Here is a 111,719-nt window from a genome sequence, read left to right as displayed (position 1 = left end):
CCGCCGCGTTCCCCCGCGAAGAGTCGTGGGGCTCGAGACAGACACCCGATTGGGACTACGAAAGCGTCAAGCCCGGCTGCCGGGTCGAAGGCGAGGGCGCGATCCTGGCGCTGGAGCGCGGCGACTACCTGCAGGCCTTCGACCTGCTCTACCGCAGCCAGGACATCTACTGGCAGGATACGGCCAACGTGGCCGACCGCGTGCTGACCCTGGACGAGCTCAAGGGCTATGTCGATGCCCATGTGCCGGCGCCACCGGCCCCCAAGGTGGAAGAGGGCGGCTATGTGCCGCGACCGGTGGCGACGCAGCTGCGCGAGTTGCTGGGCCGACGTCTGCTGCGTGAGGGCCGTTATGACGAGGCGCCCGGCTACTTCGCCACGGCGCAGTTGCAGGCCGATGCCAAAGCCTACGGCCAGCATCGCCAGGAGGCCGCCTCGCGCTGGACGGCCACGGGCCGCGCCGAGGCGCTGTTCGCCGCGGCCACCTTGGCACGCGGTGCCGGCATGGAAATCCTCGGCTACGAAATGGCACCGGACTATGCCTGGCTGGGTGGCAGCTTCAGCCTGGGCAGCGCCACCCTGCAGCCCGGGCCGTTCATCGGTGCCGGCGAAGTGCAGCGCCAGTTGGCGACCGAGGCCAAGCCCGACCAGCGTTACCACTATCGTTATGTCGCCGCCGACCTGGCCAACCAGGCCGCGGACCAGTTGCCGCGCAGCAGCCAAGCCTTCGCCGCGGTGCTGTGCACGGCGGCGGGCTGGGTGCCGGGCACCGAGCAGGAAAGCGCGCTGTACAAGCGCTACGTCCAGCAGGGGCCGTTCGTGCAGTGGGCAGAGGATTTCGGCAACCAGTGCGAAGCGCCCCGGTTCGACCAGGCCAACAAACGCTATGTGACAGAGAAGCTGGATGCCGCGCGGGCGGCGTTGCGGCCGTACAAGGCGCAGGCGCTACCGGTGGGGTTGGTGGTATTGGCGGGGGTTGCCTGGATGTGGTTGCGACGGCGCAAGGCCAAGGTGTGAAACGAAAAGGGGCGGCCATCAGCCGCCCCCTGACCTTCACTTCTGTGCAGTCGTCACCCCTGCATCCAGCTTCACCGTTTCCTCGAGCGTGAAACGGCCCAACGGGTTCTGCAGGAAGTTCTGGATATTGCTACGCGAGATGTTGATGTACGGGCTGTAGTACAGGTCGATCCAGTGCACGTCCTGCTTGGCCAGCTTCTGCAGGTCCTGGTACATCTGCCCGCGCTTGACCGGGTCGGTCTCCACCCGGGCCGCGGCCACCAGGTCCTTGACCTTGTCGTTGTGGTAGCGGGTCATGTAGTTCTGGTTGGTGTCGTGGCCGAGCACGAAGGTGGTCTTCTGGTCCGGGTCGAGCACGTCGTTGGTCCAGTACATCACCGACAGGTCGTAGTCGCCATCGACCAGCATCTGCCAGCTCTGGGTCGGGTCGACCTTCTGCAGGTTGGCGGTGATGCCGACATCGGCCAGCTGCTTCTGTACCAGCACGGCGATCTGCTCGTCGGCCTCGTTGCCGGCGTTGACCACGTAGTTGACCTTGAGCCCCTCGGCACCGGCCTTCTTCAGCAGTTCACGGGCCTTGGCCGGGTCGAACGGGCGTTGCGGGTTGTTGGCATTGTGGTACAGCGCGCCTTTTGGAATGTACGAGTAGGCCGCTTCGCCATGGCCGAAGGTCACGGTTTCCACCAGCGCCTTCTTGTCGATCGCCAGGTCGATGGCCTCGCGCACCTCGACCTTGCCCAGCAGGCCTTTCTCATGGTTGATGAGCAGGTGGTCCTCGCGGGTCGACGGGTCGATGTGGATGGTCAGGCTCTTGTCTTTCTGCAGCGCGTCAACGCGGGAGAACGGCACGAAGATCGCCGAGTCCAGTTCGCCGGCCTGGACCTTGAGCATGCGCGTGTTGTCGTCGGGGATCGAGATCCACTCCACGCCGTCCAGGCTGACCTTGTCGGCTTCCCAGAAGTAGGGGTTTTTCTCCAGGATCACGCGGTCGCCGCGCAGCCACTCCTTGACCTTGAACGCGCCGGAGGTCACCGGTTCCTGGGCGTAGGCCTCTTCGCCGATGGCGTCCATGGCCTTTTTCGACAGGATCGACACGTTGGCGGTGGCCAGCTGCGCGAGGAACGGCACCGACTTGTTCTTCAGGGTCACCACCAGGGTGCGGTCATCCGGTGCTTCGGCCTTGTCGATGATCTTGTAGGAGTCGGACCACAGCGAGCCGGGGTTGTCGCGGATGCGCAGCAGGGAGAACGCCGCATCGCTGGCCGTCAGCGGCGAGCCATCGGAGAACTTGGCTTCGCGAACCTTGAAGGTGTAGGTCAGGCCGTCGTCGGAGACTTTCCAGCTTTCGGCCAGGCCCGGCAGCAGCTTGGTGCCGCTGTTGTCGACGCGTACCAGCACGTCGTAGACGTTGGCGAAGACCCAGCTGTCGCGGTTCTGCGCGCTCTTGATCGGGTCGAAGGTGGTGCTCTCCTCGCGGCAGCCGATGGTCAGCACGCCGGCGGCCTGGGCCATGCCACCGGCCAGGGTGCTGGCGGCCAGCACGGCGGCGGTGAGTAACTTCAATGCGGTGGGTTTCATGCTCAAGCTCCGTTTGATGGTCATGTGGGGTGGGTCAGCACGGCAGTCGCGGGTGGACGCAGGCATGGTAGCGGCCACCTTCTGCGTGGCTGGGGGGAATATCTGCGCCGCACTCGGGCAACGCGTGGCGACAACGTGGGTGAAAGGCGCAGCCGGACGGTGGCTGCAGCGGGCTCGGCGGCTCGCCGGCCAGCGGGTGCTGCGGCAGGCGCCGGGCCGGGTCGATGTCGGCGATGGACTGCACCAGCGCGGCGGTGTAGGGATGGCGCGGGTCGTCGAAGACCTCGGCCACCGGGCCTTCCTCGACGATCCGGCCCAGGTACATCACCGCCACCCGGTCGCACAGGTGGCGTACCACGCCCAGGTCGTGGGTGATGAACAGCAGGGCCAGGCCCATGCGCTGGCGCAGTTCCAGCAGCAGGTTGATGATCTGCCCCTGGATCGACACGTCGAGGGCGGCGACGCACTCGTCGGCGACGATCAGCCGGGGCTCGACGGCCAGCGCCCGGGCGATGCCGACCCGCTGGCACTGGCCGCCACTGAGCGAGCCGGGCTTGCGTTCGGCGAGTTCCGCGCGCAGGCCGACCAGGCCGAGCAGTTCGGCGACCCGGGCGGGGATCTGCGCGGCGGGCACCTTGCGCTGCACCTGCAGCACCTCGGCGAGGATCTGGCCGATGCGCTGGCGTGGATTGAGCGCGCTGTACGGGTCCTGGAAGATCATCGCGGTCTCGCGGCGCAGGCGCTCGATATCCAGGCGGTTGCCCTGGCGCATGTCGCTGCCGTCGAACAGCACCTGGCCGCTGCTGGCCGGGGTCAGTTGCAGGATGGCCCGGGCCAGGGTGCTCTTGCCGCAACCCGACTCGCCCACCAGGCCCAGGGCCTGGCCGGCGGCGAGGCTCAGCGACGCGCCGTTGACGGCGTTGACCTTGCGTGGGCGCAGGTTTAACAGGCCGCCGCCCGGGGCGGGGAACTGCACATGCAGGTCGTTGACCTGCAACAGCGTGGTCATGACAGGCCTCCGGCCAGCAGCGGGGTATGGCAGGCCAGGCGATGGCCGGGGCCGATCACCCGCAGTTCCGGCAATTGTGCCCGGCAGTCAGGCGTGGCCTGCGGGCAGCGCGGTTCGAAGCGGCACCCTGCGGGCAGGGCGTCGAGCAGCGGCGGTTGCCCGGCAATGGTGTTCATCAGTCCCGCGTGCCGCCGCGTCGCGGGATGGCAGGCCAGCAGTCCGGCGCTGTAGGGGTGGCGCGGCTGGCTCAGCAGGGCCTGCTTGGCGCCGTGTTCACACAGGCGCCCGGCGTACATCACGGCGATGCTGTCGCAGGTCTGCGCGACCACGCCGAGGTCGTGGCTGATCAGGATCATCGACAGGCCGCGGCGGTCGCGCAGCTCCAGCAGCAGGCGCAGGATCTGCGCCTGCACGGTGACGTCCAGCGCCGTGGTCGGCTCGTCGGCGATCAGCACCTTGGGGTTGCAGCCCAGGGCCACGGCGATCATCGCCCGTTGCCGCATGCCGCCGGAGAACTCGTGGGGATAGCTGTCGACGCGGGTTTTCGGGTCGGGGATGCCGACTTGGCGCAGCACCTCGATGGCCTCGGCCCGCGCTTCGCGCCGCGAGGCGCCCTGGTGCAGGCGGATGCCCTCGGCGATCTGCGCGCCGATACGCATCAGCGGGTCGAGGTGGCTACTGGGGTTCTGGAAGATCATGCCCAGCTCGCGACCGCGCATACGGCGCATGCCGGCCTCGTCCAGGCGCAGCAGGTCGTTGCCGGCCAGGCGCACGGCCTGGCCTTCGAGGCGCAGGTTCGGCGACGGCAGCAGGCGCATCAGGCCGCGACAGGCCAGGGTCTTGCCCGAGCCGCTTTCGCCCACCAGGCCGAGGATCTCGCCCTGGCCGAGGTCGAACGACAGGCGATCGACCAGGGGGATATCGCGTTGGCCAGCGCGGGCGATGACGCTCAGTTCGCGGACCTGGAGCAGGGCAGGGCTCATGTGCGGTCTCCCAGCAGCTCGGCGACGCCGTCGGCCAGCAAGCTGAAGCCCATGGCCAGGGTCACCACGGCCAGGCCCGGGAAGGTGCAGATCCACCAGGCGCTGGTGATGAAACTCTGCCCCTCGGCCACCATGGTGCCCCACTCCGGGGTGGGCGGTTGCACGCCAAGGCCCAGGTAGCTGACGGCCGCGCCATTGAGCAGCACCAGCACGGCATCCGACATGCAGAACACCACCGAGCCGAACAGGGCGTTGGGCAGCAGGTGGCCGAACAGCACGCGCCGGTGGCTGAACCCCAGGCTCCTGGCGGCCAGGGCGAAATCGCCTTGCTTGAGCACCAGGATCTGCGAGCGGATCAGCCGCGCATAGGACACCCAGCCGACCAGGGCCATGGCGATGTAGAAGCTGCCCAGGCCCGGGCCGAGGATGGCCATGATCGCCAGCATCAGCACCAGGAACGGGAAGGCCAGGACGATATCGACCAGGCGCATGCAGATGTTGTCCAGCAACCCGCCGACATAGCCGGAAACCGCGCCGATGCAGGTGCCGAGCAGGAACGGAAAGATCACCCCGATCAGCGCCATCTGCAGGTCGATGCGCGCGCCCCAGATCACCCGTGAGAGGATGTCGCGGCCAAAGTTGTCGGTGCCGAACGGGTGACCAAGGCTGGGCGCGGCCAGGCGCAGGTCGGCGTTCTGCGCCAGCGGGTCGAACGGCGCTATCCATGGCGCGCAAAGCGCCAGCAGGCACCAGCCGAGGACGATCGCCAGGCCGCAGTACAGCGCCAGGCGGCCATTGCCCAGGTGCCAGGCCAGGCGCCAGCGTAGCGCCAGTGCGGGGCTCTGGCTCATTGGATGGTCACCCGCGGGTCGAGGGCGGTAGTCACCACGTCGGCGATGAAGTTCACTGCCACCGTGGCGCAGGCCAGCACCATGGCCACGCCCTGGACCACCATGTAGTCGCGGGTGAAGATGCCGCGCACGAGCAACTGGCCGACACCGGGCAGCGAGAACAGGCTTTCGATCACCACGGTGCCGCTGATCAGCCAGCCGATGTTGACCGCCAGCAGGTTGATGGTCGGCAGCATGGCGTTGGGCAGGACGTGCCGGCGCAGGATCGCCCCTTCGCCCAGGCCGCGTGCGCGGGCGGCGGTGATGTGGTCGGCCTGTAGCTCCAGGAGGATGCTCGCGCGCAGGTTGCGCACCAGCACCGCCGAGAGCGCCAGGGCGATGGTCAGGCACGGCAATACCAGGTGGTGCAGTTTGTCTGCCCAGGTGCGGCCATAGCCGGACACCGGGAACAGCCCCCAGTGCACGCTGAACAGCAGGATCAGCATGAGCCCCAGCCAGAAGGCCGGCAGGCCGAGCCCGGCGGTGGTGAACAGGCGGATCAGGTTGTCGGCCCAGCCGCCCTTGTGCCGGGCGGCGAGGGTGGCCAGCGGCACGGCGATCAGCAACGCCAGCAGCACGCTGCCCAGCACCAGCAACACAGTCGGCTCGATGCGCCCGGCAATCAGCGGCAGGGCGTCGACCTTGTACAGCAATGACTTGCCCAGGTCGCCGTTGAGCAGGTTCTTCAGGAAGTACAGGTACTGCACCCAGATCGGCTCGTCGAGGCCGAACTGGGCGCGAATCTTCGCGATCGCGTCCGGCGTGCTGCGCGCGCCCAGCAGCACCCGCGCCGGGTCGCCGGGGATCGAGCGCACCAGCACGAAGGTGATGATGCTGATGCCCAGCAGCACCGGCAGCAGTTGCAACGGGCGAATCAGGACGAACCGGTAACGTGCCAGGCTCATCGGTCAGCCCCGGTTGCGTTGCAGGAAGTCCAGCAACACCGGGAAATAGGCCTGGGGTTCTTCGTAGAACGGCATGTGGCTGCTGTTGGGGAACACGTGCAGCTCGGCGCGGCCGTGCAGGGCCAGGTTCATGCGCATGGCGCAGGCGGGGGTCAGCTCGTCGTGCTGGCCGGTGGTGATCAGCACCGGCATGCGGAACTCGCCCATCTGCTCGAGGCGGTTCCAGTCCTTGAGGTTGCCGATATAAAGGAACTCGTTGGGGCCCTGCATGGTGCTGTACGGGCCCATGTTCCAGTCGCCCAGCGAGCGCTGGATCGGCGCCGGCCACTGCTCGAGGCGGCAGACGTGGCGGTAGTTGAGCAGGGTGATGGCCGCCTGGTACTGGGGATGATCGAGGGTGCCCAGGGCCTCGTGGCGCTGCATCATCGCCACGGTCTCGCTGCCCAGCGCGCCGCGCAGGCGCTCAAGCTCGGTGATCAGGTGCGGAATGTCGCCGACAGTGTTCTCGAGAATCAGACTTTTCAGCGACTGCGGGTGATGAATGGCGTACTCGATCGCCAGCCAGCCGCCCCAGGAATGCCCCATCATGTGCACGCGCCCCAGGTCCAGGGCCTGGCGCACGCGTTCGACCTCGGCCACGTAGCGGGTGATGTTCCACAGGCTGTCGTCATCCGGGCGGTCGGAGGCGCCGGTGCCCAGCTGGTCGAAGGCGACCACGCGGATACCCTTGTCCTTGAGCCAGGCATGGGCGTCGCGCAGGTAGTCGCAGGGCAGCCCCGGCCCGCCATTGAGGCACAACAGCACCTCGTCACCTTCGCCAAAGCTGTACACCACGACGTTATGGCCATCGACCTCTACGTCGAACCGCTGGTCAGGTTGCATCTCACGCCACATCGCTACTCTCCTGTTGGCCATGGCTTGGGGCTATAACTAGCGCAGGAGATTTCGTCGCCTACAAGCTAGTGTTTCCTATAGGTTTTGTATGGCAGTCCCGCGCCAAGCCGTGGCATTCTACGTGCCGGACTTCGGGATGGAAATCCAAAAGGAATCACAGGGAGTGTCAGGTATGCAGGCCAAGGTGGCTGAACTCAATGCCCGTCTGGCGTCGGACAAGAGCCTGGACGAACAGATGGACAGCGTCGCCGAACTGGCGGCAGAACTGGGCTTTGATGCCCTCGTGTACGACTACAGCCCGGTGCCGCTGGATCATGTCGGCGAGCTGATCACCCCGAGCGTGGTCCGACTGCGCCAGACCCCGAAGGACTGGCAGGACCTGTGGTGTTCCGAGGGTTTCTACCAGATCGACCCGGTACAGCAGGTTGCCGTGTCCTCCATCGCGCCCTTCGTCTGGTCGTACCTGCCCAAGGGCGAGACCATCCTGCAGCGCCACATCGACCGTCGCCACGCCCCGGTGGTCGGCTACCTGCACGATGCGCAGCTGACCTGCGGCGTGACCGTGCCGATCCACCTGCCACGGGGCGGGCTGGCGACCCTGACCGGCCTGCGCCCCCAGGCCAGCCAGCGCGACCTGGACGACGCCCGGGAGCACCTGGGCGATTTCAGTCAGATTGCCCACGCTCTGCAGGAGGCGGCCTATCCCTTGCTGGCCAAGGAGTCCTCTACCCGCGCCATCCGTCTGACCCGCCGCGAAGTCGAGTGCCTGCGCTGGGCCGCCGAAGGCCTGACGGCAGGGGAGATCGCCGACAAGCTCAACCGCTCGCTGGCGACGATTTCCCTGCACCTGACCTCGGCGATGCACAAGCTCGGGGCCAAGAACCGCGTCCAGGCGGTCGCCCGGGCGGTGCATTACCGCCTGCTCGACCCGTGAAAAGGGCAAAAAAAACCGAAAACCTAGCAAATTCTCTAGTTATGCCGCGTTGCGCATAGGGATATCGTGTGTTCCATGATTCACATGGAGCCGGATGAAATGGAACTCACCCAATCGCGTGAAGGTTTTGCCCCCTTTGGCGAATACCAGACCTGGTACCGCGTCACCGGCGACCTGGCCTGTGGCCGCACCCCGCTCGTCATCCTGCACGGCGGCCCGGGCTGCACCTACGACTATGTCGATGCCTATAAAGATGTCGCCGCCGGTGGCTACCCGGTCATCCACTACGACCAGCTGGGCAACGGCCGTTCCACCCACCTGCCGCAGATGCCGCCGTCGTTTTGGACGGTGAAGCTGTTCCTGGATGAGCTCGACAACCTGCTTGAGCACCTGGGCATCAGCGAGCGCTACGCACTGCTGGGCCAGTCCTGGGGCGGCATGCTCGCCAGCGAACACGCGGTGCGCCAGCCCAGGGGCCTGCGCTGCCTGGTGATCGCCAACTCGCCGGCCGACATGCGCACCTGGGTGCGCGAGGCCAACCGCCTGCGCGAAGAGCTGCCCAAGGACGTCCAGGAAACCCTGCTGCGCCACGAAGCCGTGGGCGACTACACCGCGGCCGACTACATCGCCGCCACCCAGGTGTTCTACGACCGCCACGTGTGCCGGCTCAAGCCCTGGCCGGAAGAGGTGGCACGCACCTTCGCCCAGGTGGAGGCCGACCCGACCGTGTACCACGCGATGACCGGGCCCAACGAATTTCACATCATCGGCAGCACCAAGGACTGGACCATCGTTGACCGCTTGCCGCGGATCAACGTGCCGAGCCTGTTGATCTCCGGGCGCTATGACGAGGCCACGCCGCTGGTAGTCAAGCCGTACCTGGACCTGATCCCCGGGATCCGCTGGGCGTTGTTCGAGAACTCCAGCCACATGCCGCATGTGGAGGAGCGGGTGGCGTGCATGGGCACCGTGGTCAAGTTCCTCGACGAGAGTCTGTAGCTTCAAGGGCCGCCAGCCGGCCGACAGTTTCCCTTCCTCAGGCCTGTCCGGGTTCAACCCGGCGGGCCTGAGTTTTATCTCCTCCCAGGTGACGAGCACCAGCACGTTCCCACGCGGTGATTAACAACCCGACGCCCCAGCGCTATCCTTAATCCAGTTCCCCAAGGAACCTCACCATGCGCCGGCTGCTACTGCTGTTACTGATCACCGTCATCCCAGGCTGCCAAACCCCATTGCCCGCCGCCAACCCGCAGATGGCCTGGGTCGACCTGTCGCTGCCATTCCCCAATGACCGCGTCCTGCTGGCCGAACGCCTGGACAAGCAACGCCTGGACGAAGGCCGTTTCTTCCAGGTCAGCCCTGGCAGCCACGAACTGGTGGTGCGCTTTGACTATGAAACGAACGGCGGAGGAGGCATGAGCATGCTCGGCGGCACCACCGTCCGCCAATGCTACCTCACCCTCGATTACGCCCATTTCCAGGCCGGCCAGCGCTATGTGCTGGAAGCCCGCTCCATGGCCCTGACACCCGAGGCGAGGCTGTACAATGCCGCCCGGGAGATCGTCGCAGAGGTCAGCGAGTTCTACTGCCTGATGTGACCGAGCCCGGTTCATTGACTGTTCGTGAAGGAATTCAACCGTTGTGTGAAGCATGAGTCGTTCGCTGTTCATTTCCCTCGATGGCCCCAAGGGCACCGGCAAGACCACGCTGCTGGAAGCCGTCACCAAAGCGCTGAGGGCGGACAACAGGAAAGTGATCCGCATCTGCGAGAAGAAAAGCGATCCCTACCGGGGCGAAACCATGGTCCTGGTCAACCAGTTCGCCAGGAAACCCTGCCGGGACCTGGAAATGAAGGTTTGTGAGCGCCTGGCGGACAGCCGTGCCTGGATTTCCCGGCATGTGCTGGCCAAGCAACCGGCGGACAGCATCATCCTGATCGATCGCTGGTACCCGTCCGATGCGGCGTTTCGCCGACTGGTGCCGTTTGTCGAGATCCTTCGCTTGAACCTCGAACGCAACGTGCGGGTGCCGGACCTGCATGTGGGCGTTGTCACCGACCCTGAACTCTCGTGGAAGAGGGCAGCGGCGCGGTCGCGCGGATTGAGCAGTACCGTGATGCACGCGCTGGAGGAGCATGTCGCTTGCACCGAAGCGTTCGAGCGAGTGGTTGCCGATCAAGGGTGGGTTTTATGTCGCAACGAAGGAACGCTTGAAGAGGCGACAAGCGCGTTGGTATCTGAGATCCGTCGCCTGCTTTGATGGTCCTGATTTTCACTCCATCGGTGAAAGTGTTCACGCGCACGGCCGGTTTTTCCCAGGTGCCGGGCACGCCAGACTGGCTGGCAATCAACTGACCAGGAGCGTGACGTGAACACACAAGACCTTCCCCTCGTTTCCCTTGCCATCCTCAAGGCCAAGCCAGGCCAGGCAGCAGCGCTGAAAGAGGCCTTGCTGGCCCTGATCGAGCCGACCCGGGCCGAGCCCGGCAATCGTGACTACATGTTGTTCGAGCGCAGCGACGAGCCCGGGACGTTTTACATGCGCGAAGCGTTCGACCATCAACAGGCCCTGGACACCCACCTGGCCACCGAACACTTTCAGTATTTTGCCGAGCAGGCTGACCAGCTGCTGGCAGAGCCATTGCAACTGATCTTCCTTGACCCAGTATCCAGTGTCGTTGCGCCCTATCCCTGACACCCCTGCAAGTCACCAGGGAATTTGCCTTCCGTCCCAAGCCCAGAAGGTACCGGTCTGTGATGGTCCATGCCGGCCGATGAGTTCGAGGATGCAACCGGCGGCAAAAGCAGGCGAGAACAGTTTGTCGATTGGCACATTGCCCTGGAAGGGGCGCGAGAGCTGGGTGTCGGTGGTCCCAGGGTGCAGGGCAAGGACCGTCGAAGCGGGGTTGAGCCGCTTGAGTTCGATGCTGGCCGTGCGCAACAGCTGGTTGAGCGCGGCCTTGCTGGCGCGATAGCTGTACCAGCCGCCAAGGTGGTTGTCGCCGATCGAGCCGACCCGGGCCGACAAGGCGGCGTAGGTGACCGGTTGCTGGCGCAGCAAAGGCAGCAGGTGCCTGAGCAGCAGGATAGGGGCGAAGCAATTGGTCACGAAGCTGGCCTGCAACCCCGCGATGTCCAGTTGCGCCAGGGACTTCTCGGGGCGAGCCGGGGGTTCGTGGAGTACGCCAAGGGTACTGATGACCAGATTCAACTGCGCACAGCTGGCCTGGACCTGCGCCGTCAGTGCTTGCAACGCCTGTTCATCCCGAGCATCGCAATCGATGCGCATCAACCTGCGGCCATGCGTCAGGGCCAGCGCATCGAGCGACGTGCTGCGGGTTGCCTGGCGCGACACGGCGATCAGCAGGCCCACGTCTTCGCGTGCCAGCAGTTGTTCGCACAGGGCAAGCCCGATGCCTTGGCTGGCGCCGCAGACCAACACGTTTGCGGGGCTGTGGAGGTTGGTGATGACACTCATCCGAAGTGCTCCCTGGTATGAATCGAGCTGCCCTTAATTTCTATACAACATTGAAAATTATCTGTACAAAGCCATAATCTTGTACAGGATTTGTCTTCTGTACAGGTTTTTCATGGTTTGCTCCGGACGATTAGCCTGCCTCTGTCTGCTGCTGATTTCGCTCACTTCGGTCGGCGCGGATTGGCGAGCCACGCTTGTGACGGCTCAACGGCTGGGTGAAGGGGAATTCACCTGGTTCGGCCTGCGTCTGTACAGCGCCCGTTTGTGGGCCGAGGGACCGGTGCTGGACTGGAGCCGGCCATTCGCCCTGGAGCTGAGCTACCACCGGTCGTTGTCCCGGGAAACGCTGGTCAAGGCAAGCTTGGAGGAGATGCGCCGTCTTGGCGCCGGCACCGTCACCACGCAACAGTTCGACGCATGGGCCCGTGAAATGCAGGCGGCATTCGTGGATGTGCGCCCCGGTATGCGCATCACCGGGGTGTTCCTTCCGCAAACAGGTTGCCGCTTCTACGTCGATGGCCGACTGCGCCATGAAGTGGCCGATGTGGCTTTCGCCCGGGCCTTCTTTGCCATCTGGCTTGACCCGCGCACCCGGGATCCACAATTGCGCCAGCGCCTGCTCGGCCTGGCCGGTAACGATCGAGGACACTGAATATGTACAAAGCTTTGTTGTTGACCATGTGCCTGTTGCTCGGCAGCTGTGGCAACGTCGGCGTCGAGCACTACGCCGGCGAGCAACCCAAGCTGGACCTGGCGGCCTTCTTCGCGCGTCCGGTGCAGGCCTGGGGCATGTTCCAGAAGCGCTCAGGCGAGGTCGTGAAGCGTTTCCATGTGCGTATCGATAGTCACCGCGAGGGCGAGCGGCTGATCCTTGACGAGCGGTTTCTCTACAGCGACGGTACTCGACAGCGGCGCACCTGGACGCTGGTGCCCGATGGCCCCGGTCGCTGGCGTGGCACCGCTGGCGACGTGATCGGCGAGGCCCGCGGCGAGGTGGCTGGCAATGCGCTGCGCTGGCGTTACCAACTGGACCTGCCGGTTGACGGGCGGCACTGGCAGGTGGACCTGGACGACTGGATGTACCTGATGGACGACGACACCCTGATCAACCGCTCGCGCATGAGCAAGCTGGGCGTGGAGATCGGCCAGATCACCCTGTTCTTTCGCCGCCTGCCGGAGGGCACGCCATGAATCTCAATACACTCTTCGAGCAGGTCGCTGCCGGCCAGGTGCAGGCGTTGGAACTGCTGTCGCTGGAGGGCGGTTTCTACCTGCTGCGGGCGATGGCCAATGCGGGGCCGGTCACACTGAGCGACGATCAGGGGCAGGCCGTTCGTTTTCACTCCATCACTCAATTGCGCCAGACGCTGGCCGGTTTGCAGCCGGTGCCGTGCATGCTGGTCCAGCAAGTGGTGCACGATGAAATGTGTGGGCAGCGTGACGGCCCTGTTGCGCCGCTGCGGGTGCCGGTGACGTTGGACGAGCAGTGGTAGCTTCGGCGATGCGTCTGGGCCTGGTGCTGGGCGACCAGCTGTCGTTCGACCTGGCCAGTCTCGCCGCGCTTGACCCGGCCCGCGATGCGATTCTGATGGCCGAAGTGGAAGGTGAGGCGCGCTATGTGCCGCATCATCCGCAAAAAATCGTGCTTGTCTTCAGCGCCATGCGTCATTTCGCCCAGGCGCTCAGGGCACGTGGCTGGCAGGTGCACTACGTCGAATTGGACGCCGACGGCAACAGTGCCAGCATTGCCGGCGAACTGCGGCGCTGGCAGCAGGCTCTGGGCGCCAGCGAGGTTCACTTGACCGAGTGCGGTGAGTGGCGCCTGGAACAGACGCTCCGCGAGGCGGGGCTACCGTTGGTGTGGCACCGCGACACCCGTTTCCTGTGCTCGCGAGAGGCGTTCGCGCGCTGGGCCCAGGACCGTACCCAACTGCGCATGGAGCATTTCTACCGCGGCATGCGCAAGCGCTGCGGCCTGCTCCTGGAGCCCGACGGCAGCCCGGCGGGGGGCGCATGGAATTTCGATAACGACAATCGCAAGCCGTTGGCGCGCGGCCTGCGCGGTCCGTTCCCGGCGCATTTCGCACAGGATGACATAACCCGTGGCGTGGTGGCCCTGGTACGCCAGCGTTTCAGCGACCACTACGGCGAACTCGACGGTTTCGACTATCCCGTGACCCATACCGAAGCCCAACAGCTCTGGCAGCATTTTCTCGACTTCGGCCTGGCGGCGTTCGGCGACTACCAGGACGCAATGGCTGAAGGCGAGCCTTACCTGTTCCATGCGCGCATCAGCGCGGCGCTGAACATAGGGCTACTGGATGTGCGCTGCCTTTGTGAAGACGTGGAAAGCGCCTGGCGCCAGGGCCGGGTACCGCTCAATGCCGCAGAGGGCTTCATCCGCCAGTTGATCGGCTGGCGCGAGTATGTGCGTGGCATTTACTGGCTGCGTATGCCCGAGTACGCCAGGCTCAACCACCTGGGCAACACCCGCGGCCTGCCGGGCTTCTACTGGAGTGGGCAGACGCGCATGCGCTGCATGGCGCAGGCGATCGGACAGACCTTGCGCCTCGGTTACGCACATCACATCCAGCGGCTGATGGTCACCGGCAACTTTGCCCTGCTAGCCGGCATCGCGCCGCCCGCGATCTGCCACTGGTACCTGGCCGTGTACATCGATGCGTTCGATTGGGTAGAACTGCCCAATACCCTGGGCATGGTGATGCACGCCGATGGTGGCTACCTGGGTTCCAAACCCTACTGCGCCAGTGGTCGTTACATCCAGCGCATGTCCGATCACTGCAAGGCCTGCAGCTTCAGGGTGGATCAGGCGGTTGGTGAAGACGCGTGCCCGTTCAATGCGTTGTACTGGCATTTTCTCATTCGCCACCGCGCCCAGCTTTCAGGCAACCCCCGCCTGGCCTTGGTGTATCGCAGCCTGGACGGCATGGCGCCTGCCCGTCGCGAGGGTGTGTGGCAACGCGGTGAAACGCTGCTGGCGCGGCTCGATGCCGGCCAGGACCTATGAAGAAGCGGCATCTCCCGAGCAAAATATGCGCGGTGTGCGGCCAGCCTTTCGCCTGGCGCAAGCGCTGGGCGCGGTGCTGGGCGCAGGTGCGCTATTGTTCTGAACGCTGCCGCCGCTCAGCGCCGCGCGGCGAGACGCACCAGCAAGGGGAGGGCCAGGGCCCAGATCGGCACCAGCAGCAAACTTGTCACCACCGCCCCCAGGGGCAAGGTGACATCAGCTAGCCTGGCGCCGCCCAGGTACGCCAGCGGGCCTCCCAGCGCGCCCACTGACGCGCCGCGCCAGAACGGCCAGCCCGCCCACGCCAGGCTGTGGCGAAGGCCGCTGGCCAGTACCAGCCACAGCAATACCAGCCACAATGGCAGTGGCCATGCTTCAAAACGAAACAAGCCGATCGCCCCCAGCAGGCTATCAAGCACGCAACCGGCCAAGGTCACGCGCAACAGTGCGCGAACTTCGCTGCCGCGAGCCGCGCACAGTGTCAGGTGCACCGCCATCCCCAGCGGCACCAACAACAGTAGCCAGGGAACCTTGGCGCCCAGCACGCAGGCCCACCAGCCAACCTGCAGCCATAGCGCATTGGCGATCAGCCAGGCGCGGGGCATCGTCATTGCCCGGGCAACGGCGCCCGCCGCGCCTGGGGCGCCGCCCACAGTAACTGGGCCACGCCGATGGCACGTTCCTCGAAGCCGCCCTGGCAGTAGCACAGGTAGAATTCCCACAAACGCTGAAAGGTCTCGTCGTAGCCCAGGTCCGCCAGCGTGCCACGTGCCTGGCGCAGATTGTCGCGCCAATGCCCCAGGGTGATGGCGTAATCGACGCCAAAATCCTCCAGGTGCACGAGGTTGAGCGCGGTGCGCCGGCTGGCGGTGTCCAGCAACACACTCAGCGAGGGCAGGGCGCCGCCGGGGAAGATGTAGCGCTGGATGAAATCCACCGAGCGGCGCGCCCGGGCGTAGCGTTGGTCACGAATGGTGATGGCCTGCAGCAACATCAGCCCGTCAGGCTTGAGCAGTGACGCGCACTGGCGGAAGTACACGGGCAAGTAGCGGTGCCCCACCGCTTCTATCATCTCGATGGAGACCAGTTTGTCGAAAGTCCCCGTCAGGTCGCGGTAATCGTCACACAGCACGGTCACCCGTTGCTCCAGCCCGAGGTCCTTCACCCGTTGCAGGGTGTAGGTGTACTGCGCGTGCGACAGTGTCGTGGTGGTCACCCGGCAACCGTGGCGGGTGGCGGCATGAATTGCCAGGCTGCCCCAGCCACAGCCGATTTCCAGCAGGTGATCCTGCGCGCTGAGCTCAAGCCTTTGGCAGATGCGCTCCAGCTTATGCTGCTGCGCCTGCTCCAGCGATTGCCCGGGGTATTCGAACTGCGCGGCCGAATACATCATGGTCGGGTCAAGCAGTTGCTCGAACAGGGTATTGCCCAGGTCGTAATGGGCCAGGATGTTGCGTCGAGCGCCGCTGCGGTTGTTGCGGTTTAGCCGGTGCAGCAGCCGCAGGGCAGGGCGTCCCAGGCGCGCCAGGCCGCCCTCGAGGGCGTCGAGCACATCGAGGTTGGCCACGAACAGACGGGTGACCAACGCCAGGTCCGGGCTGCGCCAGTAACCATGGATATAGGCTTCGCCCGCGCCAATCGAGCCATTGCCGGCGATCAGGCTCCAGGCGGCATCCTCGAGTATCTCTATCTCGGCCTGCAGGGCGCTGCCAGGGTCGCCGAAGGTCCACTGGCGACCGTGGCAGAGCAGGCGCAGATGGCCGTGACGCAGTTTGCCCAGCTGGGCGAGCACGGCGTTGCGCGCCAGGCTGCCAAGCAGCGGCGCCAAGCCCGCAGACTTGCTAACACTCAGGGTCGGATTGGACATGATCGGGGTCCTCGCAGGGGTGGCCGAGTGCCAGGTCGCCCCGGCTGGCGCTGTGGTCGTGTATGGGGGTGCGTTTGATGAACAGGCGCAGGGCTTGCCAGTAGATGGCCCAGACGGTGCGCAGGCTCATCCAGGGGAAGGTCAGGACGTAGGCGCGTATGTCCTTGCCATCCAGGGGGCGGCGTTTCAGGGCCAGGTCGGCTTCGAAGACCTTCTGCTCGCCTTGCCAGTTCTCCATGTGAATGCGTACCTGCGCCTGGTCCAGGTGAAAACGCAGCCGATAGTCCATGTCCAGGGGCAGGAACGGCGATACATGAAAGGCCTTGGCCATGGCGAATGGCCTGGTCAGATCACCTTGTACCGGTAGCACATAGTGGAAACGCTCACGCCACGGGGTGTTGCGCACTTCCAGCAGAATTGCCGCCAGGTGTCCGTCCCGGTCATGGCAGAAATAGAAGCTCACCGGATTGAACGACAGCCCCCAGCAACGCAGTTGGGTCAGCAGGTACACGCGCCCGTCAGGCACTTGCCCGGTGGCCTGGCTCACCAGCAGTCGCGCGGCTTGGGCCAGCGGCAGACCTTGGCGGGTGAGGCTCGGCAGGTAGTCGGCTTCGCGCCAGCACAGCGGGGCCAGGCGCCAACGCCCCAGCCAACGAGACAGCCCCAGCCAGCCAGCCTGTTCATCCAGATCCAGGTAGAACATGCCGATCCTGTAACGAAAGGCATGGGCCCGTGGGCTCAGGCGCCGGTGGCTGATCCAACCCTGGCATAGGCCACTGTTCACAGTTGCTCTCCGAAATGCCTGGCGACCTGCAACGCACTGACCACCCCGTCCTCGTGGAAGCCATTGCCCCAGTAGGCGCCGCAGAAGTAGCTGTGTTGCTGGCCTTGCAATTGCATTTGCCGAGCCTGCGCGGCGGACGCCGCCAGGCTGTACTGCGGGTGGGCGTAGCTGAACCGCGCGAGGATCTGCGCGGGGTCGATCAGCGCGGTCTGATTCAGGCTGACGCAAAAGGTCGTCGGCGCTTCAATGCCCTGCAGGATGTTCATGTTGTAGGTCACCGCAGCTGGCGCCTGTTCGGGGCCGCCGAGGCGGTAATTCCAGCTGGCCCAGGCGTTGCGACGGCGTGGCAGCAGGCGGCTGTCGGTGTGCAGCACCACGTCGTTCTCGGCATAGCCGATGGCGCCCAGCACTGAACGTTCGTGCACGCTCGGCGCTTCCAGCAGCGCCAGGGCCTGGTCGCTGTGGCAGGCGAACACCACATTGTCGAAGCGCTCGGTACCGGCGTCGCTGACCAGGGTAACCCCGCCTTCGTCGCGACCGACCCGGTGCACCCGGCAGCCCAAGCGGATGCGCTCGGCGAAGGGGCGGCACAGCGGGGCGACATAACTGCGCGAGCCGCCCGCCACGACACGCCACTGCGGGCGCTGGTTCACTGACAGCAAGCCGTGGTTGCGACAGAAACGCACGAAGAATGCCAGCGGGAAACCGAGCATGTCGGCTCGCGACATCGACCAGATCGCAGAGCCCATGGGCACGATGTAATGCTCGATGAAACGCTGGCCGTAACCTCCTTCATCAAGGTACGCGCCCAATGTGGTGGTGGGCTCGATCCGCTGCTGTTCCAGGTCGGCGAGAGACTGCCGGTTGAAACGCAGGATATCGCGCAGCATGCCCCAGAACCCTGGTGACAGCAGGTTGCGGCGCTGGGCAAACAACGTGTTCAGATCGTGCCCGTTATACTCCAGGCCGCTGAGCGGATCATGCACGGAAAAACTCATCTGCGTCGGCTGCGAAGCGACCCCGAGTTGTTCGAGCAAACGAATGAAATGGGGATAGGTCCAGTCGTTGAACACGATGAACCCCGTGTCGATGGCATGGCGCTCACCGCGCCACACCACGTCGACGGTGTGGGTGTGGCCACCGACCCAGCCGGCGGCCTCGAAAACCGTTACTTCGTGCTTGCGCGACAACAGGTAGGCGCAGGTCAGGCCGGCGATGCCGCTGCCGATGATGGCTATACGCATGATTGATCAGTCCGTTTCTTGACGAGCCAGGCGCCGGCCCAATGCCAGGCGCGCTTGCGCCGGCAGCGCTCCGAGCAGGCGCAACCCCCAGGTGAACAGGCGCGGGAAGTTTATTTCCAGCGGCCGACGCGGCAGCCGTCTGACGATGTGCCGGGCGGCGCGCTGGGCTGACCACAGCTGAGGCATCGGGAAGTCGTTGCGACGCGTCAGCGGTGTGTCGACGAAGCCTGGATTGATCAGCGTGACGTCGATGCCGGCTTGCGCCAGATCGATGCGCTGCGACTCCACCAGGTAGCGCACAGCGGCCTTGGATGCGCCATAAGCGCCGGCGCGGGGCAAGGCCAGCCAGGTTACCGAGCTGCCCATGACCACCAGGTGCGGGCCGATACCGGCACGCAGCAGGGGCAGGGCGACCGCCAGGCAGTGGCTGAGGCTCAGCACATTGGTGCGGATAACGCGCTCGACCAGCGCCGGGTCGAACCGGCCCGGTTCCAGGTACTCGCAGGTACCGGCGTTGAAAATCGCCATGTCCAGGGCGCCCCAGGCCTGGCGAATGCGGTCTGCTATCTGCGCGACCTGCTCGGGATCGTCCAGATCGCCGTTGGCCAGCAGCACCTGCCCGGGAAAGCGCTCGGCAAAGGGCACCAGTTGCTCGACCCGGCGACCGCCAAGGGCAACCTGATGGCCTTGTTCCAGCAGGCACTGCGCGAGCGCCGCACCGATGCCGCTGCTGGCACCGGTCAACCAGCAGCGGCTCATGCCAACCGCCCCTTGAGCCAGCGAATCGCCCCCCCCATCAGCGGAATGTGCTCGTAGAGCAGCGCGCCGGCGTCGAAGAAATCCTGGTGGTAATGCACCCGGTCATGCCATTGCAGGTAACTGCAGCCTTGCAGGGAAACCGGGCGACCGCCTGCAAGCCGCGGATGACGAAATTGCAGGGTCCAACGCAGGTACCCTTGCCCGGTCCTCACCTCGTCGGCACCGGAGAATACGTAGCGGATGTCATGGGCGTTGGCGTACAGATGGGCGAAATACGCCCGCAGCTCGCTCAGCCCGTCAATCCGATGCAGCGGGTCGCGGAAGGTGACGTTCTCGCTGTACAGGTTCTCTAGCGCTTCGAGGTGCTGCCCATCGAGCTGGGCGAAGCGCTCGGCGAAATTCTGCAGGTACGTTGACATGCTCGGCTCCGACAAATCCTGTACAAACAAATTTTTTGTACAGGTATAGAAGAAGCCTACGTTTAAATCTGTACAAGTCAACGTTCTTGTACAGATATTTTGCTCAGTGTCCGACCGCTGCCAGCTGGCGGCGCAGGTCGGCGACCTCGACCTCCAGCTCGCGCACCCTTTCTTCGGCAGCGATCTGCGCCGAGACATCGTGTTGAATGCCGATGTAATAGGTCAGCTGGTCTGCCTCGTTATGTACCGGGGTGATGGACAATTCGTTCCAGAACGGGCTGCCGTCCTTGCGATAATTGCGCAGCACCTGACGGCAGGGCTTGCCCGCGTGGATCGCCTCGCGGATCACGGCGATACCCGGCTGCTGCTGATCCTGGCCCTGGAGGAAGCGGCAGTCCTGGTAGAGGATATCGTCCCCGCAGTAGCCGGTGAGGCGTTCAAAGGCGGGGTTGACGTAGATCAGGATGCTGTCGCGGCCTTCCTGCTCGGCAACGACAATGCCATCGTTGGAGTGCTCGACCATCAGTTGCAGGAGTTTTGCGTTGATCATTGGGGACACCCATGAAAAGCTGAGCTGTATGGCGGGCGCAACAATACGAAGCGCCGGCGCGATTCTGTACATAATGGCCTATCTGAGCTCGCCGCAGAAAGAGCGTATGGGTTTAGAATGGGCCATCTTTCTGATGATTCCTCCTGATGACCGAAGTCACCTCACCCGATTTACTGCCCATGCGCGATGTGGTCAGCCTGACTGGCATCAATCCGGTGACCTTGCGCGCCTGGGAGCGACGTCACGGCCTGATCAGCCCGCAACGTACCGACGGTGGTCATCGCCTGTACACGCCCAGCGACGTGCAGCGCATTCGCGACATCCTGCACTGGACAGCCAACGGCCTGCCGATCAGCAAGGTCGGCGAAATGCTCGCCGCTCAGCGTCACACGCCGGTGCAGCAGGATTCGGCCTTCCAAGACTGGCGCGCGGCCCTGAAACGCGCGGCAATGGCGTTCGATACGCGCGGGTTGGAGGGTGTCCATGGCCAGTTGTTCACGCTCCTGCCCAAGGCCACCGTGCTGCGCGAAGTGCTGCTGCCGGTCTGGCAGGCGATGGGCGCGGGCAGGGCCTTCGGTGAGCGCAGTCAGTGGCTGTTCCTTGACACCTTCCTGCGCGCACGCCTGTTGCTGCGCCTGCAGATGAACCAGGCCGATGCGCCAAGGGTGCTGCTGGCCGGTACCGAAGGGGCTGCCGAACTGCCGTTGCTGTGTACCGGCCTGTTGCTCAGCAGCGAGCAACAGCGCGTCGACGTGCTCGGCTGCTGGCAGCCGCTGGAGGAACTCGCCCTGGTGTGCGCGGCGACTCAGCCAGCGGCGTTGGTGATTGCCGTGCAAGGCCCGGTGAACGCCGGGCTGGCCAAGCGGCTGCGGGCCTTGCAGCTGGAGATTGCCTGCCCGCTGGCCCTCACCGGGGTAGCTGGACCGCAAGCCGCGTTGCAAGGCATCCCGCTGCGTGTGCTGGACGAGCAGGGGGATGATGTGGCGGGGATGCTCAACGCGTTGCTCAGGGGAGCCCTGGATCTCTGAGAGCAGGGCCGCTGCGCCGATTAGGTCAACGCCAAAATGGATTGAATTTTGCCCTGCATTGCCGGTTCTACCGCATCAAGCTCCTCGATTTCTTACTTGCCCGGAGCTTGATTGCAGGAGAGCCGTGTGCCTCGAATCATCACCCCATCGACCCCCGAACACGAAATCACCGAGCACAACGCCAGGATGTTCGGTTCGCCCAAGGAGCGTCTGGACTTCTATCGGCGCGAGATCCAGTACGAAACCAGCATCCTGGCCAATCGTACCGACGCCTATCTGGCCGCCCAGTCGTTTCTGGTTATCGCTTTCGTCTCGTCCATGGGCAACCTCAATCAAGGGTGGGGGGAGATGTTCACCCTGATCGTGCCCGCGTTCCTTGCTTTGCTTGGCGTGCTGAGTTCGCTCAATGCCTGGCCAGGTATTCGCGCGGCGTACAACATCATCGATCACTGGCAACTCAAGCAGAGCCACTTGCTGCGCAGCGAGCCCTTGATGGGGCTGGCCTATGACGAATCGCCCCTGTTCTGCGAGGCCGAAACATCACGTGCGGGGCATCGCAAGTCATTGCTCTTTTCCCTGCGTACTCCGTGGATCTTTCTGGTGTTCTGGGTGCTGCTGGGGAGTTACTCGGTGTATATCCAATTGGCCTGATTAGGTTGTCATGCGGGGAAGCATGGCCCCCGACCGCTGGCGCGGGGCAGGGGCCGTGCGGCAATGTCAGCGCCCCAGCGCAGCGATCAACTGTTCGTTGAACGCCGGGATATCGTCCGGCGTACGGCTGCTGATCAGGTTACCATCCACCACCACCGCTTCATCGATCCAGCTGCCGCCGGCGTTGCGGATGTCGTCCTGCAACGTCTTGTAGCTGGTCATTCGCTTGCCCTTGACCAGGCCGGTCGAGACCAGCAGCCATCCACCGTGGCAGATCACCGCCAACGGTTTGCCTGCAGAGTCATGGCTTTTGACCAATTCCTGGGCGCCGGGTATCAGACGAATGGTGTCGGAGTTCTGCACGCCGCCGGGCAGCACGAGGGCATCGTACAGATCGAGCCGGGCACTTTCGAACGTGGCATCCACCGGGAATTCGTCGGCGGGCTGGTCGTGATTCCAGCCGCGTACAGTCCCATCTTTTTCGCTCAGGATATCGACCACCGCGCCCAGCTTTTGCAGGGCTTCACGAGGGCCGGTCAACTCCACCTGTTCAAACCCGTCGGTGACCAGAAAGGCCACGCGCTTGCCATTCAATTGTGCACTCATCGTCGTGTTTCCTTTATTGATAGGCTTGATAGGGCAGGCCCCGGGCGTGCGGCGAAGTTCCAACGGATTGCCGGAAGGCCTCGCCGCGCACCGGACATCAGTGCTTGCCAGGTAACAGCGTCCCCAGTACCTGCTTGGCCGTCTGCACGATTACCCCTGCCTCGTCAGGGTCGCCTTTGAGCAGGGTGCTGGCGAACTGCTTCGCTTGTTCCAGCTTGATGTGCGGGGGGAGCGGCGGCACGTTGGGGTCGGTCTTGAATTCGATCAGCACCGGGCGGTCGGCGGCCAGGGCCCGTTCCCAGGCGCTGGCGACCTCGTCTTCGCGCTCGACGAAGATGCCCTGCAGGCCGATGGAAATGGCAAACAGGTGGTAGGGCACATCGGGTATGGACTGGGACGCCTCGAATTTCGGGTCGCCTTCCATGACCCGCTGCTCCCAGGTGACCTGGTTGAGGTCCTCGTTGTTGAACACGGCGCAGATCCATTTGGGGTTTTCCCATTGCTGCCAGTACTTGGCCACGGTGATCAGCTCGGCCAGGTTGTTCATCTGCATCGCACCGTCGCCCACCAGGGCAATCACCGGGCGCTGCGGGTGCGCAAACTTGGCGGCGATCGCATAGGGCACGGCGGCGCCCATGCACGCCAGGCCGCCGGACAACGAACACTGCATGCCCTGGCGGATCATCAGGTCACGCGCGAACCAGTTGGCGCAGGAGCCGGAGTCACTGGTGACGATGGCCGCATCCGGCAGGCGCGGGGAGAGCTCGTGCACCACCCGCTGCGGGTTGATCGGGTCGGCCTTGGCCAGGGCGCGTTTTTCCAGGGTCTTGTCCCAGCGCGCGCGCCAGCCTTCGATCTTCTTGCGCCAGCGCCGGTCGGGCTTGTGCTCGAGCAATGGCAAGAGCGCCTGCAGGGTTTCGCCGGCGTCGCCGACCAGGTTGACCTCCATCGGATAACGCAGGCTGAGCATGTCAGGTTGCAGGTCGATCTGCACGCCGCGAGCCTGGCCTTCCTTGGGCAGGAATTCGGAATAGGGAAAACCCGAACCGATCATCAGCAAGGTGTCGCACTCAGTCATCAGCTTGTAGCTGGGCTCGGTGCCGAGCAGGCCGATGGACCCTGTGACCCAGGGCAGGGTATCCGGCAGCACGGCTTTGCCCAGCAGCGCCTTGGCAACGCCCGCCCCGAGCTTTTCGGCCACCGCCTCCACCTGTTCGCTCGCCTGCAGAGCGCCAGCACCGACCAGGATGGCCACCTTGCGACCGGCATTGAGCACATCGGCGGCCTGCTGAAGGTCAGACGTGTAGGGCAGCACCTTCGGCTTGCTGTAGCCGACGCCGGAGTGCACGGTGCCGTGGGCCCTGGCGGGCGCTTCATAGGGCAGGTCCTGCAGGTCATTGGGCAGGATGATGGCGGTTACCCGGCGCTCGCCCACGGCCGTGCGCACGGCGCGGTCGAGCAGGTGGCGTACCTGGGCAGGGGTGGACGCCTGCTGCACGAACGCCCCGGCCACATCCTTGAACATCGACAGCAAGTCCAGCTCCTGCTGATAGTGCCCGCCCAGCGCTGCTCGTGCCTGCTGGCCAACGATGGCCAGCACCGGCTGGTGATCCATGCGCGCATCGTACAGGCCGGTAAGCAGGTGCGAGGCACCTGGGCCCGAGGTGGCGATGCATACGCCCAGCTCACCGGTGAACTTGGCGTGGGCGCTGGCCATGAACGCGGCCATTTCCTCATGGCGGGCCTGAATGAATTCGATCTTGCCGTTGGCCCGGTTCAACGCGCCGAACACACCGTTGATGCCGTCGCCCGGGTAACCATAGATACGCCGCACGCCCCACTGGTACAAACGCTCGACCAGGAAGTCACCTACCGTCGTTGTCATCGTCGTGTCCCTGTCAGTGATGGATAGGGTCTGGACTGGATCGCGCAGGCGAAAGTTTCACTGGGTGTAGCTGGTCGCCCGGCATGAACCTCGAAGCTGGCTCGTATTCTCAAGGGTATTGCCCAACTTCATCGCGAGGCCCTCATGTTTACCCTCGACAGCACCACCCAGCCGCAGAGGACGCTGCATTTCGCCGATGACGGCGCGACGCCGAACAGCCGCTTCGCCGTATTGCTCTACCGCCTGCGCCTTGCACCGGCCGATGACAACGCCAGCGCGTTCGAGGCATTGTTCGCCGCCCACCATTGGACGCCGTTGTGGCGCGACGGCATTTTTGAGTACCAGCATTTCCACCCCAATGCCCATGAGGTGCTGGGTGTCGCCAGCGGGCAGGCGCGGGTGACACTGGGCGGCGCGGGCGGCCAGACGTTGACCGTGAAAGCGGGCAATGTCCTGGTCCTGCCGGCTGGCACTGGCCATTGCTGTGTCGAGCACAGCGATGACTTCCTGGTGGTGGGGGCTTACCCGCTGGGGCAGGAGCAGTACGTCATCCAACGACCCGAGGATGGCGCGCACGACCAGGCGCTGGCGCGCATCGCCGCCGTGCCCAGGCCAGCGCAAGATCCGGTGACCGGCGCACGAGGCGCCCTGATGACGCTATGGCGCTGATCACCAGCCAAAGGCTTTCAGGCCTGTTTGAAGCGCAGCATGTCTTCTTGGGGTAGCGCGGTGACCTTGATCGCCCGCACCGGCACGGCAAACTTGGCGCCGATCCTGGAGAAACGCTCCAGCAGGTGGAAATTGATCGCCTGCTGGATATCCATGTACAGGTTGTAGCCGGGGTCCTTGACGATATACACGCACTCGAACTCCAGCGCCTCCTTGCCGAAGCCACGCAGGTGGGCGCGGTCGAAGCGTGCCTGGCCCTGTGCCTTGATCGCCTCCTCGATGATGCCGGGTGCCTTCTTCACGGCATCGGTGGGGGTGTCGTAGGACAAGCCGAACTCGAACACGATGCGTCGCTCCTGCAGGCGCTTGTAGTTCTGGATGGTGCTGCTGATCATGCTGGCATTGGCCATGACGATCTGCTCGCCGCCCAGGCTGCGGATGCGCGTGGTCTTCAGCCCGACATGCTCCACGGTGCCGGCCAGGGGGCCGACGACGATGAAGTCGCCCACCTCGAAGGGCTTGTCCACGGCGATCGACAGCGAGGCGAACAGGTCGCCGAGGATGTTCTGCACCGCCAGCGCCACGGCGATGCCACCCACCCCGAGGCTGGCGACGAAGGCGGTGATGTTCACCCCCAGGTTGGACAGCATGGCCAGCACCACCACCGACCACAGCAGCACCCGCGCGCCCCAGGCGGACAGGGTGGCCAGCGCGCTGCCCTGGTTCAGCCCGTCGCCGCCGTGCCGAGCGAAATAGCGGCGCAGGCCCAGGGCGATGGCGCGGTTGGCCCACAGGCCGATCTGCAGCGCCGCCACCACGAACCACAGGCTGCCCACCCGGGCCAGCCAACGCTCGGGCAAATCGAGCATGCCCAGGCCCACCAGCAGCGAGGCGAGCAGCAGCAAGGCATTGCTGGTGCCGTCGAGCACCTTGGCCAGCACTTGGCTGAACGCGCCGTCGTGTTCCGACCAGCGCCGTACCCGCCGCTGCACGAAGCTGATCGCCGCCCGCGCCGCGACAAAGGTCAGGGTGGCGACGCCCAACGCCAGCAGCAGGTTGAGGATTGAGATACCGAATAGTGTGGTATCGGTGAACAGTTCAATGATGCGGTCATTCATGAGTGGCTCGCCTCCTGGTTGCCCTCGGGGGATGTGCAGCGTCCTTTCATGGGACGTCGAGGTGCGGCCAGAGGTCGATCGGATTTTCACCGCCGGGTTTTCGGAACGTCTTGACCCCGCCGCCACTCCACCGCTTCACAGCGCCTGACAGGAGCAAGCGGATGATTTATCTAGGCTGTGCCGGCTGGAGCATTTCGCGGCCTTATGTCGACGCGTTTCCCGCGCAAGGCAGCCATCTGCAGCGCTATGCGCGGCGGCTGAACGCGGTCGAGATCAACAGCGCGTTCTACCGCCCGCACCGCCCTGAAACCTATGCGCGATGGGCCGCCTCGGTGCCGACGACCTTTCGCTTTTCCGTCAAGCTGCCCAGGACCATCACCCATGAACAGTGCCTGCACGCCTGCGGGCCGCTGCTCGATGGGTTTCTCGCCCAGTGCGGCCAGCTGGGGGAGCGCCTCGGTTGCCTGCTGGTCCAGTTGCCACCTTCGTTGGCCTACGACGCGCAATCGGCGCGGCGCTTCTTCGAAGCGTTGCGCGAACGCCATGCCGGACCAGTGGCGGTCGAGCCGCGCCACGCTTCGTGGCATGCGGCGCAGTCAATGCTCGTCGCGCTGCGCATCGCCCAGGTGGCCGCCAGCCCGCCGCGCCTGGTCAGCGATGCCGAGCCCGGCGGGTGGCCCGGGCTGGAGTATTGGCGCCTGCATGGCGAGCCGCGTGTCTACTACAGCGCTTATTCCGACCATTACCTGCAGGCTTTGGCGGCGCGGCTGCGGGCGAGTGCTGCCAGCCAGACAGATATCTGGTGCATATTCGACAATACCGCCGCCGGCGCCGCCTTGGGCAATGCCCTGGCAACCTGGGATCAGTTGTGCTGATGCAGTCGGATCAAACTTTCCCAGGCGGCCGGTACTCTTCTGAAAGACAGTCATCCGCCACGGGACCCTTTCATGAAACAGCCTGAATCCAAACCCGCTGACAAGACCCCACGCCCCATTTCCTCTGAAGAGGCCCAAAAAGGGCAGCCTGCGCCGGATCCGGTGCTCGAGCGCCCGGATCCGGATACAGAGGCGGTCGACAAGGTGATAACGCCGACTTCAATCAAAGAGCAGGAAGAGCAGACCCGTGCGATCGAGAAGCGCCTGCGCGACGTTGACGACAAAGCCTGATATAGACGTGCCAGCGAGGGATGAGCTTGATTGAGCACGCCGATGCGGCTGCGGCGCTGCTGGCCGCGCGGGCTCAATTCGCCATCACCATTGGTTTTCATATTGTCCTTGCCGCCTTCAGCATTGGCCTGGCGCAGTGGTTGATGGCCTTGGAAGCCTGGTGGCTGTGGCGCCGACAGCCAGCCGTGTTGGCGCTGTACCGCTACTGGCTGAAAGTGTTTGCCTTGACCGTGGCCGCCGGGACCGCGTCCGGCCTGGTCATGGAGTATCAGTTCGGTCTGAATTGGGCACGGCTGTCGCTGGCAGTCGGCGAGATCATCGGTCCATTGATGCTCTATGAGGTACTGGTGGCATTCTTTCTGAAAGCGGGTTTTCTCGGGGTGATGTTGTTCGGCCAGAACAAGGTCGGGCCGAAGCTGCATTTTTTCGCGACCTGCGCGGTGGCCTGTGCACTGGCGCTGGTGCTGGTGCTGGGTTACTCATGGCTGGGTGCCTGCTGGCTGTACTGGCGATGCGAAGGCCCGCTGCAACGTCGGGCAGCCAGCCAGGCCAAGGTGCTCTGCGGCCTTGCCCTGGCGGCGCTGGCTGGTGTGCTGGCGTTGACGTTGCAACTCGATACGCAGTATTGGCATCGCCTCGGCCAGCCCTCGCTGCTCGTAGGCACCGGGGTAGCGAGCATTGGATTGCTGGTGGGGTTCGCTCGCGCCTGGCGCTGTGCACACCACTGGCTGCCGCTGTCTTGTGCCCTGGGCATGATCGTCGTGGCATTCACCCTCATGCTGGTAGCGCTCTTTCCCAATGCCATCCCGCCGGCACTGACTCTTGAACAGGCGGCGGCAAGCGCTGCCACTCAAGTGTTTGTACTGGTTGGCTTTGCCCTGGTTGTGCCTGTCACGCTGGGCTACAACACCTGGGGCTTCAGGGTGTTTTCGGGGAAGGTCAGGGCCTCGGACAGGCAGGGGACGACGCCTGGCCAATGAATGCGCCACGCCATTCGTCCGACATTCAGGAAATGTGCTGAACGCCTGGCAGGGTAAATGCCCTTATGCAAGTCAAACAGGCGCTATTCAACTCCCAATAAAAATACGGCCAGAGGCCTCTGCATAATGACGACTCCCCCGACCGACCTGGATGTGGCAATGGAAATTGGCATCAGCGAAACCGAGGTCAAGCGCTATCGGGGCGATACCTTTCTGCTGGGTGACGGCGCATGGCTTGTCCACTTCGGATACACCATGCCCAAGGAGCTGCGTTCGCGCCTGACCGGCAGCTTTACGCTTATCTTCAAGCCGCACATGTCACTAGGTGACAGACGAAGACCAGGGTAGGGCGCACGCGCTCCTGGTACGCCTAATGGCGCCTGCGCTCAAGTGCCGCCAGCACCCAGCCCGCCACGAATCCCAGGGCCAAGGCGGTTGCCAGGATGGCTGCGGGGTGGCGTTGCAGGCGCTCGACACCCGCCACCAGACGCCGTCCCTGCGTCGCTGTGAAGGCTGGAACTTCAGGTACTGATGGCCGCTGTCCAGGCTGTTCGACTTCACTGCCCCCCTCGTCGGGAGGCCAGTGTTCAAGGCGCGACACTGCCAGGGAAGTGCCATCCGCCAAGGTCAGCACCAGGTCCTTGATCTCGCCGGCGAAGCGGTTGGCGAACACCGGCTCGCCCGTGGCATCGAGGTTGTCATAGATGAATCGCCGCCCCTCCAGCCACCCCACGGCGGTCAGCAGCTCCGGCCCCAGATAGTACTTGCCGTCGAGGAAGAAGCCGGTGAACGGATGCACTCGCTCGAGGTTTTCCACGGTATAGCGTTCTCCCGGCTTCATACCGGTGGCGGGATCAATCATGGCTGCACGCTCCGTGTGGCGATAGTGCGAAACACACAGCCGTGCCTGCTCAGGACGAGCGGATCCGCAAGCATTTCGATACGGACATCGCCGGTACCGTGACAGATCAAAGGCCTCATGGGTTGGTTCTCCTGTACGCTGTGGGGATGGTCTATTCAGGGGAAGCCAGGAAGCGCGTTAAAGTTCAAGCGCAGATCACCAGTGGCATTTGCGTCGCGCCGACCGTCCAGGCGGCTGGAGGGAACCTCGTGCGACGCACAGGCATCTTCCGTCAAAGAAAGCAGGGCGGTCCGAGATGAATGCCTTCAGCGACCCGATGACCCCGGCGCAATGCCGGCTGGCAGAGATCAACCACTGGTTCGACACCTACGACAACCAGGCCCTGCGCCGGCACTGTCCAAGCACCTATCACGATGAACTCCTGCGCCAGGCCGACGAGATGGACCGGCTGCGGTTGATCGACTGGACTGAGTGGCGCGACCTGCGCCGGCTTGCTGATCGAGCTTTCGTGAAGGCGGTGGCCGGCGCGGACTACCACCTTGTGTAGCTGCTTGGGCACTGCCGACCATTCGTCCAGCCGATCGCACTTCGTCAGCGGCAATGGCTTCAACCGTTCAGCCGAACCCACTCAGGAGTGAGCGACATGCCCCGTGGAGACAAAGACAAGTACACCGAGAAACAGAAGCGCAAGGCCGAACACATCGAGCAAAGCTACGAGCACAAGGGCCTGTCCAAGGACGAGGCCGAGTCCCGTGCCTGGGCTACCGTCAACAAGCAGTCCGGCGGCGGCGACAAGTCCGGCGGATCGGGCAGCAAGACGTCGTCGAGCGAAAAGAAGACCGCACGTTCAGATTCGGCCAAGCGGGCCGCGAAAACCCGTCAGGGCCATGGACGTCAATCTGGCACCTCACTGGAGACGCAGACCAAGGAAAGCCTGATGAAAGAGGCGCGCAGCAAGGATATCAAGGGGCGTTCGCGCATGACCAAGGCGCAACTGGTCGAGGCGTTGCGCAGGAAAGGCTGATGCGGCGCTGACCGGCCAGTGACGGTTCTAGGCTTGGAGAAGGGCAGCCATGCCTGATCCACCGGCGTTACTCAACGCGCCTCCGTTATGGTCGCTGCGGCCACTTCGGCCAGCCAGGCCAACAGTGCCTTCATGTGTGGCTGCCGTTCCCGGCCCGGTACGCAGACCGCCATGTAGCGCGGCCCCGGCAGGCTGACGTCGGGCCGGAAGGCCGCCAGTTCGCCACGTTGCACGCTATCGGCCACCAGTACGTTGCTTGCGAGCACCAGGCCGTGGCCTGCAACGGCGGCGCTCAAGGCAAAATGCTCGTCATCGAATTCGCGCATGCGTGCACGCTCAAGCCAGTCTTGGCAGCCCGCCGCCTCACACCAAAGCTGCCAGCTGATCGAACAGCCTTGCGGGACCTGCCAGCGCAGGTCGATCAACTGGAGCTGTTCAACCGTCATGGCGGCGAGCACCGCAGGCGCGGCATAGACCGCGAAACGCTCCTCCATCAACGGCAGGTTGAACAGCTTCGGGTCGGTGTGGCTGACGGCTCGAATTGCCAGGTCGATGCTGGAATCGCGCAGCAGGTCGACCAGTTCGTTGCCGGTGTCGATGCGCAGGTTGAACGCCTCGAAAGCACGGTAGAAATCGCCCAACCTCGGAATCAGCCAGGCGGCGGCCAGCCCGGGCGTAGTGGACAGGGTCAGGGACTGTGATGCGGTGCCGGGCAGGAAGTGCTCCAGGCTACGACTGATATCCAGGAGTGCGCCATGGGTCTGCCGATAGAGCCGCTCGCCTTGCTCGGTGAGCCTCACACCCTGCGCGCTGCGCTCGAACAGCAAAGTGCCAAGCCGGGTCTCCAGCACCTTCACCTGGTGGGAAATGGCCCCGGGCGTGACCGAGAGCTCCTCGGCCGCGGCCTTGAAGCTGGTGAGGCGCGCCGCGGCCTCGAAGCTGCGCAACGCGTTGAGCGGAAGCGAAGAGAACACCGACCACCTCGAGGGATGAATTGGATTGATGCCCGCTCAATTTATCTCATTTTTCGTGGCGGTCACCGAGCGCTAACGTGGCGGCATCCGCTTTCACCGCCCACAGGTGCACCGCCATGCAAGGTCCCGCCCGCAAGATCGTCCAGGCCGTTCTTTACGAGGCGATCGCCGTCGCCGTGCTGTCACCGGCCATCGCCATGGTCTACGACAACGGTTTGGCGCATGCCGGTGCCCTGTCGTTGATGCTGTCCGCCAGCGCGCTGGCCTGGAACGTGGTGTACAACTACCTGTTCGAGTTTTGGGAGCGCCGTCAGCCGAACCGTGCCCGCACCCTCGGCAGGCGCTTGCTGCACTCGGCGGGGTTCGAAGGTGGGTTGGTACTGCTGCTGGTGCCACTGGTGGCCTGGTGGCTGCAGATTTCCTGGTGGGCGGCGCTGGTGACCGACCTGGGGTTGTTCGTGTTCTTCTTCTTTTATGCGCTGGTGTTTCAGTGGGCGTTCGACCGCGTGTTCGATGTGCCTGTCTCGGCGCAGGGCGAGGTATCGGCCGAGGCTTGTGCGGGGCGAGGGTAGGGCGGCTGCGAGGCGAGGTGCCGAGCCGCCCGGATGCGTCAGTCCTTGCTGGCGTTGAGCTTGCGCAGCTCTTCGTAGGTGGCCGACTGGACGAACCAGAAGCCGGAGACGATGCACCAGCCGAGGCTGCCGACCACGAACACACCCAGGGCTGGCAGGAATCCGCCGGTGAACAGGGTGATGAGGGCGAACAGCCAGATAACGGCCAGGGAGACGTAGAGGACGATGTTGTTGACGCTGATGACGAAGTCTTTCACGAAGCGTATTCCTTGCGGGATATCAAAAGATTGCCCCTCCAGGGGCGCGCAGATGCTATCACATTGCTGCTACCGAGGGCTTGACCCGCGACCGATACCTGCTGTTGAATACGCGCCCTCGAATCCCCGCAACCTTTTGCCAAAGTGGTGAAGCCAGTGCCCTGCGCCATCAAACACGCCTGATACCGACGACGGTCCATCGTGCCTGATGGCTGCCCGTGCTTGCGCGCGGCGGCGCTTCATCCTCGTACCTGCCTGATCCTGTCGTCGGTTTTTCCCTATTCACAAGGAGAAACCCATGAACATGGATTTTCGTGCCGACGCACATTCCCTCGAACTGCTCAAATACCCCCGCACAGCGCATCTGCAAGGCTCGCGCCTGCAGGACGGCGACAGCGATGCCGGCCAGGTGGCCTATGGCTCGCTGGTTGGCCAATGGCTGGTGGTAGAAGAGAAACTCGACGGCGCCAACGCCGGCATCAGCTTCACCAACGGTGGCGAGCTACGCCTGCAATCGCGTGGCCATTACCTTAGCGGTGGCGGCCGCGAGCGCCAGTTCAACCTGTTCAAGCAATGGGCCGTGGCCCACGAGCACTGGTTGCTCGAACGTCTTGAAGACCGCTTCGTGCTGTATGGCGAGTGGCTGCACAAGAAGCACTCGGTGTTCTACGACCACCTGCCGCATTTCTTCTGCGAGTTCGACGTGTGGGACCGCGCCACAGGCCAGTTCCTGTCCACTGCGGCGCGCCGACGCCTGCTCGCGGACGGCCCGGTGCTGTCGGTGCCGGTGCTGTACGAAGGCCCGGCACCGCGCCGCTACGCCGACTTGATGGCGTTGCTCGGCGACTCGCTGGCCAAGACCGCGCGCTGGCGCGAAGTGTTCGAGCAGGTGGTACGCCGCGAAGGCCTCGACCTGGCCCGCGCCTGGCGCCAATGCGACCGCTCGAGCCGCATGGAGGGGCTTTACCTGAAGCTCGAAGACGAGCGCCAGACCCTGGGCCGGCTCAAGTGGGTGCGCCAGGACTTCGTCCAGGCCATCCTCGACGCCGACCAGCACCATGCCAACCAACCGTTCATACCCAATCAACTGGCCGCAGGCGTCGATCTCTATGCACCGCGCCTGTCCCTGGACTGGCACGGCGAACGCCGCGGCTACTGAAGGAGCTTCCCGAAATGGATATTCGCCAACTGCAACAACTGGTGCCCGACCCCGGGCACGACATGGACAGCGCCGCTTGCCTCGCGGCCATCCCGGCCCTGGCACGCCTGGCCGACACCCCGCAGGATCCGACCTATCACGCCGAGGGCGATGTGTGGGTCCATACCCGCCTGGTGGTCGAAGCGTTGCTGGCGCAGAGCGCCTACCGCGACGCCAGCGCCGAGCAGCGCTTCGTGCTGTTCTTTGCAGCCCTGCTGCATGACATCGCCAAGCCCGACACCACGGTGATCGACCCGCAGACCGGGCGCATCGGCCAACCCGGCCACTCGCGCCGGGGCGCGGTGGATGCGCGCCTGCTGCTGTGGCGCGCCGGCGTGCCGTTCGCGCTGCGTGAACAGATCTGCCGGATCATCACGGTGCATCAATTGCCGTTCTTCGCCTTGCAGGGCGACCGCAGCGGACGCAGCGCGGAGTTTCTGCTGCACAAGCTGTCCTGGGAACTGCCGGTGTGGATGCTCTGCGCGGTGGCTGAGGCCGACATGCAGGGCCGCCACTATGCCGGCAAGGCCGATGTGCTGACCGCCATCGAGCTGTGGCGCGAACTGGCCGCAGAGGAGGGGTGTTTGTACGGCCCAAGGCCGTTTGCCGACGACTACACGCGCATTCAGTACCTGCGTGGCGCCCGCGTGCACCCGGGCTACGCGCTGCACGAACCCCAGGGCTCCCAGGTGGTGATGCTCTCCGGCCTGCCGGCCAGCGGCAAGGACACCTGGACCGCCCGACACCACCCGGACCTGCCGGTGGTGTCGTTCGACGACGCGCGCCAGGCCCTGGGCCTGCGCCACGGCCAGAACGAAGGCGCGGCCGCGCACTACGCCATCGACCGGGCCAAGGCGCTGTTGCGCAAGCGCAGGCCCTTCGTGTGGAACTCGACGCACCTGTCGGCGCAGATGCGCAGCCGTACGCTGGACTTGCTGTACGGCTACGGGGCGCAGGTGGAGATCGTCTACCTGGAGCGGCCGGAGGACGAGATCATGCGGCGTAACCAGCGACGCGATACGTCGCTGCGCAATGACGATATACGGCGGATGATGTTCAAGTGGGAGGTGCCGTTGCCGACCGAGGCGCATCGGGTGAGGTATGAGGTGGTGACGGGCTGAGCATCGATCAGAAGAATATTGACAAGTTTCGGACTCTTCTGACTTTAGTGCGCCTTTTCGATCTGACGGGCTTGTTCGGAGTTGCCTTAACGGCGAAAGCGATCAGTTGGCAATTTGTCCGCTCTAGTGGGAAAACCGCCACAGGCGGGATATATCGGTCAGGTATTATTTAACACGGGCGTAGCGCTGACTAAGTGCCCTCGCGGTAGCTGCTAAACAAAGGAATGTGAATATGCGGCACTGGTTTGACTCAGGAGTGGCGAAAAGAATCTTCACTGTCTCGTTTCCGTTGATGGGAACGATGGTCGGCAATTTACTGATGATGCTGGTCGACAGACTATGCCTGGCGCACTACTCACAAGATACGCTGGCCGCGTCTGGCCCTGCGGTATTCACAAGCATGGCGATCATCGCGTTTTTCTGTAGCACGGTGGGGGTGGCACGTTCCTTTATTGCGCAGGCGCATGGTCGATCAGGGCCCAGTGCAGCTTCGCGTGAAGCTGCACTGGGGCTGCTCCTCGGTATGGCCTGTGGGGCCCTGCTGTTCATCGCAGCCCCGCTGATCGCGATGATCCCACAGCTCAGCTTTCGACCAGCGCAGATTGTCAACCTGGAGTCGCGGTATATGCTCTGGGCGGCGCTCTTCGGTGGCGTAATGACGATCGACACGGCGCTGTCCTCGTTTTTCAACGGTGTTGGTCGCACCCGCGAAACACTTATAGTGGGAATCATCGGTCAAGTAATCGACTCGATCTTCACTGTCGGCCTGGTCTTCGGCAAGTTCGGGCTGCCCGAAATGGGCATGACTGGGGCCGCTGTCGGTACATTGATCGGCACGCTGTCCATGCTGGCATGCTATGCCGTAATGCTGCCTCGAGAAGTCTGGCTTGAGGTGATGAACATCTTCATTGCCCGCAGCGAGCACCTAGTGCCGCAGCTGTTTTTCCGGTTGCGTAGAGGTGTTCCCGGTGGCCTATCCGCCGGAGTGGATCAGCTAGGAAACACTGCGTTCATCTGGATTGTGGCGGTACTGGGCGCCAGTGCACTAGCGGCAAACAACGTCAACCTAACCGTGAATTACCTAGGCATCATCCCAATCATTGGTTTAGGCATTGGTTGCAGCATTCTGTGTGCCACTGCAGTGGGCAAGGGGCGCTACACCGAGTTGGCAATGATCCTGCGGGTCACGGTGATCATTGAACTGCTCTACGTCCTGCTGGTTTCCACCGTTCAAATCACAGTGCCGCAAGTCTTGCTCAGGGCGTTTGGTGACCTGGGACAAAACGCGCAGACGATGGCCCTGGCCATCGATACACAACGCGTGCTGTGGACATTCTCCACTGCCTTTGTCTTCTCGATGACCGGGGCCGCCGTCCTGGAGAGTATTGGCATGGCCCGATTTTCACTGGTCGTGCGCCTGACGCTGATGTGGTGCATGAGCATTCCGTTGATCTATTGCGTCGCCATGAGCAATCGTGACGCCCCGTCGTCGCTAATAACTTGCTGGATTGTTGGTTCGGTGTTTGAACTTTTGATTGGCTTAATTTACTTCTGGCGAATCGCCAAAGCCATTCGGGGGGCCGAAAACCGTCTTCACCTGGAGTCTCATTCAGCTAGCGAGAACGCTTTGTGAACCTGAATGCGAGCATCGAAGACACTCCTCAGCTGAGTATCAGCCGTCCTCCTGTGACATGCGCCCTACCTGTCGTTCACTCGGATGCAAACGACGGTCGCTCGGCGAACCATGCCACCGCCAGCTCCTTGAACGCCTCGGCCGAAGGCGTCAGCGGGTAGCGCTGGTCATGCGCCAGTACGATGCTATGGGTTGGCAGTTTCTCCTGTGTCGGCCGACACACCAGCGCTTGACCATCGTAACTATGGTCACCAAATGGCCGGGTATAAATCAGCGCCACGCCAAAACCATTGGCGACGAGGCTGCGCTGCAACTCAAAGGTACGCACACGGTGCACAACAGCGGGTGAAATGTCGTAAAAGCTGAACAGATCCAGCACATGCTGCCAACTGTGGACCTGATCGGTGACGACCAGGGTGTATTCGGCCAGCGCCTTGAGGCTGACGCGCGGCGCCTTGGCCAACGGGTGATCGGCCGACAGCAGCACCTGGGCAGTCAGCTGACACAGCTGGGTGCATTGAGTGTTTGGCGGTAAACCCAGGTCATAGGTGATGGCCAGCTCTATCGCGCCCTCACTGAGTCGCTTGCCCACATAATCGAAGCTGCCATCGCGCATATCGACCGTGACCCGTGGGCAGGACTGCTGCATCCGTCGCACGATCTGCGGCAGGCAATAGGGCGCCAGATCTTCAAAACAGCCCACCACCAGTTCCCCGACACACTCGCCTGCATCGGCATTGATCTCGGCAAAGGTCTGGGCCTCTGCCAGCACGCGACGCGCTTGCACCATGACGGTACGACCGAAGGGGGTCAGCGATATGCCAAGACCACGCTGGCGTATGAAGATTGCCTGGCCCAGCACTTCCTCCAGTTCGGTGATGGCCGCCGAGATGGAAGGCTGTGAAACATGAAGCTCCATGGCGGCAGTGGTCAGGTTTCCGTGCTTGGCCGCTGCGAGCGCGTAGCGAAGCTGCCTGAGCGTGAACTTCATAGGTTTTTCCGTGGTGATGCATCAGGACTTATTATTTTATCCTTTTTTATCGTTGTGAAATATTTCTCCTGCGCAGTGATCATCTTGTTTGGGAGCGTCACAATGACAATTACAAAAGCTCTGCTGTCCACGACACTTTCCTTAGGGCTCTTGGCGTGCGCTGGCGCCAGCCAGGCCGCCGGTTGGTGCGAGTCTGGCAAGCCGGTGAAGTTCGCCGGTCTGAACTGGGAAAGCGGGATGCTGCTCACTGAGGTGATGCAGTTCGTCCTGAAAAATGGCTATGGCTGTGACACCGACAGCCTGCCGGGTAACTCCATCTCCATGGAGAACGCCCTGAGCAGCAACGATATCCAGGTGTTCGCCGAGGAGTGGGTAGGGCGCAGCGAGGTCTGGAACAAGGCACAGGCCGCCGGCAAGGTCGTCGGTGTCGGCTCGCCGGTGGTTGGCGCGGTCGAAGGCTGGTATGTGCCGCGTTATGTGATCGAAGGCGATGCCAAGCGCAAACTCGAAGCCAAGGCACCGAACCTCAAGAGCATTGCCGACCTGGGGCAATACGCCCAGGTATTCAAGGACCCGGAAGAACCGGACAAGGGGCGCTTCTACAACTGCCCGGCCGGCTGGACCTGCGAGCTGGACAACAGCCAGATGCTCAAGAGCTATGGCCTGGAAAACACCTACACCAACTTCCGCCCGGGCACCGGCCCGGCACTGGATGCCGCCGTGCTCTCGAGCTACAAGCGTGGCGAGCCGATCCTCTTCTACTACTGGTCGCCGACCCCGCTGATGGGCCAGGCCGACCTGGTCAAGCTGGACGAGAAGCCAGGCGTGGACAAATCCGTGACCATCAAGGTGGGCGTGTCGAAGACCTTCCACGAGCAGGCGCCGGAACTGGTGGCCGTGCTGGAAAAGGTCAACCTGCCGATCGACCTGCTGAACCAGAACCTGGCGCGCATGACCAGGGACCGCATCGAGTCGGCGGAACTGGCGAAGGCGTTCCTCAAGGAGCACCCCGAAGTCTGGCACAGCTGGGTCAGCGAAGACGCAGCCAAAAAGGTAGACGCGGCACTCTGAAGGGTGTGGGCCGGTCCGGCGCCTGCCGAGCATGCCACACAGCAGTCCGCTTCACGCACTTGCTCGAGAGAACTCCATGTTTCCCAAAGACTTCACGTTTTCCATTGCCGACTGGGTCAATGGTTGGGTCGACGCGCTGGTCACCAACTACGGTGACGTGTTCCGGCACATTTCCGAGACCCTGCTGTGGGCCATCGTCAATCTTGAAGGTTTACTGCGCGCAACACCCTGGTGGCTGATGCTGGCCGTCGTCGGCGGTATTGCCTGGCACGCCACCCGCAGAATCGTACCCACCGCGGTGATCGTCGGCTTGCTGTTCCTGGTCGGTGCGGTAGGGCTCTGGGACAAGCTGATGCAGACCCTGGCGCTGATGCTGGTGGCCACGCTGATCTCAGTCCTGGTCGGCATCCCGCTGGGTATCCTGTCGGCGCGCAACGATCGCCTGCGGGCAGTGTTGATGCCGCTGCTCGACATCATGCAGACCATGCCCAGCTTCGTGTACCTGATCCCGGTACTGATGCTGTTCGGCCTGGGCAAGGTGCCGGCGATCTTTGCCACCGTCATCTATGCCGCGCCGCCGCTGATTCGCCTGACCGACCTGGGCATTCGCCAGGTGGATGGCGAGGTCATGGAGGCGATCAACGCGTTCGGTGCCAATCGCCTGCAACAACTGTTCGGCGTGCAGTTGCCACTGGCGTTGCCGAGCATCATGGCCGGTATCAACCAGACCACCATGATGGCCCTGTCGATGGTGGTCATCGCCTCGATGATCGGTGCCCGTGGCCTGGGTGAAGACGTCCTGGTCGGCATCCAGACCCTGAACGTGGGCCGCGGCCTCGAAGCGGGCCTGGCCATTGTGATTCTGGCGGTTGTGATCGACCGCATTACCCAGGCCTATGGCCGGCCACGGCATGGGGTGGGCAAATGAGCGCCAAGCAGACGATGAACAAGATCGAAGTCAAAAACGTCTTCAAGATCTTCGGTGCGCGTGCCGAAGATGCCCTGAAATTGATCCGCCAGAGCAAAAGCAAAGAGCAGGTCCTGGCCGAAACCGGTTGTGTGGTGGGGGTAAACGATCTGTCGTTGTCCATCGGCAGCGGCGAGATCTTCGTGATCATGGGGTTGTCGGGCTCGGGCAAGTCGACCCTGGTGCGTCACTTCAACCGCCTGATCGACCCCATCAGCGGCCAGATCCTGGTCGATGGCGAGGACATTCTGCAGTACGACATGCAGGCCCTGCGTGAATTCCGCCGGCGCAAGATCAGCATGGTGTTCCAGAGCTTCGGCCTGTTGCCGCACCGCACCGTGCTGGACAACGTCGCCTACGGCCTGAAAGTACGTGGCGAGAGCAAGGCCCTGTGCACGGAGCGAGCCCTGCACTGGATCAATACCGTGGGCCTGAAGGGTTACGAAAAATCGTACCCGCACCAGTTGTCGGGCGGCATGCGCCAACGTGTGGGCCTGGCGCGTGCGTTGGCTGCCGACACCGACATCATCCTAATGGACGAAGCCTTCAGTGCGCTCGACCCGCTGATCCGCGCCGAAATGCAGGACCAGTTGCTGGAACTGCAAAAGACCCTGCACAAGACCATCGTCTTCATCACCCACGACCTGGACGAAGCGGTGCGCATCGGCAATCGCATTGCCATTCTCAAGGACGGCCGCCTGATCCAGGTTGGCACGCCGAAAGAAATCCTCTACCAGCCTGCAGACGAATACGTCGATCGTTTCGTGCAGCGTCGCGTAGCTTCGCTATAAGGAACCGCGTGTATGTCGTTTGCCGAAAAGATCATCATCGCCGACACGCCCGTTCGCTGGCAGGACGTGGTGGCTGTGGCCCGGCATGGCGCGAAGCTTGAGCTGGCCCCATCGGCCTGGGCGCGGATCGAGAACGCCCAGGCGATTGTCCAGCGCATCGTTTCCAGCGGTGACCGCGCCTATGGCGTCAACACCGGGCTTGGCGCCTTGTGCAATGTCTCGTTGCAGGACGAACAGCTCAGCCAGCTGTCGCACAACACCTTGCTCAGCCATGCCTGCGGCGTGGGTACCGCGTTGTCGGACGAGCAGACCCGGGCGATCATGTGCGCGGCGATCATCAACTTCTGCCAGGGCCGTTCCGGCCTTCAGCGCAAGGTGGTCGAGGCGCTGCTGACCTTGCTCAACCAGCACATCACCCCGCAGGTGCCGAAACAGGGGTCGGTGGGGTACCTGACCCACATGGCCCATATCAGCATCAGCTTGCTGGGTGTCGGCCAGGTCAGCTATCGCGGCCAGATCGTGCCGGCGCAGCAAGCCTTGGCCGAGGTCGGCCTGGTGCCGATCAAGCTGGGTGCCAAGGATGGCCTGTGCCTGGTCAACGGTACCCCTTGCATGACCGGCCTTAGCTGCCTGTCCTTGGACGATGCCACTCGGCTGAGCCAATGGGCGGATGTGATCGGCGCCATGAGCTTCGAGGCCCTGCGCGGCCAGCTCGATGCCTTCGACCCTGAAATCATCGCGCTGAAACCGCACCCAGGCATGCAGCGCGTGGGCAGGAACTTGCGGCGCCTGCTCGAGGGCAGCGAAATCATTGCCAGCAGCCATGGCATTCGCACCCAGGACGCCTTGAGCATTCGCTCGATCCCGCAGGTGCATGGCGCCGCGCGCGATCAGCTGGAACACGCGGCGCGGCAGATCGAGACCGAACTCAACTCCACCACCGACAACCCGATGTTGCTGGGTACACCCGAGTCATATCGGGTGGTTTCCCAGGCCAATCCCCACGGCCAGTCCGTGGCCATGGCGGCCGACCTGCTGGCGATTGCGGTAGCCGAGATCGGGGCGATTGCCGAGCGTCGCCTCGATCGCCTGATCAACCCGTTGGTCAGCGGTTTGCCGGCCTTCCTGGTCAGTCAGCCGGGGGTGAACTCGGGCATGATGATCGTCCAGTACGTGGCCGCTTCCCTGTGTGCCGAAAACCGTCAGCTGGCTCAACCGGCCGTCATCGACAACTACGTCACCTCCGGCCTGCAGGAGGATCACCTGAGCATGGGCACCAATGCCGGGCTGAAGCTGCACCGTGCCCTGGAGAACTGCACGCAGATCCTCGCCATCGAGTACCTGTTGGCGGCCCAGGCCTTCGAGTTTCTCAAGGAGCAGCGCTTTGGCGCCGGTACCAGCATTGCCTGGCGGTTGTTGCGCGAGCGGGTTCCGGCCTATGCCCAGGACCGTTGGCTGGCACCGGATATCGCCAGCAGTGCATCGATCCTGAAAGATCCCGACCTGCTTGGCGTTGCCTTCCCCGAGTTGCTATGAGCGATGCAGGCAGCAGGAGCGGCGGCAGGCCACGGTCATAAGGCTGGTGTGTAACTGAGGGCCTTATCGCCGGGTTCTCTATGCATCTTGTCATTTGCAATGGCTTAGGGCAGGGTCGATGCCAAGGACAACTCTGCCGAAGGAGCCACACCATGTCGAAGATATATCCGAGTATCGATCCCGAGGGGCTGGTCGAGTATTCGGTGGTCTACACGGACCGCTCGCTCAACCACATGTCCCAGTCGTTTCAGGGGGTGATGAAGAACATTTCAACCACCCTGAAACAGGTCTACAACGCCCAGGCGGTTGCGGTGGTCCCGGGCAGTGGCACGTTCGGCATGGAAGCGGTAGCCCGGCAGTTTGCCACCGGCCAGCAATGCCTGGTGCTACGCAACGGCTGGTTCAGTTATCGCTGGAGCCAGATCCTTGAGATGGGCAATATCCCGGCGGCCACAACGGTGCTCAAAGCCCGCCCGGTTGAAGCGGGGCGCCAGGCTGCCTACGCCCCGGCCCCTCTGGAGGAAGTGTTGGCGGCCATCGAGTCGCAGAAACCGCAGATTGTCTTCGCCCCCCACGTTGAAACCTCATCAGGGATCATCCTGCCCGATGAATACCTGCGGGCCGTGGGCGACGCCGTGCATGCGGTGGGTGGCCTGTTCGTGCTGGACTGCATCGCCTCAGGCGCGATTTGGGTCGATATGGACAAATGCGCTGTCGACCTGCTGATCAGCGCACCACAGAAAGGCTGGAGCGCCTCACCTTGCTGCGCCCTGGTGATGTTCAGCGCGTTGGCCCTCGAGCGCATCGAGTCGACGCAAAGCACCAGCTTCGCCTGCGACTTGAAGAAGTGGCTGCAGATCATGCAGGCCTATGAGCAGGGCGGCCACGCCTACCATGCGACCATGCCCAGCGATGCCCTGGCGCGATTCAACGAAGTGATGAAAGAGACGCAGGCCTACGGTTTCGACAAGGTTTGCGACGAACAACAGGCCCTGGGTGATCGGGTGCGCGCAATGATGACCCGCAAAGGCATCAAGAGCGTGGCCGCAGCAGGCTTCCAGGCCCCTGGCGTGGTGGTGAGCTATACCGATGATGCCGATATCAAGAGCGGCAAGAAGTTTGCCAGCCAAGGCCTGCAGATTGCCGCCGGCGTACCGTTGCAATGCGACGAGCCGGCCGACTTCCAGACCTTCCGCATCGGGCTGTTCGGGCTCGACAAGCTGCACAATCTCGAGCGCACGGTCAGCACCCTTGAGCAGGCGCTGGACGAGGTGATGGTTAAGTAAGCGCACGGTTGGAGAGCCTGCCATGACAGCTGAGGATGCGAGGTCGCGATTCGAAGCCAAGCTTCTTCGTCCGGCAAAGCCCGGTGATGGCAGGTCGTGGGCGTTCGTGGTGCTTCCGAGGGACGCGAGTGAACGGCTTCCTAGGCGGGGAAGGGCGACTGTTGACGGCACGATCAATGGGCATCCTTTTCGGGCAACCCTTAAGCCAGATGGTCAGTTGAGCCATTGGTTGAAGGTCGGTAGCGAGTTGCTCGATGCGGCGGGGGTGGCTGTTGGAGATATCGTTACCCTCGAAATGATCCCGGTGAAGAAGGAGCCCGAGCCTGATATTCCAGCGGATCTCGAGAAAGCCCTGGCAGCCACACCTGAGGCTCAAAAGGTTTGGAACGCTACGACGACCCTCGCTCGGGTTGACTGGATCCACTGGATTACTTCAGCGAAGCAACTTAAGACGCGTGAAAAGCGAATTGGGGATGCCTGCGAGATGCTTGCGACCGGTAAGAAGGCGGTTTGCTGTTTCGACTCGTCTGGTTACTACAGCAAAGCATTTCGGGCGCCTGAGGCGGAAAATTGACCTGTGGTGCAGCTCGGGAACATCCAGGGGCGCAACCAGCCCTTTGATGCCTTATATGTGCTGTGAATCGGACTTTCCCTCTTCTCTGTAGTCCATTTCCGAAACATACTCCCACCGCCTTACAGCCATTGCAGCAGCCCCATCAGCCATCTAGTCTCACCAAGTCGCCGCAAATTCGACGACACGGTTTTGACAGACCGTCCTCTGATATACGGATCATGCGCAACGCTCTATGGCGGCTGTGCGTGGGGCACTTCGGTGCGCCGAGTTCCGATATCCTCGGTCTGTCAACCCACGTACCGCTGCCACCCATTTGTTTGACAGCAGAGATGTGGTAGCTCCAGTCAGATATCGGAGCTTTATCATGTTAAAGATCGTCCCCGATCCACCGCTACACGACAAATACACCACCCACACTCTCGAAGACCTTCTGGTCCAGATCTCTGAATATCTTGTCTGCGCCCTGACCGTCAGCCAGCAGACCGTCTTGCTGCACGCCAAGCCGCCAGGCCAGGTCCTAACTCTCGCCGCCATGCATGAAATCGACAGCGCCCGCACCCTGGTGGAAGTGGCGTTGAGCCGCGTGCAATCCCGGCACTGACTTGGCGAGCCTGGGATCGAACTTGACACCGATCAGGCCCCGTGCCGTTCGCGGGGCCGCAGGAGGAATGGTATGGATAGCGAATTGCACCCGCCAGCGGAATCAAGAAGACCGCGACCACACCGACGACCATCGTTGCGCCTAGTATGCTAGCCTCGGGATACCGTGCTGACTGCCATAGTTCAGGGCGAAGACTGTCATGATCCGATGATTTTCCGGAATGCGCTAGGGTGTTTTTTGGGGCCTGCGCCAGCGGTATGGAATGCCTGGTTTTGGTCGGAGCCTCTTTCACACGTTTACGGAATTCTGGCGTATCAGAAACGCCTTTGCGGCCTACCAAGATACGTCGGCGCTACACTGGTCGTGAGTGACATAGTGCAAGCGTGCGCCATTATTGGCATGGTGCACGCCATGCGATGTCTAGAGTATCGGTCTAGAGCTTAAGGGTATTCAGAAAGCTCTCCGTTTTGAAGGAAATCTATCACGGCGAGATCCGCCAGCAAAGAGCGGTACACGACTGCGTCCCAGCTGTTAATTCCTTTCCCGGCCTCTAATAAATAACAACTTTCGATGGCTGTAGCGACCGTGACTTTGCCACCAGCTCGGGTTTCGCTCGCCATCCGAATAATGTTCAGATAGCTGCTTTCAAAGTATTCCTTGAAGCGCTCCCAAAAACCGATTCCATCCAAATGCGATGCCACTAGCTGTTGCAGATCTAAGGGCAGGTTGTTCGATATTTCGAAAGAAATCACAGGGGTCAGGTAGGGCGCTTGCAATTTTATAGAATATAGCGGCTGGTTGACGTCATCATAGTATGGATGCAAGAAACTCCTAGTGCCAGCGGCGTTTTGGTAGTCTACCAGCTTCTCTCCCTGGCACCAGTCACAGGCAGGTACGAGGTTAAACAGGTTTGCTGCAAATTCTGGGTAGATTGTTTTAGGTAGACAATGGTCTAGTGTCCTTGGTCTTCCAAGCTCACCACATACTGGACATGCCAAAAGCTTATTCTTCTTCCTGAGCTTCTCCAGTTCATTATAAGGATGTTTGTCTTTGTCAGGATTGTATAGCCCTAGTAATGATGCTTTGCGCTTGACCGCCTCTCCGTCCGTATCGACATAGTCCCTCAATACCAACGGCGGCATGCCGGATGGACATCCCATTTGGTCGTCGTACTGCTGATATCGAGCAGTAAGGTCTGGCGTTATCCGGCCGTAAAATCTCTTGTGCTTGACTCTTTCGCCTAGCACTAAATTTAACACAGCAATACTGTCTTCGTCTGGTTTGGAGATCTTAGCGACCATCTGACACGCTCGCATTGAGAATTTTAATGGTCATTTCTTCATTAAGTTCATCTTTGAGCTTGTCCAACAAATCCTTAGGGCTGCCGGCTTGTTGAATAGCACCCTCAATCCACTGTGCGAACGGTTTAGTCACTTTACTGTCCCCGAACACGTAGGACGAAATCCTTTGCATGTTCCCGCCGAAAGTTTCGAATGGTGGATGATCGACTTCAAGCCCATGCTGCCCTTGGCGATAAACGTGCATACAATTTGCCGGAACCTCACGCGCGATGGCGAGTGAGTGGGTCGCTAGGATAGCTTTCGAACTAAATGCAGCAAGCACCTTCTTGAGCAAAGCGATGAACTCCACCTCAAATGTCGGATGCAAGAAGAGTTCCGGTTCGTCTACGATGATCAAACTCTCCGCCTTGATTTGCCCAACAATATTTATGACCATGTATACGAAGAGTCGCTGACCGGAACTTAGGTCTAACTTGTCTGTGTCATTAAGGAATACAACACCCGCTTTGCTATTGACGATAGAAAAAAGATCATCTTTAAGTTTGAGAAGTTTCAGGTGTGTAACCGGCGTCAGCTGAATATACTGATTGCCATCGTTATCTTCGATCACATAAGACTTGAGGGAAAGAGGTAGCTCTGCCTTAGAATTGAGCTCTACTGCTAGCTTCTCGAAGCCAAGCGCTGGTTGCAGTACATCTATAATGGTTGAGAATTTAGACGTCCAAGTGCTAAGGAAACCAAAGGCGTCGTCATCCGCCAGAGCCTTGAACATTGACTCGACCGAGTCGCTGGCGGGCTGGTTACGGCTGATGGAACTCTGACGCTTTCCCTGAGCAGAAAGCCTGCCTCTCCTGAAGCCAAAATACCTATACGCAGTTTTATCTTTGAGTTTGGAATCGGATAGATCTAAAACAAAGTCCTCGAAAGGACTATAAGACATCAAGATCAGTCGCGAGATGTTCGGGTGGGTGTCAAACGGCTGGTGTTTGGATTTGTGAAGCTGCGTTTGAGAGCCGGCATCCATTCCCAACCAGTACGCAACGAGGTTTTTTAGCGTATGAGATTTTCCGACGCCATTTGGTCCGATCAGGACATTAATGTCGTAGGGAAGGGTGTCTGAATTAAATCTGAATCTGACTGAGGTGACGGAATCAACGCCGCGGCTTGGGAGGTTCAACGTAAAATCTTTAATTGATTGAGAATTTCCAGAAAATGCCTTCCACCCATCCTGGAAAGATTTGCGCGCACCGGCTTCGCGCAGCGGCGAAGTAGTAAAGTTTTCCTGTTCGGTCAGTTTTTTTGCAGCTTCGTCATGAGTGACGTTCACGAGATAACCGGCATCACGAATAAGAATCAGAACATTCTGAGCATCTTGAACGCCCAGTTTTGTGATGAGCGCGTCATAGAACTCAATGTCACTTGGCACAGAAACGTAATTTGCATCTGGAATGGGGAAATAGCCATCCCAGCCGGCCTTACGCAGCGCGTTGAGCTTTACTGGCGAATCGGTGTCGCTCTCGATTAGTAGCTTGAGGTTGAATTCGAAAATTCGTTCGCCATCGTAATAGAAGACAGCATTCAACGTTGTACGTACAGAATAGTCATCCCAGTTGTTGTAGCTGAGTGATAACACTGTTTTTTCGGTTTTTGTTAAGGGCGGAGTTCTACTCCAATTATCACCTGCATGGAAAAATACTTTCAAAAAACACCTTCCTTGTAAAGTCAATGAGGCGGCATTAAATTCCTTCCGCCCAGAGGTTCCATTCTAATCCAAACCGCGAGGTATAGAAGATGGTTTTTTTGATGCAGCACTAAATTCTGTTGTAAGGATACTCTAACGGCGGGGCCCATAGCGCGGGAAACAGTTTAGAAAACGCTTTGATCAAGCCCTGCGCCGTTCGCGGGGCCGCAGGAGGAATGATATGGATAAGGAATTGCAAATCTCGCGCATCCGGAAGCTCGCCACCACGGGCTGGCGAGGCTGGGGAGGAGGGCGGTCAAGACCCGCTTCAGCGATCTGCCGACGTTGCTGACGGCGGTGCATTACCTCATTGGCCCAGGATGCGAATCATGGGTTGATGGTGGGTCGGAGAGCGGAGTAGGAATGCGGTGGCGGCTCTGGCTGGCGTCAGCCTGTTAGACTCCGGGGCCGCTTTGCGGCCCATCGCCGGCTCCCACACCGACCGCGCCGCACTCAGAGTGCGTTATGATCGCGTTCAAGAAGCAGCTCCTGCCTGTCACCATTCTGTGCAATGTCCTCGCTGCCCAGGCTAGCGATGTACAGATGGGTGACTTTTGGGTAGTCCATTACCAAGGTGGCTTGGGCAAGAACCAGGTGTTTGTCGCGGACGGCGACCCCAATAATATCTTTAATCGCCCAGATGGCGCGAAATCATTGGGCGTCTATCAGTTCTACGAAGAGCCCGGCAAACCCACATTGACTGCGTACGATGTCGAAATCGACTGCGCCAAGAACCGCGGGCGCATCACGGGCGCGCAGGATTTCCGCAGCGTTTTCAATGAATTGCGCAACGCGAAGTATTCCAGCCAATGGCAGAGCAAACCTGACGCTTGGTTGGCGCAAAGCCGCGACTTCCTGTGCAAACCGGCTGACCGCCAAGCCCGGAAAATGGAGCGCCTGGGTGTGATGCCTGCATCGCAAATAGCCAAGGCAGGGCCGCAGCTGTTCCAGATATTGAACCGCGAGGCCGCCAAGGCAGCCATCATGCAGAAGATCGACGAAGGGTTCGCACAGATGTCTGCCAAGTAAAGCGGCCTTCAGGGAGAAGACCTTATGAACCGATTGTTAGCATTCGGCTTGTTGGCCGCATGGCTCAGTGGCTGTGCATCGCTGGAAGCCAGCAGCGCCTGGAAAGATCGCCCGGTGGGCGAGCTGATCGATTTCTTCGGCGTGCCACGGCAGGTCATGGTGGTGCCGGAAGAGGATCTGGTCGTGCTCAGGTATGTGCGCGACAGCAGTTATGTCACGCGTGAAGCCGCGGGGACTTACACAGGGCCGCAGAACGGGCAGATTGTGCATACGGAATACTGGGAAGACGTGCAGCACTCAGGCAGCTGTCAGATCGATGTGTTCATCAACAGGGCGCGGCTGGTGCAGAAGGTACGCACGAAAGGACGCTGTGCAGTTGTCGAGATGGCGCCGGCAGCTCGAGCGTGATGGCAGACAAAACCACAGGTGATCGACTCAGAAGGTCACCTCCCATAATACGTAATTTAACATAATATACATTATGCGTAGGTTCGTATTGAGCAGTACGCCCAGAGGGAGGCCAGATTCCAGCCTCCACCAAGCCCATTTCCAATCCACTCACTCGAATCTCAATCCTTTCGGCACTTCATACCGGCCGCCGTCATAATTCAGGCTGAACCTTTTCGTCTGCGTGGCACGCTCGATTTCCTGACAGTCATCAGCGCCCTTGGGAACACTTTGGCTCCCGGTCGATATCTCGGTAACCCGCAATTTGCTGAAACCGTCCTTGCCGGGTTTTCCCATTGCCAGCGTCCGTTTGATCTCACCGAATTCTCCAGCGCAGACACCGTCCCATTCGCCGTGACTTTCGCTCACAACCAAGTGCCCCATGATCTGCCGCAGTTGCGAACCGTCGTTCACGTACAGGCTCAGGGTTTCACTGCTGAACGGATTGACCCGTGACGAGCCTGTGTGACGAATGCGCACGCCAAATGCTCGTAAGCCTGGTGCTAGCTGATAGCGCGCAGTGTCCAGCGTCAGGCCTGAAAACTGCACCGCATCGGAGACGATCGCCGCCTCCTGGTAATGATGGGCAATGATCTTGCCGCTGCTGGCATCGGCCACCAGTACATCCAGGCTGTAATCGCCTTGCCCGTATTCATCAACGTTCACCTTCAACGGCAAGGCTGCCAAGACCTGGCTGGTATCTGCCGGATTGACCTTGCAGACTGCAAAGTCGCTGGCTAGCGACAGTGTCGGGTGCAAGGCCTGGGCCCAGGTTTGCAGGTTCTTCGTGCAGTCGCCCCAGGCGATCATGGGGGCAAACAACAGCGGTAAAGCGGTGAATCTACGCATGGTCGATGTCTCATTCCTTTGAGGATAAGTGAGCTGGATGCACACTACACAGGGTCTCTGGCGTCAGCAAACGTCCGTACGCCCTGCCCGACTTTTTTATGGCATAAACATATAACTCAACTAAATATTCATTTAGTTGAGTTATATGAGGCATCTCCTCACCGCACCTCAGCGCCGTTCTTTTCCCCCTGCGAAATACCTCCAACCATCTATGCTCAGCAAACCCACCCCACGGAGCCTGTTCGAAAATGGACATTCGTCAGAAAACCATCGGGTTCGGTCTTGTCAGCATCCTCGCCGCCCTGTTGCTTGGCGGCAGCGGCCTGCTCGCCGAGCATGACCAGAACCAGGCGTTGCAGCGCAGCGAGGCCAGCATGGCCGCCCTGCGCAACCACATGGAAGGCGACATGATGCATGATGCGCTGCGCGCCGATGTGCTGGCCGCCCTGCTGGTCAAGCCGGGCGATACTGACAACGCCAACCAGGTGCTGGCCGACCTCGACGAACACGCAAAGTGGTTCCGCAGTGTCGTGCAAAGCAACCTGGAACTGCCCCTGGACGCCGACCTGCACCAGGCCATCAATGACCTCGGGCCCCTCCTCGACCACTACATCGCCAGCGCCACGTCGATCATCCAGCTGGCATTGCAGTCGCCTGAACAGGCCCAGGCGCAGCTGCCGGCCTTCGTCGCCGCCTTCAAGGAACTGGAGCAACGCAACAGCACCCTGAGCGACCTGATCGCCGGCAATGCCGACAAAAGCCGCGAACAGAGCACCGCCACCCTGCACCGGGGCATCAGCGTGCTGGTGGGCGGGATGATTTTGGCCACGCTGGCGTTGGCGCTGTGCACCTTCCTGCTGCTGCGCTCCATCCTGCGGCCGTTGAGCCAGACCATGGCGGTTGCCGAGCGTATCGCCCAGGGCGACCTCACCACCGCGATCGAGGTCCACGACCGTGACGAAACCGGGCATCTGTTGCGTTCGCTGGCGGACATGCGTGACAGCCTGGGCAACATGATCAAGGCCATCCATGAAGAGAACCTGCTGCTGCGCGAAGTGGCCGATGAACTGGGCCAGGCTTCCAGCAGCCTGGTGCAGCGCACCAGCCAGCAGTCCGACAGCGCCGTGAGCATGGCCTCGGCCACCGAGCAGATGATTGCCAACCTGGCGCGGATCGCCGACCACGCCCGCGATGCGCAGGCCATCTCCGGGCAGTCCGAGCGCCTGGCCAGCGACGGCGGCGAGGTCATCCTCAACGTGGTCGGCGGCATGCAGGGGATCGACGAAGCGGTCAACCGTTCCTCTGAAACCATCACCGTGCTGGGGCAAAGCTCGGAAGAAATTCATTCGATCATCCAGGTGATCAACACCATCGCCGAGCAGACCAACCTGCTGGCCTTGAACGCGGCCATCGAAGCCGCCCGTGCCGGCGAGGCCGGGCGCGGCTTTGCCGTGGTCGCCGATGAAGTACGCGGCCTGGCCGGGCGCACGGCGCAGTCGACCCGGGAGATCACCGGCATGATCGAACGCATCCGGCAAAGCACGGGCAACGCCGTCGACAGCATGCAGACCGGCGTCACCCGGGTCCGCGCCGGTGTGGAGCTGGCCACCCAGGCCGGCGCGTCGATCCAGCAGATTCGTGAAGGCGCGCGCCGCGCCGCGTCGGTGGTCGAAGAAATCTCGCAGACCATCGGCGAGCAGACCCGGGCCAGCCAGGATGTCGCCCATCAGGTAGAACTGATCGCCCGCATGTCGCGGGACAGCACCGACACCACGCGGCAGCTAGCCTCGGCGGCGCAGCGCCTGGGCGAGATTGCCCAGGGCATGCAGGCGAGCGTGTCGCGGTTTCGCGTGTGACTGGGCAGGCGCTTGCCGGCGCCCTGCCCTCGCCCGGCGTTACTGGCTCAGCGCCTTGGCCACCGCGTTGACGAACACCGCCTGCTCGTCATACAGCGAGCCGGGGCTTTCGGCGTTCTTCCAGGTCGACCACTGCACCACCACCAGGCGCTCCGCCGGATTGATGGCGATGCTCTGGCCGAAGATGCCCAGGGCCCAGAACGTCTGGTCGCTGGTGTCGGTGCGTTTGGGTTCGGCATCGCTGTCCGGGGCCGGGGCGTTGTACCACCACTGGTAGCCGTATTGACCTTTGGGCGCGGCGGCTGTCACTGAGCCCTTGGCTTGGGTCCAGTGGGTGGAGCGCGCGATCCAGTCGTCCGGGAGCAGCTTTTCACCCTGCGGCAATTGTCCGCCACTCAGCACGAACTGGCCGAACCGCCCCCAGTCACGCAACGTGGCATTGAAACCGTGGCCGCCCATGTCCACCTTGCCGGGCACCAGCGCATGCCAGACCCCGGCCTGCTGCATGCCGTAGCGGCTCCACACGCGGCTCTGCAGGTACTCGGCGATGGTCATGCCGGTGGCGTTTTCCAGCACCCGGCCCACCAGCCAGGCACCGCCGGTGTTGTACGACCAGACCTCGCCCGGCTTGACCCCGGGCTTGCGCTTGACCGAACGCACCAGGTCGAGCACGCAGTGATAGGGATCGGCGGTGGCCTCGCACTGGGTCATGTGCGAGAAGTCCGAATCCTTCGAGGCGTAGTTCTCGTCCCAGACGACGCCCGAGGTGTGCTGCAACAGCTGCTGCAGGGTTACGTGCTGCCACTCGGAACCTTCCAGCTCCGGGACATAGCGGCTGATCCTGTCATCCAGCGAGTGGATCTTGCCTTCCTTGACGGCGATGCCCACCAGCACGCTGACCACCGACTTGGCCACCGAGCGCGATGTCCACAAGGTCTGCGGGGTGTTGCCCTTGCCGTAGTGTTCATAAGCGATCTTGCCATCCTTGAGCACCAGCAGGCCGGTCACGCTCTGGTTGGCCAGGTAGTCCGCCAGGTTATGGGGCTTGCCGGCCAACTGGTACTGCACGTCGCTCAGTTTGTGACTGGCCTGCGGCAATGGGTATGGCATGGCGCCGCGCGGGGCGAAGACATCGCCGCCGTACAGGCGATAAGTGTTGCGAAAGCCCACGACCCGGGTGTCCTGGTCCCAGGTGAGCATGTCCTTGGCCGCCGGCAGCACCTTGTCGAAAGGCTGCGGGCAAGGCTCAAGCCCCGGCACGCCGCAGGCCCCCTGGCTGTCGGCCGCCTGGGCCGCGCCGGCCAGTGCGGCGAGTGCCAGTGCCAGGATGGAAAGACCGTTGAACGACTTCTTTATTGTTATTGGCCGCATCGGAGGGCTCCTCGAAAAGCGCGGAAATACGCTGCCCCGAGTGTCTGCAACTTGAGCCAGCGGGAAAAGCACAATAAATTTGCCTTCACTATTAAAAAAACTAACAACCAAGGAATGCCCATGGCCGAAGATCGCCTGCCCCCGCTCAACGCCGTGCGCGCGTTCGAGGCCGCTGCCCGCCTGGGCAGCTATGTCGCGGCTTCCCAGGCGCTGCACGTGACCCAGCCGGCGATCGGCCGGCATGTGAAAAACCTCGAGGACTGGCTGGGTGTACGCTTGCTCGAGCGCTCCCCGCGCGGGGTGACCCTTACCCTGCCCGGCGCCCATTACTACAAGGCCGCAGCGCAGGCGCTGCAGATCCTCGCCGACGCCGGTGCGCGCCTGGGGCAACGTGGTGAAGAGCGCTGGCTGCGCATCCTCTGTGTGCCAGCGTTCGCCTCACGCTGGCTGACACCGCGCATCGACACCTTGCGCAGCCTGCGCCCGGACCTGAGGATCGCCATCGAGCCCAATGCCACGTTCACCAGCGTGGATGCCCGCCAGGCGGACCTGGGCATCGCCTTCGGCCTGCCGGGTGAGCTGAGTGGTGTACGCGAGGTGTTGATCCGCCCGAAGGTGTTCGCGGTCTGCGCGCCGAGCTACCTGGCGCAGTTGCCCGCAGGGTTGAGCGCTGCCGACCTGCCCGCCTTGCGGCTGATCCATGTCGATGACGGCACCTGGTGGAACAGCTGGTTCGCCGCCAATGGCCTGAGGGTGCGGGTCAAGGCCGATACTTCGCATATCAGCAACGATATCGTCCTGAACCTGGCCCAGCGCGGCCACGGCATCGCCTTGGCCACCGAGGTGCTGGTCGGACGTGAACTGCGCGAAGGCAGCCTGGTGCGTTGCGTGGAGCAGGCCGTGGCGCTGGAGAGCTATCAGTTGCTGACGCCACCCCAGCCGCCGAGTGCCGATGCGTTGTGGTTCATGGATTGGCTGGGGAGCAGCCTGCGCGAAGAGTTTCCGGACGCACTGTGAGCGTGGCACCGGCCGCGCCGGTGGTCGCGGGGCAAGTCGCATCAGCTCACCGCTGCTCCCACGCAGCCAGTGTGGAGTTGGCTAGAAATCCACCGAGGTGGAGAACAACAACGACCGCGGCGTGCCCAGCCCACCAGACAGGCCGCTGCCGTCGCCGCCGTTCCACGAGCCGATCCAGTAGGCCTTGTTGGTCACGTTCTGCACGGTGGCACGCAAGGTTACCGGTTTGTCCGAGAGCTTCAGGGTATACCGGGCCCCGAGATCGAAAATCGTGTAGGACGGCAGCGACAGGTTATTGGCATCGGTGGCATAGCGTCGGCCGGCATAGTTGGCGTTGCCGGTCAGGGTCAGCCCGGGCATCTCGCGCAGGTCGTACTCGACGCCGAGCTTGGCCAGCACCTTGGGCACGCCGGTGGCCTGGTTGCCTTCATTTTCCTTGCGTATCGATTTGCTCAGCTCGGCCTTGGTGTAGGACGCACCGCCCAGCAGGCGCAGGCCCGGCTCGAGCTCGCCGAAGAACGACCATTCCAGGCCACGGTTGCGCTGTTCGCCGTACACGCCGTAGATCTGCGTCAGCGGATCGGTATAGGCGCTGGGCTTTTTCACCTGGTAGACACTTACCGTGTGCGCGAAGGTGCCCAGGTCGAGCTTGGCGCCCAGTTCGTACTGCTTGGTCTGGTACGGCGCCATGATCGCGCCGGCGTTGCGCGCGTTGTCCGGGGCGATGCCGCCCTGGCTCAGGCCTTCGATGTAGTTGCCGTACAGCGACAGTTCGTCGGTGACCTTGACCAGCAAGGCCGTGGCCGGCGAAACCCGGCTTTCATCGTAGGCCTTGGAAGTACGCTGGTGGTTGCCGTCGTAGTTCGACGCGCGCACGTTCTGGTGGCGAGCGCCGACGGTCCACTGCACCTTGTCATCGAGGAACGACATCGTGTCGAGCAAGGCTTCGCTGCTCAGTCGGGCGCGCATGCGCGACGTGACGTTGCCGTACTCGCCGATCTCCGGGCGCGGGCCATAGTCCAGGTTGTAGTAGTTGGTGAGGATGCGTGTCGGCAGGCGCTTGTCCTTGAAGCTGTTCTCGGAGTCGTAGCGGGTTGCCGCCAGCGACCAGGCGTGGTCGACCGGGCCAGTGGCGAAGCGCCCGCGCAGGCCGACTTCGCCGGACTTCTGCTCGCCATCTCGAGCCGAGCGGATCGGTGTGGCGGAGATGTCGCCGGCATCATTGAGCAGCATACCGCTGGTCATCAGCGCGTTGTAGCCCCCTTCCCTATGGCCCCAGCCGGCGAATGCGGTGAGCGAGTCGTTGAGGTCGTACTCACCGCGCAGCACCACGGTATCGGTGTCGTTGACGGTGTAGCCCCACTCCGGGGCCAGCGAGTGATCGCCCTTCTTGGCCTTGGGCAGGTGGGTCACGCCGGGGCTGATCGAGGCAATGCCGAAATAGTTGACCCCGTCCATGCGTTCGCGCTGGTGGTAGTAGTCCAGCGACGCCCTCGCCCGCTCGCCGCGCCAGTCCAGGGCCAGGGACGACAGCTGCATGCGGTGCTGCTGGTCGTCCACCGGGGTGTCGCCGTCGCGGTAGACGCCATTGAAGCGCACGCCGAACTGCTTCTGGTCGCCGAAGCGGCGGCCGATATCGGCATGCATACCCGCCAGGCCATCGGACTCGTAGGAGGCGGTCAGCCGGGCCAGGGGCTCGTCGCCGGCACGCTTGGGCACGATATTGATGCTGCCGCCGACGCTGCCGTCGGGGGGCATGCCGTTGAGCAGCGCCGACGGGCCCTTGAGTACTTCGATACGCTCGGCAAGCTCGGTGGAACCGCGCATGTTCGGCGCCATGCTCGGCAGGCCGTTGAAGGTGATGTCGTTGCCGGTGCTGTACAGACCGCGGATAAAGAAGGTCTCGAAGATGCCGCGCTTGCTCGGCACGTAGACCGACGGATCGGTGGCACCGATCACCGAGCCGATATCCTGGGCCTGGCGGTTCTCGATGTATTCCTTGGTGTAGCTGATGGCGTTGAACGGGGTTTCGCTGAAGTCCTTGTTGCCCATCAGCCCTACCCGGCTGCCCGAGCCAACCTGGCCCCCGGCATATTCCGGTGGCGGGGCACCGAGGGCGTCACGGGTTTCCTGCACCAGGGTTTCCGGCAGGGTCAGGCCCTCTTCCTTCACATCGGGGGTTTGCTGCTGTGCCGAGGAGGTGCTGCGTGGCGGTTGCGCGAAGGCGTTGCCGGCGATGGCGGCCATGCCCAGCAGCACGGCCATGCGCAAGGCCCTGCGGGGCAGTTTCGGTGCCTGGGGATGTTGCAGTGGAGGCATGAGGGATTCCTTTCTGGACGCAATGGTAATGTTTCTCATTAGTCATTCCGTACGAGTCGGCGAATCCCTCAACAGAAATTACAGTCACTTGGCCACTATCGGCTTAACCACCACAGGGACCAAAGCGGGGGCTCAGCGCTGGTATCCCTTCACCACCTCGTCCGCTACCCGCTCCAGGCAGGTCACGCTGGCGGTGCACAGGTACCAGGTCTGTGGATCGACGAATACCACATGGCCGTTCTTCCACGCCTTGGTCTGGCGCAGCAGCGGGTTGTCCAGGGTCTCGCGGTCCAGCGCGGCGCGGCGCTCCATCACCGCGGTGCGGTCGATCACGTAGAGGATGTCTGGGTCGGCCTGGTGGATGAACTCGTTGGAGATCGGCTGGCCATGCAGGCCAGCCTGCATGTCGTCGCTGGCCGGCTTGACCCCGAGGGTGTCGAAGATGAAGCCGTAGCGCGAACGCACACCGTAGGCGGTGAACGCGCCGTTGTTGTGCAGCACCACCAGCGCCTTTTCCGGGCGCCCGTCGGTCACCTTGCGCACCTGGGCCACCTTGGCATCGATGCGCGCGGCGGTTTCCCGGGCCAAGTCTTGCTTGCCGAGAATTTGCCCGACGGTCAGCAGGTGCTGCTTGGCGGTGTCGATGACATTGCCCTGGCGGTTGTCCATGTCGATGTCGTAGTGCACCGTCGGCGCGATCTGGCTCAGTTCCTGGTAGCTCTGCGCCTGCAGCGGCGAGATCAGGATCAGGTCGGGCTTGAGCGCATGCAGGCGTTCGAGGTTGGGCTGGATGGTGGTGCCAACGTCCGCCACCTTGGGGTCATCGCGGTATTTGGCCAGGAAGCCCGCCACATAGTCCTTGGCGATGCCGACCACCGGCGCGCCGAGCTGGTCAAGGGTGTCCAGCTCGCTCATGTCGAAGGCCACCACGCGTTGCGGCTGGTGCTCGACCAGCGTGGTGCCCAGGGCGTGCTCGACCTTCACCGGGGCGTAGTCGGCGCTGGCGGCGCGCGCCTGCTCCTGCGGGGCCTGGTCGCAGCCCGGCAACGCGGCCGCCACGGCGGCGGCCAGGAGTATCTTGCAGATTCCGTTCATACCAGCTCTCTCGATAGTGATGGGTTGAAGTAGTTGCAGACGAAACCCTGCGCGCTCGGCAGGATCTCGAACGCCAGGCCGAACAACGCGCGCAGGTTGGCCTCGTTGACCACCTCGGCGACCGGCCCGTGGCTGTGCACCGCGCCCTGCTTCATGGCGACGATGTGGTCGGAGTAATTAGCGGCGAAGTTGATGTCATGCACCACCAGGATCACCGTACGGCCCTGCTCGTCGCAGAGCCTGCGGATCGCCTGCATGATCTGCACCGCGTGTTTCATGTCGAGGTTGTTCAGCGGCTCGTCGAGCAGCAACAGGTCGGTACGCTGGGCGATGGTCATGGCCAGGAAGGCCATCTGCCGCTGGCCGCCGCTGAGTTCGTCGAGGTAGGCGCGGCGCAGCGGCTGCAGCCCCAGGAAATCCAGGGATTCGTCGATTACCAGGTGGTCGTCGGCGGTCAGCAGCCCGCGGCTGTAGGGGAAGCGGCCGAAGGCGACCAGTTCCTCGACGGTCAGGCGCAGGTTGAAGTCCAGTACCTGGCGCAGGGTGGCCACGCGGCGGGCGTAGTCGGCAATGGCGATGCGGCCGATGTCCTGGCCGTCGAGCAGGATGCGCCCGCGGCTTGCCGGCAGCAGTCGGGCCATGCACATCAGCAAGGTGCTCTTGCCGGCGCCGTTGGGGCCGATCAGCGAGGTAACCTGGCCAGCCGGGAAAGCCAGGCTCACGTCTTCGAGCACGGTCTTGTCGCCATAGGCCTTGTGCAGGTGTTCGAGGGTGATCATGGGGTGCCTCGGGTACGGACCATCAGCGCGAGGAAGTACGCGCCGCACACCAGGTTGACGAGGATGCTCACGCTGGTCCGGTAGTTGAACAGATGCTCGACCAGCAGTTGGGCGAGCAGGAACATGCCGATGGCCACGGCGCAGGCCAGTGGCAGGATCACCTGGTGCCGGGCGCTACGTGCCAGGGCGTAGGCGATGTTGGCGACGAACACCCCCATGAACGCGGTCGGCCCCACCAGGCTGGTGGACACCGCCACCAGCACGGCGATCAGCGCCATCTGCAGACGCAGGCAGCGGCCATGGTCCAGGCCCAGGGCAATGGCTTGGTCGCGGCCCAGCGCCAGCACGTCGAGCACCCGCGTGCCGCGCGCCACCAGCACTGCCACTGCCGCCACCAGCAGGCCCGAGTACAGCACTTGGGCCGGCTGGGCGCGGTTGAACGAGGTATAACCCAGGCTTTGCAGGATGGAGAATTCCCCCGGGCTGGTCTTGAGCTGGATGAACTGGGTGAAGGTGCCCAGCACCATGGTCAGCACCAGCCCCAGCAGCAACAGGCGGTAGACATCCCCGCGCCCCTCGCGCAGCAGCCAGCGCTGCAGCAGCCACGAGTAGCCGAGCATCAACGCCATCGACAGCAGCGCGTTGCCCTGCGCGCCGAGCAGCGCCACGCTGCCGGTGCCCAGCCACAGCACCAGCACGGCCTGGAACAGCAGGTAGATGCCTTCGTAGCCCATGATCGCCGGGGTCAGCACACGGTTGCCGGCCAGGGTCTGGAAGATCACCGAGGACAAGGCGATGCACACCCCGGCCACCACGATCGCGCCCAGGCGCACCAGGCGCTTGGGGATCACGTAGCTGAAGTCCAGGCCAGAGCCCAGCAACAGGAACGCCAGCACCAGGGCCGGCAGCAACAACCAGGCGGCGCGGCGCATCATTTGCACTTCCACAGGATCAGCACCAGGAACAGCACACCGCCGACACTGCCGGCGGTCAGGCCAATGGGCACTTCGTAGGGGTGGATCAACAACCGGCCGAGGATGTCGCAGGCCAGCAGCAACGCCGCGCCGCACATGGCGACGATGGGTAAGGTGCGCTTGAGGTTCTCGCCGTAGCGCAACGCCACCAGGTTCGGCACCACCAGGCCGACGAAGGGGATCGCGCCCACGGTGATCACCGTGGCCGACACCGTTACCGCCACCAGCACCAGGCCGAGGATCGCGGTGGCCGCGTAGTTCAGGCCGAGGCTGGTAGCCATGCCCTCGCCCATGCCCAGCACGGTGAAGCGCTGGGCATATAGATAGGTGAGCACGACGATCGGCAGGATCAGGTAGATGATCTCGTAGTTGCCCTCGATCACCCGCGAGAAGTCGCCCAGCAGCCAGCCCTGCATGCTCTGCAGGATGTTGTGGCGATAGGCATGGAACTCGGCGATGGCGCTGAGCACGCTGCCGTACATCAGGCCGATCACTGGCACCAGCACCAGGTTGGTGAAGCGTATGCGGCGAATGATCGCCACATACGCCAGGCTCGCCAGCAGGCAGAACACCAGGGCAAACAGCATGCGCCCGGTGGCCCCGGCACCCGGCAGCACGGTCAGGGCCACCAGGATGCCCAGCTTGGCCGCGTCGAGTCCGCCGCAGGTGGCCGGCTCGACAAAGCGGTTGCGCACGATCTGCTGCAGGATCACCCCGCAGATCGACAGGCCGACACCCGTCAGCACCAGTGCCGCCAGGCGTGGCAGGCGGCTGGCGGTGAGGGTCAGCCAGGCATCGTCGGAGGCCGACAGCAAGGCCGACCAGGACATCTCGCTGGCCCCGACCATCAGTGAAACGCCACACAGCAGCAACAACAGTGTTGGCAGCAACAACCGACTCAAGCGGTCACTCCATCGCCTGCGGCCTCACCGATGCGCCAGCCCTTGGCGGCCCTGCGTTGCTCGAGGAAGTGCGCGTACAAGCCACCCTCGGCAGCCAGCTGGGCATGGGCGCCCTGTTCGCGGATACGCCCCTCGTCCAGCACCACGATCTGGTCGGCCATGGCCACCGTCGACAGCTGGTGGGCAATGACGATCAGCGTGCGCTTGCCGCGCAACCGCGCCAGCGCTTCGGCGATGGCCGCCTGGTTCTCGGCGTCCAGCGCCGCGGTGGCCTCGTCGATCAGCAGGATCGGCGCGTCCTTGATCAGCGCGCGGGCAATCGAAATGCGCTGGCGTTCGCCGCCGGACAGACGCGCACCGCCCTCGCCCACTGGCGTGTGCAAGCCTTCGGGCAGACGTTCGAGGATCTCCTGCACCCCGGCCAGCCGCGCCGCCTCGAGCACTTCGGCCTCGCTGGCGTCGGGTTTGCCCAGGCGGATGTTGTCGGCAATGCTGCCCTGGAACAGGTAGGCGTCCTGGAAGATCTGGCTGATCTGCCCGGCCAGCTGTTCGGCGGACATCTGCCGCACATCCACCCCGCCGACCTTGACCCGGCCCTGGGTGACGTCGAAGAAACGGGCGATCAGGCGCACCAGGGTAGTCTTGCCCGAACCCGATGCGCCGACCAGCGCCGTCATGCTGCCGGGCGCGATGTCCAGGCTGACCTCGCGCAGCACCTCTGGCTGGTCGTCGCCGTAGCGGAATCCGACCTGCTCCAGCTGCACCGAACCGTCGACCGGCGGCTGCGGTGCGGCGGGCTCGGGCAGCGGCTCGACGGCCAGCAGCTCGGCTACCGCCTGCAACTGGCCGCGGGTACCGCGCAGCACCTCGCTGTAGCCGGCCACATCCAGCAGCGGGTCGATGAAACGGGTCGCCAGCACCAGCGCAACCAGGGTGGCGATCACCGTTGCGTTGTCGAAGCCCGCGCCGGCCTGCTCGCCGAGCCACAGCGTGGCGACCACCAGCAACGCGGCGAAGCTGGCCTGCACCGCCCAGACGTTGAGCACCGACGACAGCGCCGACAGCTGGATCAGCTTGCGCGCCGCCTGTTGCTGCTGGGCCACGGCCTGCTCCAGGAAGCGCGTTCCGCCCTGCTCGCCATTGAAGGCACGCAGCACCGACTGCGCCTGGGCGAACTCGACCATGCGCTGGCTGGTCTGCGCGGTGTCGCGCTGGTAGCGCTGGTCGGAGCGCTGGCCAAGGCGCATTGTCGCCAGCATCACCAGGGCCAGCAGCGGCAGGCTGACCAGGGCCACCAGTCCCAGGCGCAGGTCGACCAGCAACAGCGCAACGAGGATCACCAGCGGCGTCACCACCCCGGTGAACAGCGGCGTGAACACATGGGCCGGCAGTTGCGCGATCTCCATCATGCCCTGGGTGGTGACATGGCTCAGGCGCGCGGTGTTGGCGGCATTGAACCAGCCCACCGGCAGCGTGCCGACATGCTCGCCCAGGCGCTGGCGGCCACCGCGCAGCACGGCAATGCCCACGGCGATGCCGGCCTTCTCCACCCGGCGCCGCAGGTACCAGCACACCACTACGCCCAAGGCCAGCAGCGCCAGCCACTGGCCAGCGGCCTCCAGCTGATTGCCCAGCAGGTGGCGCAGGATCGGCACCAGGGTGACGATGGTCAGCCCGCACAGCACGCCATACACCAGCGCCAGGCGGATGTAGCGGCGCAGGAACACGGCGTCGTCGCCGAGCAGTCGAACGAAAGTCCCCAACATGATCAGTGCTCCTCCACCTGCGCGGTCGCCCGCGTCTTCGCATAGCCGCCGGCGGCCCACAAGCGGGCATACAGCCCGCGACGGGCCAGCAGTTCGTCGTGATTGCCGCGCTCGGCGACGGTGCCCTGGTCCAGCACCAGGATCTGGTCGGCGTGCATCACCGTGTCCAGGCGATGGGCGATCACCAGCAGCGTGCGCCCCCGGGCGAAGCGCGACAGCGCCTGTTGCAGCTTGACTTCGTTCTCGGCGTCGGCCGCCGCGGTGGCCTCGTCGAGCACCAGCACCGGCGGGTCGAGCAGCACCGCGCGGGCAATGCTCAGCCGTTGCAGCTCGCCGCCGGAGAACTGCACGTCCTCGCCGATCACCGCGTCGTAGCCACGCGGCTGGGCGAGGATGCGCTCGTGGATATTGGCAATCCGCGCCGCCGCCTCGATCTGCTCCTGGCTCGCCGAAGGCCGGCCCAGGGCAATGTTCTCGCGCACACTGGCATGGATCAGGCGCACGTCCTGCAGGACAAAGCCGATGCGCCGGTACAGTTGCGCGCTGTCGATCTGTCGCAGGTCGACGCCGCCCAGGGTGATACGCCCGGCACTGGGGTCGAAGAAGCGCAGCAGCAGGCGCGCCAGGGTCGACTTGCCGGCGCCCGAGGCACCGACCACCGCCGTGACCGTGCCCGGTTCCAGGGTAAACGACACCTCGCTCAGCACCGGATTGCGCGGGTCGTAGTGATAGCCCAGGCCCTGCACCTCGATGCGCGCATCGGTCGGCAGCTTGCCGACGCCCTGGGCGTCGGTCTCCAGCACCGCCGTGTTCAGCAGCGCCTGCACGCGCTGAGCGGCACCGGTAGCGTTGTTCAGGTCGTGGGTGATATAGGCCAGCAACAGCAGCGGCGCACAGATGCCCGGCGCCACCAGGGCGAACGGCAGCACCTGCACCGGGGTGATCCAGCCCAGGCCGACGAACAGCGTGCCGAACGCCAGCACCACGCCCAGTACCGATACCGGCGCGATCATCGCATTGGCGTTGGCCATGGCGCTGACCAGCGGCCGGGTGAAGTCGGTGAAGGCCGCGGCGAAGGCGTCCACCGCCTCGCGGTAGCTGCCATGCGCCTTGCGCTGGCCACCGAAGGCCTTGACCACCGGGATGCCGTTGACGAATTCGACCACCGCCTGGTTGATCCGCCCCATGCCGGCGCCGAAGGCCTGCATGTTGCGGGCGCTGGCCTGGTGGGCACGGGCGAAGAACAGGAAGAACAGCGGGAACGGCAGCATCGATACCAGCGCCATGCGCCAGTCCATGGCGAACAGGTAGACGATCGATGCCAGCACTGCCCCGGCGCTGCGTCCGAGGGTGGTGTAGAAGTGCGCGGTGAGGCTGTGCAGGATGCCGATATCGTCCTGCATGGCCTGCTTCACCTCGCCGGAGGCGCGGCTGGTGAACCAGCCCAGCGGTACCCGTGCCAGGCGGCGGATGATTGCCAGGCGCAGGGTGCCGGTGATTTGGTTGTCGGCCAGGTGGGCCACCAGGTCGCCCAGCGAAATCAAAGCCATGCCGACGAACAGGCAGCCCAGCCCCAGCACGATCACCGGCCAGGCCTGCGCGACGCCCTGCCCTTCGGCGAACGCCAGCCGGGCGACCTCGGCGATCGCGGCCAGGGGCGCCAGGCTGAGCATGGCGCCCAGCGCGGCGAGCAACCCGGCGACGATCAAGCGCCCGCGAATCGGCGCCAGCACTGCGGCGACCGGCCCCTTGGCGGGCTTCTGCACCGCCACCCCTTGTTCAACACTCATGAATGCTCCTTTTCAGCACGAAGAGCAGACCGGGCAGCCACTTGGGCGCCCGACCAGCCAGTCCTTCTCAACCTGTATTCCGCTCGAGGCGGGCAAACCCGCAAAAAACAATGCTCACCCTCAGGCGCCACTGCCGGTGCGGTAGCGCCTGCAGGTGCGCACGCCGGCGGCGATGTACTTCTCGACCGAGGACACCGATACCCGCAACTCGGCGGCGATGGCGCGATGGGCCATGCCGTCGAGCCGGCACAACAGCAGGGCCTGGCGGGCCTTGGGCGAATGCCGCTGCAGGGCGCTGTCGATCGCGCCCAGGGCCTCGACCACCAGCGCCCGCGCCTCTTCCGACGGCACCCGCGGCTCGGGCTGCAGGCCATGGTCCTCGAGGTAGCGGGTTTCACGTTGGCGGCGGCGGTACAGGTCGATGACCTTGCCGTTGGCGATCTGCGTCAGGTGGCAGCGCGATTGCTCCGCCGTCGGCACCTGGCCCTTGTTCATCAGGTGCAGGTAGATATCGTGGGCCAGGTCCGCCGCGTCCACCGCGTTGCCCAGCTTGCGGCGCAGCAGCTCGCACAACCAGCCGTGATGATCCTGATACAGCTTTTGCAGCTGTTGACGAAGCGCGAACGTTCCGTTGTCCACGGTACCTCTCCCTGAGCGTGGTGCATTCCAGACGGCTTCCTTTGACGTGCGCCAATCTAGATGATAATTATTTGCATCTTTCTCACCATAACGAATCCTCGGGATTCACGCAATGCACCCCGATGGTGCGAACCCTCTGCGCGGCCACTCACCGCGATCCACGGATGGCAGTGAAGGCCGACGCGGGCCTTGATCGATCGAACAGCAGGAAGCTAACCATGTTGGAACGCAACACCACCCTACCCTCGCCCCAGGCCCTGGATGAACACGAAGAACTCGCCTGGTTCGCCCAGCAACAGCAACCCGAGCAGCTGCACCGGCAACTGGGCGCCTGGCGCCTTGGGCCCACGGCCGACCTGTCGCTGCTGGCCCTGGCCGTGCAGGCGGTGGTCGAAGCCACGCCGGGCCTGAACAGCCGCTACCACTTCAGCGATGACGGCGACCTGTACAAGACCCAGGAACCCGGCTGGTACCCGTGCCTGCGTATCGAGCGGAGCACGGCCGAGGGCATGGACGCCTTGCTGCGGGCGCGTCAGGTGGCGCCCTGGGATTCCACCACGCAGCCGCCGTTCGAGGCCCTGCTGCTGGCCGGCGATCACCAGGCTGCGCTCGGTCTGCTCTGCCATGCGGTGTTGCGTCAGTCGCCGCAAGCCCTGCTCGAACGCATCTGCGCCGCCTATGACGCCCAGGCCGGCGACCAGCCACTGGTGCTCGAACCATTGTCGCAGGCGCCCTCGACGGACATCGCGCAACGCATCCTCGACGCATTCCGCCACGCATTGGCGGAGCCTGGCATGACCCTGGACGATGACTTTTTCGACATGGGCGGCCACTCGCTGCTGGCCACCCGGATCATCGGGCGCTTGCAGGGCGAGCATGGCATCGAACTGCGCTTCAGCGACTTCTTCGCCTCGCCCAGCGCGTCGGCGCTGGCCAGCCGCGCCAAGCTGAGCCAAGGGCAAGCCAGCCAGGCCAGCGATCAGGCCAGGGATATCCAGCAGGCGCCGATGGCCTTGGCCCAGGCGTCGTTGTGGCGCGCCTGCGCGGCCTTCGACTACGGCACCCTCTTCAACCTGCCGTTTGCCCTGGACTTCCACGACCCGGTGGACGAGGCGCTGCTGCAACAGGCCTTCACCGACCTGCTGGAGCGCCATGCCAGCCTGCGTACCACCTACCATGGCGAGGGCGACGACGCCTGCCAGCGCATCGTGCCGCTGGCCGAGCTGGGCCGTTTCAAGTGGTTCTGGAACAGCGCCGAAAGCGCCGGCACGAGCCTGGCCGGCGAGGCGAAGCACCGCTTCGACCTGGCCCGCGAACTGCCACTCAGGCTGCGCATGCTGCGTGACCCGCACAGTGGCCACCAGGTGCTGTCGTTCCTGGTCCACCACATGGCCATCGACGAATGGTCTCTGAACGTGCTCATGGCCGAACTGGCCGAGGCCTACCTGGCCCGCGCCCAGGACCGGGCGCCGCAATGGCCCGCGGCGGCGCGCACCTTCCACGAATTCGCCCTGGCCCAGAGTGCCCAGGGCCCGAACCCGCGCCACCTGGCGTACTGGACCGAGCTGCTGCGCGACGCCACCCGCGGCCTCGCCCTGCCCGCCTGTGATGACGCCACGCTGCTGCCCGCCGGCCAGGCGACCACGCGTGCGCGCTGGCTGGAACTGCGCCCCGAACCCGGCATGCTGGAACAACTGGGCGCCAGTGCCCGGCTGCATCAGTCATCGCTGTTCAGCGTGATCTACACCGCCATCGCCCTGTCGCTGCACAAGCTCGGCAACCTCCCGGACCTGGTGATCGGCACCTCGGCGTCCGGGCGCACCGACCCTGCGTATTTCGACACCGTCGGCTACTTCACCACCATGGTCGCCCACCGCGTGCAGTTCGCCCCCGAACAGTCGCTGGCCGGGTTGCTGGGCGAGGTGACGCGGATGATCAACGACTCGATGGCCTATGCCGACGTACCCATGGAGACCATCCAGCAGGCGCTGGGCATGACCCCCGCCGAGGGCCTGATGTTCGATGTGTATGTGCAGATCCACGCCAACAACGCCCTTAATGGCGCGCTGCAGGCACCCGATGGCCGGGCTATCCGCTACAAGCAGATCGACCCGGACAAGAGCGAGTCGATGTTCGGCCTGCAGTTCGAGATCATGGAAGATGTGTTCGATGGCCAGCGCTCGCTGCGCCTGGTGATCACCTACCGCAGCGATCGCTACAGCGGTGCTCAGGTCGAGCGCCTGTGCGCGATGATTTCGGCGGCGTTCGGTGTGTTGGCCGAGGTGGATGGCGGCCGGCGGGCTTTGGCTTCGATCAGCTTGGCCTGACGCGCCCATCGCGGGCTTGACCCGCTCCCACTCAAGCATGGGAGCCGATCAAGCCCGTGGTTGCGCCCTCTCAGGTCTCCGGCAACCCGTAGCGCTGGAACGACGAGCGCTGCGGCACCCGGTACTGCGCCCGGCCCAGCAACTGGTTGACGATCACCGCATTGCGCACCGGCCCCAGCCCCAGGTCCGGCGAGCCGACGCCATGCTGGAAGATCTCGGCGTTCTGCACGAACACCCGGCCACTGCCGCCATCGCAACGCTGCGCGGTGAAGTCCTCGCCGACGATGCAGTCGCCGTGCGCGTCGGTGGCCAGCACCGAACCCTTGAGCTGCTCGAACCACCGCGGCCAGGCATGGGCATAGCCAGTCGCCGCGACGATCGCGTCGGCTTCCAGCGTTGCCCGTTGCTCCAACTGGCTATGCCGGAAGGTCATGCGCAGCCCCGCCGAGCCCAGGTCCTCGACCGTCTCCACGTCACAGCTGGACAGCAGCGTCAGCCCAGGCTCGCGCCCGCCGATGGAGCGTTCGTAGATCAGGTCGTAGATTGCGCCGATGGTCGAGAAGCTGATGCCTTTGTACAACAGGCCCTGCTGGGCGACGATCTCCCGGCGTTTGTCCCGCGCCAGGGTGTGGAAGTAGTTCATGTACGCCGGAGTGAAACACTCCTGGCCGAGCTTGGAGTACTCCATGGGGTGGAAGCCTCCCGAGCGGGTGATCCAGTGGATCGACGCCCCCGCCTCCACCTGCTCCGGGGTCAGCGCGTTGAACAGCGCCAGCACGCACTCCGCGGCGCTCTGTCCGGAGCCGACCACCACCACGCGCCGGCACTGCTCCAGCTCGCCCTGACGCTTGCCGAACTCCGCCGAGTGCAGTAACGGCGCCTGGGTGCGGGTTTGCGCCCAGGCCGGCAACCACGGCCGGGTGCCGAGGCCGATGGCCAGGTCGCGGCTGCTGTAGCGCCGCTCCAGGCCCGACACCGACACGCTGTCGATGACAAAGCGTTCGCTGGCGTTGTCGTAGCGCACGCCCGTGACCTCCTCGCCGAAATGGCAGCCCGGCAGTTGGCCCGCCGCCCAGCGGCAATAGTGGTCGTACTCGCGCCGGGGCACCTGGAAGTGGTCGTAGTAGTAGAACTGGAACAGGCGGTCGTGCTGGTGCAGGTAGTTGAGGTAGCTAAGCGGGTGACACGGGTCGGCCAGGGTCACCAGGTCGGCCAGGAACGGCACCTGCAAGGTGGTGCCGGGCAGCAGCAGGCCCTCGTGCCAGCGGAACTGCGCCTTGCGCTCGAGGAACGCGCAGCTCAGGTGCGGGTGGCGTGACAGCAGCGCGGCCAGGCCCAGGTTGAACGGTCCGATGCCGATGCCGGCGATATCCAGGTGTGCGATGTCCATATGCTCGATGATTTCCCAAGAACGATGATTGGCGCCCCAGGCCAGGCCCAGGACGATTGATTCAGGCCGGTGGTTTCACACGGGGGCGTTGACGAGCAGGCGCTCGACCTCTTCCACCGTGCGACATGGCAGCAACTGCGCGGGCGAAAGGCGCACCGCGAAGGCTTCGCCCAGGCGCGCCGCCAGCGGTTTGAGGTGCTGCGGCCGCAGGCCCATGGCCAGGAAATCCCTGGCCGGCTGGGTGGCGCCGAGCACCTGCTGGTAGATCGCCAGCACCTGGGCATGACGCTGCGGATCGCTGGGCAAAGCCGCCGCTATCGGCGCCTGCCCGGTGTCACCTTCAAGCAAGGCGCGGGCGAGCCTGCGGTCCGGCTTGCCGTTGGCGGTCAACGGCAAGGCGTCGACCTCGACGAACCGCGTGGGTACATGGGACTGCGGCAGCAGGGCCCGGGCATGCTCGCGCAACGCCACGGTGCCGGGCGGCGCACCATGGCGCCTTACATACAGCGCGCCGATGCAGGCCTCGCCCTGCTGCGTGTCGCCATAGTCCACCACCAGCACCTGCTGCACCGCCGGATGGCGGATCAGCTCGATCTCGATGTCCGGCAGCGACACCCGCACGCCGCGCACCTTCACATAGCCATTGACCCGGCTGTCGAACAGCAGCACGCCGTCCTCGCGGTAGCGGCCACGGTCACCGGTACGGAAGGCACGCACTGGCGCGCCGTGCTCGTCGAGCACATCGACGAAGTCGTTCTGCACCAGTTCGCCATCCTCCAGGTAACCCAAGGCCAAGCCCACCCCACTGGTGTGGATACGCCCGGCGACGCCCTGCGGGCAATGCGCGCCGTGCTCATCCAGCAGCCAGTAGCGGTTGCCCGGCAGTGGCCGGCCATAGGGCACCCTGGCGCGGTCCTGTGCACCGATTTCGTGCCAGATGCTCCAGATGGTGGTCTCGGTCGGGCCACCCAGGGACACCAGCCGCGCCTCGGGCAGTTGCTCGCGTAGTTCGGCGATCACCGCCGGCTTGATGTAGTCGCCGCCCTGGGCCAGCAGGCGCAGGCTGCGCAGACCATCACCCTGACGGCAGGCCAGGAGCATTTCGAGGATGGCCGGGACCGAGCACCAGAGGCTCACGCCGTGCTGCCTGACCAACTGGTTCCAGCGCAGCGCATCCTTTTCCTCGCCGGGCTCGGGCAGCACCAGCGCCGCCCCGGCGCACAGGCTGCCGAACACGTCGAACAGCGACATGTCGTGGTGCAGCGGGGTCACCGAGATGAACACATCGTCGCGGCTGACCTGCCACTGCGCCAAGGTGCTGCCGATGACATTGGCGGTGGCGCGGTTGTTCAGCACCACGCACTTGGGCTTGCCGGTGGTGCCGGAGGTGTACAGGTAGTAGGCCGGCGCGGTGCTCGCCGACAAGGCCGCCAGAGCCGTCAGGTCCAGGGCTGCCGGAGGGCTGGCCAGCAGTGGCGCGACGGCGTCGACCACCAGCGCCGGCTGACAGTTGTCCAGCAGATAGCGCAGGCGCTCCTCGGGCGCGGCCGCGTCGATCGGTACCCAGACCAGCCCGCTCAGGGCGCAGGCCAGGGTCGTCATGGTGTGCTCAGGACCGCGTGGCAGGCAGATGGCGACCACCTGACCGGGGCGCAGCCCGCGGGCCTGGAATGCCCCGGCAATGCGCTTCACACCCTCCCCCAGTTCGGCATAGCTGATGCGCCGCTCGCCATGCAGCAAGGCGATGCGTCCATTGTCCGGGCCGAACAGGTTGTGGGCGATGCGCCCAAGGAAATCGACTGGTTCGGCCTGCGCCTCGCTGCTGTTCAGGCGGTAGTGGCCAAGGTCGATGAACTGCCGTGCGTGGACTTCGAATGCAACCTGCCCGGCCAATTGCGCCACCGCCTGGTTCAAGACCACGAGCAGCTGTCCGACCCAGCGGCCATCGATTGCTTCGCGGGCATAGTCGATCTCGAACGCCAACCCGCCCTCGGCGGTGTTGCAGAAACGGATGTCCATGGCCACCTGCGGCGTCTGGGTCAGGCCCGCGCTCAGGTACATCGGGCCATCGACCGCGCCCACCGGCCAGGACAGGCCGTTGGTCAGCACCACCGGTAGCGCCGGGCCCGGGCCGTTGCTGTCGTACAGCAGGCGGGCCAGGTCCACGCCGGAGAACACCAGATGCTGCAAGCCTTCCAGCACATCGGCCTGCAGTCGCTTGGCGCGCTCGGCCAGGCTGGGCAGGCCGCGCTGCCAATCGACGGCGATGAAGCTGGAGCGGTTGGCAAATGCGCCGTCCTGGGGCGGCGCCACCGGCACCGCCACGCACAGGCTGCCTTCGTCGAGCCAGTGGCCGAGCACTTCCAGCACCACGGCCATGATCGTCGAGTTCTTGAACAGCCCCTCACGCGCACCTGCGCGGCTCAATGCCTTGAACGCCTGGGCGGAGATTACCTGGCGCTGGCGGGCGTACCGGGCCACGCCGACCTTGTCCAAGGCTTGGCGCCACGGCAGCCTTGGCGCGCCGTCGACCTCAGCCAGCTTTGCCTTCCAATACTCGGCATCGGCCTTGCGCACCTCGCTCTGGTCGATGCCAGCCGCCGTGGGCTCGCTGGCCGTCAGCGGCTGGCAGTGGCCGTCGAACAGCTCGACCATCAAGGTCGCGATGGAGCGTCCATCAAGAATCAACGCATCGAAGCGCACGAACACCACCAACTCGCCTTGTGGCAACTGGAAGGCGGTGACATTCCAGGGCGGCCCGGCCAGATCGAACAGCGCATGGGCATAGTCCTCGCGACGGACCTCGAGCTGCGCCTGAACCTGCTCGGCCGTCAACCCGTGCAGGTCGATCACCTCCAGGTTGACCTGCACCTGGTCGCTTATCGACTGGGTCAATGCCTGGGCATCGATGCGGGTGCGCAGGCTGTCGTGGCGGCGCACCATGTCCGTGAGGCGGCGGCGCAACAGCGCCAGGTCCATGCGCCCGCGATACTCGCGGAATTCCTGCATGGCCACGCCGCCCAGCGGCAGATGCTCGCCACGCCCCAGCAGGTAGGCCTGTTGCAGAGTGTTCAGTGGTCGATCCCGGCTCGCCGCAATCGCCAATGGCTGGTGCAGCGCGCCCGTGTCGGCAGCCACCGCCTCAGCCAGGGCGATGAAGCGCTCGAACAGTGCCTGGACCCAGTCAGCGGGCAATGCGTCCAGGCGCACGTCCCAATTGATCAGCAGGCCACCGTCGGCCCGCGCCACCTGTGCGTCCAGGGCCACCTGCGGGCCCTGGGAGATCACCCAGTCCATCGGCCCGAACACCCGGTTCACCCGCTCGGAGAACAGCTCGCCGCCAGGCAGGTCCAGCCCTGCGGTGAACACCACCGGTGCCAGTTGCGGCGTACCGTGATGGCGCGACAGGTCGCGCATCAGGTCCACGCCCGGATAGGCGCTGTGCGCCAGGCGCTCCACCAGCTGCCGATGCAGGTCCCGGCACAGCGCGGCAAGGCTGGCGATACCCGTGAAGTCGACGTCCACCAGCACCAGGTTGGCGAACTCGCCAACGATGCGCTGTACAGGTTCCAGCAGTGGTTCGCGCCAGAATACCGGGACGTTCAGGCGCAAGCGCCGATCGCCGGTGTGCTCACCCAAGGCGGTGGCGAACAGCCCGAGCATCAACGCCGACGAGGTGATCCGCTGTGCGCGCGCCGCGTGCTGCAAGGCACGATACTGCGCAGGTTCAAGGCGAGCGGCAAAGCGCTCGCTGCGTGCCGCCCCCGCAGGGAGCAAGGGCAGCGAGGGCGCTGGGGCGATCTGCGCCAGGCGTGCTCGCCACCATGCCCGGTCGCGGCTGCGGGCGGCACGCAGGTCGGCATCGGCACGCACCTGGTCCAGCCAGTCGAAGTAGTTCGGCGTGGTCGGCAGAACGCTTTCAGGCGAATCGTACAGGCGAGCCAGGTCTTCCATCAGCACCCGGAAGCTCGACGGGTCCACCGCGATCATGTCGGTGTCCACGTGCAACCGGCTGGCATTGCCCGGCAGCAGGCTCAGGCCGAAGCGCGCACCCTGGCCAGCACCCAGGTCCAGGCGCTGGTGGCTCCACTGGCGACGTTTCTCCAGCAGGCGCCGCTCCACGGCTGGACCATCCAGATCGCTGAAATCCTCCAGCTCCAGATGGGCGCGCTGTGCTTCGTCGATGGCCTGCAGCCCCTGCCCGTCGATGCGCAGGCTCAGCATCGGATGCGCCCGGTACAGCGCCTCAAGTGCGCCGGCAAGGCGCGCCACATCGATGGCCCGGCCATCGAACTCGGCGTACAGGTGCGCGCTGACGCCACCCAGTGCCGCATGTGCATCCCGCCCGATCCAACAGGCGGCCTGCATCGAAGTTAACTCTCTCATCGCTTACCCGCGTAGTTGACAAATCCATGTGTTTCGCGTCCTCATATTTACTAACGAGAATGATTATATTTCAAGGTTTTCTTTCTCACCCATCGCCAAGGAGGCAACTCATGAAGACAGGCACCCTGCGTTTGCAAGACAGGGACACCATGCCGCTCAACCAAGAGGATTCGAGCTTTTCATTCACATCCGGCGAGCGCGAGCTGAGCGTCAGCGGCCTGAGCGAACGCATCGACACCGCGGCCCACGGCAGCCACTTGGCCGGTGGCGCACTGCGGCGCAGCATCGACCAGGCCTTCGAACGCGCCCGCCAGGCCGGGCAGGAAAATCCCATCGTGGTCGGCGCTATCCCGTTCGACACCACCCAGGCTTCCAGCCTGTACATTCCCGAGGCCTATACCTGGCAGGCGCGCGCCGCGGCTCCTGTACAGCCCGGCTCGCTGCCTGCTCTGCTCAACCAGGCCAACATCCCCGACGAACACGGTTTCAAGCGCGCCGTGCGCCACGCCATCGTCAACTTCCAGCACAGCGATGTGCGCAAGGCCGTGCTCTCGGTGCAGCGCGAACTGCACTTTGCCGCGCCCGTGGACACGGCCCAGGTGCAGGCCAACCTCAAGGCACTGAACCGCGAGGGCTACCACTTCCGCGTGCCCCTGGCCGACGGTTCCACCCTGCTGGGGGTGAGCCCGGAACTGCTGGTGCACAAGCAAGGCAGCGCCTTCGTCAGCAATCCGCTGGCCGGCTCCGTGCGACGCATGCCCGACCCCGAGGCCGACCGCGCCAATGCGCAATGGCTGGCGGCGTCGGAGAAGGACCACTACGAGCACCGCCTGGTCACCGAGGACATCGCCCAGCGCGTCGGCGAGCTGTGCAGCCGCCTGCAGGTCCCCGAACGGCCCTCGCTGATCAGCACCGCCGCGTTGTGGCACCTGTCCACGCGCATCGAGGGCGAACTGGCCTCGGCCGATATCGACGCCCTGCAACTGGCCTGCCGCCTGCACCCGACCCCCGCCGTATGCGGTTACCCCACCGAGCGCGCCCGCCAGCTGATCCGCTTCGTCGAGCCCTTCGAGCGTGGCCTGTTCACCGGCATGGTCGGTTGGTGCGACGCCCAGGGCAACGGCGAGTGGGTGGTGACCATCCGCTGCGGCACCTTCAACGGCCAGCGCGTTCGCCTGTTCGCCGGCGCCGGCATCGTCGAGGCCTCCAGCCCCGACAGCGAATGGAACGAAGTACAGACCAAGCTCGGCACCATGCTGCGCGCCTGCGGCCTGGACCATTGACCTCAAACCCGCTTTCCGAGATGCCCATGACCATCGAATTCACCCCCTGGCCCGCGGACCGGGCGCAGCGCTATCGCGCCGCCGGCTACTGGAACGACCAGCCGCTCAGCCAGTTGCTGATCGCCCGCGCCGCCGTGCAGCCGCAAGCCCCGGCGATCCTCTGCGGCGAGCGCCGCATCAGCTACGGCGAACTGGAACGCCGTGCCTCCAACCTGGCATCGCGCCTGGCCGCCCACGGCCTGGGCCAGGGCGACACTGCGCTGGTGCAGCTGCCCAACGTCGCCGAGTTCTACATCGTGCTGTTCGCCCTGCTCAAGGCCGGCATCGCCCCGGTCAATGCGCTGTACAGCCACCGCCAGCACGAGCTGGGCGCCTTTGCCCGGCAGATCCAGCCGGCCCTGCTGATCGCTTCGGCGGAGCATGAGGTATTCCGCAATGACGCGTTCCTCGACGACCTGGCCAAGGAAGGCCTGCGCCCGAAGCTGACGCTGATGCTCGATGCCCTCGACGACTGGAGCGCCAGCGCCGATGTGCGCGGCACCCACTACGCGCCCAGCCCGTGCGGCGAGGTGGCGTTGTTCCAGCTGTCCGGCGGCAGCACCGGCACCCCCAAACTGATCCCGCGCACCCACAACGACTACGCCTACAGCGTGCGGGCCAGCGCGCAGATCTGCGCCCTCGACAGCGACACGCGCTTCCTCTGCGCGCTGCCGGCGGCGCACAACTACACCCTCAGTTCCCCCGGTGGCCTGGGCGTGCTGCACGCCGGCGGCTGCATCGTCATGGCGGCCAACCCGGAGCCGTTGCACTGCTTCGCCCTGATCGAACGCCACGCCGTGACCATGGCCGCCCTGGTGCCCAGCGCCGTGGCCCTGTGGCTGCAGGCCGCCCCCGGGCACGCCGCCAAGCTGCGCAGCCTGCGCCTGCTGCAGGTCGGTGGCGCCAGTTTCGCCGAGGCCTTGGCGCGCCAGGTTCCCGAGGTGCTGGGCTGCAAGCTGCAGCAGGTATTCGGCATGGCCGAGGGCCTGGTCAACTACACCCGTCTGGATGATAGCGACGAACAGGTATTCACCACCCAGGGCCGGCCGATCAGCGAACTGGACGAGGTGCGCATCCTCGACGAACAGGGCCAGCCGGTCGCCGACGGCGAGCCGGGCATGCTCGCCACCCGTGGCCCCTATACCTTCTGCGGCTACTACAAGAGCCCCGAGCACAACGCCCAGGTGTTCGACCAGGACGGTTTCTACCACTCCGGCGATATCGTCCAGCGCAGCGCCGACGGCAACCTGCGGGTCGTCGGGCGGGTCAAGGACCAGATCAACCGCGGCGGCGAGAAGGTCGCTTCGGAGGAGATCGAGAACCTGATCGTCATGCACCCCGACGTGACCCACGCCGCCCTGGTGGCGCTGCCCGATGAACTGCTCGGCGAGAAGAGCTGCGCCTTCATCGTCTCGCGCAACCCGCAACTCAAGCCGATCGCCTTGCGCCGCCACCTCATGGGCCTGGGCATCGCCGAATACAAGCTCCCGGACCGGATCCGGCTGATCGACGCCATGCCGCTGACCGCGGTGGGCAAGATCGACAAGAAGCAACTGCGCGCGCTGCTCGCCGTTGCCCCGACCACCTGACCGTCCAAGGACCCGACATGACCATTCCAACCATCCACGACTACCCCATGCCGCAACCGGCCAGCTACCCGGCCAACAAGACCACCTGGCAACCCGACCCGGCCCGCGCCGTGCTGCTGATCCACGACATGCAGCGCTATTTCCTGCGCTTCTACCAGCCTGACGGCGCCCTGCTCACCGCGCTGGTGGACAACCTGTCGCGGCTGATCCAGTGGGCTCGCGCGCAGGGCATCCCGGTGGTCTACACCGCCCAGCCCCATGAACAGCCGCCCGAGGATCGCGCCCTGCTCAACGCCATGTGGGGCCCGGGGCTGCCCGCGGCCAGCCCCGAACAGCAACCGATCATCGACGCGCTTTCGCCGCAGCCGGGCGATACCGTGCTGACCAAGTGGCGCTACAGCGCCTTCCAGCGCTCCGACCTGCTCGAACGCATGCGCGGCTGGCAGCGGGACCAACTGCTGATCGGCGGCGTGTACGCCCATATCGGCTGCATGATCACCGCCGCCGACGCCTTCATGAACGATATCCAGGCCTTCCTGGTGGGCGACGCGGTGGCCGATTTCTCCGAGGAGGAGCACCGCCTGGCCCTGAAGTACGTGGCCACCCGCTGCGGCCATGTCACCGACACCGCCACCCTGCTGACCCAGCCGGCGGGCGTGACTACCCGTGACTGGCTGCACGGCCGGGTGCGCCAGATGATCGAGGACGACAGCGAGCTCGACCCCCAGGAAAGCCTGATCTTCTACGGCCTCGACTCGCTGCAGGTGATGAAACTGGCCGCCGAGCTCAAGCAGCGCGGCATCGCCGTCAGCTTCGAGGAGCTGGCCAACACGCCGACGCTGGATGGCTGGTGGTCGCTGGTGCAAGCGCGGGGGGCCGCCTGATGGCCATGGCCCGCTTCACTGGCCGGCGCGTGCTGGTCACCGGTGCCGCCAGCGGCATCGGCCGCTGCGTGGCGCAGCGCTTTGTCGAGGAAGGCGCCGAGGTCATCGGCCTGGATTGCGAGGAGGCCGACGTGCCGTTCCCGCTGCTGCATGTCGACCTGACCGACCCGGCCGACGTGCAACGGGTCTGCGACCGGCTCAAGGAACAGGCGCAGTATCTCGATGTGCTGGTCAATGTGGCCGGCGTGCTGCGGCTCGGGCTCAGCGACGAGGTGTCCTGCGAAGACTGGCAGCGCTGCCTCGACGTCAATGCCAGCGCGCCGTTCTACCTGATGCGCCAGTGGACCCCGGTGTTCCGCCGCCAGCGCCGCGGCGCCATCGTCAACGTCGCTTCCAATGCAGCCCATGTGCCGCGGCTGAACATGGCCGCCTACTGCGCCTCCAAGGCCGCGCTGGTCAGCCTCAGCCACTGCGTGGGCCTCGAGCTTGCGCCCTATGGCGTGCGCTGCAACGTGGTCTCGCCGGGCTCGACGCGCACGCCGATGCTGGCCGGCATGCTGGGCGATCCGGCGGCAGAACGGCAGTTGATCGACGGCCTGCCACAGCAGTTCAAGCTCGGCGTGCCCCTGGGCAAGATCGCCACGCCCGACGATATCGCTCATGTGGTGCTGTTCCTCGCCTCCGAGCAGGCCGGCCACGTGACCCTGCAGGACATCGTGGTCGACGGCGGCGCCACCCTGGCCGCCTGAGCCCGACACGGCCACCGACAAGGACTTTCACCCGCAACGCGCCCGGCCCTGGTCGGCCGGGCGCGCTCCATGGAGCTGGACATGACATTCTCACCTGCCGACCACACACGTCTCGAGGCGTTCTGGCGCTACTGCCTCACCCACCAGTACTTCAATGTCGGCTACCCCGAATCCGCCGACTTCGACTACAGCCTGCTGCACCGTTTCATGCGCTTTTCCATCAACAACTGCGGCGACTGGAACGAGTACAGCAACTACCTGCTCAATTCCTTCGATTTCGAGCGCGAGGTGATGCGCTTCTTCGCCGAACTGTTCCACATCCCCTTCGAGGACAGCTGGGGCTACGTCACCAACGGCGGCACCGAAGGCAACATGTTCGGCTGCTACCTGGCCCGCGAGCTGTTCCCCGACGCCACGCTCTACTACTCCCAGGACACCCACTACTCGGTGGCCAAGATCGTCCGCCTGCTGCGCATCAAGGCCCAGGTGGTGGCGTCCCAGGCCAATGGCGAGATGGACTACGACGACCTGGTCGCACGGATCGCGGCCGACGGCGAGCACCACCCGATCATCTTCGCCAACATCGGCACCACCCTGCGCGGCGCCACTGACAACATCGCCACCATCCAGCAGCGCCTGGCCCAGGCCGGCATCCGCCGGGAGGACTACTACCTGCATGCCGACGCGGCACTCAGCGGCATGATCCTGCCCTTCGTCGACGCTCCCGAGCCCTACTCGTTCGCCGACGGCATCGACTCGATCTGCGTCTCGGGGCACAAGATGATCGGCTCGCCGATGCCCTGCGGCATCGTCGTGGCACGGCGCGCCAACGTCGAACGCATCTCGGTGGAGGTCGACTACATCAGCGCCCGCGACCAGACCATCAGCGGCTCGCGCAACGGCCACACGCCGCTGATGATGTGGGCCGCCCTGCGCAGCCGCTCCATGGACGACTGGCGTGAACGTATCCAACGCTGCCTGGACCTGGCCCAGCATGCGGTGGACCGGCTGCGGGCCGCGGGGATCGACGCCTGGCGCAATCCCAATTCGATCACCGTGGTGTTCCCCTGCCCCTCGGCCAACGTATGGAAACGCCATTGCCTGGCCACCTCGGGCGACACCGCGCACCTGATCACCACCGCCCACCACCGGGACAGTACGCAGATCGATGCCTTAGTCGACGAGGTGATTGCCGATCTCAAGGCCCGTGGCAAGCCACCGGCCAGGCAACCGTTGCAAGGTATCCTGGTCGACGGGCTGGCCACTCGCACCCAGGTCTACAGCACTGCCAGCCAGCCTCTGAGGGTGCCTGCGCCGGACCTGGGAAAAGCCGAACCGCAACGCATCATCGCCCATCCCAAGGGCAGCGATAGCTGAACGCCGAGTCGTCATTACGGGCGTTTGCATGTAAGCCTGTGCCTACAACGCGCGCCCCTGCAAGCTGGCGTGCCGAAAAACCGGGGGCGGGCTGATCCGCCCCTTGGCCGCCCCGCAGAGACCACCGCGCAGGCGACCCTCCGTGTGCGTTTGACAGCCCATGGCGTGGCTCTATAGTCCGTGTCCTGGCAACGGGAAGGATTTCTGTTTGCCTCGGACAAGAACCCCGCCATGTACAGGAGTTGCGTAATGGCCATGCTCACGGATGACGCTCCGTTCAAACCCGCCCTGCCTTGCCTTTTGCTCGCCCCCGCCTGCTTCGCCGTCAACCGACGACATTCCCGCCACTGACCGCAGCGCCAAAACCGACACCTGCCCGTGACCTGCCCTGGGCGGTCACTGCCTTCGTTCGCCTTCAATAAAGACAAAAGGTGCGTCATGACTGCGACCCGTTCGCCGCAAACGGCCGTTGCGCCGTTGCCGGAAACCGAAACACTGCGCTATCGCCCGGCCAACCCCGCCGATATCGAAGCCCTCGCCGCGCTGTTCCAGCAGGTCTATGGGCAGACCACCCACCCCTGCCAGAGTGCGTCCTACATCCGCCACTCGATGAGCAGCGGGCAACAGCAGTGGTTCGTCGCCGAGGCCGAGGGCAACCTGGCCGGTTGCTGCTGCATCGCCCGCCGCCCGTGGAACCAGTCGTGGGAGGTGTGCCACGGTGTGATTCACCCTGACGCGCGCAGGTCCGGCGCCATCTCCAGCCTGGTCCGCCTCGGTTTCGAGACGCACCGGCCAGCGCCCATGGAGCTGGGCTTCTACATTACCCGCAACATCGCCAGCCACGGTGTCATGAAGAAGATCCGCCCCGCCGTGCTGGTGGGCCATGACGGCGGCCCGGACAAGGTCGATGGCCTGCGCGAGTATCACCTGACCGCCATCCACCCTGTACCCCAGGCCGGCTTCGCGCACGTCGCCCCCTGGTACGTGACCACCCGCGCCGCCGACTATATCCGCAGGCTGCTCTACCCCGCCCTGCAGCTTGCCGTTGCCCCCGGCAGCTACCCGGACACCTACCTCAGCGGCCCGACCGGCGCCGAACGCCATGGCCAGCTCAGCTACAGCCACGACCCGCAGGCCGCCGCGCTGATGCTGTCGGGCCAATGCGGCCGCTATGGCTCGACCCATGCCGTGCTGACCGAGCTGGGCGCGCTGCTGCGTCAGTATTCCCAGGCCGAGTACGTCGGCCTGGTGATCCTCGCCGACAAGCTGGAGCTGCTGGCCAGCCTGCGCCGCCTGGGCTTTGCGATCACCGCCTACCTGCCGGCCTGGCACCTGGAGAACGGCAGCCGCTACGACTGCATCCAGCTGGTGTTCCAGGACTTTGCCGTGGCGCCGCGCAGCCACGGTTTCGATGACGACATCGCCCGCTTCGACCTGGCCTACGCGCACCTGGCCAACAACCTCTGCAGCCTTCCCGCGGCCCCGGTTTCCCGGGCCGCCAGCTAACCGATCGGAGTTTCAGCAAGTGACCAAGGACCAATGGCTTAGTGTAAGAAAACAGATCCCCGACGGCGCCCGGGAACCCTGGACCGTGATGTTGTGGGTCGCCGACCTGCTGCTGCTGGCGGTGGCCTGGAACCTGTGGCTCGCCGACTCCACCGCCCTGCAGTTGCTGGGCCTGGCGCTGGCAGGTCTGGCCACCGTGCAGCTCTACCTGATCATGCACGAGGCGACCCACGGCGCCGCCTCGGCCAACCGCCGGCTCAACGATTTCATCGGCCACTGCAACGGCTGGCTGATCGCCCTGCCGTTCCTGGTCCGCCGGCGCTTCCACATGGCCCACCACACCTGGACTGCGCACCCGCTGAACGACCCGGAGAACCGCGGCATGATCGAGCGCTTCTCGGTGATGACCAAGAAGCAGGAGCGCACCCTGGAGTTCGTCTGGAAGCACTGGATTCCGATGATCGCCGCCAACCACTTCCTGCTCAACTGGCGCGCGCCATTCATCGCCAAGGCCAAGGGCGACAGTTCGCCACGGATCCTCAAGGAGATCCGCTTCGCCCGCCTGTACCTGGCCGGCTACCTGGCGGCGGCCGTGCTGGCCTGGAGCCTGGGGCACCTGCTGGACCTGGTGCTGTTCTACCTGATCACCTGGGTGTTCCTGTTCTTCATGGTCGAGCTGCTCAACCTGCCGCACCACGCCGAGGCCCCGCTGCTCGCCCGCGATGCCGATCGCCTGCAGTTCTGGGAGCAGGACGGCGTGTCCCACGACTGCAAGAGCCTGCCGCTGTGGTCGCGCTTCGTGATCCTCAACTTCAACCTGCACATCGTCCACCATGCCTTCCCCTCGGTGCCCTGGTACCGCCTGGCCAAGGTGCAGAAGTTGCTGGGCGAGCATGAGCTCGGCCATGCGCCGTCGCAGACGCATGAATGGGAGTTCGCGGTGAAGAACCGACGCCGGCCGTTGTTGCAGCTGATGGGGCATTTCTTCGATCAGCGTGGCTGAGAACGTCACCCTCCCCTGTAGGCACGGGCAAGACCGTTCCTACAGGGCACCACCTGTCAAGCAAGCCCACCAAAGCGCTTGAAGTAACTCTCGTTGGCATCCGGCAACGGCCCATCTGCCGTCTCCAGCGCACTGGCCAGGTACTCCTCCGCCCTGCCCTGCACCAGCCGGTACAGGTTGCGGCACAGCTGCCGCGCCGCGCGGCCTTCCCAATCCCCCGGCAACAGCTCGTCCGGCAACTGCGGATCACGCAGCAGCAGGCGGCGGTACTCGTGGATCAGCAGCGTGCGCGCCAGGAAGCAGTCCTGCGGGCTTGGCGCGTCCAGGTCCTTCATCGCCTGCCACAACGGGCGGAACAGGCGGATGAACTCGCTGTAGTGCTGGCCCAGTTCCTCGATGTTCCAGCTTTCCCGCACCTGGGCGCGCAGGGCCTTGGAGGCCAGCACTTCCTGGGCGTGGGTCTCGAAGACGATGCAGTCGTCCTCGGCATCCTGCTCGCGCAGGGTCGCAGCGAGGTCGGCACGGTCGGTGCGCGGGCAGCCCAGCAGGTTCGCGCCCATGACGCCGAAGCCTTGCCACTCGAGCTCTTCACGCACGGCCTTGCGCTTGGTGGCATCGAGCTGGGCCAGCAGCACCAGGGTCCAGGCGCCGTTCCAGGCCGGCAGGCTGGCGCTGTAGACGCGCTTGAAGGCTTTTTCGAAGCGCCGCCGGCCGGTGCCGGTGAGGCTGTAATAGCTGCGCCGACCGACCTTTTCGGCGGTCAGCCAGCCTTCCTTGGTCAGGCGGAAGATCGAGGTGCGGATCAGCCGCTCGTTGATGCCCATCGGCTCCAGCAGGTTGATCAGGCTGCCCAGCCAGACCGTGCCGCCATGGGGTTCGATGGCATCGCCGTAGAGAGTGATGATCAGGGAGCTGGCGCGGATCGGCGTCTGCTCCTGGAAACGGGTGATCAGGTGATTCAGGGGGGCAAGGCTGCTCATGGGGGAACGAGGCGCGGCTAAAGCCTCGACTATACCTGCCTGCCGCGACCGCGCAAGGCTCATGCACCGCCCTCGGCCTTGGGCCTGAAGCCGGAGTCGCCCATGCGCGGGCGGTCCTGCTCCGGCGCGGTCAATGGCGGGCATTCCACCAGCGCGCTCAGGCAACGCCGGGCGAGGCTGTGGTATTCGGCGGTACCGCGCTGTTTCCAGGCCAGTTCCTGGTCGCTGAGCGGGCGCTTGGCCACGGCCGGCGCGCCGACCACCAGGTGTTGCTGCGGGCATTCGAAGCCGGCCTTGACGAAGGCCGTGGCGGCGACGATGCAGCGCGGGGCGATATGCGCGGCGTCCATGACCACCGCGTTCATGCCGACCAGGGCATCCTCGCCGATCCGGCAGCCGTGCAGCACGGCGCCATGGCCGATATGGCCGTTGCGCTCGACCACCGTGTCGCCGCCGGGAAAACCGTGCATCACGCAGGTGTCCTGCAGGTTGGCGCCCTCTTCCAGGATGATTCGCCCGAAATCGCCGCGCAGCGAGGCCAAGGGGCCGATGTAGCAGTTTGCGCCGACCAGCACGTCGCCGATCAGCACGGCGCTGGGGTGTACGTAGGCGCTGGGGTGGACCACGGGGGTCAGGCCGTCGAGGCGGTAGCAGGGCATGGGTCTGGCTCTCGATATGATTCAGAAGACTTGTTGATCCTGTATCAGATCAAATCACTTAGTCAATGCCTTGCTGGTGTATCGCATTCTTCACCAAGCTTCAGACCTGTGAAGACCTCATCACTAGGCAAGCCAGCCCCTATTATCAGCTATGAAAGCAAGGCAGCGTGGGAGCGGGCTTGTCCCGCGATAGCGTAACTCGCCTCGCATAAAGATACGCAATCATAATTTCTATGTTGATTTTATGTATCGTATTGAACATATACTTGCCCCAGCACCACGAACAACTCCAAGAAAAGCCGGCCCAAGCCGGCGCCGAACGTGCAGCCCGAGGTATCCCATGCCAAGCAACCTCATCGTGCAGGCCCCGGCGGACGGTGTCCGTCTGATCACCCTGCACCGCCCGCAAGCCCTGAACGCCCTGAACACAGCGCTGCTGGAAGAGCTGGCCGCAGAACTGCATGCCGCCGACCAGGATCCGCAGATCCGAGCCGTGGTCATCACCGGCAGCCGCAAGGCCTTCGCCGCCGGCGCCGATATCAACGAAATGGCCGAGCGCGACCTGGTCGGCATCCTCGACGACCCACGCGTGGCCCACTGGCAACGCATCGCCGGTTTCGGCAAACCCCTGATCGCCGCGGTCAACGGCTTCGCCCTCGGCGGCGGCTGCGAACTGGTGATGTGCGCCGATATCGTCATCGCTGGCAGCGACGCCCGTTTCGGCCAGCCGGAAATCAACCTCGGCATCCTCCCCGGCGCCGGCGGCACCCAGCGCCTGCTGCGCGCCGTGGGCAAGCCGCTGGCTATGCAGATGGTCCTCGGCGGCGAGGCCATCGGCGCCCGCCATGCCCTGCAGGCCGGCCTGGTCAGTGAAGTCACCGAGCCCGAACTCACCGTCGAGCGTGCCCTGCAGGTAGCCGTCGCCATCGCCGCCAAGGCGCCGCTGGCGGTGCGCCTAGCCAAGGAGGCGCTGCTCAAGGCCCAGGACATGGACCTGGCGAGCGGCCTGCGCTTCGAGCGCCACGCCTTCACCCTGCTGGCCGGCACCGCCGACCGCAACGAAGGCATCCGCGCCTTCCAGGAAAAACGCCCGGCCCGATTCCAAGGGCTGTAAGCCTTCCACCGACTGACGGAGCGAGCCAGTCATGTCTTTCCAGCACATCCTGTTTTCCATCGGCGACGACGGCGTTGCCCTCCTCTCGCTCAACCGGCCCGAGCAGCTCAACAGCTTCAATACCGCGATGCACCTGGAGGTGCGCGAGGCCTTGAAGCAGGTACGCCACAGCGAATGCGCCCGGGTACTGCTGCTGACCGGCGAAGGCCGTGGCTTCTGCGCAGGCCAGGACCTGGCCGACCGCAATGTCGCGCCCGGCGCCGAGCTGCCCGACCTTGGCCAGTCCATCGAGCAGTTCTACAACCCGCTGGTGCGCAGCCTGCGCGACCTGCCGCTGCCGGTGATCTGCGCGGTCAACGGCGTGGCCGCCGGTGCCGGGGCCAACCTGCCACTGGCCTGCGACCTGGTGCTGGCGGCACGCTCGGCGAGCTTCATCCAGGCGTTCTGCAAGATTGGCCTGGTGCCGGACTCCGGCGGCACCTGGTTGCTGCCCAGGCTGGTCGGCATGGCCCGGGCCAAGGCGCTGGCCTTGCTGGGCGAGCGCCTGAGCGCCGAGCAGGCCGAGCAATGGGGGCTGATCCACCGGGTGGTGGACGATGCCGCGCTGCGCGACGAAGCACTTGGCCTGGCCCGTCACCTGGCGGCCCAGCCCACCTACGGCCTGGCCTTGATCAAGCGCGCCCTCAACCAGAGCTTCGACAACCGCTTCGATGAGCAGCTGGAGCTCGAGCGCGACCTCCAGCGCCTGGCCGGGCGCAGCGAGGACTACCGCGAGGGCGTCAGCGCCTTCATGAACAAACGTACACCTGTGTTCAAGGGGCGCTGATCATGGCCGCACTCGACAATGACGCCCTGGTGGCAGTGATCGGCGCAGGCGCCATGGGGGCCGGCATCGCCCAGGTGGCGGCCCAGGCCGGCCATCCCGTGCGCCTCTACGATACGCGCCCCGGCGCCGCCGAGCAGGCGATCGAAGGCATCGATCACCTGCTCGGCCGGCAGGTGGAAAAAGGCAAGCTTGCGCCTGACAGCCGCAGCGTGATCCGCGACCGGCTGCAACCGGTGGATACCCTCGACGCCCTGGCCGACGCCCATCTGGTGATCGAAGCCATCGTCGAACAACTGCCTGTCAAACAGGACCTGCTGCGTCGGCTTGAAGGACTGTGCGCCACGGACTGCATCCTGGCCAGCAACACTTCCTCGCTGTCGATCACCAGCCTCGCCGCCGGGCTCAAACACCCGGAGCGGGTCATTGGCATGCACTTCTTCAACCCGGCGCCCTTGATGGCGCTGGTGGAGGTCGTCTCCGGGCTGGCCACCGCGCCGAGCCTGGCGGCCACGCTTTACGACACCGCCCGCGCCTGGGGCAAGCAACCGGTGCATGCCCGTTCGACGCCGGGCTTTATCGTCAACCGCGTGGCCCGGCCCTTCTATGCCGAAAGCCTGCGCCTGCTGCAGGAAGGCGCCGCCGACTGCGCCACCCTCGATGCCCTGCTGCGCGATGCCGGGGGCTTTCGCATGGGCGCATTCGAACTCACCGACTTGATCGGCCACGACGTCAACTACGCGGTGACCTGCTCGGTGTTCGAAGCCTTCTATGGCGATTTCCGCTTTCAGCCGTCGCTGGTGCAGAAAGAGCTGGTCGACGCAGGACGGCTCGGGCGCAAGACCGGCCAAGGCTTCTACAGCTACACCGAAGGTACCGAGCGGCCAGAGCCCGCAACGCTCACCAGTCAGACGTCTGTCAAACGCTGCACGGTGGAGGGTGACCTGGGTGCCCTGCAGCCCCTGGTCGAGCGCTTGCGCGCCAACGGTGTCGGCGTCACCGAACGCGCCGGCACCGGCCTGCTCCGTGTGGGAGATGCCACCCTGGCGTTGTCCGATGGCCGCCTGGCCAGCCAGCGCGCCCGCGAGGACGGCTTGCGCAACCTGGTGCTGCTGGACCTGGCCCTGGACTACGCCAGCGCCCCGCGCCTGGCCATCAGCCACGGCGCCGAATGCAGCGCCGTGGCCCTGGACCAGGCCGTCGCCCTGCTTGCCCGGGCCGGCCTGAGCGCCTGCCCGGTGGCCGATCTGCCCGGCCTGGTGGTGCTGCGCACCGTGGCCATGCTCGCCAACGAAGCCGCCGACGCCGTGCTGCAAGGCGTCGCCACCCCCGGCGACATCGACCTGGCGATGCGCGCCGGGGTCAACTACCCGCGCGGCCCGCTGGCCTGGGCCGACCAGCTGGGCATCGGCTACACCCTGAACGTGCTCGACAACCTGCAACGCAGCTACGGCGAGGAACGTTACCGGCCGTCCCTGTTGCTGCGCCGCACCCACGCCGAAGGAGGCCGCCTGCATGGCTGATCAATCCACACACGCTTTGGCCCGCGCCTGCGCCGAGGCCATGTTCGGCCGTGACGCCGCCAGCCAGGGCCTGGGCATCGAACTGCTCGAAGCCGGCCCTGGCAGCGCCAGCCTGGGCATGACCGTACGCGCCGACATGATCCAGGGCCACGGTACCTGCCATGGCGGCTACCTGTTCGCCCTGGCCGATTCGGCCTTCGCCTTCGCCTGCAACAGCTACGATGAAGCGGCCGTGGCCCTGGGTTGCAGCATCGACTATGTGGCCCCGGCGCGGCTCGGCGACCGCTTGCAGGCCAGCGCCAGCGAACAAAGCCGCAAAGGCCGCACCGGCAACTACGACGTGCGCATCGAGAACCAGCAGGGCGAGCTGATCGCCCTGTTTCACGGCAAATCCTACAAAGTGCGCGGCACCGTGCTGTCGCCGGAGACTTCAAATGACTGACGCCAGCCTGCCCCACGCGCTGATCATCGATGCCGTGCGCACCCCCATCGGCCGCTACGGCGGCGCCCTGTCGAGCGTGCGCCCCGACGACCTTGCCGCGGTGCCGATCAAGGCGCTGATGGCGCGCCATCCCGGCCTGGACTGGGCGGCGCTGGACGATGTGATCCTCGGCTGCGCCAACCAGGCCGGCGAAGACAACCGCAACGTCGCGCGCATGGCCGCCCTGCTGGCCGGGCTGCCGATCGAGGTGCCCGGCACCACGATCAACCGCCTGTGTGGCTCGGGCCTCGACGCCATCGGCAACGCTGCCCGCGCCCTGCGCTGCGGCGAAGCCGGGCTGATGCTGGCCGGCGGCGTCGAGTCGATGTCACGGGCACCCTTCGTCATGGGCAAGTCGGAACAGGCCTTTGGCCGCAGCGCGCAACTGTTCGACACCACCATCGGCTGGCGCTTCGTCAACCCTTCGATGCAGGCGCAATACGGCATCGATTCGATGCCCGAAACCGCCGAGAACGTCGCCGAGCGCTTCGACATCTCCCGCGAAGACCAGGATGCCTTCGCCCTGCGCAGCCAGCTCAAGGCCGCCGCCGCCCAGGCCAATGGCTGTCTGGCCCAGGAGATCGTCGCGGTGGAGATCCCGCAGCGCAAAGGCCCGCCCAAACGCGTCGAGCATGATGAACATCCACGAGGCGACACCACCCTGGAACAACTGGCGCGCCTGGGCACGCCGTTCCGTGAGGGCGGCAGCGTCACCGCCGGCAATGCCTCGGGGGTCAATGACGGCGCCTGCGCCCTGCTGCTGGCCAGCCCACGGGCCGCGCAACGCCACGGCCTCAAGGCCCGTGGCCGGGTGCTCGGCCTGGCGGTGGCGGGCGTCGAGCCACGCCTCATGGGCATCGGCCCGGTGCCGGCGACCCACAAGGTACTGGAGCTGACCGGCCTGGCGCTGGCCGACATGGACGTGATCGAGCTCAACGAAGCCTTTGCCGCCCAGGGCCTGGCCGTGCTGCGCGAGCTGGGCCTGGCCGACGACGATCCGCGGGTCAACCCCAACGGTGGCGCCATCGCCCTGGGCCACCCGCTGGGCATGAGCGGCGCACGTCTGGTCACAACCGCCCTGCACCAGCTGGAGCAGACCGGTGGCCGTTACGCCCTGTGCACCATGTGCATCGGCGTCGGCCAGGGCATCGCCCTGGTGATCGAGCGCCTCTGATCAGCCGCCAGAGACGCCACGCGACGCGGGCAGTATGCTGCCTGCCATGACACTCAGGGCCCCTGCCCACGACAAGAACAACTCGAGTGAAACCATGAATCTCTACCACGATGCCGACCGCGCCCTGCTCGACCCGATGGAAACCGCCAGCCTCGACGCACTGCGCCAGCACCAGCTGGAGCGCCTGCGCTGGAGCCTGAACCACGCCTACGCCAATGTGCCGCTGTACCGCCAGCGCTTCGACGCCTGTGGCGCCCATCCCGACGACCTGAAATCGCTGGAGGACCTGGCCCGCTTCCCCTTCACCGGCAAGAACGACCTGCGCGACAACTACCCCTACGGCATGTTTGCCGTGCCCCAGGACCAGGTGGTGCGCCTGCACGCCTCCAGCGGCACCACCGGCAAGCCGACGGTGGTCGGCTACACCCAGAACGACATCGACACCTGGGCCAACGTGGTGGCGCGCTCGATTCGCGCCGCCGGCGGGCGCCGCGGCGACAAGGTGCATGTCTCCTACGGCTACGGCCTGTTCACCGGCGGCCTGGGCGCGCACTACGGCGCCGAGCGCCTGGGCTGCACGGTGATCCCCATGTCCGGCGGCCAGACCGAGAAGCAGGTGCAGCTGATCCGCGACTTCCAGCCGGACATCATCATGGTCACCCCCTCGTACATGCTCAACCTCGCCGACGAGATCGAGCGCCAGGGCATCGACCCGCACGACCTCAAGCTGCGCCTGGGCATCTTCGGCGCCGAACCCTGGACCGACGAACTGCGCCGCGCCATCGAGCAGCGCCTGGGCATCGACGCCCTGGATATCTACGGGCTGTCGGAAATCATGGGCCCGGGCGTGGCCATGGAGTGCATCGAGACCAAGGACGGCCCGACCATCTGGGAAGACCATTTCTACCCCGAGATCATCGACCCGGTCACAGGCCAGGTGCTGCCGGACGGCCAGCTCGGCGAGCTGGTGTTCACCTCGCTGAGCAAGGAGGCGTTACCGATGGTGCGCTACCGCACCCGCGACCTCACCCGCCTGCTGCCGGGCACGGCGCGGCCGATGCGGCGCATCGGCAAGATCACCGGGCGCAGCGACGACATGCTGATCATTCGCGGGGTCAATGTGTTCCCGACGCAGATCGAGGAGCAGGTACTCAAGATAAAACAGCTTTCCGAGCTATATGAGATCCACCTGTATCGTAATGGAAATCTCGACAGCGTCGAGGTGCATGTTGAACTGCGCAGCGACAGCCAGTACCTCGACGAGGGCCAGCGCAAGCAAGTGGTGGGTGAACTGGCGAAGCAGATCAAGACCTACATCGGCATCAGCACGCAGATCCAGTTGCAGCCGTGCGGCACGCTGAAACGCTCGGAAGGCAAGGCCTGTCATGTGTATGACAAGCGCCTGGCCAGCTGACCGATAGCGGTTCCTGGAAAGCCCCGGCCAAGTTCCGGGGCTTTTTTTCGCCTGGCCGAACGTTATCGCGGGGCAAGCCCGCTGCCACGCCCGGCCAACTCATGTGAAAGCGATACACAAATCTTATTTGATACATCAAATACTGTTTGATGTTGTGTTTTGTATCGCTTATAAATGACCCACGCCCCAAGCAGCCCATCAGCGGGAGCACGACCATGTACGCACAGCTCGTAGAAACCGGCGTCAAGCGCCTGAAGACCCTGGAAGAGATGTCGCCCGAAGAGCGCGCCTTCCAGGAGAAGATCGACGCCGAGATCAAGATCGAAGCCAAGAACTGGATGCCCGAGGCCTACCGCCAGACGCTCATCCGCCAGATTTCCCAGCACGCCCATTCCGAGATCGTCGGCATGCTCCCGGAAGGCAACTGGGTCACTCGCGCCCCTTCGCTCAAGCGCAAGCTGCAGTTGATGGCCAAGATCCAGGACGAAGCCGGCCACGGCCTGTACCTGTACAGCGCCATGGAAACCCTTGGCGCCGACCGCGACGAAGAGATCGCCAAGCTGCACAGCGGCAAGGCCAAGTACTCGAGCATCTTCAACTACCCGACCCTGAGCTGGGCCGACATGGGCGCGGTCGGCTGGCTGGTGGACGGCGCGGCGATCGTCAACCAGGTGGTGCTGCAGCGCACCTCCTACGGCCCCTACTCCCGCGCCATGATCCGCATCTGCAAGGAAGAAAGCTTCCACCAGCGCCAGGGCTACGAACTGCTGCTGACCATGATGCGCCACGGTACCCAGGCGCAGAAGGACATGGTCCAGGACGCCATCGACCGCCTGTGGTGGCCGGCGCTGATGATGTTCGGCCCCAGCGACGAACATTCGCCCAATAGCGCGCAATCCATGGCCTGGAAGATCAAGCGCCAGAGCAACGACGAACTGCGCCAGCGCTTCATCGACCAGACCGTGCCACAGCTGGAACTGCTCGGCTGCACCGCTCCCGACCCTGAGCTCAGGTGGAACGCCGAACGCGGCCATTACGACTTCGGCCAGATCCAGTGGGAAGAGTTCTACGAGGTGCTCAAGGGCAACGGCCCATGCAACCAGGAGCGCGTCGCCACCCGCCGCAAGGCCATCGAAGACGGCGCCTGGGTACGCGAGGCCGCCGTGGCCTATGCGCGCAAGCAACACAACAAGAACGCCGCCTGAAGCGGCCATCGATGCGGAGATCGAGCATGTCTGACTGGACCCTCTACGAAGTATTCGTGCGCAGCAAGCACGGCCTGAACCACAAGCACGTCGGCAGCGTGCATGCCGCCGACGCCGCCATGGCCATTGAGAACGCCCGCGAGCTGTACACCCGCCGCAGCGAAGGCGTGAGCCTGTGGGTGGTGCCCTCGGCGCTGATCACCGCCTCTTCGCCCGACGAGAAGGACCCACTGTTCGCCCCGGCGGACGACAAGGTCTACCGCCATGCCAGCTTCTACGAGCTGCCCGCCGAAGTCGGACACATGTGAGGCCCGCCATGCACAAGCAAGCACTCATCCAATACCTGCTGCTGCTCGGCGACAGCGCCCTGGTCCAGGGCCAGCGCCTGTGCGAGTGGTGCGGCAAGGCGCCGGCGCTGGAAGAAGAACTGGCGCTGATGAACGTCGGCCTCGACCTGGTGGGCCAGGCGCGCAACTGGCTGGACTATGCCGCCGAACTGTTGGACGACGGCCGCGACGCCGATGCCCTGGCGTTCCGCCGCGACGAGCGCGCCTACCGCAACCTGCTGCTGGTCGAACAACCCAACGGCGACTACGCCGTCACCATGCTCAAGCAGTTCCTCTACGACGCCTGGCACCACGCCACGCTTGAAGCGCTCGGCGCCTCGCGCGATGAACGCATCGCCGGCATCGCCGCCAAGGCCCTGAAAGAAGTCACCTACCACCTGCGCCGCTCCGGCGAATGGGTGCAGCGCCTGGGCGGCGGCACTGATGAAAGCCGTCGGCGCATGCTCGAAGCCATCCCGACACTGTGGCGCTTCACGGTCGAATTGAGCGTGGCCAACGACGGCGAAGTCCAGCTGGCCAATGCCGGTGTCGGCGCCGATCCGGCGCGGATCGCCCAGCACTGGCTGAACACCGTCACGGCCATCTTCGCCTCGGTCGACCTGCCCCTGCCCAAGGCCGCCAGCCACTTCTACCTGGACGGGCGCAAGGGCCTGCACAGCGAACACCTCGGCCTGCTGCTGGCTGAAATGCAGTTCCTGCCGCGAGCCTACCCCGATGCGACCTGGTGAGCTGATCGCCGGCGACCGCGGCGCCAGGGCCTTGCGCGATGGCGACCTGAGCCGAGCCTGGGCGGTGCTGGCCGAGGTGATGGACCCGGAAGTGCCAGTGGTCAGCGTGGTCGACCTGGGTGTCGTACGCGACCTCGACTGGCGCGCCGGCCACCTGCACCTGGTGGTCACCCCGACCTACTCCGGCTGCCCGGCCACCGAGGTGATCGAGAGTGACATTCGCCAGGCTTTGGAACAGGCCGGCTTCGCCGAGCCTGCACTGGAGCGTCGTCTCACCCCGGCGTGGAGCACCGACTGGATCAGTGCGCAAGGCCGTGAGCGGCTGCGCGCCTACGGCATCGCCCCACCCGAGGGCAGCGCCAACCTGCGCGGTGCGGCACCCAGCGTGTGTTGCCCGCAGTGCGGCAGCGCCGATACCGAACTGCTCAGCCAGTTCGGCTCCACCGCCTGCAAGGCCCTGTACCGCTGCCGCGCCTGCCTGGAACCGTTCGACTATTTCAAATGCCTTTGAGCCGTGGAGAACGACATGAGCCAGTTTCACAGCCTGACCATCAAGCAAGTGCGCCAGGAGACCCGCGACGCGGTGTCCATCGCCTTCGACGTGCCCGCGCACCTGCGCGATGAGTTCCGTTTCACCCAGGGCCAGTACCTGGTCATGCGTACCCAGCTCGACGACGAGGAAGTGCGCCGCTCCTATTCGATCTGCAGCGCAGTGCAGGATGGCGAGCTGCGCGTGGCGGTCAAGCGCGTGCCGGGCGGTCGTTTCTCGGCCTTCGCCAACGAAGTGCTCAAGGCCGGCCAGCAATTGGAGGTGATGCCTCCGTCGGGCAACTTCTTCGTGCCACTGGAGCCGACGCGCCGGGGCAACTACCTGGGCGTGGCCGCAGGCAGCGGCATCACTCCGCTCCTGTCGCTGGTCGCCACCACGCTGGCCACTGAACCAGACAGCCGCTTCACCTTGCTGTACGGCAACCGCGCCAGCAACAGCGCGCTGTTCCGCGACCGCCTCGAGGACCTGAAGAACCAGTACCTCGAGCGCCTCAACCTGATCTTCGTGTTCAGCCGCGAGCAACAGGACGTCGACCTGTACAACGGCCGCATCGACGCCGACAAGTGCGGCCAGCTGTTCTCCCGCTGGCTCGACGTGACCTCACTCGATGCCGCCTTCATCTGCGGCCCCCAGGCCATGACCGAAACCGTGCGCGACAGCCTGCAGGCCAACGGCATGGACAAGGCGCGCATCCACTATGAACTGTTCGCCGCCACCGGCAGCGAAGCCCGCCGCGAGGCCCGTGAAGCGGCCCGCGAGCTGGATTCGGCAGTCAGCCAGGTGACCGTGATCAGCGATGGCCGCGCCCTGGCCTTCGACCTGCCGCGCAACACCCGCAGCGTGCTCGACGCCGGCAATGCCATCGGCGCCGAGCTGCCGTACTCGTGCAAGGCCGGGGTGTGCTCGACCTGCAAGTGCAAGGTGATCGAGGGCGAGGTGGAGATGGACAGCAACCATGCCCTGGAAGACTACGAAGTGGCCGCCGGGTATGTGCTGTCGTGCCAGACCTACCCGCTGAGCGACAAGGTGGTGCTCGACTTCGATCAGCTTTGAGACCGCATTGCCTTCATCGCTGGCTTGCCAGCGATGAAGCCCTCGGCAACACCCGCGTGACCTGAAAAACAATTACAACAGCCAGAGAGAACGCTCCCATGACACCCGAACACATCGAAACCATCAGCAACCACCCCGCCTTCGTGCAACTGATCAAGCGCAAGCGCCGCCTCAACGGCAGCCTGACCCTGACCATGTTTGTCGCCTATTACGGCTTCGTCCTGCTGGTGGCCTTCGCCCCGGGCGTGCTCGGCCAGTCCCTCAGCGGCGGGGTGACCAGCGTCGGCATGCTGGTGGGCGTGTTGATGGTGCTGCTGTCCTTTGCCCTCACCGGCATCTACATGCACCGCGCCAACCGCGTCATCGACCCGCTCAACGAAGTGGTCAAGCAGGAGTGCGCGCGATGAACTGGACCGCCATCTCGATGTTCCTGGTGTTCGTCTGCTTCACCTTGCTGGTGACCCGCTGGGCCGCCCTGCGTACCCGCTCGGCCAGCGACTTCTACACCGCCGGCGGCGGCCTCACCGGCATGCAGAACGGCCTGGCGATCGCCGGCGACATGATCAGCGCCGCGTCCTTTCTGGGCATCTCGGCGATGATGTTCATGAACGGCTACGACGGCCTGCTGTATGCCCTGGGCGTGCTGGCCGGTTGGCCGATCATCCTGTTCCTGATCGCCGAACGCCTGCGCAACCTGGGCAAGTACACTTTCGCCGACGTGGTCTCCTACCGCCTGGCCCAGGCCCCGGTGCGCCTGACCTCGGCCTTCGGCACCCTGGCCGTGGCGCTGATGTACCTGGTGGCGCAGATGGTCGGCGCCGGCAAGCTGATCGAGCTGCTGTTCGGCATCAACTACCTGTACGCGGTGATGCTGGTGGGTGCGCTGATGGTGCTGTACGTCACCTTCGGCGGCATGCTCGCCACCACCTGGGTGCAGATCATCAAGGCGGTGATGCTGCTCTCCGGCACCACCTTCATGGCGTTCATGGTGCTCAGGCATTTCGGCTTCAGCACCGAGGCAATGTTCGCCAGCGCCGTGGCCGTGCACGCCAAGGGCCAGGCGATCATGGCGCCGGGCGCGCTGCTGTCCAACCCGGTGGACGCCATTTCCCTGGGCCTGGGCATGATGTTCGGCACTGCCGGCCTGCCGCATATCCTCATGCGCTTCTTCACCGTCAGCGACGCCAAGGAAGCGCGCAAGAGCGTGTTCTACGCCACCGGCTTCATCGGCTACTTCTATCTGCTGCTGATCGTCATCGGTTTCGGCGCCATCGTCATGGTCGGTACCGAGCCGTCCTATCGCGACGCCACCGGGGCGATCATCGGCGGCGGTAACATGGTCGCGGTGCACCTGGCCCAGGCGGTGGGCGGCAACCTGTTCCTCGGCTTCATCTCGGCGGTGGCCTTCGCCACCATCCTCGCCGTGGTCGCCGGCCTTGCGCTGTCCGGCGCCTCGGCGGTATCCCACGACCTGTACGCCTGCGTGGTGCGCAAGGGCCAGGCCAGCGAGCAGGAAGAAATGCGCGTATCGCGCCTGGCCACCTTGGGGATCGGCCTGTTCGCGGTGCTGCTGGGGCTGCTGTTCGAGTCGCAGAACATCGCCTTCCTCTCCGGCCTGGTGCTGGCGGTGGCCGCCTCGGTCAACTTCCCGGTGCTGCTGCTCTCGATGTTCTGGAAGGGCCTGACCACCCGTGGCGCGGTGGGCGGCAGCCTGGCCGGGCTGGTCTCGGCGATCGTGCTGGTGGTGCTGGGCCCGGCGGTGTGGGTCAACGTGCTGCACAACGAACGGGCGCTGTTCCCCTACAGCAACCCGGCACTGTTCTCCATGTCGCTGGCCTTCCTCGCGGCCTGGGCCTTCTCGGTCACCGACGGCTCGCAGCGGGCGCACGAAGAGCGTGGGCGCTACCTGGCCCAGTTCATCCGCTCCATGACCGGTATCGGCGCCGCCGGTGCCAGCAAGCACTGACTTCAAGAACAATAACAATGTCGGGTACAACAACAATGAACCGCATGCACCTCAAGTCAGCCGCCTGGCTGGCCACCCTCGCCCTGCCCTTGCCGGCCATGGCGGACTTTATCGCTGACAGTCACGCCCGCCTCGAACTGCGCAACCACTACATCAACCGCGACTTCCGCCAGAGCAACGCCCCGCAGAGCAAGGCCGAGGAATGGGGCCAGGGCTTCACCGCCCGCTTCGAGTCGGGTTTCACCGAGGGGCCGGTTGGTGTCGGGGTGGACGCCATGGGCCAACTGGGCATCAAGCTCGACTCCAGCCGCGACCGACGCAACACCGGCCTGCTGCCCTACGGGCCGAACAGCCTGGAGCCGGTGGACGACTACAGCGAGCTGGGCCTGACCGCCAAGCTGCGGGTCTCCAAGAGCACCCTGCGCATGGGCACGTTGCAGCCGATCCTGCCAGTGGTGGTGTACAACGACACCCGCCTGCTGGCTTCGACCTTCCAGGGTGGCCTGCTGACCAGCCAGGAGCTGGACGGCCTGACCTTCAACGGCGGGCGCCTGACCAAGGCCAACCTGCGCGACTCGTCCGGGCGCGATGATATCGGCTACGGCGCCGCCAGCAGCGACCACTTCGACTTCGGCGGCGGCAGCTACGCCATCACCCCGCAGGCCAGCGTCAGCTACTACTACGCCAAGCTCGAGGACATCTACCGCCAGCAATACGTCGGTTTTCTGCATACCCAGCCTTTGGCCGAGGGCATCAGCCTGCGCAGCGACCTGCGCTACTTCGACAGCCGCGGCGACGGCGCCGAGCGCGCGGGCAACATCGACAACCGCAACTTCAACGCCATGTTCACCCTGGGCGTGAAGGCCCACAAGTTCACCGCCACCTGGCAGCAGATGTCCGGCGACAGCGCCTTCCCGTTCCTCAACGGCGGTGATCCGTACACCGTCAACCTGGTCACCTACAACACCTTCACCCGCGCCGGGCTCGACTCCTGGCAGCTGCGCTACGACTACGACTTCGTGGCCATGGGCATCCCCGGGCTGAGCTTCATGACCCGCTACACCGACGGCCGCCACGCCGAAACCGCCACGCTCAGCAATGGCCGCGAGCGCGAACGCGACACCGACATCACCTACGTGATCCAGAGCGGCCCGTTCAAGGACGTCAGCCTGCGCTGGCGCAACGTCACCTTCCGTTCCGGCAATGGCCTGACCAATGCCGTTGACGAAAACCGCCTGATCATCGGCTACACCCTGGCGCTCTGGTAAGCGCGCCCCCTGTCTATCAGAACAGCAAGGAGAACAGCATGTCCGCCGCCCCTACCCTGCAAAGCTTCATCGCCGGCCGCTGGATCGGCCAGCACGGCGCCCAGGCCCTGCGCAGCGCCCTCGACGGCCACGTCCTGGCCTACAGCCACGAGGAACGCCCGGACTTCGCCGAGGCCGTGGACTTTGCCCGCGTCCAGGGCCTGAAGCAGCTGCTGGCCATGGATTTCCAGCAGCGCGCCGCCCGCCTCAAGGCCCTGGCGCTGTACCTGGCCGAGCGCAAGGAGCAGCTCTACGCCCTGTCCCATCACAGCGGCGCCACCCGCGCCGACAGCTGGATCGACATCGAAGGCGGCAACGCCACGCTGTTCGCCTATTCGAGCATGGGCCGCCGCGAGCTGCCCTCGGGCAACCTGGTACATGAAGGCCCGGCGACCCCCCTGGGCAAGCAAGGCCATTTCGCCGGCAGCCATATCCTGGTGCCGCGTGCGGGCGTGGCCGTGCATATCAACGCCTTCAACTTCCCGATCTGGGGGATGCTGGAGAAATTCGCCCCGACCTTCCTGGCCGGCATGCCGTGCATCGTCAAGCCTGCCACGTCCACCAGCTACCTGACCGAGGCCGTGGTACGGCTGATGAACGAATCGGGCCTGTTGCCGGCCGGCAGCCTGCAACTGGTGATCGGCAGCACCGGTGACCTGCTCGAGCGCCTGCAGGGGCAGGATGTGGTGACCTTTACCGGCTCCGCCGACACCGCAGCCAAGCTGCGCGTCACCCCGAACCTGATCCGCAACTCGGTGCCGTTCAACGCCGAGGCCGACTCGCTGAATTGCGCCATCCTTGGTCCGGACGTGAGCCCTGACAGCGAGGAATTCGAGCTGTACATCAAGGAAGTGGCGCGGGAAATGACCACCAAGGCCGGGCAGAAATGCACGGCGATCCGCCGCGCCATCGTCCCGGCCAGGCACATCGACGCGGTGGCCACCCGTCTGCGCGAACGCCTGCGCAAGGTGGTGGTGGGCGATCCTTCGGTGGAAGGCGTGCGCATGGGGGCGCTGGCCTCCCATGACCAGCAGCGTGATGTCACCGAGCGCGTGCGCCAGTTGCTGGCCACCTGCGAGCAGCTGCTGGGCGCCAGTGACGGTTTCACCCCGGTCGGCGATGGCGTGGCCGAGGGCGCGTTCTTTGCCCCGACCCTGCTGCTGGCCCGCGACCCGCATGCCGAGGGCGGTCCCCATGATATCGAGGCGTTCGGCCCGGTCAGCACGCTGATGGCCTACGACGACCTCGACGAGGCCTTGGCCCTGGCCGCCCGCGGCAAGGGCAGCCTGGTGGCGAGCCTGGTCACCGCCGACCGCGCCGTGGCGGCCAAGGCCATCCCGGTGGCGGCGGCCTGGCACGGGCGGCTGCTGGTACTCGACAGCGAGGCGGCCAAGGAGTCCACCGGGCATGGTTCGCCATTGCCGCAGCTCAAGCACGGCGGCCCCGGTCGTGCCGGCGGCGGCGAGGAGCTGGGCGGCCTGCGTGCGGTCAAGCACTACCTGCAGCGCGCCGCGGTGCAAGGTTCGCCGAGCATGCTGATGGCAGTGACCGGCGAGTATGTGCGCGGCGCCGAGGTGATCGAAACCGAAGTACACCCGTTCCGCCGCCATTTCGACGACCTGCGCATCGGCGAGTCGCTGCTGACCCACCGCCGCACGGTGACCGAGGCCGACCTGGTCAACTTCGGCTGCCTGTCGGGCGATCATTTCTACATGCACTTCGACGAGATCGCCGCCAGACAGTCGCAGTTCGGCAAGCGCATCGCCCACGGTTACTTCGTGCTGTCGGCGGCCGCCGGGTTGTTCGTCAGCCCCGGCGAGGGGCCGGTGCTGGCCAACTACGGGCTGGACACGCTGCGTTTCATCACCCCGGTGGGCATCGGCGACACAATCCAGGCGCGCCTGACCTGTAAGCGCAAGATCGACCAGGGCAAGACCAGCCCGCAGGGGCAGCCACAAGGGGTGGTGGCCTGGGATGTGGAGGTGACCAACCAGCTGGGTGAGCTGGTGGCCAGTTATGACATTTTGACCTTGGTGCTCAAGCGCTGACTGCCAGTGGGCGGCGAGATGCCTGCATGCAGTCAGGTGGCAGGCATCCCGCAACCCAATCAAGGCAAAATGCCACCTCGCACATCCGCCCTACATCGCGCAACGCCGCCTCAGCGCTATAGTCGGCCCAGCGTCCCACCGCCAGCCCCCTTCCTGGCGGCGCGGGCGCGGTACCGAGAACAATGCCAAGGAAGCAACGCGATGATCCTCAAGTCCTTCCCTTTCAAGTCCCTCGTCCTGCTCGCCGGCCTGGCCGCCGTGGCCGGCTGCCAGACCGCCAGCCCCAGCGCCGACACCCTCAAGCAACGCACCGAGGTCACCCTCGGCGTGCCCGTGAGCAAGGTCAGCAACCTGCGCAGCGACTCCAACACCACCTACTTCACCGCCAGCACCAGCAAGGGCCAGTACGACTGCCAGGTGCCCAGCGGCGGCCTGGTGGCCGTGGCCGGCATGGGTATCTACACGCCATCCCCCACCTGCTGGAAAGAAGGCCAGGCGCCGGTCTTCCAGTGATGGTCGAGGGCACCGGCCTAGACCACCGGTGCTGCCACGCTCTCACGCAAACCCCGCAGCGCCGCACGCAGCTCCGCCGGTCGCACCGGCTTGGCCAGTACCGCGATACCCCGTGCCTGCAGGGCGCCCTGCAGCCTGTCGATATCATGGCCGGTCATGATCAGCGCCGGCACTTCGGCGCCGCGTTGCGCGCGCAACTGGTCGATGCAGTCGATGCCGGTGGCCTGTGGGCCCAGGTCGTAGTCGGCAACGATCACATCGCAGTCACTGGCCAGGCCAAAGGGCGAGCTCTCGGCCTGCACCTCGCACCCCCAGCGTTGCAGCAAGGCACTGGTGGCCTGCAGGACGTTGTGGTCATCCTCCACCAGGCACACCCGCAAACCGGTGAGCATGCCGGCCTGCACGGCCTGGTCGGCAACGGCCCGTGGCACTTGTGCCGGCACCTTGGGCAACCCTTGCAAGGTCAGCGTGGTGCCATGCCCCTGGCGCGAGCGCAGGCTGACCGCCAAACCCATCAGTTGCCCCAGGCGTTTGACGATGGCCAGCCCCAGGCCGACGCCCTCGACGTCCTTGTCACGTGCCTCGCGCACCCGGTAGAACTCTTCGAACACGTGACCCTGGTGCTCCTCGGCAATGCCCCGGCCCTGGTCGCAGACGACGATGGCCAGCCCCTCGCCGCGTGGCCGCACGCCGATCAGCAACGGGCGCCCGGCGGCGTACTTGAAGCTGTTGGACAGCACGTTCTGCACCATGGTCGCGAGCATCCCCGGGTCGGCGCGTGTCCAGTGGCGGCTGGGCACCAGGCGCATCTCGACCCCGGCCCAGCGCGCCGCCTCGCTGTTCTGGCGCAACAACTCGCGCAGGAAGCCGTCCACGGCGAAGGTTTCCCACTTCGGCTGTACGCGGCCGTTGTCCAGGGTGTACAGGTCGAGGATCGAGCGGAACAACTGCGAGACGTTGAGCAGCGAGCGGTCGATGCTGTCCACCAGGCGCCGCTCTTCCTCGCCCAGCCGCGCTTCGCGCAGGCAGGCGGTGAACAGGCCGATGGAATGGATCGGCTGGCGCAGGTCGTGGCTGGCCTGGGCCAGGAAGCGCGACTTCTCGCGGGTCGCCGCCTCGGCCAGGGCCGTGGCCTTGCGCGTGCGCTCGAGCAGCAGGTGGGCATAAAACGGAATCAGGGTGCTGGTGGTCAGCAGCATCGGCAGCAGGAACGGCTGTTCCTGCCAATAGGGGGTCAGCTGCCACACCACAACCAGCGCGGCCAGGGCCAGCACGGTGGCGATGGCCAGGTAGCGCGAGCCGAAGCGCATGCCGTTGCCCAGGTTGATCCAGACCATCACCGCATACAGCGGCAGCGCGGTTTCACCGCCGACCACCAGGCCGAAGCTGGTGCCGGTGTAATCGCCCAGCATGCCGAAGATGCGCCGCGCCGGGTAGTGCCCGGGCCAGCGCTTGATCGCCTGGCGCATGCCGATCGACACCACGACGAATCCCGCGTAGTAGAGCAGCACCGGCAGGTAGGTGGCAGGCGAGCGGCCCGGCAGGAAACCCAGCAACGCCACGTAGCTGATCGCACAGGAGGCGACGATGATGCGCAGGTTGGCCTGGTCCAGCTCGTTGTTCTTCTCGAACTTCATGGGTAACGTCCTTGTGCGCCAGTCGGCATTTGCGGCACGCTGCGTGGGAAAAAACCGCAGGTGACTGCTAAATTAGCATGTGTCGGCTGACAGGGAGTTCCACGACGTGAGTTGCCGCATCATCGTGGCGGATGACCATCCGCTGTTCAGGGAAGCCATGGTCAACACCGTGCGGCGCATCCTGCCCGAGGCGCGCCTGGAGGAAGCCGGCAGCCTGGCCGATGTGCTCAGGCTGGCCAGCATGGGCGAGACGCCCGACACCCTGATACTCGACCTGCGCTTCCCCGGCCTCACCTGCATCGGCCGCCTCGCCGAACTGCGCCGCCAATTGCAGCGAACCACGCTGATCGTCGTGTCGATGGTCGACGACCCGGAGGTGATCTGCGAAGTCATGGCCGCCGGCGTCGATGGTTTCATCGGCAAGAGCGTCAGCCCCGAAGCCATCGGTGCGGCCATCCTCGCCATTCGCGACGGCGAAGTGGTGGTCGACTACGCGCCCAGCGGGTTGCTGCCACAGCTGGATGCCCCCAGCGAGCTGGAACAGCTCACCCACCGCCAGCAGGACGTGCTGCGCCTGATCGCCCAGGGCAAGACCAACAAGGAGATCGCCCGGGCACTGGACATCTCGCCATTCACCGTGCGCATCCATGTGTCGTCGCTGCTCAAGACCCTCAATGTGCCGACCCGCACGGCCGCTGCGGTGAAATATTCCGGCAACTGAGCGACCGCTGGTCGGCGCGCCGTGGCATGCAATCGACCCTTCAAGTGCTTTGCAACCTCCCAATCCATGAGGGTGGCGATGTTCACGCCTGTGTTCGGCCTGCCCGAGCGTGGGCCGTTTTTTCACTCTGAGGAGAGGATGACGACATGAGCACGAAACACTGGATGGGCGGTGGCGATGTGCAGAGCGACTGGCCGGAACTCGAGCCAGACCGCCGCAACGATCAGGCCGACGACCCGGATGCCGACCCGAACCTGACCGAGGAAGAGAACCGCCCCGCGGTTCCGGCCAGCGACCCGGAGTCAGGCGCCTGAGTGTGCATGGCAGTGAAAGAGCGGGCCAAGCCCGCTCTTTCACTGAAGTCTATTGGCTGCCCAGGTCCACGCCGGTTCACACCCTCCAGCGCACCTCGGTTATCCCATGCCGTTCGGCCATGGGCCGGCTGACTTTCTTGATGCGCTCGCGTCCGAACTTCGGAATGATCCCCAAACCCGCGTCGCAACTCGCCCAATGCCAGGCCTCGGCATTGTCCATGTGTTCCTGGCGGATGATGAAACGTCGTGGCTGGCCGTGCAGCAGGTATTCGATGGTAAACAGCTGGGGACTTGGCATTGACGCAGGCCCTCCTCTTCTCCATGGATGACTTTCTGACAGATCACGTCGTTCCATGAAAATTCAAAAAATGTCCACAACAGCAAGGGAGGGCCCGCAAGGTCACGAACCGCTGGTGCTCCCGTGGCTGTTGCGACCACCCTTGCGGCCGGCCTCGGAGGCGCGGGCGCGGTCATTGGCGAAGTTGCCGCCAGAGTTGCGGCCACCCTTCTGGCCCGCCCGCGAGGCCCTTTCACGGTCGTTGGCGAAGTTGCCGGGGTTGGTTTCCTTGGTGCCGCCGCGTTGTCCGGTCTGATCCTGGTCACGAGCCATGACGTTTCTCCTTTACGCTGGATTGGACGTGCCGCGCGAAGATGCCGTGCACTTAATTACGAACAGGGGCGCAAGCCAACGGCTCATTTGTTGTATCGAGGTTCTGACCGACGGCACTTATCCACCTGGCCAAGGGTCACAGCTCTGACTACTGACGGTGGACGAAGGAGACGCCCCCATGCACCGTGCTTGCCGACCGCTTACCCTCGTATACCGGCCCTTGCTTGGCGCCAACCGCTCGTCGGCGGGATGAACAGCAGCCTATAATCTGCGCCCAGTGCCCGACCAAGCGGGCCATTTCCAGGTCCGTACAAGGCTGATGCCATGAAGTCCTCCAGCAAAACGTCCCTCGCCTCGCCGCACAATCCGGCACTCAGCCCGAGCCACCTGGATTTCCCCGTGGTCGGCATCGGCGCCTCGGCCGGCGGCCTGGAAGCAATCCGCACCTTTTTCCGCCACACCCCGCAGGACTGCGACATGGCGTTCGTGGTGGTGCTGCACCTGTCGCCGGACCACCAGAGCCAGGCCGACCGGATCATCCAGGCGGTGACCAGCATGCCTGTGCGCCAGGTCAGCGAACCAGTACCGATCGAGCGCAATCATGTCTATGTGATTTCGCCGGCCAATCGCCTGTCGACCAACGACGGTTACCTGCGCGTCAGCCCGGCCAAGCGCAGCCGTGGCGACCATGTGGCCATCGACCTGTTCTTCCGCGACCTGGCCGATGTGCACAAGGATCATGCATTCTGCGTGGTGCTGTCGGGCACCGGCAGCGACGGCGCCGTGGGCCTGTCGCGGATCAAGGAACAGGGCGGCGTGACCCTGGTGCAAGCCCCCGAGGATGCCGAATACCCCGAGATGCCCCGGGCGGCGCTGGCCACCGGCATGGTCGACCTGGTGCTGCCGGTGGCCGAGATGCCCGCCCGCCTGGTCGAGATGTGGCGCACCGCCCGCCAGGTGAAGTTGCCGCGCATCGACGACGACAGCCTGCCGCCCGCGCTGGGCGAGCGCGAGGGTGACCCGGCGGCGTGCGACCCGCTGCTCGACGAAATCCTGTTGTCGCTGCAGGACAACACCGGCCACGACTTCAGCCATTACAAGCGCGCCACCGTGCTGCGCCGCCTGGAGCGGCGCCTGCACGTGACCGGCCAGACCGACCTGGCCGGCTATCGCGACTACCTGCAATGCCATCCGGACGAATCACGGGCGCTGCTGGCCGACATGCTCATCGGCGTGACCAACTTCTTCCGTGACCGCGAGGCCTTCGAGGCCCTGCAGCGCCATGTGATGCCAGGCCTGGTGAACCGCGAAGGCAACGAAGAGCCGGCCAGCGAGGTGCGTGTTTGGTCGGCTGGCTGCTCGACCGGCGAGGAGGCCTACAGCCTGGCCATGCTGGTAAGCGAACAGCTGGCGATCGAACGACGCAGTGCCCAGGTGCAGATCTTCGCCACCGACCTTGACGACCGCGCCATCGGCATCGGTCGCTGCGGGCAGTATCCGGACGCCATCGCCACCGATGTGTCGCCGGCCCGGCTGCGCCAGTTCTTCCTCAAGGAGGACCAGCATTACCGGGTGCGCAAGGAAATCCGCGAAAAAGTCCTGTTCGCCCGCCACAACCTGCTGTCCGACCCGCCGTTCTCGCAACTGGACCTGATCGTCTGCCGCAACCTGCTGATCTACCTCGACCGGGAGGTGCAGCGCGATATCCTGCGCCTGTTCCACTTCGCGCTGCGCCCGGGCGGCTATCTGTTCCTGGGCAGCTCCGAATCCACCGACCTTGCGGCCGACCTGTTCGTCGCCGTGGACAAGCGCAACCGCATCTTCCGCGCCCGTGAAGTGGCGGCCGTGCGTCATCCGGCGCGCCTGCAAGCCCCCGAGCCTGCGCTCGCTCCGGCGCCGGCCCGGGCACGCGCCGCCCGCAAACTGTCCTATGCCGAAATCCATCACCGCGCCCTCGCCCGCTGCACGCCGCCGAGCCTGGTGGTCGATACCGAGGGCAATATCTTGCACATGAGCGAGGGCGTGGGGCGCTATCTGCGCCATGCCGGCGGCGAGCTCAGCCACAACCTGCTCAACCTGGTCCTCACGCCGCTGCGTCCGGCCCTGCGCAGCACCTTGCTGCAGGCCCAGGGCAGCGGCCAGGCGGTAACGTCGCGCACAGTTTCCCTCGACCTCGACGAGCATACCGAAGGGGTACGCATCCTGGTCCAACCGCACCAGGACGAACCCAGTGGCAGCGAGTGCCTGCTGGTGGTTTTCCAGAGCGGCGAAGCCGACAACGCGATCACCCGGGCACCCGGCGTCGAACAGACCGAAGGGATGCTGTTGGGCAACCTGGAGCGCGAACTGCACCGCACGCGCCTGCAGTTGCAGGAAACCATCGAGCAGTCGGAGTTTTCCAGCCAGGAGCTGACCGCCTCCAACGAAGAGATGCAGGCGATCAACGAGGAGCTGCGCTCGGCCAGCGAGGAGCTGGAAACCAGCAAGGAAGAGCTGCAGTCGATCAACGAAGAACTGCTGACGGTCAACTACGAACTCAAGATCAAGGTCGAGGAAACCGACAAGGTCAACGACTACCTGAGCAACCTCATCGCGTCCACCGACATCGCCACGGTGTTCGTCGACCGCAACCTGTGCATCCGCTGGTTCACCCCGCGCGCCACCGATATCTTCAGCATGCTGCCGGTGGACACCGGGCGCTCGCTGCTCGACATCACCCATCGCCTCGACTATCCGGGCCTGGCCGACGACGCCCGGGCGGTGGTCGAACGCGAGACCACCATCGAGCGCGAAGTGGTCGGCCACAACCAGCACTGGTACCTGGCCCGCCTGCTGCCGTATCGGGCCAGCGAGCGCAACGTCGACGGCACCGTGCTGACCTTCATCGACATCAGCCAGAGCCGCGCCGCCGAGGAACGCCTGCGCCAGGGCGAGGAGCGCATGCGCCTGGTCGCCGAGAGTACCCATGATTTCGCCATCATCCTGCTTGATGAGCAGGGCCTGATCACCGACTGGAACACCGGCGCCGCGCTGATCTTCGGCTATGGCAAGGATGAGGTGCTCGGCCATCATTACCAACTGATCTTCACCGAGCAGGACCGGGCCAGTGGCTTGCCCGAGCGCGAACTGCGCAGTGCCCGCCTGCACGGTCGTGGCCAGGACGAGCGCTGGCATGTGCGCAAGGACGGCAGCCGCTTCTACTGCAGCGGTGAAGTGTCGCGCCTCAAGGGCAGCAGCCTGCGCGGCTACGTCAAGATTGCCCGCGACCTGACGGGGCACAAGCGTCTGCACGATGAACAAAGCAAACAGCTCGCTGAATCGCAGAACACCAGCCACATGAAGGACGAGTTCTTCGCGGTCATGTCCCACGAGCTTAAGCACCCGCTCAACCTGATTCAGCTCAATGCCGAAATCCTGCGCCGGTCCCCGTCGGTAAAGGGCAACGGTGTCGCCAGCAAGGCGGTCGGCACTATCTGTGAGGCGGTCTCGAGCCAAGCGCGAATCATCGATGACCTGCTCGATGTCGCGCGTATCCGCACCGGCAAGCTCAAGCTCAAGACCCAGGTGCTCGACCTGTGCGCGGTGCTGCAGGCCATCCAGGCCGTGCTGGCCAACGAGCAGCACGCCTGCGAGGTGCGCCTGGCGCTGCCCGCCGACGGCGCACCGGTGTACGTCGAGGCCGACAGCACCCGGCTCGAGCAGATCGTCTGGAACCTGCTCAACAATGCGCTGAAATTCAGCCCCGCCGGCAGCGAGATCCGCCTGGCGCTGGCCCGCCATGGCAACCAGGCGCGCCTGGAGGTCATCGACCAGGGTATCGGCCTGACCGACGAAAGCCTGGAAAGCGTCTTCGACCTGTTTTCCCAAGCCGCGCCACAAGCCTCCGGCAACCACCGCGACGGGCTCGGTATCGGCCTGTCGCTGGTGCGCCAGCTGGTGGAAGCGCATGGCGGCACGGTCAGCGCGACGTCCGCCGGCCTGGGTTGCGGCGCCACCTTCACGGTGTGCCTGCCGTTGTCCGACCCCGGACAGCAGGCCCAGCCGGATACCAGCGACGACAACATCGAGGGCCGCTTGAACGGGGTCAGGGTGTTGCTGGTGGACGACTCGGTGGAAATCCTCGAGGTGATGCAGCAACTGCTGGAAATGGAAAGCGCCGAAGTCGAGGCCTACAGCAACCCGCAGGCCGCACTCGAGGCGGCCGCCCATGGCCGCTATGACATCATCCTCTCGGATATCGGCATGCCGGTCATGGACGGCCACGCCCTGATCAAGGCCCTGCGTGGCCTGGAGCACCTGCGCTATACCCCGGCCATCGCCCTGACCGGCTACGGGGCCAGCGCCGACCAGTACCGCTCGCGCCAGTCGGGCTTCGACCGGCACCTGAACAAGCCGGTGGGCTACGACGAGCTGATCGAGGCGATCGAGGGTCTGAGCGGCTCGCTACCCTACTGACGCCCTACCCGCCCCGGCCTGCCTGTGGCCGGGGCGCCGTCGTGCCTCAGGCATGGACGCTCCACTGCACGGCAGCGGCCTCGATCGGCAGTTCGTCCACTGCGTGGATCATCCCGCTGTCGAGCGCTTCCTGGGGGCCCAGGATCCGTGGATAGGCCATCAGGTAGCGCGGCACATCGAGCCGCTCGCTCGCACCCTCGGTGCGCTCGGCGACAATCTGCGCATACAGGCGCAGGTCATAGTCCAGGCTCATCGCGTACTCGGCCATCCGTGAGTGGTCCACCGAGCCGTGCAGGGTCCAGTGGAACGGGTGGAACAGGAATTTGCTGTAGGCGCAGGCGGTACGGTGGCTGCCGGCCAGGAACAGGATGTTGCCCATCGATTCGACCGTGCCCAGGTTGTGGGTGTGCACCGGCACCGGCAGTGAGCGCAGGAAGTTGTACAGGGTGAAACCGTAGCTGCATTCGCCGCCCATGGTGGCAATGTTGATCTGCAACACCTCGGCGCCCTGCTGCAAGGCCTTGGAACAGGTGTTGATGAGGTTGCCGCAAGTCGCGGAATTGATCGGGCCGGTGTAGTGGATGATGTGTCTGGCCATGCCGTCCTCCAGGGTCAGTCAAGGGTGTCCTTGGCCGGTGCGTCGTTGCCCGGCGCCGCTTGGTCGTGCTCGCCCAGTTGCTGGTACTGCTTGCGCAGCGCATGCAGTTCGGCCGGGCCCATGTCCTCCAGGTCGAGCAGGGCCTTGTGCGCCCGCTGGGTGGTGCGCAGCAGTTCGTCGATCTTGATGTGCAGTTCGTCGTTGTCGCGGTTCTGGGTGTTCTGGATCAGGAACACCATGAGGAAGGTGATGATGGTGGTCGAGGTGTTGATCACCAGTTGCCAGGTGTCGTTGAAATGGAAGAGCGGCCCGCTCACGCCCCAGGCGATGATCAGCATCAATGCGATGACGAAGCTCGCCGGGCGCCCGCTGCGGTTGGCCAGCCATTGGGCGAAACGATCGAATTTCATGGCTAGCGCTCCCTCAGGCCGGCTGCCGGGTTTCTCCGGGCAGGCCCTTGATGTCAGGGTCGTCCGGCAGCACCTCGGGTTCTTCATCGTCTGCCTCGGTCGGTGCTGGCGGCGCCTGCACGTCTCCCGGTTCTGTCTCGCTGTTCATCGGCGTTGCCTCCATTGGCTGCTTCCCTCTGTGGTGGAGGGCCGGATGGCAGGCAAAGTTCCGGGTTTTGCGCCACCGGCCACTCGTCATTCCTGCTGAACCCTGACGCCGCGATGCCGGTCGCTAGTCAAGAGTGCACGAACGAAAGGGAGCCCTCGTGAGCGAGATCCGCATTGGCATATCCGGTTGGCGCTATGGCCCATGGCGCAAGGACTTCTACCCCAAGGGGCTGCGCCAGGACGATGAGCTGGCGTTCGCCTCGCGGGCGGTGAACAGCATCGAGATCAATGGCTCGTTCTACGCGTTGCAGACCCCCGAGCGCTACCGACAGTGGCGCGATGAAACACCGGAAGGCTTCGTCTTTTCGGTGAAGGCGCCGCGCTACATCACCCATGTGCGACGGCTGCGCGACATCGACGAGCCGCTGGCCAACTTCTTTGCCTCGGGGCCATTGCTGCTGGGTGACAAGCTGGGGCCGTTCCTCTGGCAGTTTCCCCCGAACATGAAGTTCGACGCTGAGCGCATCAGCGATTTTCTCGCCCTGCTGCCCCGCGACCGTAAGGCCGCGCGCGCCTGTGCCCGGCAGGCCGCAGAACGCTTGCAGGACAACGGTGGTAGCGCCATCCGCGGCAATGCGCGCTTGCGCCATGCCGTGGAGATCCGCCATCCGAGCTTCCTCTGCGACACCTTCATCAACCTGCTGCGCAAGCACAAGGTCGCGCTGGTGGTCGCCGACAGCGCCGGCAAATGGCCTTATGTCGAGGAAGTCACGGCCGATTTCGTCTACCTGCGCCTGCACGGCGATGTCGAGCTCTACAGCAGCGGCTACACCGCCAGCGCGCTGCGTCGTTGGCGCCTGCGCATCCAGGCCTGGGCCGCGGGTGGCCAGCCGGAGGATGCCCAGCGCATCATCCGGCGCGCTCCGGCGAAACGCGCCTCGCGGGATGTGTATTGCTACTTCGACAATGACCAGAAGGTACATGCCCCCTACGATGCCCGCCGCCTGCTGGGTAAGCTGGGCCTGGACGGCGAGCTGGTGACCGAACCCGGCGTCGAGCCGCAGGAGTCGCTATGAACGGCACCCTGCCCGCCCCCGACCGCATCATCGACAACGTCACGGCCGTAAACCGTCTGACGGTGCTTACCCTTAACGTGCACAAGGGCTTCACCCTGTTCAACCGCCGTTTCATCCTGCCCGAGCTGCGCGAGGCGGTGCGTGCCACCGGCGCCGACCTGGTGTTCCTGCAGGAGGTGCACGGCAGCCATCAGCGCCATGCCGAGCGCCATCCGACCTGGCCGCAGACTCCGCAGTACGAGTTCCTCGCCGACAGCATGTGGCCGCAGTTCGCCTACGGGCGCAATGCGGTCTATCCCCATGGCGACCATGGCAACGCGCTGCTCTCCAAGTTCCCCATCCGCGCCTACGACAACCTCGATGTGTCCATCCATGGCAACGAGGAGCGCGGCCTGTTGCACTGCCAGCTCGAAGTGCCCGGCCATGAGCAGGTGCATGCGATCTGTGTGCACCTGGGCCTGCGCGAGGAGCACCGCCAGCGTCAGGTCGACTTGTTGCTGGCCTTGCTCGAGCGCCTGCCGCCGGAGGAGCCGGTCATCGTCGCCGGTGACTTCAACGACTGGCGCCTGAAGGCCGATGCGCGGCTGTCGGTATCGCTGAGCGAAGCCTTCGGCACGCCGGCGCGCAGTTTTCCCGCGCGCCTGCCGCTGCTGCGCCTGGACCGCATCTACCTGCGCAATGCCCAGGCGTGCGAGGCACGGGTGTTGTCCAGATACCCATGGTCGCACCTCTCGGACCATGCTCCGCTGGTAGCGCAGGTGACGCTATGAAGCAGGCCTGGAGCGACGGCAACCACGTCGAACTGCTGATCAACGGCGAGCAGTACTACCCGCGTGTGTTCGAGGCGATAGCCCAAGCCCGGGAGGAGATCCTCCTGGAAACCTTCATCATCTACGACGACAAGGTCGGCCAGCCGCTGCGCCTGGCGCTGATCGACGCGGCGCGCCGTGGCGTGCGGGTGGAGGTGGCGGTTGATGGCTACGGCACCGCCGACCTGCCTGACGAGTTCATTGCCTCGATGACCGAGGCCGGGGTGCGCTTCCATGCATTCGACCCGCAACCGCGCCTGGCTGGCATGCGTACCAACCTGTTCCGGCGCCTGCACCGCAAGATCCTGGTGATCGATGGCCAGCGCGCGTTCATTGGCGGTATCAACTACAGCGCCGACCATCTCGGCGACTTCGGCCCGCAGGCCAAGCAGGACTACGCCGTGGAAGTCACAGGCCCGGTGCTGGCCCAGGTGCACGCTTCCAGCTGCCGCATGCTCGCCCCCGTGCTGGGCGGGCCAAGCGCAGTGGTGCCGGGCGTTGACGTCGCAGGTTCGATCAGCGCCGTGCTGGTGGAACGCGACAATCGTCGCCATCGCACCGACATCGAGGCGTGCTACCTGCAAGTCTTCCGTGAAGCCCGGCAACGCATCGTCGTGGCCAACGCCTATTTCTTCCCCGGCTACCGATTGCTGCGCGAGCTGCGCAACGCTGCCCGGCGTGGCGTGGCGGTGACCCTGATTCTCCAGGGGCAACCGGACATGCGCTGGGTACGCGCACTGTCGCGCCTGCTCTACAACTACCTGTTGCGCGACAATGTGCAGATCCATGAGTACTGCCAGCGTCCGTTGCACGGCAAGGTGGCGCTGGTGGACGACGAATGGTCCACCGTGGGATCGAGTAACCTCGACCCGCTGAGCTTGTCGTTCAACCTCGAAGCCAACCTGATGATCCGCGATCGTGCCTTCAACGAGGGGCTGTACCGGCATTTAAGCGAACTGAGTGCCGCGCACTGCAAGCGTGTGACCTTGGAGCGTATGGTGCGTGGCTACTGGTGGCGCGCGCCGTTGATCTTCCTGGGCTTCCACATCACCCGCTACTTCCCGCGCATCGCCGGCTGGTTCCCCGCGCACCGGCAGCGTCTGCAGTCGCTGCAGGCGGACAACCAAGCGCCGGTGGACTTCAACGGGGGCAAGACCTGATGGCCAAGTCACGCTGGAAGACCTGGGGCATGCGGCTGCTCACCCTGCTATTCCTGGTATTGATACCGGTGCTGCTGTTCACCCTGGCACGCAACCTGGACTGGAACGAAGTCCGCCAGTCGCTGCTGGCCTACCGGCCCTCTACCCTGGCCCTGGGGCTGTTGCTGGCCCTGTGCAGCTACCTGGTGTTTGCCAGCTACGATCTGCTCGCTCGCGCCTACACCGGCCACCGCTTGCCGGCCCGCCAGGTGCTGCCGGTGGCCTTCGTCTGCTATGCGTTCAACCTCAACTTCACCACCTGGGTCGGCGGCGTGGCCCTGCGCTACCGCCTGTATAGCCGGCTGGGGCTGGACACCGCGACCATCACCCGCATTCTCACCCTGGGGCTGTTGACCAACTGGATGGGCTATCTGCTGCTGGCCGGCACGGTGTTCGCCCTGGGCTTGGTCAAGCTGCCGGCAAGCTGGGCGGTGGGCGCCGGCGGCCTGCGCCTGATCGGTGTGCTGATGGTGGCGGTTGCAGCCGCCTACCTGCTCGCCTGTGCCTTCGCCAAGCGACGTACCTGGCATCTGCGCGGACATGAAGTGACCCTGCCGAGCCTGCGCCTGGCGTTGTGCCAGGTGGCGCTGGGCGCGAGCAACTGGGCGTTGATGGCGGCACTGATCCACCTGCTGCTGCCGCCGGAGCTGTTCTATCCGTCGGTACTGGGGGTGTTGCTGATCAGCTGCGTGGCAGGGGTGGTGGCGCATATTCCTGCCGGGCTGGGGGTGCTGGAGGCAGTGTTCCTTGCCCTGCTGCACGGGCAATTGGGCCAGGGCACGCTGGTGGCCGCATTGCTGGGGTATCGGACGCTGTACTACCTGATCCCGCTGTTGCTGGCGGTGATCACTTACCTGGTTCTGGAGAAGCGCGCCAAGGCCCTGCGCCGACAGGCCGGGCCAGCCCTGGACAAGCGTTGAGGGCCCTATCGGCCCGGGAGGTTCGTCATGCGGTTCATTCTGTGTGTGGCATTGCTGGGCAGCCTGCTCAGCGGGCAGGTGCTGGCCGAAGGTTGCGACGTGGTCACCCGCTCGTCCAGCGAGGCGGTCAAGCCGGTGCAGCAGCATACCTGCTACAGCTACGGCAACATGCCTGCCGAAGCGATTGCCTGGTCGTGCAGCAACGAGAGCAAGGAGATGCTCAACAGCCAGAAACGCAAGGTCGAGCGTTGCGCCGATGGCAGCGTGGGCAGCTGCATCGCCCCGCTGACCCAGGAGACCCTGGCCAATCCTGATGCCGCAGGGCGCGGCGAGCCCTCGACCCGGCCGGCCGTGCCCAAGGATGCGCGGATCATCACCTACTACTACGACACCCCAAGCCTGGGGCAGGCGCGCAGTGATTGCGAACGCAACAATGGGATCTGGCAGACGCATTGACGCGAACGCGTGGGGCCGTCGCCGTTGCCGTTGCCGTTGCCGTTGCCGTTGCCGTTGCCGTTGCCGTTGCCGATCAAGAGTCTACCCCCGAAGCCCGCGAGCGACAGCTGCGCCAGCCCAGGCGCCGCCCGTAACTTCGCGACTTCAGGAGGCCGAACGCAGGTCTTGCGGAGGGA

General features: G+C 64.7%; 107 protein-coding genes and 3 pseudogenes (1 of these 110 running past the window's edge). 67 read left to right on the top strand and 43 right to left on the bottom strand.

Going from position 1 to position 111,719, the window contains the following annotated elements; genetic code table 11:
- Positions 1–1,016: the 3' portion of a hypothetical protein gene (locus OH705_RS19415; protein WP_267302785.1), read on the top strand. The gene continues 1,132 nt to the left of window position 1, outside the view; only the last 1,016 of its 2,148 coding nucleotides appear in the window; its start codon lies beyond the left edge, outside the window; it ends in the stop codon at positions 1,014–1,016.
- 36 nt (positions 1,017–1,052) lie between these two features.
- Here OH705_RS19415 and OH705_RS19410 read toward each other — a convergent pair whose 3' ends face one another.
- Genes OH705_RS19410 through OH705_RS19385 form a run of 6 tightly spaced genes read right to left on the bottom strand, consistent with a single transcriptional unit; the run spans position 1,053 to position 7,275 of the window.
- Complete coding sequence (locus tag OH705_RS19410; protein ID WP_104443817.1) at positions 1,053–2,594, bottom strand: ABC transporter substrate-binding protein; 1,542 nt, start codon at positions 2,592–2,594, stop codon at positions 1,053–1,055.
- A gap of 34 nt (positions 2,595–2,628) precedes the next feature.
- Complete coding sequence (locus OH705_RS19405; RefSeq protein ID WP_038706163.1) at positions 2,629–3,603, bottom strand: ABC transporter ATP-binding protein; 975 nt, start codon at positions 3,601–3,603, stop codon at positions 2,629–2,631.
- The gene (locus tag OH705_RS19400) at positions 3,600–4,586 is read right to left on the bottom strand and encodes an ABC transporter ATP-binding protein (protein WP_267302784.1); all 987 of its coding nucleotides are present in this window, start codon (positions 4,584–4,586) and stop codon (positions 3,600–3,602) included. Before OH705_RS19400 ends, OH705_RS19405 begins: the two co-directional genes overlap by 4 nt.
- Positions 4,583–5,437, bottom strand: a complete 855-nt coding sequence (locus tag OH705_RS19395; RefSeq protein ID WP_038706161.1) for an ABC transporter permease — start codon at positions 5,435–5,437, stop codon at positions 4,583–4,585. The genes OH705_RS19400 and OH705_RS19395 overlap by 4 nt, the downstream gene beginning before the upstream one ends.
- Positions 5,434–6,381, bottom strand: coding sequence for an ABC transporter permease (locus OH705_RS19390; RefSeq protein WP_267302783.1), 948 nt, complete (start codon positions 6,379–6,381; stop codon positions 5,434–5,436). Before OH705_RS19390 ends, OH705_RS19395 begins: the two co-directional genes overlap by 4 nt.
- Positions 6,382–6,384: 3 nt before the next feature.
- A complete protein-coding gene (locus OH705_RS19385; RefSeq protein WP_267302782.1) occupies positions 6,385–7,275 on the bottom strand; it encodes a proline iminopeptidase-family hydrolase in 891 nt (296 codons plus the stop codon).
- Positions 7,276–7,447: 172 nt separating this feature from the next.
- Here OH705_RS19385 and OH705_RS19380 point away from each other — a divergent pair, with 172 nt between their 5' ends.
- The 5 genes from OH705_RS19380 to OH705_RS19360 all read left to right on the top strand — a co-directional run bounded on the left by OH705_RS19380 (position 7,448) and on the right by OH705_RS19360 (position 10,903).
- Entirely contained in the window at positions 7,448–8,209 is a 762-nt protein-coding gene (locus OH705_RS19380; RefSeq protein ID WP_038706159.1) for a LuxR family transcriptional regulator, read from the top strand.
- A gap of 99 nt (positions 8,210–8,308) precedes the next feature.
- The gene (locus OH705_RS19375) at positions 8,309–9,208 is read left to right on the top strand and encodes a proline iminopeptidase-family hydrolase (RefSeq protein ID WP_094009959.1); all 900 of its coding nucleotides are present in this window, start codon (positions 8,309–8,311) and stop codon (positions 9,206–9,208) included.
- 176 nt (positions 9,209–9,384) lie between these two features.
- On the top strand, positions 9,385–9,807 hold the full coding sequence (locus OH705_RS19370; protein WP_023630318.1) for a hypothetical protein: 423 nt from the start codon (positions 9,385–9,387) through the stop codon (positions 9,805–9,807).
- Between the two features lie 52 nt (positions 9,808–9,859).
- Positions 9,860–10,468, top strand: a complete 609-nt coding sequence (locus OH705_RS19365) for a dTMP kinase (protein WP_267302781.1) — start codon at positions 9,860–9,862, stop codon at positions 10,466–10,468.
- A gap of 108 nt (positions 10,469–10,576) precedes the next feature.
- A complete protein-coding gene (locus OH705_RS19360) occupies positions 10,577–10,903 on the top strand; it encodes a putative quinol monooxygenase (protein WP_023630321.1) in 327 nt (108 codons plus the stop codon).
- 12 nt (positions 10,904–10,915) lie between these two features.
- Here OH705_RS19360 and OH705_RS19355 read toward each other — a convergent pair whose 3' ends face one another.
- Entirely contained in the window at positions 10,916–11,686 is a 771-nt protein-coding gene (locus tag OH705_RS19355) for an SDR family NAD(P)-dependent oxidoreductase (protein ID WP_023630322.1), read from the bottom strand.
- Between the two features lie 112 nt (positions 11,687–11,798).
- On the opposite strand from OH705_RS19355, the gene OH705_RS19350 reads away from it, so the two are divergent.
- The 5 genes from OH705_RS19350 to OH705_RS19330 are packed head-to-tail and all read left to right on the top strand — an operon-like array spanning position 11,799 to position 14,938.
- On the top strand, positions 11,799–12,338 hold the full coding sequence (locus tag OH705_RS19350; protein WP_104443824.1) for a chalcone isomerase family protein: 540 nt from the start codon (positions 11,799–11,801) through the stop codon (positions 12,336–12,338).
- Positions 12,339–12,340: 2 nt separating this feature from the next.
- On the top strand, positions 12,341–12,877 hold the full coding sequence (locus OH705_RS19345; RefSeq protein ID WP_110604649.1) for a DUF3833 domain-containing protein: 537 nt from the start codon (positions 12,341–12,343) through the stop codon (positions 12,875–12,877).
- On the top strand, positions 12,874–13,179 hold the full coding sequence (locus tag OH705_RS19340) for a DUF6482 family protein (RefSeq protein WP_023630325.1): 306 nt from the start codon (positions 12,874–12,876) through the stop codon (positions 13,177–13,179). The genes OH705_RS19345 and OH705_RS19340 overlap by 4 nt, the downstream gene beginning before the upstream one ends.
- A gap of 8 nt (positions 13,180–13,187) precedes the next feature.
- On the top strand, positions 13,188–14,714 hold the full coding sequence (locus OH705_RS19335) for a cryptochrome/photolyase family protein (RefSeq protein ID WP_267302817.1): 1,527 nt from the start codon (positions 13,188–13,190) through the stop codon (positions 14,712–14,714).
- Positions 14,711–14,938 (top strand): DUF2256 domain-containing protein, encoded by a 228-nt coding sequence (locus OH705_RS19330; protein WP_267302780.1) that lies wholly within the window; start codon positions 14,711–14,713, stop codon positions 14,936–14,938. Before OH705_RS19335 ends, OH705_RS19330 begins: the two co-directional genes overlap by 4 nt.
- Here the strand turns inward: OH705_RS19330 and OH705_RS19325 are convergent.
- The 7 genes from OH705_RS19325 to OH705_RS19295 all read right to left on the bottom strand — a co-directional run bounded on the left by OH705_RS19325 (position 14,831) and on the right by OH705_RS19295 (position 20,337).
- Positions 14,831–15,319, bottom strand: a complete 489-nt coding sequence (locus tag OH705_RS19325) for a DUF2878 domain-containing protein (protein ID WP_038706156.1) — start codon at positions 15,317–15,319, stop codon at positions 14,831–14,833. The two genes, OH705_RS19330 and OH705_RS19325, sit on opposite strands and share 108 nt — an antisense overlap.
- Positions 15,320–15,321: 2 nt before the next feature.
- Positions 15,322–16,581, bottom strand: a complete 1,260-nt coding sequence (locus OH705_RS19320; RefSeq protein WP_267302779.1) for a class I SAM-dependent methyltransferase — start codon at positions 16,579–16,581, stop codon at positions 15,322–15,324.
- Positions 16,556–17,365 (bottom strand): DUF1365 domain-containing protein, encoded by an 810-nt coding sequence (locus tag OH705_RS19315; protein ID WP_038706154.1) that lies wholly within the window; start codon positions 17,363–17,365, stop codon positions 16,556–16,558. The genes OH705_RS19320 and OH705_RS19315 overlap by 26 nt, the downstream gene beginning before the upstream one ends.
- Complete coding sequence (locus OH705_RS19310) at positions 17,362–18,609, bottom strand: NAD(P)/FAD-dependent oxidoreductase (RefSeq protein WP_023631986.1); 1,248 nt, start codon at positions 18,607–18,609, stop codon at positions 17,362–17,364. The genes OH705_RS19315 and OH705_RS19310 overlap by 4 nt, the downstream gene beginning before the upstream one ends.
- Before the next feature lie 6 nt (positions 18,610–18,615).
- The gene (locus OH705_RS19305; protein ID WP_094009953.1) at positions 18,616–19,368 is read right to left on the bottom strand and encodes an SDR family NAD(P)-dependent oxidoreductase; all 753 of its coding nucleotides are present in this window, start codon (positions 19,366–19,368) and stop codon (positions 18,616–18,618) included.
- Positions 19,365–19,787 carry a nuclear transport factor 2 family protein gene (locus tag OH705_RS19300; protein WP_267302778.1) on the bottom strand — a complete coding sequence of 141 codons (423 nt, stop codon included), beginning with the start codon at positions 19,785–19,787 and terminating at the stop codon, positions 19,365–19,367. The genes OH705_RS19305 and OH705_RS19300 overlap by 4 nt, the downstream gene beginning before the upstream one ends.
- A 103-nt stretch (positions 19,788–19,890) precedes the next feature.
- Complete coding sequence (locus OH705_RS19295; protein WP_110604651.1) at positions 19,891–20,337, bottom strand: PAS domain-containing protein; 447 nt, start codon at positions 20,335–20,337, stop codon at positions 19,891–19,893.
- Positions 20,338–20,483: 146 nt separating this feature from the next.
- Between OH705_RS19295 and OH705_RS19290 the strand changes: the two genes are divergently transcribed.
- Positions 20,484–21,365 (top strand): MerR family transcriptional regulator, encoded by an 882-nt coding sequence (locus tag OH705_RS19290; protein WP_038706152.1) that lies wholly within the window; start codon positions 20,484–20,486, stop codon positions 21,363–21,365.
- A 126-nt stretch (positions 21,366–21,491) separates the two neighbouring features.
- On the top strand, positions 21,492–22,016 hold the full coding sequence (locus OH705_RS19285; RefSeq protein ID WP_023630687.1) for a hypothetical protein: 525 nt from the start codon (positions 21,492–21,494) through the stop codon (positions 22,014–22,016).
- 66 nt (positions 22,017–22,082) lie between these two features.
- Here the strand turns inward: OH705_RS19285 and OH705_RS19280 are convergent, their stop codons facing one another.
- Together OH705_RS19280 and OH705_RS19275 are read right to left on the bottom strand one after the other, a co-directional pair.
- Positions 22,083–22,622: a type 1 glutamine amidotransferase domain-containing protein gene (locus OH705_RS19280; RefSeq protein WP_023630686.1), complete on the bottom strand. Its 540-nt coding sequence runs from the start codon at positions 22,620–22,622 to the stop codon at positions 22,083–22,085.
- A gap of 97 nt (positions 22,623–22,719) precedes the next feature.
- A complete protein-coding gene (locus OH705_RS19275) occupies positions 22,720–24,507 on the bottom strand; it encodes a thiamine pyrophosphate-requiring protein (RefSeq protein ID WP_267302777.1) in 1,788 nt (595 codons plus the stop codon).
- 144 nt (positions 24,508–24,651) lie between these two features.
- Here OH705_RS19275 and OH705_RS19270 point away from each other — a divergent pair, with 144 nt between their 5' ends.
- Positions 24,652–25,176 carry a cupin domain-containing protein gene (locus tag OH705_RS19270; RefSeq protein WP_267302776.1) on the top strand — a complete coding sequence of 175 codons (525 nt, stop codon included), beginning with the start codon at positions 24,652–24,654 and terminating at the stop codon, positions 25,174–25,176.
- 17 nt (positions 25,177–25,193) lie between these two features.
- Here OH705_RS19270 and OH705_RS19265 read toward each other — a convergent pair whose 3' ends face one another.
- Positions 25,194–26,294 carry a mechanosensitive ion channel family protein gene (locus OH705_RS19265; protein WP_110604655.1) on the bottom strand — a complete coding sequence of 367 codons (1,101 nt, stop codon included), beginning with the start codon at positions 26,292–26,294 and terminating at the stop codon, positions 25,194–25,196.
- A gap of 161 nt (positions 26,295–26,455) precedes the next feature.
- Between OH705_RS19265 and OH705_RS19260 the strand changes: the two genes are divergently transcribed.
- From OH705_RS19260 to OH705_RS19245, 4 genes are all read left to right on the top strand, one after another.
- Entirely contained in the window at positions 26,456–27,169 is a 714-nt protein-coding gene (locus OH705_RS19260) for a DUF72 domain-containing protein (RefSeq protein WP_038706148.1), read from the top strand.
- Between the two features lie 72 nt (positions 27,170–27,241).
- A complete protein-coding gene (locus tag OH705_RS19255) occupies positions 27,242–27,460 on the top strand; it encodes a hypothetical protein (protein WP_023630441.1) in 219 nt (72 codons plus the stop codon).
- A gap of 20 nt (positions 27,461–27,480) precedes the next feature.
- Positions 27,481–28,440, top strand: a complete 960-nt coding sequence (locus OH705_RS19250) for a cytochrome ubiquinol oxidase subunit I (RefSeq protein ID WP_267302775.1) — start codon at positions 27,481–27,483, stop codon at positions 28,438–28,440.
- Positions 28,441–28,599: 159 nt separating this feature from the next.
- Positions 28,600–28,788, top strand: a complete 189-nt coding sequence (locus tag OH705_RS19245; protein WP_237750143.1) for a hypothetical protein — start codon at positions 28,600–28,602, stop codon at positions 28,786–28,788.
- Positions 28,789–29,025: 237 nt separating this feature from the next.
- Here OH705_RS19245 and OH705_RS29140 read toward each other — a convergent pair.
- A pseudogene (locus OH705_RS29140) lies at positions 29,026–29,302 on the bottom strand (short-chain dehydrogenase); the annotation flags it as partial.
- A gap of 295 nt (positions 29,303–29,597) precedes the next feature.
- Here OH705_RS29140 and OH705_RS19235 point away from each other — a divergent pair.
- On the top strand, positions 29,598–29,849 hold the full coding sequence (locus OH705_RS19235) for a hypothetical protein (RefSeq protein ID WP_267302774.1): 252 nt from the start codon (positions 29,598–29,600) through the stop codon (positions 29,847–29,849).
- Positions 29,850–29,945: 96 nt separating this feature from the next.
- Positions 29,946–30,326 carry a hypothetical protein gene (locus OH705_RS19230; protein WP_023630434.1) on the top strand — a complete coding sequence of 127 codons (381 nt, stop codon included), beginning with the start codon at positions 29,946–29,948 and terminating at the stop codon, positions 30,324–30,326.
- A 71-nt stretch (positions 30,327–30,397) separates the two neighbouring features.
- On the opposite strand, the gene OH705_RS19225 is transcribed toward OH705_RS19230, so the two are convergent.
- Entirely contained in the window at positions 30,398–31,300 is a 903-nt protein-coding gene (locus OH705_RS19225) for a LysR substrate-binding domain-containing protein (RefSeq protein WP_104443834.1), read from the bottom strand.
- Between the two features lie 116 nt (positions 31,301–31,416).
- Between OH705_RS19225 and OH705_RS19220 the strand changes: the two genes are divergently transcribed.
- Positions 31,417–31,872: a PACE efflux transporter gene (locus OH705_RS19220; protein ID WP_104443835.1), complete on the top strand. Its 456-nt coding sequence runs from the start codon at positions 31,417–31,419 to the stop codon at positions 31,870–31,872.
- A gap of 38 nt (positions 31,873–31,910) precedes the next feature.
- Here OH705_RS19220 and OH705_RS19215 read toward each other — a convergent pair whose 3' ends face one another.
- On the bottom strand, positions 31,911–32,129 hold the full coding sequence (locus OH705_RS19215; RefSeq protein WP_023630431.1) for a hypothetical protein: 219 nt from the start codon (positions 32,127–32,129) through the stop codon (positions 31,911–31,913).
- A gap of 298 nt (positions 32,130–32,427) precedes the next feature.
- Here OH705_RS19215 and OH705_RS19210 point away from each other — a divergent pair, with 298 nt between their 5' ends.
- From OH705_RS19210 to OH705_RS19200, 3 genes are all read left to right on the top strand, one after another.
- Positions 32,428–33,288: an RNA ligase family protein gene (locus OH705_RS19210; protein WP_267302773.1), complete on the top strand. Its 861-nt coding sequence runs from the start codon at positions 32,428–32,430 to the stop codon at positions 33,286–33,288.
- A gap of 14 nt (positions 33,289–33,302) precedes the next feature.
- The gene (locus OH705_RS19205) at positions 33,303–34,448 is read left to right on the top strand and encodes an AAA family ATPase (protein ID WP_267302772.1); all 1,146 of its coding nucleotides are present in this window, start codon (positions 33,303–33,305) and stop codon (positions 34,446–34,448) included.
- Positions 34,449–34,680: 232 nt separating this feature from the next.
- Positions 34,681–36,081 (top strand): MATE family efflux transporter, encoded by a 1,401-nt coding sequence (locus OH705_RS19200; protein ID WP_267302771.1) that lies wholly within the window; start codon positions 34,681–34,683, stop codon positions 36,079–36,081.
- A gap of 76 nt (positions 36,082–36,157) precedes the next feature.
- On the opposite strand, the gene OH705_RS19195 is transcribed toward OH705_RS19200, so the two are convergent.
- Positions 36,158–37,072 (bottom strand): LysR family transcriptional regulator, encoded by a 915-nt coding sequence (locus tag OH705_RS19195; RefSeq protein WP_023629001.1) that lies wholly within the window; start codon positions 37,070–37,072, stop codon positions 36,158–36,160.
- Positions 37,073–37,174: 102 nt separating this feature from the next.
- Here OH705_RS19195 and OH705_RS19190 point away from each other — a divergent pair, with 102 nt between their 5' ends.
- From OH705_RS19190 to OH705_RS19160, 7 genes are all read left to right on the top strand, one after another.
- Entirely contained in the window at positions 37,175–38,143 is a 969-nt protein-coding gene (locus OH705_RS19190) for an ABC transporter substrate-binding protein (RefSeq protein WP_046855583.1), read from the top strand.
- Between the two features lie 76 nt (positions 38,144–38,219).
- On the top strand, positions 38,220–39,071 hold the full coding sequence (locus OH705_RS19185; protein ID WP_267302770.1) for an ABC transporter permease: 852 nt from the start codon (positions 38,220–38,222) through the stop codon (positions 39,069–39,071).
- Positions 39,068–39,901 (top strand): quaternary amine ABC transporter ATP-binding protein, encoded by an 834-nt coding sequence (locus OH705_RS19180; protein WP_267302769.1) that lies wholly within the window; start codon positions 39,068–39,070, stop codon positions 39,899–39,901. Before OH705_RS19185 ends, OH705_RS19180 begins: the two co-directional genes overlap by 4 nt.
- A gap of 12 nt (positions 39,902–39,913) precedes the next feature.
- Entirely contained in the window at positions 39,914–41,437 is a 1,524-nt protein-coding gene (hutH, locus tag OH705_RS19175) for a histidine ammonia-lyase (RefSeq protein ID WP_267302768.1), read from the top strand.
- Between the two features lie 152 nt (positions 41,438–41,589).
- Positions 41,590–42,723, top strand: a complete 1,134-nt coding sequence (locus OH705_RS19170; RefSeq protein ID WP_267302767.1) for an aminotransferase class V-fold PLP-dependent enzyme — start codon at positions 41,590–41,592, stop codon at positions 42,721–42,723.
- Positions 42,724–42,745: 22 nt separating this feature from the next.
- Positions 42,746–43,297: a YdeI/OmpD-associated family protein gene (locus tag OH705_RS19165; RefSeq protein WP_267302766.1), complete on the top strand. Its 552-nt coding sequence runs from the start codon at positions 42,746–42,748 to the stop codon at positions 43,295–43,297.
- A gap of 364 nt (positions 43,298–43,661) precedes the next feature.
- The gene (locus OH705_RS19160) at positions 43,662–43,898 is read left to right on the top strand and encodes a hypothetical protein (protein WP_028688843.1); all 237 of its coding nucleotides are present in this window, start codon (positions 43,662–43,664) and stop codon (positions 43,896–43,898) included.
- Positions 43,899–44,338: 440 nt separating this feature from the next.
- On the opposite strand, the gene OH705_RS19155 is transcribed toward OH705_RS19160, so the two are convergent.
- The gene (locus OH705_RS19155; protein ID WP_267302765.1) at positions 44,339–45,199 is read right to left on the bottom strand and encodes a hypothetical protein; all 861 of its coding nucleotides are present in this window, start codon (positions 45,197–45,199) and stop codon (positions 44,339–44,341) included.
- Positions 45,189–46,901 carry an AAA family ATPase gene (locus tag OH705_RS19150; protein WP_267302764.1) on the bottom strand — a complete coding sequence of 571 codons (1,713 nt, stop codon included), beginning with the start codon at positions 46,899–46,901 and terminating at the stop codon, positions 45,189–45,191. The genes OH705_RS19155 and OH705_RS19150 overlap by 11 nt, the downstream gene beginning before the upstream one ends.
- A 504-nt stretch (positions 46,902–47,405) precedes the next feature.
- On the opposite strand from OH705_RS19150, the gene OH705_RS19145 reads away from it, so the two are divergent.
- Both OH705_RS19145 and OH705_RS19140 read left to right on the top strand, forming a co-directional pair.
- Positions 47,406–47,969 carry a hypothetical protein gene (locus OH705_RS19145; RefSeq protein WP_267302763.1) on the top strand — a complete coding sequence of 188 codons (564 nt, stop codon included), beginning with the start codon at positions 47,406–47,408 and terminating at the stop codon, positions 47,967–47,969.
- 24 nt (positions 47,970–47,993) lie between these two features.
- Positions 47,994–48,377, top strand: a complete 384-nt coding sequence (locus OH705_RS19140; protein WP_267302762.1) for a hypothetical protein — start codon at positions 47,994–47,996, stop codon at positions 48,375–48,377.
- 150 nt (positions 48,378–48,527) lie between these two features.
- Here the strand turns inward: OH705_RS19140 and OH705_RS19135 are convergent, their stop codons facing one another.
- Positions 48,528–49,265 carry a hypothetical protein gene (locus OH705_RS19135; protein WP_267302761.1) on the bottom strand — a complete coding sequence of 246 codons (738 nt, stop codon included), beginning with the start codon at positions 49,263–49,265 and terminating at the stop codon, positions 48,528–48,530.
- A gap of 248 nt (positions 49,266–49,513) precedes the next feature.
- On the opposite strand from OH705_RS19135, the gene OH705_RS19130 reads away from it, so the two are divergent.
- A complete protein-coding gene (locus OH705_RS19130; RefSeq protein WP_104443857.1) occupies positions 49,514–51,121 on the top strand; it encodes a methyl-accepting chemotaxis protein in 1,608 nt (535 codons plus the stop codon).
- Positions 51,122–51,160: 39 nt separating this feature from the next.
- Here the strand turns inward: OH705_RS19130 and OH705_RS19125 are convergent, their stop codons facing one another.
- The gene (locus OH705_RS19125) at positions 51,161–52,492 is read right to left on the bottom strand and encodes a serine hydrolase domain-containing protein (protein ID WP_104443858.1); all 1,332 of its coding nucleotides are present in this window, start codon (positions 52,490–52,492) and stop codon (positions 51,161–51,163) included.
- A gap of 120 nt (positions 52,493–52,612) precedes the next feature.
- Here OH705_RS19125 and OH705_RS19120 point away from each other — a divergent pair, with 120 nt between their 5' ends.
- Complete coding sequence (locus OH705_RS19120) at positions 52,613–53,509, top strand: LysR substrate-binding domain-containing protein (protein WP_038706142.1); 897 nt, start codon at positions 52,613–52,615, stop codon at positions 53,507–53,509.
- Positions 53,510–53,590: 81 nt separating this feature from the next.
- Here the strand turns inward: OH705_RS19120 and OH705_RS19115 are convergent, their stop codons facing one another.
- The 8 genes from OH705_RS19115 to OH705_RS19080 all read right to left on the bottom strand — a co-directional run bounded on the left by OH705_RS19115 (position 53,591) and on the right by OH705_RS19080 (position 63,773).
- Positions 53,591–55,828: a TonB-dependent receptor gene (locus OH705_RS19115; RefSeq protein WP_267302760.1), complete on the bottom strand. Its 2,238-nt coding sequence runs from the start codon at positions 55,826–55,828 to the stop codon at positions 53,591–53,593.
- A gap of 132 nt (positions 55,829–55,960) precedes the next feature.
- Positions 55,961–56,923 (bottom strand): siderophore ABC transporter substrate-binding protein, encoded by a 963-nt coding sequence (locus OH705_RS19110; protein ID WP_232888150.1) that lies wholly within the window; start codon positions 56,921–56,923, stop codon positions 55,961–55,963.
- Positions 56,920–57,702 (bottom strand): ABC transporter ATP-binding protein, encoded by a 783-nt coding sequence (locus tag OH705_RS19105; protein ID WP_267302759.1) that lies wholly within the window; start codon positions 57,700–57,702, stop codon positions 56,920–56,922. The genes OH705_RS19110 and OH705_RS19105 overlap by 4 nt, the downstream gene beginning before the upstream one ends.
- Positions 57,699–58,634, bottom strand: coding sequence for an iron chelate uptake ABC transporter family permease subunit (locus tag OH705_RS19100; RefSeq protein ID WP_267302816.1), 936 nt, complete (start codon positions 58,632–58,634; stop codon positions 57,699–57,701). The genes OH705_RS19105 and OH705_RS19100 overlap by 4 nt, the downstream gene beginning before the upstream one ends.
- A complete protein-coding gene (locus OH705_RS19095) occupies positions 58,634–59,578 on the bottom strand; it encodes an ABC transporter permease (protein WP_371041623.1) in 945 nt (314 codons plus the stop codon). The genes OH705_RS19100 and OH705_RS19095 overlap by 1 nt, the downstream gene beginning before the upstream one ends.
- A complete protein-coding gene (locus tag OH705_RS19090) occupies positions 59,575–61,344 on the bottom strand; it encodes an ABC transporter ATP-binding protein (protein ID WP_267302758.1) in 1,770 nt (589 codons plus the stop codon). Before OH705_RS19090 ends, OH705_RS19095 begins: the two co-directional genes overlap by 4 nt.
- A 2-nt stretch (positions 61,345–61,346) precedes the next feature.
- Positions 61,347–63,134, bottom strand: coding sequence for an ABC transporter ATP-binding protein (locus OH705_RS19085; RefSeq protein WP_267302757.1), 1,788 nt, complete (start codon positions 63,132–63,134; stop codon positions 61,347–61,349).
- Positions 63,135–63,254: 120 nt separating this feature from the next.
- Positions 63,255–63,773, bottom strand: coding sequence for a sigma-70 family RNA polymerase sigma factor (locus OH705_RS19080; RefSeq protein WP_267302756.1), 519 nt, complete (start codon positions 63,771–63,773; stop codon positions 63,255–63,257).
- A 218-nt stretch (positions 63,774–63,991) separates the two neighbouring features.
- Between OH705_RS19080 and OH705_RS19075 the strand changes: the two genes are divergently transcribed.
- Positions 63,992–66,100 carry a condensation domain-containing protein gene (locus tag OH705_RS19075; protein WP_267302755.1) on the top strand — a complete coding sequence of 703 codons (2,109 nt, stop codon included), beginning with the start codon at positions 63,992–63,994 and terminating at the stop codon, positions 66,098–66,100.
- 70 nt (positions 66,101–66,170) lie between these two features.
- On the opposite strand, the gene basC is transcribed toward OH705_RS19075, so the two are convergent.
- Together basC and OH705_RS19065 are read right to left on the bottom strand one after the other, a co-directional pair.
- Positions 66,171–67,490 carry a putative histamine N-monooxygenase gene (basC, locus tag OH705_RS19070; protein WP_160290665.1) on the bottom strand — a complete coding sequence of 440 codons (1,320 nt, stop codon included), beginning with the start codon at positions 67,488–67,490 and terminating at the stop codon, positions 66,171–66,173.
- 75 nt (positions 67,491–67,565) lie between these two features.
- Positions 67,566–71,858, bottom strand: a complete 4,293-nt coding sequence (locus tag OH705_RS19065) for an amino acid adenylation domain-containing protein (protein ID WP_267302754.1) — start codon at positions 71,856–71,858, stop codon at positions 67,566–67,568.
- A 128-nt stretch (positions 71,859–71,986) separates the two neighbouring features.
- Between OH705_RS19065 and OH705_RS19060 the strand changes: the two genes are divergently transcribed.
- The 7 genes from OH705_RS19060 to OH705_RS19030 all read left to right on the top strand — a co-directional run bounded on the left by OH705_RS19060 (position 71,987) and on the right by OH705_RS19030 (position 80,306).
- Positions 71,987–73,159 carry an isochorismate synthase gene (locus OH705_RS19060; RefSeq protein ID WP_267302753.1) on the top strand — a complete coding sequence of 391 codons (1,173 nt, stop codon included), beginning with the start codon at positions 71,987–71,989 and terminating at the stop codon, positions 73,157–73,159.
- A gap of 26 nt (positions 73,160–73,185) precedes the next feature.
- Positions 73,186–74,787, top strand: coding sequence for a (2,3-dihydroxybenzoyl)adenylate synthase (locus OH705_RS19055; protein ID WP_267302752.1), 1,602 nt, complete (start codon positions 73,186–73,188; stop codon positions 74,785–74,787).
- A gap of 17 nt (positions 74,788–74,804) precedes the next feature.
- Complete coding sequence (locus OH705_RS19050; RefSeq protein ID WP_267302751.1) at positions 74,805–75,671, top strand: isochorismatase family protein; 867 nt, start codon at positions 74,805–74,807, stop codon at positions 75,669–75,671.
- Complete coding sequence (gene dhbA / locus OH705_RS19045; protein ID WP_353511530.1) at positions 75,638–76,420, top strand: 2,3-dihydro-2,3-dihydroxybenzoate dehydrogenase; 783 nt, start codon at positions 75,638–75,640, stop codon at positions 76,418–76,420. The genes OH705_RS19050 and dhbA overlap by 34 nt, the downstream gene beginning before the upstream one ends.
- An 81-nt stretch (positions 76,421–76,501) precedes the next feature.
- A complete protein-coding gene (locus OH705_RS19040; protein ID WP_323873499.1) occupies positions 76,502–77,797 on the top strand; it encodes a histidine decarboxylase in 1,296 nt (431 codons plus the stop codon).
- Between the two features lie 438 nt (positions 77,798–78,235).
- Positions 78,236–79,303: a GNAT family N-acetyltransferase gene (locus OH705_RS19035; RefSeq protein ID WP_104443871.1), complete on the top strand. Its 1,068-nt coding sequence runs from the start codon at positions 78,236–78,238 to the stop codon at positions 79,301–79,303.
- A 19-nt stretch (positions 79,304–79,322) separates the two neighbouring features.
- Positions 79,323–80,306, top strand: a complete 984-nt coding sequence (locus OH705_RS19030; RefSeq protein WP_104443872.1) for a fatty acid desaturase family protein — start codon at positions 79,323–79,325, stop codon at positions 80,304–80,306.
- Between the two features lie 56 nt (positions 80,307–80,362).
- Here the strand turns inward: OH705_RS19030 and paaX are convergent, their stop codons facing one another.
- The gene (paaX, locus tag OH705_RS19025; protein WP_104443873.1) at positions 80,363–81,286 is read right to left on the bottom strand and encodes a phenylacetic acid degradation operon negative regulatory protein PaaX; all 924 of its coding nucleotides are present in this window, start codon (positions 81,284–81,286) and stop codon (positions 80,363–80,365) included.
- Between the two features lie 59 nt (positions 81,287–81,345).
- A complete protein-coding gene (gene paaY / locus OH705_RS19020; protein WP_094009904.1) occupies positions 81,346–81,945 on the bottom strand; it encodes a phenylacetic acid degradation protein PaaY in 600 nt (199 codons plus the stop codon).
- A gap of 340 nt (positions 81,946–82,285) precedes the next feature.
- On the opposite strand from paaY, the gene paaF reads away from it, so the two are divergent.
- From paaF to OH705_RS18940, 16 genes and pseudogenes are all read left to right on the top strand, one after another.
- Entirely contained in the window at positions 82,286–83,059 is a 774-nt protein-coding gene (gene paaF / locus OH705_RS19015; RefSeq protein ID WP_267302750.1) for a 2,3-dehydroadipyl-CoA hydratase PaaF, read from the top strand.
- Positions 83,060–83,090: 31 nt separating this feature from the next.
- A complete protein-coding gene (gene paaG / locus OH705_RS19010) occupies positions 83,091–83,885 on the top strand; it encodes a 2-(1,2-epoxy-1,2-dihydrophenyl)acetyl-CoA isomerase PaaG (RefSeq protein ID WP_267302749.1) in 795 nt (264 codons plus the stop codon).
- 2 nt (positions 83,886–83,887) lie between these two features.
- The gene (gene paaH, locus OH705_RS19005) at positions 83,888–85,405 is read left to right on the top strand and encodes a 3-hydroxyacyl-CoA dehydrogenase PaaH (protein WP_267302748.1); all 1,518 of its coding nucleotides are present in this window, start codon (positions 83,888–83,890) and stop codon (positions 85,403–85,405) included.
- On the top strand, positions 85,398–85,847 hold the full coding sequence (gene paaI, locus OH705_RS19000) for a hydroxyphenylacetyl-CoA thioesterase PaaI (RefSeq protein WP_267302747.1): 450 nt from the start codon (positions 85,398–85,400) through the stop codon (positions 85,845–85,847). Before paaH ends, paaI begins: the two co-directional genes overlap by 8 nt.
- Positions 85,840–87,060 (top strand): 3-oxoadipyl-CoA thiolase, encoded by a 1,221-nt coding sequence (gene pcaF, locus OH705_RS18995; protein WP_323873498.1) that lies wholly within the window; start codon positions 85,840–85,842, stop codon positions 87,058–87,060. Before paaI ends, pcaF begins: the two co-directional genes overlap by 8 nt.
- Positions 87,061–87,154: 94 nt before the next feature.
- Positions 87,155–88,474 (top strand): phenylacetate--CoA ligase PaaK, encoded by a 1,320-nt coding sequence (gene paaK, locus OH705_RS18990; protein WP_038707537.1) that lies wholly within the window; start codon positions 87,155–87,157, stop codon positions 88,472–88,474.
- 215 nt (positions 88,475–88,689) lie between these two features.
- Entirely contained in the window at positions 88,690–89,679 is a 990-nt protein-coding gene (gene paaA / locus OH705_RS18985) for a 1,2-phenylacetyl-CoA epoxidase subunit PaaA (protein ID WP_267302746.1), read from the top strand.
- A gap of 26 nt (positions 89,680–89,705) precedes the next feature.
- Positions 89,706–89,987: a 1,2-phenylacetyl-CoA epoxidase subunit PaaB gene (gene paaB, locus OH705_RS18980; RefSeq protein ID WP_023631078.1), complete on the top strand. Its 282-nt coding sequence runs from the start codon at positions 89,706–89,708 to the stop codon at positions 89,985–89,987.
- Between the two features lie 8 nt (positions 89,988–89,995).
- Entirely contained in the window at positions 89,996–90,754 is a 759-nt protein-coding gene (paaC, locus tag OH705_RS18975) for a 1,2-phenylacetyl-CoA epoxidase subunit PaaC (protein WP_267302745.1), read from the top strand.
- Entirely contained in the window at positions 90,741–91,265 is a 525-nt protein-coding gene (gene paaD / locus OH705_RS18970) for a 1,2-phenylacetyl-CoA epoxidase subunit PaaD (protein ID WP_038706123.1), read from the top strand. Before paaC ends, paaD begins: the two co-directional genes overlap by 14 nt.
- 15 nt (positions 91,266–91,280) lie before the next feature.
- Positions 91,281–92,357: a 1,2-phenylacetyl-CoA epoxidase subunit PaaE gene (gene paaE / locus OH705_RS18965; RefSeq protein ID WP_094009896.1), complete on the top strand. Its 1,077-nt coding sequence runs from the start codon at positions 91,281–91,283 to the stop codon at positions 92,355–92,357.
- Between the two features lie 98 nt (positions 92,358–92,455).
- Positions 92,456–92,764 carry a DUF485 domain-containing protein gene (locus OH705_RS18960; protein WP_023631978.1) on the top strand — a complete coding sequence of 103 codons (309 nt, stop codon included), beginning with the start codon at positions 92,456–92,458 and terminating at the stop codon, positions 92,762–92,764.
- Positions 92,755–94,323 (top strand): annotated as a pseudogene (locus OH705_RS18955) (cation acetate symporter); the annotation flags it as partial. The gene OH705_RS18960 and the pseudogene OH705_RS18955, both read left to right, overlap by 10 nt.
- 35 nt (positions 94,324–94,358) lie before the next feature.
- Positions 94,359–95,591 (top strand): OprD family porin, encoded by a 1,233-nt coding sequence (locus OH705_RS18950; protein ID WP_267302744.1) that lies wholly within the window; start codon positions 94,359–94,361, stop codon positions 95,589–95,591.
- Positions 95,592–95,629: 38 nt separating this feature from the next.
- Positions 95,630–97,678: a phenylacetic acid degradation bifunctional protein PaaZ gene (paaZ, locus tag OH705_RS18945; RefSeq protein ID WP_267302743.1), complete on the top strand. Its 2,049-nt coding sequence runs from the start codon at positions 95,630–95,632 to the stop codon at positions 97,676–97,678.
- A gap of 201 nt (positions 97,679–97,879) precedes the next feature.
- Positions 97,880–98,191, top strand: a complete 312-nt coding sequence (locus tag OH705_RS18940) for a hypothetical protein (RefSeq protein ID WP_046855646.1) — start codon at positions 97,880–97,882, stop codon at positions 98,189–98,191.
- A 17-nt stretch (positions 98,192–98,208) separates the two neighbouring features.
- Here OH705_RS18940 and OH705_RS18935 read toward each other — a convergent pair whose 3' ends face one another.
- Positions 98,209–99,828, bottom strand: coding sequence for a hybrid sensor histidine kinase/response regulator (locus tag OH705_RS18935; protein ID WP_038706120.1), 1,620 nt, complete (start codon positions 99,826–99,828; stop codon positions 98,209–98,211).
- Positions 99,829–99,934: 106 nt separating this feature from the next.
- On the opposite strand from OH705_RS18935, the gene OH705_RS18930 reads away from it, so the two are divergent.
- On the top strand, positions 99,935–100,549 hold the full coding sequence (locus OH705_RS18930; protein WP_267302742.1) for a LuxR C-terminal-related transcriptional regulator: 615 nt from the start codon (positions 99,935–99,937) through the stop codon (positions 100,547–100,549).
- A 146-nt stretch (positions 100,550–100,695) separates the two neighbouring features.
- The gene (locus OH705_RS18925; protein ID WP_160291368.1) at positions 100,696–100,863 is read left to right on the top strand and encodes a hypothetical protein; all 168 of its coding nucleotides are present in this window, start codon (positions 100,696–100,698) and stop codon (positions 100,861–100,863) included.
- 79 nt (positions 100,864–100,942) lie between these two features.
- Here the strand turns inward: OH705_RS18925 and OH705_RS18920 are convergent.
- Together OH705_RS18920 and OH705_RS18915 are read right to left on the bottom strand one after the other, a co-directional pair.
- Positions 100,943–101,161, bottom strand: a pseudogene (locus OH705_RS18920) (DUF6555 family protein); the annotation flags it as partial.
- Positions 101,162–101,263: 102 nt separating this feature from the next.
- The gene (locus OH705_RS18915) at positions 101,264–101,473 is read right to left on the bottom strand and encodes a general stress protein (protein ID WP_023632601.1); all 210 of its coding nucleotides are present in this window, start codon (positions 101,471–101,473) and stop codon (positions 101,264–101,266) included.
- 324 nt (positions 101,474–101,797) lie between these two features.
- Between OH705_RS18915 and OH705_RS18910 the strand changes: the two genes are divergently transcribed.
- Entirely contained in the window at positions 101,798–105,928 is a 4,131-nt protein-coding gene (locus OH705_RS18910; RefSeq protein WP_094009891.1) for a CheR family methyltransferase, read from the top strand.
- Between the two features lie 46 nt (positions 105,929–105,974).
- Here the strand turns inward: OH705_RS18910 and OH705_RS18905 are convergent, their stop codons facing one another.
- From OH705_RS18905 to OH705_RS18895, 3 genes are read right to left on the bottom strand one after another with little or no spacing between them, the layout of a single operon-like run.
- Complete coding sequence (locus OH705_RS18905; RefSeq protein WP_023631812.1) at positions 105,975–106,526, bottom strand: ATP-dependent Clp protease proteolytic subunit; 552 nt, start codon at positions 106,524–106,526, stop codon at positions 105,975–105,977.
- Positions 106,527–106,540: 14 nt separating this feature from the next.
- A complete protein-coding gene (locus OH705_RS18900; RefSeq protein WP_038706118.1) occupies positions 106,541–106,936 on the bottom strand; it encodes a low affinity iron permease family protein in 396 nt (131 codons plus the stop codon).
- Positions 106,937–106,949: 13 nt separating this feature from the next.
- On the bottom strand, positions 106,950–107,084 hold the full coding sequence (locus OH705_RS18895) for a hypothetical protein (protein ID WP_256586252.1): 135 nt from the start codon (positions 107,082–107,084) through the stop codon (positions 106,950–106,952).
- Positions 107,085–107,241: 157 nt separating this feature from the next.
- Here OH705_RS18895 and OH705_RS18890 point away from each other — a divergent pair, with 157 nt between their 5' ends.
- Genes OH705_RS18890 through OH705_RS18870 form a run of 5 tightly spaced genes read left to right on the top strand, consistent with a single transcriptional unit; the run spans position 107,242 to position 111,543 of the window.
- Positions 107,242–108,159 (top strand): DUF72 domain-containing protein, encoded by a 918-nt coding sequence (locus OH705_RS18890; RefSeq protein WP_104443884.1) that lies wholly within the window; start codon positions 107,242–107,244, stop codon positions 108,157–108,159.
- Positions 108,156–108,929: an endonuclease/exonuclease/phosphatase family protein gene (locus OH705_RS18885; RefSeq protein WP_038706117.1), complete on the top strand. Its 774-nt coding sequence runs from the start codon at positions 108,156–108,158 to the stop codon at positions 108,927–108,929. Before OH705_RS18890 ends, OH705_RS18885 begins: the two co-directional genes overlap by 4 nt.
- On the top strand, positions 108,926–110,128 hold the full coding sequence (gene clsB / locus OH705_RS18880) for a cardiolipin synthase ClsB (RefSeq protein WP_267302740.1): 1,203 nt from the start codon (positions 108,926–108,928) through the stop codon (positions 110,126–110,128). The genes OH705_RS18885 and clsB overlap by 4 nt, the downstream gene beginning before the upstream one ends.
- Positions 110,128–111,087, top strand: coding sequence for a lysylphosphatidylglycerol synthase domain-containing protein (locus OH705_RS18875; protein WP_267302739.1), 960 nt, complete (start codon positions 110,128–110,130; stop codon positions 111,085–111,087). The genes clsB and OH705_RS18875 overlap by 1 nt, the downstream gene beginning before the upstream one ends.
- A 27-nt stretch (positions 111,088–111,114) precedes the next feature.
- Positions 111,115–111,543 (top strand): hypothetical protein, encoded by a 429-nt coding sequence (locus OH705_RS18870; protein WP_023631785.1) that lies wholly within the window; start codon positions 111,115–111,117, stop codon positions 111,541–111,543.
- The last annotated feature ends 176 nt before the right edge of the window (positions 111,544–111,719 follow it).

It is taken from the genome of Pseudomonas sp. BJa3, from assembly GCF_026343815.1.
In the GTDB taxonomy this organism is placed as follows: Bacteria; Pseudomonadota; Gammaproteobacteria; order Pseudomonadales; family Pseudomonadaceae; genus Aquipseudomonas; species Aquipseudomonas soli.
Note: the sequence above shows the minus strand (reverse complement) of the source record. Positions and strands in the feature narration are given on the sequence as shown.

Excerpts from the sequence above, each read along its gene's own strand:
- OH705_RS19410 (WP_104443817.1), bottom strand. The coding sequence starts at position 2,594 with ATGAAACCCACCGCATTGAAGTTACTCACCGCCGCCGTGCTGGCCGCC.
- OH705_RS19405 (WP_038706163.1), bottom strand. The coding sequence starts at position 3,603 with ATGACCACGCTGTTGCAGGTCAACGACCTGCATGTGCAGTTCCCCGCC.
- OH705_RS19400 (WP_267302784.1), bottom strand. The coding sequence starts at position 4,586 with ATGAGCCCTGCCCTGCTCCAGGTCCGCGAACTGAGCGTCATCGCCCGC.
- OH705_RS19395 (WP_038706161.1), bottom strand. The coding sequence starts at position 5,437 with ATGAGCCAGAGCCCCGCACTGGCGCTACGCTGGCGCCTGGCCTGGCAC.
- OH705_RS19390 (WP_267302783.1), bottom strand. The coding sequence starts at position 6,381 with ATGAGCCTGGCACGTTACCGGTTCGTCCTGATTCGCCCGTTGCAACTG.
- OH705_RS19385 (WP_267302782.1), bottom strand. The coding sequence starts at position 7,275 with ATGTGGCGTGAGATGCAACCTGACCAGCGGTTCGACGTAGAGGTCGAT.
- OH705_RS19380 (WP_038706159.1), top strand. The coding sequence starts at position 7,448 with ATGCAGGCCAAGGTGGCTGAACTCAATGCCCGTCTGGCGTCGGACAAG.
- OH705_RS19375 (WP_094009959.1), top strand. The coding sequence starts at position 8,309 with ATGGAACTCACCCAATCGCGTGAAGGTTTTGCCCCCTTTGGCGAATAC.
- OH705_RS19370 (WP_023630318.1), top strand. The coding sequence starts at position 9,385 with ATGCGCCGGCTGCTACTGCTGTTACTGATCACCGTCATCCCAGGCTGC.
- OH705_RS19365 (WP_267302781.1), top strand. The coding sequence starts at position 9,860 with ATGAGTCGTTCGCTGTTCATTTCCCTCGATGGCCCCAAGGGCACCGGC.
- OH705_RS19355 (WP_023630322.1), bottom strand. The coding sequence starts at position 11,686 with ATGAGTGTCATCACCAACCTCCACAGCCCCGCAAACGTGTTGGTCTGC.
- OH705_RS19350 (WP_104443824.1), top strand. The coding sequence starts at position 11,799 with ATGGTTTGCTCCGGACGATTAGCCTGCCTCTGTCTGCTGCTGATTTCG.
- OH705_RS19345 (WP_110604649.1), top strand. The coding sequence starts at position 12,341 with ATGTACAAAGCTTTGTTGTTGACCATGTGCCTGTTGCTCGGCAGCTGT.
- OH705_RS19340 (WP_023630325.1), top strand. The coding sequence starts at position 12,874 with ATGAATCTCAATACACTCTTCGAGCAGGTCGCTGCCGGCCAGGTGCAG.
- OH705_RS19335 (WP_267302817.1), top strand. The coding sequence starts at position 13,188 with ATGCGTCTGGGCCTGGTGCTGGGCGACCAGCTGTCGTTCGACCTGGCC.
- OH705_RS19330 (WP_267302780.1), top strand. The coding sequence starts at position 14,711 with ATGAAGAAGCGGCATCTCCCGAGCAAAATATGCGCGGTGTGCGGCCAG.
- OH705_RS19325 (WP_038706156.1), bottom strand. The coding sequence starts at position 15,319 with ATGCCCCGCGCCTGGCTGATCGCCAATGCGCTATGGCTGCAGGTTGGC.
- OH705_RS19320 (WP_267302779.1), bottom strand. The coding sequence starts at position 16,581 with ATGTCCAATCCGACCCTGAGTGTTAGCAAGTCTGCGGGCTTGGCGCCG.
- OH705_RS19310 (WP_023631986.1), bottom strand. The coding sequence starts at position 18,609 with ATGCGTATAGCCATCATCGGCAGCGGCATCGCCGGCCTGACCTGCGCC.
- OH705_RS19305 (WP_094009953.1), bottom strand. The coding sequence starts at position 19,368 with ATGAGCCGCTGCTGGTTGACCGGTGCCAGCAGCGGCATCGGTGCGGCG.
- OH705_RS19300 (WP_267302778.1), bottom strand. The coding sequence starts at position 19,787 with ATGTCAACGTACCTGCAGAATTTCGCCGAGCGCTTCGCCCAGCTCGAT.
- OH705_RS19295 (WP_110604651.1), bottom strand. The coding sequence starts at position 20,337 with ATGATCAACGCAAAACTCCTGCAACTGATGGTCGAGCACTCCAACGAT.
- OH705_RS19290 (WP_038706152.1), top strand. The coding sequence starts at position 20,484 with ATGACCGAAGTCACCTCACCCGATTTACTGCCCATGCGCGATGTGGTC.
- OH705_RS19280 (WP_023630686.1), bottom strand. The coding sequence starts at position 22,622 with ATGAGTGCACAATTGAATGGCAAGCGCGTGGCCTTTCTGGTCACCGAC.
- OH705_RS19275 (WP_267302777.1), bottom strand. The coding sequence starts at position 24,507 with ATGACAACGACGGTAGGTGACTTCCTGGTCGAGCGTTTGTACCAGTGG.
- OH705_RS19270 (WP_267302776.1), top strand. The coding sequence starts at position 24,652 with ATGTTTACCCTCGACAGCACCACCCAGCCGCAGAGGACGCTGCATTTC.
- OH705_RS19265 (WP_110604655.1), bottom strand. The coding sequence starts at position 26,294 with ATGAATGACCGCATCATTGAACTGTTCACCGATACCACACTATTCGGT.
- OH705_RS19260 (WP_038706148.1), top strand. The coding sequence starts at position 26,456 with ATGATTTATCTAGGCTGTGCCGGCTGGAGCATTTCGCGGCCTTATGTC.
- OH705_RS19255 (WP_023630441.1), top strand. The coding sequence starts at position 27,242 with ATGAAACAGCCTGAATCCAAACCCGCTGACAAGACCCCACGCCCCATT.
- OH705_RS19250 (WP_267302775.1), top strand. The coding sequence starts at position 27,481 with ATGAGCTTGATTGAGCACGCCGATGCGGCTGCGGCGCTGCTGGCCGCG.
- OH705_RS19245 (WP_237750143.1), top strand. The coding sequence starts at position 28,600 with ATGGAAATTGGCATCAGCGAAACCGAGGTCAAGCGCTATCGGGGCGAT.
- OH705_RS19235 (WP_267302774.1), top strand. The coding sequence starts at position 29,598 with ATGAATGCCTTCAGCGACCCGATGACCCCGGCGCAATGCCGGCTGGCA.
- OH705_RS19230 (WP_023630434.1), top strand. The coding sequence starts at position 29,946 with ATGCCCCGTGGAGACAAAGACAAGTACACCGAGAAACAGAAGCGCAAG.
- OH705_RS19220 (WP_104443835.1), top strand. The coding sequence starts at position 31,417 with ATGCAAGGTCCCGCCCGCAAGATCGTCCAGGCCGTTCTTTACGAGGCG.
- OH705_RS19210 (WP_267302773.1), top strand. The coding sequence starts at position 32,428 with ATGAACATGGATTTTCGTGCCGACGCACATTCCCTCGAACTGCTCAAA.
- OH705_RS19205 (WP_267302772.1), top strand. The coding sequence starts at position 33,303 with ATGGATATTCGCCAACTGCAACAACTGGTGCCCGACCCCGGGCACGAC.
- OH705_RS19200 (WP_267302771.1), top strand. The coding sequence starts at position 34,681 with ATGCGGCACTGGTTTGACTCAGGAGTGGCGAAAAGAATCTTCACTGTC.
- OH705_RS19195 (WP_023629001.1), bottom strand. The coding sequence starts at position 37,072 with ATGAAGTTCACGCTCAGGCAGCTTCGCTACGCGCTCGCAGCGGCCAAG.
- OH705_RS19190 (WP_046855583.1), top strand. The coding sequence starts at position 37,175 with ATGACAATTACAAAAGCTCTGCTGTCCACGACACTTTCCTTAGGGCTC.
- OH705_RS19185 (WP_267302770.1), top strand. The coding sequence starts at position 38,220 with ATGTTTCCCAAAGACTTCACGTTTTCCATTGCCGACTGGGTCAATGGT.
- OH705_RS19180 (WP_267302769.1), top strand. The coding sequence starts at position 39,068 with ATGAGCGCCAAGCAGACGATGAACAAGATCGAAGTCAAAAACGTCTTC.
- hutH (WP_267302768.1), top strand. The coding sequence starts at position 39,914 with ATGTCGTTTGCCGAAAAGATCATCATCGCCGACACGCCCGTTCGCTGG.
- OH705_RS19170 (WP_267302767.1), top strand. The coding sequence starts at position 41,590 with ATGTCGAAGATATATCCGAGTATCGATCCCGAGGGGCTGGTCGAGTAT.
- OH705_RS19165 (WP_267302766.1), top strand. The coding sequence starts at position 42,746 with ATGACAGCTGAGGATGCGAGGTCGCGATTCGAAGCCAAGCTTCTTCGT.
- OH705_RS19160 (WP_028688843.1), top strand. The coding sequence starts at position 43,662 with ATGTTAAAGATCGTCCCCGATCCACCGCTACACGACAAATACACCACC.
- OH705_RS19155 (WP_267302765.1), bottom strand. The coding sequence starts at position 45,199 with ATGGTCGCTAAGATCTCCAAACCAGACGAAGACAGTATTGCTGTGTTA.
- OH705_RS19145 (WP_267302763.1), top strand. The coding sequence starts at position 47,406 with ATGATCGCGTTCAAGAAGCAGCTCCTGCCTGTCACCATTCTGTGCAAT.
- OH705_RS19140 (WP_267302762.1), top strand. The coding sequence starts at position 47,994 with ATGAACCGATTGTTAGCATTCGGCTTGTTGGCCGCATGGCTCAGTGGC.
- OH705_RS19135 (WP_267302761.1), bottom strand. The coding sequence starts at position 49,265 with ATGCGTAGATTCACCGCTTTACCGCTGTTGTTTGCCCCCATGATCGCC.
- OH705_RS19130 (WP_104443857.1), top strand. The coding sequence starts at position 49,514 with ATGGACATTCGTCAGAAAACCATCGGGTTCGGTCTTGTCAGCATCCTC.
- OH705_RS19125 (WP_104443858.1), bottom strand. The coding sequence starts at position 52,492 with ATGCGGCCAATAACAATAAAGAAGTCGTTCAACGGTCTTTCCATCCTG.
- OH705_RS19120 (WP_038706142.1), top strand. The coding sequence starts at position 52,613 with ATGGCCGAAGATCGCCTGCCCCCGCTCAACGCCGTGCGCGCGTTCGAG.
- OH705_RS19115 (WP_267302760.1), bottom strand. The coding sequence starts at position 55,828 with ATGCCTCCACTGCAACATCCCCAGGCACCGAAACTGCCCCGCAGGGCC.
- OH705_RS19110 (WP_232888150.1), bottom strand. The coding sequence starts at position 56,923 with ATGAACGGAATCTGCAAGATACTCCTGGCCGCCGCCGTGGCGGCCGCG.
- OH705_RS19105 (WP_267302759.1), bottom strand. The coding sequence starts at position 57,702 with ATGATCACCCTCGAACACCTGCACAAGGCCTATGGCGACAAGACCGTG.
- OH705_RS19100 (WP_267302816.1), bottom strand. The coding sequence starts at position 58,634 with ATGCGCCGCGCCGCCTGGTTGTTGCTGCCGGCCCTGGTGCTGGCGTTC.
- OH705_RS19090 (WP_267302758.1), bottom strand. The coding sequence starts at position 61,344 with ATGTTGGGGACTTTCGTTCGACTGCTCGGCGACGACGCCGTGTTCCTG.
- OH705_RS19085 (WP_267302757.1), bottom strand. The coding sequence starts at position 63,134 with ATGAGTGTTGAACAAGGGGTGGCGGTGCAGAAGCCCGCCAAGGGGCCG.
- OH705_RS19075 (WP_267302755.1), top strand. The coding sequence starts at position 63,992 with ATGTTGGAACGCAACACCACCCTACCCTCGCCCCAGGCCCTGGATGAA.
- basC (WP_160290665.1), bottom strand. The coding sequence starts at position 67,490 with ATGGACATCGCACACCTGGATATCGCCGGCATCGGCATCGGACCGTTC.
- OH705_RS19065 (WP_267302754.1), bottom strand. The coding sequence starts at position 71,858 with ATGCAGGCCGCCTGTTGGATCGGGCGGGATGCACATGCGGCACTGGGT.
- OH705_RS19060 (WP_267302753.1), top strand. The coding sequence starts at position 71,987 with ATGAAGACAGGCACCCTGCGTTTGCAAGACAGGGACACCATGCCGCTC.
- OH705_RS19055 (WP_267302752.1), top strand. The coding sequence starts at position 73,186 with ATGACCATCGAATTCACCCCCTGGCCCGCGGACCGGGCGCAGCGCTAT.
- OH705_RS19050 (WP_267302751.1), top strand. The coding sequence starts at position 74,805 with ATGACCATTCCAACCATCCACGACTACCCCATGCCGCAACCGGCCAGC.
- OH705_RS19040 (WP_323873499.1), top strand. The coding sequence starts at position 76,502 with ATGACATTCTCACCTGCCGACCACACACGTCTCGAGGCGTTCTGGCGC.
- OH705_RS19035 (WP_104443871.1), top strand. The coding sequence starts at position 78,236 with ATGACTGCGACCCGTTCGCCGCAAACGGCCGTTGCGCCGTTGCCGGAA.
- paaX (WP_104443873.1), bottom strand. The coding sequence starts at position 81,286 with ATGAGCAGCCTTGCCCCCCTGAATCACCTGATCACCCGTTTCCAGGAG.
- paaY (WP_094009904.1), bottom strand. The coding sequence starts at position 81,945 with ATGCCCTGCTACCGCCTCGACGGCCTGACCCCCGTGGTCCACCCCAGC.
- paaF (WP_267302750.1), top strand. The coding sequence starts at position 82,286 with ATGCCAAGCAACCTCATCGTGCAGGCCCCGGCGGACGGTGTCCGTCTG.
- paaG (WP_267302749.1), top strand. The coding sequence starts at position 83,091 with ATGTCTTTCCAGCACATCCTGTTTTCCATCGGCGACGACGGCGTTGCC.
- paaH (WP_267302748.1), top strand. The coding sequence starts at position 83,888 with ATGGCCGCACTCGACAATGACGCCCTGGTGGCAGTGATCGGCGCAGGC.
- paaI (WP_267302747.1), top strand. The coding sequence starts at position 85,398 with ATGGCTGATCAATCCACACACGCTTTGGCCCGCGCCTGCGCCGAGGCC.
- pcaF (WP_323873498.1), top strand. The coding sequence starts at position 85,840 with ATGACTGACGCCAGCCTGCCCCACGCGCTGATCATCGATGCCGTGCGC.
- paaK (WP_038707537.1), top strand. The coding sequence starts at position 87,155 with ATGAATCTCTACCACGATGCCGACCGCGCCCTGCTCGACCCGATGGAA.
- paaA (WP_267302746.1), top strand. The coding sequence starts at position 88,690 with ATGTACGCACAGCTCGTAGAAACCGGCGTCAAGCGCCTGAAGACCCTG.
- paaB (WP_023631078.1), top strand. The coding sequence starts at position 89,706 with ATGTCTGACTGGACCCTCTACGAAGTATTCGTGCGCAGCAAGCACGGC.
- paaC (WP_267302745.1), top strand. The coding sequence starts at position 89,996 with ATGCACAAGCAAGCACTCATCCAATACCTGCTGCTGCTCGGCGACAGC.
- paaD (WP_038706123.1), top strand. The coding sequence starts at position 90,741 with ATGCGACCTGGTGAGCTGATCGCCGGCGACCGCGGCGCCAGGGCCTTG.
- paaE (WP_094009896.1), top strand. The coding sequence starts at position 91,281 with ATGAGCCAGTTTCACAGCCTGACCATCAAGCAAGTGCGCCAGGAGACC.
- OH705_RS18960 (WP_023631978.1), top strand. The coding sequence starts at position 92,456 with ATGACACCCGAACACATCGAAACCATCAGCAACCACCCCGCCTTCGTG.
- OH705_RS18950 (WP_267302744.1), top strand. The coding sequence starts at position 94,359 with ATGAACCGCATGCACCTCAAGTCAGCCGCCTGGCTGGCCACCCTCGCC.
- paaZ (WP_267302743.1), top strand. The coding sequence starts at position 95,630 with ATGTCCGCCGCCCCTACCCTGCAAAGCTTCATCGCCGGCCGCTGGATC.
- OH705_RS18940 (WP_046855646.1), top strand. The coding sequence starts at position 97,880 with ATGATCCTCAAGTCCTTCCCTTTCAAGTCCCTCGTCCTGCTCGCCGGC.
- OH705_RS18935 (WP_038706120.1), bottom strand. The coding sequence starts at position 99,828 with ATGAAGTTCGAGAAGAACAACGAGCTGGACCAGGCCAACCTGCGCATC.
- OH705_RS18925 (WP_160291368.1), top strand. The coding sequence starts at position 100,696 with ATGAGCACGAAACACTGGATGGGCGGTGGCGATGTGCAGAGCGACTGG.
- OH705_RS18915 (WP_023632601.1), bottom strand. The coding sequence starts at position 101,473 with ATGGCTCGTGACCAGGATCAGACCGGACAACGCGGCGGCACCAAGGAA.
- OH705_RS18910 (WP_094009891.1), top strand. The coding sequence starts at position 101,798 with ATGAAGTCCTCCAGCAAAACGTCCCTCGCCTCGCCGCACAATCCGGCA.
- OH705_RS18905 (WP_023631812.1), bottom strand. The coding sequence starts at position 106,526 with ATGGCCAGACACATCATCCACTACACCGGCCCGATCAATTCCGCGACT.
- OH705_RS18900 (WP_038706118.1), bottom strand. The coding sequence starts at position 106,936 with ATGAAATTCGATCGTTTCGCCCAATGGCTGGCCAACCGCAGCGGGCGC.
- OH705_RS18895 (WP_256586252.1), bottom strand. The coding sequence starts at position 107,084 with ATGAACAGCGAGACAGAACCGGGAGACGTGCAGGCGCCGCCAGCACCG.
- OH705_RS18885 (WP_038706117.1), top strand. The coding sequence starts at position 108,156 with ATGAACGGCACCCTGCCCGCCCCCGACCGCATCATCGACAACGTCACG.
- clsB (WP_267302740.1), top strand. The coding sequence starts at position 108,926 with ATGAAGCAGGCCTGGAGCGACGGCAACCACGTCGAACTGCTGATCAAC.
- OH705_RS18875 (WP_267302739.1), top strand. The coding sequence starts at position 110,128 with ATGGCCAAGTCACGCTGGAAGACCTGGGGCATGCGGCTGCTCACCCTG.
- OH705_RS18870 (WP_023631785.1), top strand. The coding sequence starts at position 111,115 with ATGCGGTTCATTCTGTGTGTGGCATTGCTGGGCAGCCTGCTCAGCGGG.